The 111,816-nt window shown below is 67.0% G+C and carries 106 protein-coding genes, 5 tRNA genes and 2 pseudogenes; 80 read left to right on the top strand and 33 right to left on the bottom strand.

The features are described 5' to 3' along the window. Positions 1 to 256 precede the first annotated feature (256 nt). The 3 genes and pseudogenes from KBZ19_RS14295 to KBZ19_RS14285 form a co-directional block, all read left to right on the top strand. A complete protein-coding gene (locus tag KBZ19_RS14295) occupies positions 257 to 1,117 on the top strand; it encodes a HEAT repeat domain-containing protein (protein WP_255101385.1) in 861 nt (286 codons plus the stop codon). 2 nt (positions 1,118 to 1,119) lie between these two features. Further along, on the top strand, positions 1,120 to 1,758 hold the full coding sequence (locus tag KBZ19_RS14290) for a HEAT repeat domain-containing protein (RefSeq protein ID WP_094514128.1): 639 nt from the start codon (positions 1,120 to 1,122) through the stop codon (positions 1,756 to 1,758). Between the two features lie 5 nt (positions 1,759 to 1,763). Then, positions 1,764 to 2,225: pseudogene (locus KBZ19_RS14285) on the top strand (low molecular weight protein-tyrosine-phosphatase); the annotation flags it as partial. A gap of 95 nt (positions 2,226 to 2,320) precedes the next feature. On the opposite strand, the gene KBZ19_RS14280 reads toward KBZ19_RS14285, so the two are convergent. Beyond that, positions 2,321 to 3,895 carry a bifunctional pantoate--beta-alanine ligase/(d)CMP kinase gene (locus KBZ19_RS14280; RefSeq protein WP_255101384.1) on the bottom strand — a complete coding sequence of 525 codons (1,575 nt, stop codon included), beginning with the start codon at positions 3,893 to 3,895 and terminating at the stop codon, positions 2,321 to 2,323. 84 nt (positions 3,896 to 3,979) lie between these two features. Next, positions 3,980 to 4,531: a septal ring lytic transglycosylase RlpA family protein gene (locus KBZ19_RS14275; protein WP_255101383.1), complete on the bottom strand. Its 552-nt coding sequence runs from the start codon at positions 4,529 to 4,531 to the stop codon at positions 3,980 to 3,982. Between the two features lie 432 nt (positions 4,532 to 4,963). Between KBZ19_RS14275 and purM the strand changes: the two genes are divergently transcribed. Both purM and KBZ19_RS14265 read left to right on the top strand, forming a co-directional pair. Then, positions 4,964 to 5,998: a phosphoribosylformylglycinamidine cyclo-ligase gene (gene purM / locus KBZ19_RS14270; protein ID WP_255101382.1), complete on the top strand. Its 1,035-nt coding sequence runs from the start codon at positions 4,964 to 4,966 to the stop codon at positions 5,996 to 5,998. A gap of 140 nt (positions 5,999 to 6,138) precedes the next feature. Then, complete coding sequence (locus KBZ19_RS14265; protein WP_094514137.1) at positions 6,139 to 6,771, top strand: hypothetical protein; 633 nt, start codon at positions 6,139 to 6,141, stop codon at positions 6,769 to 6,771. A 51-nt stretch (positions 6,772 to 6,822) separates the two neighbouring features. Here KBZ19_RS14265 and KBZ19_RS14260 read toward each other — a convergent pair whose 3' ends face one another. Continuing rightward, a complete protein-coding gene (locus tag KBZ19_RS14260) occupies positions 6,823 to 7,830 on the bottom strand; it encodes an aldo/keto reductase (protein ID WP_255101381.1) in 1,008 nt (335 codons plus the stop codon). 76 nt (positions 7,831 to 7,906) lie between these two features. Here KBZ19_RS14260 and KBZ19_RS14255 point away from each other — a divergent pair, with 76 nt between their 5' ends. Together KBZ19_RS14255 and KBZ19_RS14250 are read left to right on the top strand one after the other, a co-directional pair. Then, entirely contained in the window at positions 7,907 to 8,047 is a 141-nt protein-coding gene (locus KBZ19_RS14255; protein ID WP_255101380.1) for a hypothetical protein, read from the top strand. 128 nt (positions 8,048 to 8,175) lie between these two features. Next, positions 8,176 to 8,655 (top strand): hypothetical protein, encoded by a 480-nt coding sequence (locus tag KBZ19_RS14250; RefSeq protein WP_255101379.1) that lies wholly within the window; start codon positions 8,176 to 8,178, stop codon positions 8,653 to 8,655. Positions 8,656 to 8,751: 96 nt separating this feature from the next. Here KBZ19_RS14250 and KBZ19_RS14245 read toward each other — a convergent pair. After that, a tRNA-Cys gene (locus KBZ19_RS14245) sits at positions 8,752 to 8,822 on the bottom strand. Between the two features lie 45 nt (positions 8,823 to 8,867). Between KBZ19_RS14245 and KBZ19_RS14240 the strand changes: the two genes are divergently transcribed. Both KBZ19_RS14240 and KBZ19_RS14235 read left to right on the top strand, forming a co-directional pair. Beyond that, a complete protein-coding gene (locus tag KBZ19_RS14240; protein ID WP_255101378.1) occupies positions 8,868 to 10,109 on the top strand; it encodes a lipid-A-disaccharide synthase-related protein in 1,242 nt (413 codons plus the stop codon). A gap of 36 nt (positions 10,110 to 10,145) precedes the next feature. Further along, on the top strand, positions 10,146 to 10,403 hold the full coding sequence (locus KBZ19_RS14235) for a hypothetical protein (protein WP_255101377.1): 258 nt from the start codon (positions 10,146 to 10,148) through the stop codon (positions 10,401 to 10,403). Between the two features lie 103 nt (positions 10,404 to 10,506). On the opposite strand, the gene KBZ19_RS14230 is transcribed toward KBZ19_RS14235, so the two are convergent. Continuing rightward, a complete protein-coding gene (locus KBZ19_RS14230) occupies positions 10,507 to 11,166 on the bottom strand; it encodes a ribonuclease D (protein ID WP_094514157.1) in 660 nt (219 codons plus the stop codon). A 78-nt stretch (positions 11,167 to 11,244) separates the two neighbouring features. On the opposite strand from KBZ19_RS14230, the gene KBZ19_RS14225 reads away from it, so the two are divergent. Both KBZ19_RS14225 and KBZ19_RS14220 read left to right on the top strand, forming a co-directional pair. Continuing rightward, positions 11,245 to 11,799, top strand: coding sequence for a cofactor assembly of complex C subunit B (locus KBZ19_RS14225; protein ID WP_094514160.1), 555 nt, complete (start codon positions 11,245 to 11,247; stop codon positions 11,797 to 11,799). A gap of 5 nt (positions 11,800 to 11,804) precedes the next feature. Then, positions 11,805 to 12,641, top strand: coding sequence for a dehydrogenase (locus KBZ19_RS14220; protein ID WP_255101375.1), 837 nt, complete (start codon positions 11,805 to 11,807; stop codon positions 12,639 to 12,641). Here KBZ19_RS14220 and hemF read toward each other — a convergent pair. Beyond that, positions 12,589 to 13,758 carry an oxygen-dependent coproporphyrinogen oxidase gene (gene hemF / locus KBZ19_RS14215; RefSeq protein ID WP_255101372.1) on the bottom strand — a complete coding sequence of 390 codons (1,170 nt, stop codon included), beginning with the start codon at positions 13,756 to 13,758 and terminating at the stop codon, positions 12,589 to 12,591. The two genes, KBZ19_RS14220 and hemF, sit on opposite strands and share 53 nt — an antisense overlap. 88 nt (positions 13,759 to 13,846) lie before the next feature. Between hemF and KBZ19_RS14210 the strand changes: the two genes are divergently transcribed. From KBZ19_RS14210 to KBZ19_RS14175, 8 genes are all read left to right on the top strand, one after another. Next, on the top strand, positions 13,847 to 14,938 hold the full coding sequence (locus KBZ19_RS14210) for an Mrp/NBP35 family ATP-binding protein (RefSeq protein ID WP_255101371.1): 1,092 nt from the start codon (positions 13,847 to 13,849) through the stop codon (positions 14,936 to 14,938). A 5-nt stretch (positions 14,939 to 14,943) separates the two neighbouring features. Continuing rightward, positions 14,944 to 16,218: a rod shape-determining protein RodA gene (rodA, locus tag KBZ19_RS14205; protein WP_369803080.1), complete on the top strand. Its 1,275-nt coding sequence runs from the start codon at positions 14,944 to 14,946 to the stop codon at positions 16,216 to 16,218. Further along, entirely contained in the window at positions 16,215 to 17,627 is a 1,413-nt protein-coding gene (locus KBZ19_RS14200) for a sensor histidine kinase (protein ID WP_399220379.1), read from the top strand. The genes rodA and KBZ19_RS14200 overlap by 4 nt, the downstream gene beginning before the upstream one ends. Positions 17,628 to 17,764: 137 nt before the next feature. Next, the gene (locus tag KBZ19_RS14195; RefSeq protein ID WP_094514174.1) at positions 17,765 to 18,196 is read left to right on the top strand and encodes a photosystem I reaction center subunit II PsaD; all 432 of its coding nucleotides are present in this window, start codon (positions 17,765 to 17,767) and stop codon (positions 18,194 to 18,196) included. Between the two features lie 88 nt (positions 18,197 to 18,284). Next, positions 18,285 to 19,808: an anthranilate synthase component I family protein gene (locus tag KBZ19_RS14190; protein WP_255101370.1), complete on the top strand. Its 1,524-nt coding sequence runs from the start codon at positions 18,285 to 18,287 to the stop codon at positions 19,806 to 19,808. Then, positions 19,805 to 20,965, top strand: a complete 1,161-nt coding sequence (gene gshA, locus KBZ19_RS14185; protein WP_255101368.1) for a glutamate--cysteine ligase — start codon at positions 19,805 to 19,807, stop codon at positions 20,963 to 20,965. The genes KBZ19_RS14190 and gshA overlap by 4 nt, the downstream gene beginning before the upstream one ends. Next, positions 20,962 to 24,009 (top strand): phosphoenolpyruvate carboxylase, encoded by a 3,048-nt coding sequence (gene ppc / locus KBZ19_RS14180; RefSeq protein WP_369803084.1) that lies wholly within the window; start codon positions 20,962 to 20,964, stop codon positions 24,007 to 24,009. The genes gshA and ppc overlap by 4 nt, the downstream gene beginning before the upstream one ends. 7 nt (positions 24,010 to 24,016) lie before the next feature. Continuing rightward, complete coding sequence (locus tag KBZ19_RS14175) at positions 24,017 to 24,532, top strand: GNAT family acetyltransferase (RefSeq protein ID WP_094514189.1); 516 nt, start codon at positions 24,017 to 24,019, stop codon at positions 24,530 to 24,532. Between the two features lie 47 nt (positions 24,533 to 24,579). On the opposite strand, the gene KBZ19_RS14170 is transcribed toward KBZ19_RS14175, so the two are convergent. Then, positions 24,580 to 24,653: transfer RNA gene (locus KBZ19_RS14170), tRNA-Arg, on the bottom strand. A 136-nt stretch (positions 24,654 to 24,789) separates the two neighbouring features. On the opposite strand from KBZ19_RS14170, the gene recF reads away from it, so the two are divergent. Together recF and speD are read left to right on the top strand one after the other, a co-directional pair. Beyond that, on the top strand, positions 24,790 to 25,914 hold the full coding sequence (gene recF / locus KBZ19_RS14165) for a DNA replication/repair protein RecF (protein WP_255101390.1): 1,125 nt from the start codon (positions 24,790 to 24,792) through the stop codon (positions 25,912 to 25,914). Positions 25,915 to 25,952: 38 nt separating this feature from the next. Then, positions 25,953 to 26,459: an adenosylmethionine decarboxylase gene (gene speD, locus KBZ19_RS14160; protein ID WP_255101367.1), complete on the top strand. Its 507-nt coding sequence runs from the start codon at positions 25,953 to 25,955 to the stop codon at positions 26,457 to 26,459. 196 nt (positions 26,460 to 26,655) lie between these two features. Here speD and larE read toward each other — a convergent pair whose 3' ends face one another. Beyond that, on the bottom strand, positions 26,656 to 27,564 hold the full coding sequence (larE, locus tag KBZ19_RS14155) for an ATP-dependent sacrificial sulfur transferase LarE (protein WP_255101366.1): 909 nt from the start codon (positions 27,562 to 27,564) through the stop codon (positions 26,656 to 26,658). 46 nt (positions 27,565 to 27,610) lie between these two features. On the opposite strand from larE, the gene KBZ19_RS14150 reads away from it, so the two are divergent. Continuing rightward, the gene (locus KBZ19_RS14150; protein WP_094514202.1) at positions 27,611 to 28,756 is read left to right on the top strand and encodes a cob(I)yrinic acid a,c-diamide adenosyltransferase; all 1,146 of its coding nucleotides are present in this window, start codon (positions 27,611 to 27,613) and stop codon (positions 28,754 to 28,756) included. A gap of 339 nt (positions 28,757 to 29,095) precedes the next feature. Here the strand turns inward: KBZ19_RS14150 and KBZ19_RS14145 are convergent, their stop codons facing one another. From KBZ19_RS14145 to KBZ19_RS14135, 3 genes are read right to left on the bottom strand one after another with little or no spacing between them, the layout of a single operon-like run. After that, the gene (locus tag KBZ19_RS14145; protein WP_094514204.1) at positions 29,096 to 29,917 is read right to left on the bottom strand and encodes a potassium channel family protein; all 822 of its coding nucleotides are present in this window, start codon (positions 29,915 to 29,917) and stop codon (positions 29,096 to 29,098) included. Between the two features lie 7 nt (positions 29,918 to 29,924). Further along, complete coding sequence (gene moeB, locus KBZ19_RS14140) at positions 29,925 to 31,094, bottom strand: molybdopterin-synthase adenylyltransferase MoeB (protein WP_094514206.1); 1,170 nt, start codon at positions 31,092 to 31,094, stop codon at positions 29,925 to 29,927. A gap of 46 nt (positions 31,095 to 31,140) precedes the next feature. After that, positions 31,141 to 31,626 (bottom strand): M67 family metallopeptidase, encoded by a 486-nt coding sequence (locus KBZ19_RS14135; RefSeq protein ID WP_094514207.1) that lies wholly within the window; start codon positions 31,624 to 31,626, stop codon positions 31,141 to 31,143. A 40-nt stretch (positions 31,627 to 31,666) separates the two neighbouring features. Between KBZ19_RS14135 and KBZ19_RS14130 the strand changes: the two genes are divergently transcribed. Continuing rightward, positions 31,667 to 32,047: a CAAD domain-containing protein gene (locus KBZ19_RS14130; RefSeq protein WP_094514210.1), complete on the top strand. Its 381-nt coding sequence runs from the start codon at positions 31,667 to 31,669 to the stop codon at positions 32,045 to 32,047. A gap of 3 nt (positions 32,048 to 32,050) precedes the next feature. Here KBZ19_RS14130 and KBZ19_RS14125 read toward each other — a convergent pair whose 3' ends face one another. Continuing rightward, positions 32,051 to 32,932: a fructosamine kinase family protein gene (locus KBZ19_RS14125; protein WP_094514411.1), complete on the bottom strand. Its 882-nt coding sequence runs from the start codon at positions 32,930 to 32,932 to the stop codon at positions 32,051 to 32,053. Between the two features lie 55 nt (positions 32,933 to 32,987). Between KBZ19_RS14125 and crtD the strand changes: the two genes are divergently transcribed. Beyond that, complete coding sequence (gene crtD, locus KBZ19_RS14120) at positions 32,988 to 34,502, top strand: C-3',4' desaturase CrtD (RefSeq protein ID WP_255101363.1); 1,515 nt, start codon at positions 32,988 to 32,990, stop codon at positions 34,500 to 34,502. Here the strand turns inward: crtD and KBZ19_RS14115 are convergent. Next, complete coding sequence (locus KBZ19_RS14115; RefSeq protein ID WP_233133106.1) at positions 34,499 to 35,419, bottom strand: prephenate/arogenate dehydrogenase; 921 nt, start codon at positions 35,417 to 35,419, stop codon at positions 34,499 to 34,501. The genes crtD and KBZ19_RS14115 overlap by 4 nt on opposite strands. A 42-nt stretch (positions 35,420 to 35,461) precedes the next feature. Between KBZ19_RS14115 and KBZ19_RS14110 the strand changes: the two genes are divergently transcribed. From KBZ19_RS14110 to KBZ19_RS14100, 3 genes are all read left to right on the top strand, one after another. Then, positions 35,462 to 36,895: a helicase gene (locus KBZ19_RS14110; RefSeq protein ID WP_094514214.1), complete on the top strand. Its 1,434-nt coding sequence runs from the start codon at positions 35,462 to 35,464 to the stop codon at positions 36,893 to 36,895. Between the two features lie 65 nt (positions 36,896 to 36,960). Next, entirely contained in the window at positions 36,961 to 37,209 is a 249-nt protein-coding gene (locus tag KBZ19_RS14105; protein WP_094514216.1) for a DUF2839 domain-containing protein, read from the top strand. Positions 37,210 to 37,376: 167 nt separating this feature from the next. Beyond that, entirely contained in the window at positions 37,377 to 37,775 is a 399-nt protein-coding gene (locus tag KBZ19_RS14100; RefSeq protein ID WP_255101361.1) for a DUF1815 family protein, read from the top strand. Positions 37,776 to 38,178: 403 nt separating this feature from the next. Here KBZ19_RS14100 and recA read toward each other — a convergent pair whose 3' ends face one another. From recA to KBZ19_RS14070, 6 genes are all read right to left on the bottom strand, one after another. Beyond that, a complete protein-coding gene (gene recA, locus KBZ19_RS14095) occupies positions 38,179 to 39,378 on the bottom strand; it encodes a recombinase RecA (protein WP_255101389.1) in 1,200 nt (399 codons plus the stop codon). A 148-nt stretch (positions 39,379 to 39,526) separates the two neighbouring features. Continuing rightward, on the bottom strand, positions 39,527 to 40,276 hold the full coding sequence (locus KBZ19_RS14090; RefSeq protein WP_255101360.1) for an HAD family hydrolase: 750 nt from the start codon (positions 40,274 to 40,276) through the stop codon (positions 39,527 to 39,529). Positions 40,277 to 40,301: 25 nt separating this feature from the next. Further along, positions 40,302 to 40,373: transfer RNA gene (locus KBZ19_RS14085), tRNA-Gln, on the bottom strand. A 155-nt stretch (positions 40,374 to 40,528) separates the two neighbouring features. Beyond that, entirely contained in the window at positions 40,529 to 42,235 is a 1,707-nt protein-coding gene (locus KBZ19_RS14080) for an AAA family ATPase (RefSeq protein ID WP_255101359.1), read from the bottom strand. A gap of 32 nt (positions 42,236 to 42,267) precedes the next feature. After that, positions 42,268 to 43,362, bottom strand: coding sequence for an LdpA C-terminal domain-containing domain (locus KBZ19_RS14075; RefSeq protein ID WP_255101358.1), 1,095 nt, complete (start codon positions 43,360 to 43,362; stop codon positions 42,268 to 42,270). Beyond that, a complete protein-coding gene (locus KBZ19_RS14070) occupies positions 43,352 to 43,813 on the bottom strand; it encodes an NAD(P)H-quinone oxidoreductase subunit N (protein ID WP_255101357.1) in 462 nt (153 codons plus the stop codon). The genes KBZ19_RS14075 and KBZ19_RS14070 overlap by 11 nt, the downstream gene beginning before the upstream one ends. Positions 43,814 to 44,239: 426 nt before the next feature. Between KBZ19_RS14070 and rplC the strand changes: the two genes are divergently transcribed. The 30 genes from rplC (at position 44,240) to prfA (ending at position 60,933) form a co-directional block, all read left to right on the top strand. After that, positions 44,240 to 44,887: a 50S ribosomal protein L3 gene (rplC, locus tag KBZ19_RS14065; protein WP_255101355.1), complete on the top strand. Its 648-nt coding sequence runs from the start codon at positions 44,240 to 44,242 to the stop codon at positions 44,885 to 44,887. A gap of 11 nt (positions 44,888 to 44,898) precedes the next feature. Beyond that, the gene (gene rplD / locus KBZ19_RS14060; RefSeq protein ID WP_094514242.1) at positions 44,899 to 45,534 is read left to right on the top strand and encodes a 50S ribosomal protein L4; all 636 of its coding nucleotides are present in this window, start codon (positions 44,899 to 44,901) and stop codon (positions 45,532 to 45,534) included. Further along, positions 45,527 to 45,829, top strand: a complete 303-nt coding sequence (locus KBZ19_RS14055) for a 50S ribosomal protein L23 (RefSeq protein WP_094514247.1) — start codon at positions 45,527 to 45,529, stop codon at positions 45,827 to 45,829. Before rplD ends, KBZ19_RS14055 begins: the two co-directional genes overlap by 8 nt. 15 nt (positions 45,830 to 45,844) lie before the next feature. Next, on the top strand, positions 45,845 to 46,708 hold the full coding sequence (rplB, locus tag KBZ19_RS14050) for a 50S ribosomal protein L2 (protein ID WP_094514251.1): 864 nt from the start codon (positions 45,845 to 45,847) through the stop codon (positions 46,706 to 46,708). A gap of 35 nt (positions 46,709 to 46,743) precedes the next feature. Beyond that, on the top strand, positions 46,744 to 47,019 hold the full coding sequence (gene rpsS, locus KBZ19_RS14045; protein ID WP_006173352.1) for a 30S ribosomal protein S19: 276 nt from the start codon (positions 46,744 to 46,746) through the stop codon (positions 47,017 to 47,019). A gap of 13 nt (positions 47,020 to 47,032) precedes the next feature. Next, positions 47,033 to 47,392, top strand: a complete 360-nt coding sequence (gene rplV / locus KBZ19_RS14040) for a 50S ribosomal protein L22 (protein ID WP_094514255.1) — start codon at positions 47,033 to 47,035, stop codon at positions 47,390 to 47,392. 19 nt (positions 47,393 to 47,411) lie between these two features. Then, positions 47,412 to 48,140 (top strand): 30S ribosomal protein S3, encoded by a 729-nt coding sequence (gene rpsC, locus KBZ19_RS14035; protein WP_094514258.1) that lies wholly within the window; start codon positions 47,412 to 47,414, stop codon positions 48,138 to 48,140. Between the two features lie 16 nt (positions 48,141 to 48,156). Further along, positions 48,157 to 48,618 carry a 50S ribosomal protein L16 gene (gene rplP, locus KBZ19_RS14030; RefSeq protein WP_094514261.1) on the top strand — a complete coding sequence of 154 codons (462 nt, stop codon included), beginning with the start codon at positions 48,157 to 48,159 and terminating at the stop codon, positions 48,616 to 48,618. A gap of 2 nt (positions 48,619 to 48,620) precedes the next feature. Beyond that, on the top strand, positions 48,621 to 48,836 hold the full coding sequence (gene rpmC / locus KBZ19_RS14025) for a 50S ribosomal protein L29 (protein WP_094514264.1): 216 nt from the start codon (positions 48,621 to 48,623) through the stop codon (positions 48,834 to 48,836). A gap of 14 nt (positions 48,837 to 48,850) precedes the next feature. Continuing rightward, the gene (gene rpsQ, locus KBZ19_RS14020; protein WP_094514265.1) at positions 48,851 to 49,102 is read left to right on the top strand and encodes a 30S ribosomal protein S17; all 252 of its coding nucleotides are present in this window, start codon (positions 48,851 to 48,853) and stop codon (positions 49,100 to 49,102) included. Between the two features lie 12 nt (positions 49,103 to 49,114). Next, positions 49,115 to 49,480 carry a 50S ribosomal protein L14 gene (gene rplN / locus KBZ19_RS14015; protein ID WP_094514267.1) on the top strand — a complete coding sequence of 122 codons (366 nt, stop codon included), beginning with the start codon at positions 49,115 to 49,117 and terminating at the stop codon, positions 49,478 to 49,480. Between the two features lies 1 nt (position 49,481). Further along, entirely contained in the window at positions 49,482 to 49,838 is a 357-nt protein-coding gene (gene rplX / locus KBZ19_RS14010; RefSeq protein ID WP_094514269.1) for a 50S ribosomal protein L24, read from the top strand. 116 nt (positions 49,839 to 49,954) lie between these two features. Then, positions 49,955 to 50,494 carry a 50S ribosomal protein L5 gene (rplE, locus tag KBZ19_RS14005; protein ID WP_094514273.1) on the top strand — a complete coding sequence of 180 codons (540 nt, stop codon included), beginning with the start codon at positions 49,955 to 49,957 and terminating at the stop codon, positions 50,492 to 50,494. 20 nt (positions 50,495 to 50,514) lie between these two features. Then, on the top strand, positions 50,515 to 50,916 hold the full coding sequence (gene rpsH / locus KBZ19_RS14000; RefSeq protein WP_094514276.1) for a 30S ribosomal protein S8: 402 nt from the start codon (positions 50,515 to 50,517) through the stop codon (positions 50,914 to 50,916). A gap of 15 nt (positions 50,917 to 50,931) precedes the next feature. After that, complete coding sequence (gene rplF / locus KBZ19_RS13995; RefSeq protein ID WP_094514279.1) at positions 50,932 to 51,471, top strand: 50S ribosomal protein L6; 540 nt, start codon at positions 50,932 to 50,934, stop codon at positions 51,469 to 51,471. 32 nt (positions 51,472 to 51,503) lie between these two features. After that, positions 51,504 to 51,869: a 50S ribosomal protein L18 gene (gene rplR / locus KBZ19_RS13990; protein WP_094514283.1), complete on the top strand. Its 366-nt coding sequence runs from the start codon at positions 51,504 to 51,506 to the stop codon at positions 51,867 to 51,869. A 13-nt stretch (positions 51,870 to 51,882) separates the two neighbouring features. Further along, entirely contained in the window at positions 51,883 to 52,527 is a 645-nt protein-coding gene (gene rpsE / locus KBZ19_RS13985; RefSeq protein WP_255101352.1) for a 30S ribosomal protein S5, read from the top strand. Between the two features lie 5 nt (positions 52,528 to 52,532). Continuing rightward, positions 52,533 to 52,982, top strand: coding sequence for a 50S ribosomal protein L15 (gene rplO / locus KBZ19_RS13980; protein WP_094514288.1), 450 nt, complete (start codon positions 52,533 to 52,535; stop codon positions 52,980 to 52,982). Positions 52,983 to 53,124: 142 nt separating this feature from the next. Then, positions 53,125 to 54,444: a preprotein translocase subunit SecY gene (gene secY / locus KBZ19_RS13975; protein ID WP_094514291.1), complete on the top strand. Its 1,320-nt coding sequence runs from the start codon at positions 53,125 to 53,127 to the stop codon at positions 54,442 to 54,444. An 82-nt stretch (positions 54,445 to 54,526) separates the two neighbouring features. Next, entirely contained in the window at positions 54,527 to 55,075 is a 549-nt protein-coding gene (locus KBZ19_RS13970) for an adenylate kinase (RefSeq protein WP_094514294.1), read from the top strand. A 46-nt stretch (positions 55,076 to 55,121) separates the two neighbouring features. Next, entirely contained in the window at positions 55,122 to 55,235 is a 114-nt protein-coding gene (gene rpmJ, locus KBZ19_RS13965) for a 50S ribosomal protein L36 (protein WP_006173336.1), read from the top strand. Positions 55,236 to 55,332: 97 nt separating this feature from the next. Further along, positions 55,333 to 55,698: a 30S ribosomal protein S13 gene (gene rpsM, locus KBZ19_RS13960; protein ID WP_094514420.1), complete on the top strand. Its 366-nt coding sequence runs from the start codon at positions 55,333 to 55,335 to the stop codon at positions 55,696 to 55,698. A gap of 63 nt (positions 55,699 to 55,761) precedes the next feature. Then, positions 55,762 to 56,154, top strand: a complete 393-nt coding sequence (gene rpsK, locus KBZ19_RS13955) for a 30S ribosomal protein S11 (protein WP_094555114.1) — start codon at positions 55,762 to 55,764, stop codon at positions 56,152 to 56,154. Positions 56,155 to 56,204: 50 nt separating this feature from the next. Then, positions 56,205 to 57,143 (top strand): DNA-directed RNA polymerase subunit alpha, encoded by a 939-nt coding sequence (locus KBZ19_RS13950; RefSeq protein ID WP_094514422.1) that lies wholly within the window; start codon positions 56,205 to 56,207, stop codon positions 57,141 to 57,143. Between the two features lie 52 nt (positions 57,144 to 57,195). Continuing rightward, on the top strand, positions 57,196 to 57,546 hold the full coding sequence (gene rplQ / locus KBZ19_RS13945; protein WP_094514299.1) for a 50S ribosomal protein L17: 351 nt from the start codon (positions 57,196 to 57,198) through the stop codon (positions 57,544 to 57,546). After that, positions 57,543 to 58,394, top strand: a complete 852-nt coding sequence (gene truA, locus KBZ19_RS13940) for a tRNA pseudouridine(38-40) synthase TruA (RefSeq protein WP_255101388.1) — start codon at positions 57,543 to 57,545, stop codon at positions 58,392 to 58,394. Before rplQ ends, truA begins: the two co-directional genes overlap by 4 nt. Before the next feature lie 194 nt (positions 58,395 to 58,588). Further along, the gene (rplM, locus tag KBZ19_RS13935; protein ID WP_094514307.1) at positions 58,589 to 59,041 is read left to right on the top strand and encodes a 50S ribosomal protein L13; all 453 of its coding nucleotides are present in this window, start codon (positions 58,589 to 58,591) and stop codon (positions 59,039 to 59,041) included. After that, a complete protein-coding gene (gene rpsI / locus KBZ19_RS13930; protein WP_094514311.1) occupies positions 59,038 to 59,445 on the top strand; it encodes a 30S ribosomal protein S9 in 408 nt (135 codons plus the stop codon). The genes rplM and rpsI overlap by 4 nt, the downstream gene beginning before the upstream one ends. Before the next feature lie 8 nt (positions 59,446 to 59,453). Next, positions 59,454 to 59,732 (top strand): 50S ribosomal protein L31, encoded by a 279-nt coding sequence (rpmE, locus tag KBZ19_RS13925; RefSeq protein ID WP_094514314.1) that lies wholly within the window; start codon positions 59,454 to 59,456, stop codon positions 59,730 to 59,732. Between the two features lie 103 nt (positions 59,733 to 59,835). After that, positions 59,836 to 60,933: a peptide chain release factor 1 gene (gene prfA, locus KBZ19_RS13920; RefSeq protein WP_255101351.1), complete on the top strand. Its 1,098-nt coding sequence runs from the start codon at positions 59,836 to 59,838 to the stop codon at positions 60,931 to 60,933. 54 nt (positions 60,934 to 60,987) lie between these two features. On the opposite strand, the gene KBZ19_RS13915 is transcribed toward prfA, so the two are convergent. Continuing rightward, positions 60,988 to 61,485, bottom strand: coding sequence for an HNH endonuclease (locus KBZ19_RS13915; protein ID WP_255101349.1), 498 nt, complete (start codon positions 61,483 to 61,485; stop codon positions 60,988 to 60,990). Positions 61,486 to 61,610: 125 nt separating this feature from the next. Between KBZ19_RS13915 and alr the strand changes: the two genes are divergently transcribed. Beyond that, entirely contained in the window at positions 61,611 to 62,837 is a 1,227-nt protein-coding gene (gene alr / locus KBZ19_RS13910) for an alanine racemase (RefSeq protein ID WP_255101348.1), read from the top strand. A gap of 18 nt (positions 62,838 to 62,855) precedes the next feature. Beyond that, positions 62,856 to 62,944: transfer RNA gene (locus KBZ19_RS13905), tRNA-Ser, on the top strand. A gap of 35 nt (positions 62,945 to 62,979) precedes the next feature. On the opposite strand, the gene KBZ19_RS13900 is transcribed toward KBZ19_RS13905, so the two are convergent. Beyond that, positions 62,980 to 63,981 (bottom strand): serine hydrolase, encoded by a 1,002-nt coding sequence (locus tag KBZ19_RS13900; protein WP_255101347.1) that lies wholly within the window; start codon positions 63,979 to 63,981, stop codon positions 62,980 to 62,982. A 2-nt stretch (positions 63,982 to 63,983) separates the two neighbouring features. Between KBZ19_RS13900 and KBZ19_RS13895 the strand changes: the two genes are divergently transcribed. The 5 genes from KBZ19_RS13895 to KBZ19_RS13875 all read left to right on the top strand — a co-directional run bounded on the left by KBZ19_RS13895 (position 63,984) and on the right by KBZ19_RS13875 (position 69,923). Continuing rightward, positions 63,984 to 64,736 carry an NlpC/P60 family protein gene (locus KBZ19_RS13895; protein ID WP_399220361.1) on the top strand — a complete coding sequence of 251 codons (753 nt, stop codon included), beginning with the start codon at positions 63,984 to 63,986 and terminating at the stop codon, positions 64,734 to 64,736. 30 nt (positions 64,737 to 64,766) lie between these two features. Continuing rightward, positions 64,767 to 65,765 carry a glycosyltransferase family 2 protein gene (locus KBZ19_RS13890; RefSeq protein ID WP_255101346.1) on the top strand — a complete coding sequence of 333 codons (999 nt, stop codon included), beginning with the start codon at positions 64,767 to 64,769 and terminating at the stop codon, positions 65,763 to 65,765. Positions 65,766 to 65,876: 111 nt separating this feature from the next. Beyond that, complete coding sequence (locus KBZ19_RS13885; protein WP_094514330.1) at positions 65,877 to 65,993, top strand: photosystem I reaction center subunit VIII; 117 nt, start codon at positions 65,877 to 65,879, stop codon at positions 65,991 to 65,993. A 71-nt stretch (positions 65,994 to 66,064) separates the two neighbouring features. Beyond that, positions 66,065 to 66,556, top strand: coding sequence for a photosystem I reaction center subunit XI (locus tag KBZ19_RS13880; protein ID WP_094514333.1), 492 nt, complete (start codon positions 66,065 to 66,067; stop codon positions 66,554 to 66,556). Between the two features lie 205 nt (positions 66,557 to 66,761). Beyond that, positions 66,762 to 69,923: an efflux RND transporter permease subunit gene (locus KBZ19_RS13875; protein WP_255101345.1), complete on the top strand. Its 3,162-nt coding sequence runs from the start codon at positions 66,762 to 66,764 to the stop codon at positions 69,921 to 69,923. 733 nt (positions 69,924 to 70,656) lie between these two features. Here the strand turns inward: KBZ19_RS13875 and psaB are convergent. Together psaB and psaA are read right to left on the bottom strand one after the other, a co-directional pair. Beyond that, positions 70,657 to 72,870 (bottom strand): photosystem I core protein PsaB, encoded by a 2,214-nt coding sequence (gene psaB / locus KBZ19_RS13870; RefSeq protein WP_094514338.1) that lies wholly within the window; start codon positions 72,868 to 72,870, stop codon positions 70,657 to 70,659. Between the two features lie 21 nt (positions 72,871 to 72,891). Continuing rightward, a complete protein-coding gene (gene psaA / locus KBZ19_RS13865) occupies positions 72,892 to 75,195 on the bottom strand; it encodes a photosystem I core protein PsaA (protein WP_094514341.1) in 2,304 nt (767 codons plus the stop codon). 507 nt (positions 75,196 to 75,702) lie between these two features. On the opposite strand from psaA, the gene KBZ19_RS13860 reads away from it, so the two are divergent. Further along, the gene (locus tag KBZ19_RS13860; RefSeq protein WP_255101344.1) at positions 75,703 to 77,172 is read left to right on the top strand and encodes a hypothetical protein; all 1,470 of its coding nucleotides are present in this window, start codon (positions 75,703 to 75,705) and stop codon (positions 77,170 to 77,172) included. Next, complete coding sequence (gene cobJ / locus KBZ19_RS13855) at positions 77,169 to 78,959, top strand: precorrin-3B C(17)-methyltransferase (protein ID WP_255101343.1); 1,791 nt, start codon at positions 77,169 to 77,171, stop codon at positions 78,957 to 78,959. The genes KBZ19_RS13860 and cobJ overlap by 4 nt, the downstream gene beginning before the upstream one ends. Positions 78,960 to 79,026: 67 nt before the next feature. Here the strand turns inward: cobJ and KBZ19_RS13850 are convergent. Then, positions 79,027 to 79,100 (bottom strand) — tRNA-Pro (locus KBZ19_RS13850). A gap of 67 nt (positions 79,101 to 79,167) precedes the next feature. On the opposite strand from KBZ19_RS13850, the pseudogene lipA reads away from it, so the two are divergent. Then, positions 79,168 to 80,040, top strand: a pseudogene (gene lipA / locus KBZ19_RS13845) (lipoyl synthase); the annotation flags it as partial. Positions 80,041 to 80,119: 79 nt separating this feature from the next. On the opposite strand, the gene gltB reads toward lipA, so the two are convergent. Beyond that, complete coding sequence (gene gltB, locus KBZ19_RS13840) at positions 80,120 to 84,715, bottom strand: glutamate synthase large subunit (RefSeq protein WP_255101342.1); 4,596 nt, start codon at positions 84,713 to 84,715, stop codon at positions 80,120 to 80,122. A gap of 126 nt (positions 84,716 to 84,841) precedes the next feature. On the opposite strand from gltB, the gene KBZ19_RS13835 reads away from it, so the two are divergent. The 9 genes from KBZ19_RS13835 to KBZ19_RS13795 all read left to right on the top strand — a co-directional run bounded on the left by KBZ19_RS13835 (position 84,842) and on the right by KBZ19_RS13795 (position 94,270). Then, complete coding sequence (locus KBZ19_RS13835; protein WP_255101341.1) at positions 84,842 to 86,800, top strand: phosphodiester glycosidase family protein; 1,959 nt, start codon at positions 84,842 to 84,844, stop codon at positions 86,798 to 86,800. Positions 86,801 to 86,987: 187 nt separating this feature from the next. Further along, positions 86,988 to 87,344, top strand: coding sequence for an AIR synthase (locus KBZ19_RS13830; protein WP_094514356.1), 357 nt, complete (start codon positions 86,988 to 86,990; stop codon positions 87,342 to 87,344). 53 nt (positions 87,345 to 87,397) lie between these two features. Next, positions 87,398 to 87,772, top strand: a complete 375-nt coding sequence (gene rpsL / locus KBZ19_RS13825) for a 30S ribosomal protein S12 (protein ID WP_094514358.1) — start codon at positions 87,398 to 87,400, stop codon at positions 87,770 to 87,772. Between the two features lie 46 nt (positions 87,773 to 87,818). Then, entirely contained in the window at positions 87,819 to 88,289 is a 471-nt protein-coding gene (rpsG, locus tag KBZ19_RS13820; RefSeq protein ID WP_094514363.1) for a 30S ribosomal protein S7, read from the top strand. A gap of 100 nt (positions 88,290 to 88,389) precedes the next feature. Continuing rightward, entirely contained in the window at positions 88,390 to 90,465 is a 2,076-nt protein-coding gene (fusA, locus tag KBZ19_RS13815) for an elongation factor G (protein WP_094514365.1), read from the top strand. 39 nt (positions 90,466 to 90,504) lie between these two features. Then, positions 90,505 to 91,734 (top strand): elongation factor Tu, encoded by a 1,230-nt coding sequence (gene tuf / locus KBZ19_RS13810; protein ID WP_094514369.1) that lies wholly within the window; start codon positions 90,505 to 90,507, stop codon positions 91,732 to 91,734. 177 nt (positions 91,735 to 91,911) lie between these two features. Further along, complete coding sequence (gene rpsJ, locus KBZ19_RS13805; protein WP_094514372.1) at positions 91,912 to 92,232, top strand: 30S ribosomal protein S10; 321 nt, start codon at positions 91,912 to 91,914, stop codon at positions 92,230 to 92,232. 347 nt (positions 92,233 to 92,579) lie between these two features. Beyond that, complete coding sequence (locus KBZ19_RS13800; protein ID WP_255101340.1) at positions 92,580 to 93,251, top strand: LON peptidase substrate-binding domain-containing protein; 672 nt, start codon at positions 92,580 to 92,582, stop codon at positions 93,249 to 93,251. Next, the gene (locus KBZ19_RS13795) at positions 93,251 to 94,270 is read left to right on the top strand and encodes a methyltransferase domain-containing protein (protein ID WP_255101339.1); all 1,020 of its coding nucleotides are present in this window, start codon (positions 93,251 to 93,253) and stop codon (positions 94,268 to 94,270) included. The genes KBZ19_RS13800 and KBZ19_RS13795 overlap by 1 nt, the downstream gene beginning before the upstream one ends. On the opposite strand, the gene pheA is transcribed toward KBZ19_RS13795, so the two are convergent. After that, positions 94,230 to 95,084: a prephenate dehydratase gene (pheA, locus tag KBZ19_RS13790; RefSeq protein ID WP_255101338.1), complete on the bottom strand. Its 855-nt coding sequence runs from the start codon at positions 95,082 to 95,084 to the stop codon at positions 94,230 to 94,232. The two genes, KBZ19_RS13795 and pheA, sit on opposite strands and share 41 nt — an antisense overlap. A gap of 58 nt (positions 95,085 to 95,142) precedes the next feature. On the opposite strand from pheA, the gene KBZ19_RS13785 reads away from it, so the two are divergent. Further along, a complete protein-coding gene (locus KBZ19_RS13785) occupies positions 95,143 to 95,655 on the top strand; it encodes a DUF1997 domain-containing protein (protein ID WP_094514383.1) in 513 nt (170 codons plus the stop codon). A gap of 144 nt (positions 95,656 to 95,799) precedes the next feature. Here KBZ19_RS13785 and KBZ19_RS13780 read toward each other — a convergent pair whose 3' ends face one another. From KBZ19_RS13780 to KBZ19_RS13770, 3 genes are all read right to left on the bottom strand, one after another. Then, a complete protein-coding gene (locus KBZ19_RS13780; protein ID WP_255101337.1) occupies positions 95,800 to 96,468 on the bottom strand; it encodes a ribonuclease HII in 669 nt (222 codons plus the stop codon). Between the two features lie 29 nt (positions 96,469 to 96,497). Further along, positions 96,498 to 98,579, bottom strand: a complete 2,082-nt coding sequence (locus KBZ19_RS13775) for an Rne/Rng family ribonuclease (protein ID WP_255101336.1) — start codon at positions 98,577 to 98,579, stop codon at positions 96,498 to 96,500. 464 nt (positions 98,580 to 99,043) lie between these two features. Then, positions 99,044 to 101,791, bottom strand: coding sequence for a TIGR03960 family B12-binding radical SAM protein (locus tag KBZ19_RS13770; protein ID WP_255101335.1), 2,748 nt, complete (start codon positions 101,789 to 101,791; stop codon positions 99,044 to 99,046). A gap of 217 nt (positions 101,792 to 102,008) precedes the next feature. On the opposite strand from KBZ19_RS13770, the gene KBZ19_RS13765 reads away from it, so the two are divergent. The 3 genes from KBZ19_RS13765 (at position 102,009) to KBZ19_RS13755 (ending at position 104,520) form a co-directional block, all read left to right on the top strand. Continuing rightward, a complete protein-coding gene (locus KBZ19_RS13765; RefSeq protein WP_255101334.1) occupies positions 102,009 to 103,265 on the top strand; it encodes an LL-diaminopimelate aminotransferase in 1,257 nt (418 codons plus the stop codon). Positions 103,266 to 103,336: 71 nt separating this feature from the next. Continuing rightward, entirely contained in the window at positions 103,337 to 103,663 is a 327-nt protein-coding gene (gene clpS / locus KBZ19_RS13760; RefSeq protein ID WP_255101333.1) for an ATP-dependent Clp protease adapter ClpS, read from the top strand. Beyond that, positions 103,663 to 104,520 (top strand): type II CAAX prenyl endopeptidase Rce1 family protein, encoded by an 858-nt coding sequence (locus tag KBZ19_RS13755; protein ID WP_315856364.1) that lies wholly within the window; start codon positions 103,663 to 103,665, stop codon positions 104,518 to 104,520. Before clpS ends, KBZ19_RS13755 begins: the two co-directional genes overlap by 1 nt. A 650-nt stretch (positions 104,521 to 105,170) precedes the next feature. Here the strand turns inward: KBZ19_RS13755 and KBZ19_RS13750 are convergent. The 4 genes from KBZ19_RS13750 to cofG all read right to left on the bottom strand — a co-directional run bounded on the left by KBZ19_RS13750 (position 105,171) and on the right by cofG (position 111,618). After that, complete coding sequence (locus KBZ19_RS13750) at positions 105,171 to 106,247, bottom strand: HlyD family efflux transporter periplasmic adaptor subunit (protein ID WP_255101332.1); 1,077 nt, start codon at positions 106,245 to 106,247, stop codon at positions 105,171 to 105,173. Positions 106,248 to 106,405: 158 nt separating this feature from the next. Further along, positions 106,406 to 108,553 (bottom strand): peptidase domain-containing ABC transporter, encoded by a 2,148-nt coding sequence (locus KBZ19_RS13745; protein ID WP_255101331.1) that lies wholly within the window; start codon positions 108,551 to 108,553, stop codon positions 106,406 to 106,408. A 399-nt stretch (positions 108,554 to 108,952) separates the two neighbouring features. Then, positions 108,953 to 110,611 (bottom strand): photosystem II high light acclimation radical SAM protein, encoded by a 1,659-nt coding sequence (locus tag KBZ19_RS13740; RefSeq protein ID WP_255101330.1) that lies wholly within the window; start codon positions 110,609 to 110,611, stop codon positions 108,953 to 108,955. After that, positions 110,608 to 111,618, bottom strand: a complete 1,011-nt coding sequence (cofG, locus tag KBZ19_RS13735; RefSeq protein WP_399220386.1) for a 7,8-didemethyl-8-hydroxy-5-deazariboflavin synthase subunit CofG — start codon at positions 111,616 to 111,618, stop codon at positions 110,608 to 110,610. The genes KBZ19_RS13740 and cofG overlap by 4 nt, the downstream gene beginning before the upstream one ends. Positions 111,619 to 111,816: the final 198 nt, after the last annotated feature.

Genomic DNA, 111,816 nt, shown 5'->3' with positions numbered 1-111,816 from the left:
ATCGCCAACAACTACATCGACTACGCCATCAACGCCCTCGTCTGATCCCTCGCGGATTCAACGATGCAACCGAGGATTCTCTCCTCGCTTGCCATCGGCGCAACGGAGGCCTCACGGCCTCCTTTTTCATGCGCCTGCCTGAATCTGCCTGGCTGATGCTGGCAGGCTCAGGCAGGGCCACCGGACACCGGTCCGGTTGTTCTTCCGGCAAAGGCAGGCCACCCGCCTGCCTTTGCGAACCCGACACACAGCGGCCATGGATGTCGCCGGATCCACCATCGACACACCCCTCTCAGACCCTGCCGCCACGGGCGGTGGCGCACCGATTTCGGAAGCGGAGGCCCTGCGGCGGCTCCGCCAGAGCGAAGACCAGTCGTTGCAGTATTACGCCGCCTGGTGGCTGGGTCGCATGCGAAGCCGCCACCCCGACGCCGTGCCCCTGTTGTGCGTGGCCCTGAGGCAGCGCCAGCCCCGCCAGCTGGACGCCGGGGTGGAGCACAATGCCGTCGCCCGCAACGCCGCCCGCGCCCTGGGCAAGCTCGGCTCTGCCGACGCCGTCACCGACCTGATCGAAGCGCTCGACGATGAGGACGACGGGCTGCGCGAAGCCGCGGCCCGGGCCCTCGGTGAGCTGGGAGCCACCGCCGCGGTGGAGACTCTCTGCCGACGGCTCGCCAGCGGTCCCGCCGTGGCCGGGGCCGTGCAGCCGGCCAGCAGTCGGCTGCAGGAACCCTGCGAAGCGCTGCTGGAAGCCCTTGGGTCGCTTGGGCAGGCCACGCCCACCGTGCTGGCGGTGATCGAGCCGTTCGTGGCGCATGAGCGGCCGTTGATCCGCAGCGCCGCCTGCCGCGCTCTGCTGCAGCTCACGGGCGACCATCGCTGGGGCGAGCAGCTGGTGGAACTGCTTGATCATCCCCAGCTGCAGGTGCGGCGCGCCGCCTTGATGGATCTGGGAGCTGCCGGCTGGCGGCCTGCGCTGGAGCCGATTCGCTGCACCCTGGCCGAAAACAGCCTCAAGCTGATCGCTTTGCGCGGGCTGGCGGAAAACCTGCAGCCGCCCGCCATGTCCGATCCCGCCACCACCGCTGTGCTGGCAGTGATGGACGACCTGCTCTGACCATGTCATCTGCTGATCCGAGCGTTCTGATTCGCAACCTCAAGGAGGCCGACAGCCCCGTCGGGCTGCTGCAGGCCACCCGCGCCCTGGCGACGGCCTGCCATCCAGAGGCTGCTGTCCATCTGGTGGAGGTGCTGGGCTTCAACAATCCCGGGGCAGCGGTGGCGGCGGTGGAGGGATTGGTCGCCCTCGGCACCGCTGCCGTGGAGCCCCTGCTGACCAACATCGACGGCTACAACTACGGCGCCAGGGCCTGGGCCGTGCGCGCCCTCTCCGGCATCGGTGATCCCCGCGGCCTGGCGGTGCTGGAGGAGGCCCTTGCCGAAGACATCGGGCCGAGCGTGCGGCGTGCGGCGGCCCGCGGGCTCGGCCAGCTGCGGTTGGAGAGCCTGCCGCAGGAGGAGCGCAGCGCCATCTGGCAGCGCTGTCTCACGGGGCTGCTGGCTGGAGCGGCCGATCCGGAATGGGTGGTGCGCTATGCCGTCGTGGTGAGCCTGGAGCAACTGCTGCCCCATCCTCTTGCGGCTGAACAGCGCGTGCGTGGGCTGGCGCAGCTGGAGGGACTGGCCGCGCCGGCTTCGGAAGACACCTTGGTGGTGCGTCTGCGCGCCAGGCTGGCGCTCGACAATCTGTCTGGCTGATGGCGATGGCTCCCACCCGTGTCCTGTTTGTCTGCCTCGGCAACATCTGCCGCTCCCCGGCGGCGGAAGGGGTGTTCCTCAGCCAACTGGAGCAGGCCGGGCTCTCGCACGCCTTTGCTGTGGATTCCGCCGGCACGGGCGGTTGGCATGTGGGCCATCCCGCCGATGCGCGCATGCGCGCCGCTGCCGAGCGGCGCGGCATCCTGCTCACCAGCCGGGCCCGCCAGCTCGAACGGGGCGATCTGGACCGGTTCGACCACATCCTCACGATGGATGAGGACAACCTGGCCGCCGTGCGTGCCCTGGCCGGCGACGGGAACCACAGAGCCACGGTCACCCCACTCACCACCTACTGCCGCCGCCACAGCGCCAGCCACGTGCCCGATCCCTATTACGGCGGCAGTCAGGGATTCGAGCAGGTGCTCGACCTTCTGGATGACGCCTGCGCCGGACTGTTGGCACACCTCGAAGCCAGTGGCGGCGAGGGTGGCTCTGCCAGTGGAGGCGCCGCCGCCGGTGGACACGGACCTGGCGGTGGAGCTGGAAACGGAGCCGGCGCGGCTTAGGCCGGATCCGGCCAGGCCTCTTCCGGCACCCGCTCGCGAAACAGTTCGGTCAGCCGTTCGATCACCGCTTCGATCGCCATACCATCGGTGATCAGCTCCACCGCATCCTCGGCCTGGAGCAGGGGCGCAACAGCCCGGGTCGAATCGAGCCGGTCGCGTTCGGCGATCTGCGCCTCCAGCTCCGCGCCTGCTGGTACAGCGAAGCCCCGCTCCGCCAGATCGAGCGCCCGGCGACGCGCCCGCTCCGCCACGGTGGCCGTGAGGAACACCTTCAGCTCGGCGTCCGGGAATACAGCTGTGCCGATGTCGCGGCCTTCGGCCACCAGGCCGCCGCGCTCCCCCATGCCCTGCTGCTGGCGCGTGAGCGCCTCACGCACACAGGCATGGGCCGCCACCACGGACACCTGAGCGGTGACGTCCGGACTACGGATCGCCGTGGTGATATCGATGCCGTTGATGGTGACGCACGGTTCGCCGCCGGGGCCGTTGTCGAGGCGAAGCTCCAGGGCCTCGAGCAGGGGAGCCACAGCCGCGGCATCGGCAGGATCGGCCCCCTGGCGCTGCACCCACCAGGTGACGGCGCGGTACATGGCGCCGGTGTCGAGATAGATCAGCCCCAGCCGCCGGGCGAAGGCGCGGGTCACTGTGCTCTTGCCGGCGCCAGCAGGGCCGTCGATGGCGACGATCGGGAGACGGGTCATCAGAACGGTGTGATCGATCAGGCGGCTGGGCCCGCAACGGACGGCCACGGCGAGCAGAGCCATGGCGCGGAGCTGGGTCACCGGCGCCAGGGTCTGGGGGACCACCAGCTCGGCGTACTCCACCGCAAGGGCGGCAGCCTCGAGACCTTGGCACACCGCCTGCTGCACCACGGCGGCGCTGCGTTCGCCTGCGGCCACCAGGGCCCGGCCGGCTTCCAGCGCCCGGGGCAGGGCTGCAGCCTGCAGGCGTTGGGGAGAGGAGAGATAACGGTTGCGGGAGCTGCCAGCCACGCCATCGGCTTCACGCCAGGTAGGACAGCCGCGGATCTGCAGCGGCAGCCCGAGATCGGCCACCACCCGACGCAGCACCACCAGCTGTTGCCAGTCTTTTTCGCCGAGCCAGAGCTGCTCAGGGCGGATCAGACCCAGCAAACGGCAGACCACCGTGGCCACCCCTTCGAAGTGGCCCGGGCGGTGCCGGGCGCAGAGGCCGGCAAGCAAGGCCGGCGGCGGGCACACACGGGTGAGGCCTGCGTCACCACCGGGGAAGAGCTCTTCGGCCGTGGGCACGAACAACGCCGTTGCTCCGGCCGCCTCAGCCAGAGCACGATCGGCCTCCAATGTGCGGGGGTACGACTGGAAGTCCTCGCCCGGGCCGAACTGGAGCGGGTTGACGAACAGGCTCACCAGCACACGTGGCTGGTGGCGGCGGCCATCCGGCGCGAGCACCGGCCGGCCGGCCCGCTCGATCAGGCTGAGATGGCCGGGGTGAAGCGCCCCCATGGTGGGCACGAAGTGGAGGGGCACGTTCCGGGTGGAGGGGGTGCCGCACCAATGCTGCAGCTCCCGGCGAGTTCTCAGCAGGCGCACCGGCTCCACAAGCGAAAGGCCCCAACCGAGGGATTCTCGGATGGGGCCTGTGCACCCCTCAGAAGGGGTGTTGAAGAGGAAGACCTACCGCAGGACTTCCAGGCGGACCGGGGCGAGGCCGCTGGCCACCAGGCCCAGGTGCTGGGCGGCTCCATGGGCGAGGTCAATGACGCGGCCGCCGGTGAAGGGGCCTCGGTCATTGATGCGCACCACTGCCGTGCGGCCGTTGTTGAGGTTGGTGACCCGCACCTTGGTGCCGAAGGGGAGGGTGCGGTGGGCGGCCGTCATGGTGCCGGGGCGGAACACCTCGCCGTTGGCGGTGCGATTGCCGAAGAAGCCGGGGCCGTACCAGCTGGCTTTGCCGCTGCTCACGTTGACGACGCGCGGGGCGCGGGGAGCTGGGGCGACAGGGGCGGGAACAACCGGGCGCACTTCGGGTTCGGGAGCGACTTCGCTCTGCACTTCCCGGATGGCCACGTCAGTGCTGGTTTCGAGCTGGACCGTGGGCTGGCTCACCTGGGCCGAAGCCAGCAGGGGGGACTTGTGGGAAAGGGTCGAATCAGCCAGAGCCGGTACGGCGAGGCTGCTGCCGGAGAGCAGAAAGGCGATGGCGCCAAGGAAAAAGGAAGGTTGCATAACGCTCGGAACGCCCCTGGGTGAAAGAAATCGCCAATGAGAATTGGGAAATTTCTTTGGCTCTCCGCGCCAGGTAACGACCTGGAGCATCGAGCAGACGAGGGGAATTCCTGGGCAGAAGTAACGGCCCGGCAAAGTTAGGCTGTCTTTTCAGTGCAGTTCGGCCAGGAATACGCCGAAGAAAATGATCAGGAACAATCATCAAAGCCGACATCCCTGTCACTGTCTGCACTTCCTGACCACCACCGCCCAGGCAATGATCAGCGAACCCGATCACCCCGATCAGCGCCGCTGATGGTTTCCTGTGCCAATCGACCCAGCGTCTACCGGAAATGGCGCCCGCCGGTCGCGAGCGGCACCGCATTCAGCGCAATCTGTCCCGCTGCATCGGAGGATCGGAGCGGAGATCGCCCGCCCTGAAGGACCTGAGCCATGGACTACCGCAGTGCAGGGGTGGATGTGGTCGCCGGTCGCGCCTTCGTTGAGCGCATCCGCAGCAGCGTGGATTCGACCCGCCGGCCTGAGGTGGTGGGGAACCTCGGCGGCTTTGGAGGGCTGTGCCGGCTGCCGGCCGGGCTGAAGAAGCCGCTTCTCGTCTCCGGCACCGATGGCGTGGGCACCAAGCTGGAACTGGCGCAGGCCCATGGCCGTCACCACGACGTGGGCATCGACCTGGTGGCCATGTGCGTGAACGACGTGGTCACCAGCGGCGCCGAGCCTCTGTTCTTTCTCGACTACATCGCTACCGGCAAGCTGAGTCCTGAGGCCATGGCGGCCGTGGTGGAAGGCATCGCCGACGGTTGCCGTCAGAGCGGCTGTGCCCTGCTGGGTGGGGAAACCGCCGAGATGCCCGGCTTCTACCCCAGCGGTCGCTACGACCTGGCGGGGTTCTGCGTGGCGGTCGTGGAAGAGGACGCACTCATCGATGGGCGGCAGGTCAGCGCCGGTGATCGCCTCATCGCCCTGGGCAGCAGTGGCGTCCACAGCAACGGTTTCAGCCTGGTGCGACGGGTACTGGAGGCGGCAGGGGCCAGCAGTGAAACGCGGCTGCCCGGCAGCGGCGCGTCGGTGATCGAGGCCCTGCTGACGCCCACCCAGCTGTATCCCGCCGCAGTGAAGGCCCTGCTGACTGCTGGGGTACCGCTCCGGGCAATGGCCCACATCACCGGCGGCGGACTGCCGGAAAACCTGCCACGCGCCCTGCCGGCACACCTGCACGCAGTGATCGATCCCGCCAGCTGGGAGCGGCCTGCGCTGTTCTGCTGGCTGCAGGAACAGGGCAGCATCCCGGAAGAAGACCTCTGGAACACCTTCAACCTGGGGGTGGGATTCGTGCTGGTGGTACCGCCAGCGGCCCTTCCTGATGCGCTTGCCGTGTGCGCCGCCATCGGCCAGGCGGCCTGGCCATTGGGAGTAGTGGCAGAGGGCTCTGCAAGCAACCGTCCACTTGGGGGGTTGCCGTACTGACACCGCCTGCCAGAAATGACAAATTGGATTCGGCTTATCCGCGATCGGTCGTCGAGCAGGTGACACGATTCGCTTCACATGCTCCCCAGGCCTTCTGGAGCCAGCAGGAGCCACGTCTTCGTCGATAACTCCCTTTGTCCATGATTCCCAACCCCGGTCGCATCACCCGTCGCCGCAGCTCCGCTCCTCCTCTGGCTCCCGTGCCGCCTCGTCGCCACGGCGAAAGCTTCTCTCGACCCCCGATCCGCCCCACCTTTCTCACCCTGAGGGACTACGGCAAGGTGTATGTGGCGGATCTACCGCGCCTCTCGGATGGCCAGCTGGGCCACGTGCTCAAGGAAGCCCGCGACATCCTCGAGAGTCTCAACAACCGCCTCAAGGAACTTGAACTGCAGGCCTCGCTCAGCCCGCTGGAGCAGGAAACCGTGATCCGGGCCGGCACCAAACGGGATGTGACCGAGCGCTTCATTCAGGCCCTTACCGAAGAGCTCGAGCAGCGCCGCAACAACCCCGCCCTGCGCGCCGCCGTGGGCGAATCCCTGGCCCGTACCTTCCTGGAGATGGCTCGCCATCGGCTGCCAGGTTCAACCTTCGATTCCCTCCTGCAGGAGGCGATGGCCGCCTGCGGCGGCGACGACGGCTCCGCTCTGGCTGAAGCGGACGACATCGCCGACGAGGACGAATCGGAGGAACGCTCCGCCCCGGTGCTGGTGCGCGTCACCCGGCCTGCCGCCATGCCGGTGGTGCTCACACCCGATGCCTCCCCGGCGTAAGCCCCCAGGGCGCCTGTTCATCCATCGCCCGCCGTTCTGGAGCGCTTGGGTTCAGGCGCTCTGAAAGGGATTGGCCGGCATGCGCACCGGCAGGGCCAGTGCCAGCCCATCAAGCTCGTGGCGTTCAGCAGCGCTGAGCTGCCAGGCCAGCGCTGACGCTGCTCCATCCACCTGTGCCGGCGTGCGCAGGCCGGGGATCGGCATGGCTCCGTGGGCGCGGCACCAGTTCAGCGCCACTTCCGCCACCTGGGCCCCACGGGCATGGGCCATCGCCCGCATCGCCTCGAGCAACGGGGTGATACGCGGCCATAAGCGGCGGTACAACACACCCCTCGGGCCTACCGGCCAGCTCTCGCCAGCCCGGTGGCGATCGCTGAGCAGCCCCAGGGCGAGCGGGCTGTAAGCGATCAGCTCGACGCCGAGCTCGCGGCAACAGTCCGCCACGCCCCCCGGCGCCAGGGCCTCAGGTGCCAGCAGCGAGATCTGCACCTGCAGGCTCGCCAGCCGCACCCCCCGCTCGGCCAGGTGCCGGTGCACGCGGCGCAGGCGCTGCGGGCCCATGTTCGACACCCCCAGGCTGGTGGCAGCGCCGGCCAACACCCGATCCGCCAGTCCGTCGAGCAGGGGCCCCTCCTGCCAGGGCGCGTAGCGGGCGGTGCTCCAGTGCAGTTGCACCCGGTCGAGCTTGCCTCGCAGGCGCTCGCTTGATGCATCGAAGGCACGCCCGAAACCGCCGCGGCCCAGCCGCCAGGGGAAGGGGGCCAGTTTGGTGGCCAGGCACAACGCCTGCCGCTCGCCGGGTGGCAGGGCCGCAGCGAAGCGGCCGAGCAGGGTTTCGCTGCGGCCCGTGAACCGGCCGGTGCCGTAGGAGTCGGCGGTGTCGAAGAACCGGAAGCCCTGGGCCACCGCCCGCTGAAACGTGGCCTCCAGCTCGGCGTCGTGCCGCTCGGGCTGGTAGCCCCACAGAAACTGGTTGCCCCAGGCCCAGGTGCCCACGCCGATGGCTGGGACCACCGTTGCAGCCGCAGCTGGCTCGAGGGAAGAACTCCGCTCCCGCATGGCTCCACGTGCTCCACGGCCTAGTGGCCATGATCGTGGTTCGTTGCTGTTCAGTGTCATGCAGCCAGGCAGCCGGTTGCCCGAGCCCAGCCCCGAGCCTCCCGTGGCCGTGGCTGATTCCACCCCTGCCGAACCGGTGCTGTGCCAGCACTGCGGGCGCACCGCCAGCAACGGGATCGCCTGCCAGGGGTCCTGCGTGGCCGATTCCGGCTACTGATCCACGCGTTGGCCGGCGCTTCTGCTCCGGCCGCTCCCCCGGATCAGCACAGACAATGGGGTTCATCCCGCCCCTGAGCCGTGCAAACTCCTTTGAACGTGGCGGGCCGATGGGCGGCCCGTCTCTCCTTGGCGTTACTCGCCGCCGCCCCGCTGGGCGGTTCCTTCCCTTCGGTCGTCCGAGCCGCTGAGCCGGGCGACGATTTCGGCCGGCTGCGCAAAGCACCCGACACCTGCCGCGCCAACCTGGCGGAGGCGCCGGCAGTGGCCTGCACGTCGATCCAGCTGGAACAACGCGCCCGTGGGTCGCTCAGCATCCGCTTCTTCCTGCCGGAAGCGGAGGCAGTGAGCCACCAGCTCACGTTTGCGGGGGTGTTGACGCCGGGCAGCCAGCCGCTGCAATGCCGTCAGGGCCGTTGCCGCCTGCAGGGGCCGATCGAAACGGAGATCGGCAGCATCAGCGAAAGCGGCTTCGACGGCCGTGGGCTGGCGACCAGCTTGCCGAAGGCCTGGCCGGTGCGGGGCCGCTGCAAGGTGGAGCAACTGCAACTGAGCTGCGAAGGCACATCCTTCAGCGGAGAGCGCTGGCAAGCGCAGGCCAGCTTCTGACGACGCTGCTACCGCGCCAGTGACCTGCACTCTCCCGAAGCCCCGGGCACCCACGCCTCATGGCGGGGCGAGGAGCTAACGGTTGACTGAATAAAGAGGCGGCACCCAGATTCGAACTGGGGGTAAAGGATTTGCAATCCTCTGCCTTACCACTTGGCCATGCCGCCGCATGGGGGAGCAAACTCCCTGGACCGGATCGTATCAGCCACGGCATGCCCTCCCGTCTGCTGGTCCTGAGCAACGGGCATGGGGAGGATCTGATCGCGCTCAAGGTGATCGAGGCCCTGCAGCAGCGGCAGCCGGGCCTGGACGTGTGCGTTCTGCCCCTGGTGGGAGAAGGGCAGTGCTTTGCCGCGGCCGAAGCCGCCGGCGCCCTGCAGCGCATCGGCCCCCGCCAACGGCTGCCCAGCGGCGGCTTCAGCAACCAGAGTCTCTCCGGGCTGGTTCAGGACCTCGTCGCCGGCCTGCCCCAGCTCAGCTGGGGCCACCTGCAGACGGTGCGCCGCTGGGGGCGCACCCACCAGCCCCTGCTCGCTGTGGGAGACCTGCTCCCCCTGGCCCTGGCCTGGAGCAGCGGGGCACCGTTCGCCTTCATCGGCACCCCCAAGAGCGACTACACCTGGCGCAGCGGCCCGGGCCACAACGGCCTGGCCGATGGCTATCACCGCTGCAAAGGCAGCGAGTGGGATCCCTGGGAATGGGCGCTGATGGGCTCGCGGCGCTGCCGGCTGGTGGCGGTCCGTGATGGGCTCACCGCCCGGGGGCTGCGCCGCCATGGGGTGCCGGCCCTGGCTCCGGGCAACCCGATGATGGATGGGCTGGCACCCACGGCCCTGCCGGCGGCTCTGGCCTCCAGCCGGCGGCTGGTGCTGCTGTGCGGCAGTCGTCTGCCGGAAGCGATCCGCAACTTCGAGCGGCTTCTTTCTGCCCTTCAGGGGCTGGCGGCAGAGCACGACACGCTGGTGTTCTGCCCGATCGGTGCCACCCCGGCGCCGGAGCAGCTCGGGCCAGCGCTGCGTGCGCATGGCTTCCAGCCTGTAGCCGTGCCCGGCGGCAGCGGCGCCGATCAGGCCTGGCGGCGGGGCGCGATGGTGCTGTTGCTGGGCCGGGGTTGCTTTCCGCGCTGGGCGGGGTGGGGAGAGCTGGGCCTGGCCACGGCGGGCACGGCCACCGAACAACTCGTGGGGCTCGGCCTGCCAGCCCTGTCTTTGCCGGGTCCTGGCCCGCAGTTCAAGCGGGCCTTCGCGCGCCGGCAGAGCCGGCTGCTGGGGGGAGCGGTGCAGGTGTGCGCCAGCCCTGGCGCATTGACCCGTCGCCTGAGGGAGCTGCTGCAGGATCCAGCCGGCATCCGCCGGCTGGGCCAGATCGGCCGGCGCCGCATGGGCAGCGCCGGCGGCAGCGAGCGACTGGCGGCCCTGCTCGAACGCCAGCTGCTGGCAGGGGGCCGGGGCTGAGGCGAGGATGGGGTCAACTCCCTACGCACCCCCCTGATGCCAGTTCCGCCCAATCGGGCCTATGCGGTGGCCACCGGCAACCTGGCCACCCTGCTGGGCATCAGCATCTCCTCCGCCCGGCGGCGGGTGGATCTGCAGGCGGCACGGGAGGAGGTGCGTGATGCCGCCGGCAGAGTGGTGATCGCCGAGCGGCTGATCGAGGCGGCGCGCGCCGATGCCCTCAGCCAGGGCCGGCTGCTGGATGAGCTGCTGGTGGCCAAGCCTTCGGAATCCAATTTCCTCGACGAGGACTGAACGTCACCGGCGCTGGGCGGATAGGGCTTCAGCGACCTTGGTCGTGGGGCGCCTCAACGGCTTTGTACGGGCAGCCCTTCATCGGCCCTGGGCGTTCGAACCCTCAGCGACCCTGGGCCGAATGCTCGAACACGGAGCCGAAGCGGCTGCGGTCGAGGTCGGCGAACACCGGGATGCAGGCAAAGCAACGCTGCGCCAGCTCGAGGCGCTCTTCGCGTTCCAGGATCGCGCTCAGGCGGCGGTAGGCGGGCAGCAGGTAGCGGGCATCGTTGGCCGCATAGGCCAGCTGGGCCTCATCGAGCTCCTCCACCCGTCCCCAGTCGCTGCTCTGGGCCTGCTTGTCGAGCTCCACACCCACGAGCTCCTGCACCACCTCCTTGAGGCCATGGCGGGAGCTGTAGGTGCGGGCCAGGCGGCTGGCCACCTTGGTGCAGAACAGCGGCGCCACAGCGATGCCGAGCCCTTCCCCCAGGGCCGCCACATCGAAGCGGGCGAAATGGAACACCTTCTCGATCGTGGGGCTTTCCATCAGCTGCTGCAGACGCGGCGCCGCCTTCTGGCCGCGGGCGATGCGGATGCAGCAGACGTTGTCCTCGTCGTCGGCGATCTGTACCAGACAGAGGCGGTCACGACCGTGCACCAGCCCCATGGCTTCGGTATCCACCGCCAGGGCGGGCGCGGCGGCATACAGCCCCAGCCATTCCTCGTCGAGGTCGCCATCGAAGACGGCGAAGCGGGCGGGTGCGGAGGCGGAGGAACCCATCGAAGGCGAAGCGACGGTCGTCATCGTCGCCCGCCGGGGGACTGGGAGAGAATGGCAGCCACACACGGCCCGCTCCCCATGCCCCCTGCCCTGGGCTCCACCCTGCTGCTCACCGTTCTGCTGGCGATCGGGCTGGTGTTCTTCCTGCGGGCCGCCAGCAAGGACCGCACCACGGTGGTGGAGGTGCACTCGCCCCGCCCGCCGGTGGAGGTGCTGGAGGGCCTGAGCCAATGGTTGCTGCAGCGCGGCTGGCGCACCGACAGCGGCGATGCCGAGCGGCGGGTGCTTCGCTTCCAGGGCACCGTGGCCGCCAGCACCAATCTGGCGCTGCTGCTGTCCCTGCTGGCGGCGGTGGGGGGGGCCTGCCTCGGCCTGGTGCTGCGTCAGCTGTTGCCGGTGCTGGGCGGCTGGCCGCTGCTGCTGGTGGCGGCAGGCCCACTGGCGGGGGTGGTCTACCGGCGGCGGGCCAACCGGCAGGAGCAGGTCGAGTTGCGTCTGATCAGCGGCGATGAGGCCTCCGGCAGCAGCCTGCAGCTGCGGGCCCACCGCGATGAACTGATCGCCCTGGAACTGGAGATGGGCCCCCGCCTGCAGCTGGCCAGCGACGGTGCCCTGCTCAGCTCCCCGATCTGATCCCCATGCACTGCCTCGCCCCGACGCGCTGGCCCGGATCGCTGCTGCCCCGGTTCGGCCTGCTGGCGCTGGTGATCACCACCACGCTGCCGGTGCCGGCGGCCCTGGCCGGCCATGATCCTCTCACCGGTCCCCGCACCCGGCTCAGCAAAGACTGGGTGGGCACCCGCACGCTCCCCCCCGGCACGCCGGTCCTGGTGCTGGCGGGCCACGCCGACTCCCAGGGCATCGCCGGCGCCGGCACACCGGGTGAGGCCGTGGGCCTGTTCGGGGCGGCCCCGATGCAGGCGGAGATCCGCGACGAGCTCTTCTGGAACCTGGCGGTGGCCCAGGAGGTGGCACGGCTCGGCCAGCAGCGTGGTCTGGCGATCGGCTTCTACGACCCCCCGCTCCGCACGATCGCCAACGGCGACGATCCCCGCACCAACTGGAGTGTGGGCCGCGAGCACGTGCGCCGCGGCGGCTATGCGGTCGAGATCCACTTCGATGCCTACGGCCCCGATGGATTCGGCTCCGGCCTGATCCCCCCGTTGCAGCAGCCGCTCAGCCGCCTCGACGAAGCACTGGCCGGTGCCTTCGGCGGGTTTCCGGCCCGCTTCCGCCAGGGGCTGGGGGCGCCCCGGCGCGGCATCGCCATCCTTGAGATCGGCAAGCTGGAAGGGCCCCTGGAAGCCGGGCTGCGCGACCCCTACCGGCGCCAGGCCACTCTGGAGGCCATCGCCGCCCGGGTGGTGCAGGCCATTGAGACGGGTCTCACGCCCAGTCCTGGCGGGCCCGGGACGGCTCCGCTCAGTCCACAGCCTGTCGGGGTCGGCAGCGTTCCTCCAGCGATGGATCGCTGAGCCACTCCTGCGGGCGGGTGAACAGCTCGGTGAGCAGCGCTTCGCGGCTGCCAGGCTCCGGCACATACCCGTATTCCCAGCGCACCAGCGGCGGCAGCGACATCAGGATCGACTCGGTGCGGCCGTTGGTTTGCAGGCCGAAGATCGTGCCGCGGTCGAACACCAGGTTGAACTCCACGTAGCGCCCGCGCCGGTAGAGCTGGAACTGCCGCTCTCGCTCGCCGTAGGGAAGGCCATTGCGCTTCTCCACGATCGGGATGAAGCTGGGCAGGAAGGCATTGCCGCAGGCTCCGGCCAGGCGGAACAGCTGCTCCCAGCCGTGGCTGCAGGGCCCCAGGGCCTTGCTGACGGCAGCGGCAGGGCCGGCTGGATCCTGCCCCTTGTAGAGGATGCCGCCCGGATCCTGGTAGTCGTAGAAGATGCCGCCGATGCCGCGGGTCTCGCCTCGGTGCTTCAGGTGGAAGTATTCGTCGCACCACGGTTTGAACACCGTGTAATAGGCCGGGTCGACGCTGTCGCAGGCAGCCTTGAGCGTGCCGTGGAAATGGCGCGCGTCCTCCAGGAACGGGTAGTAGGGGGTGAGGTCGGCGCCGCCGCCGAACCACCACACAGGGCCGGCCTCGAAATAGCGGTAGTTGAGGTGGACGGTGGGAACGTAGGGGTTGCGGGGGTGGAGCACCATTGAGGTGCCGGTGGCGAACCAGTGCTGCCCCTTGGCCTCGGGCCGCTGGTTGAGGATTGACGGGGGAAGGTTGTCACCCTCCACCTCGGAGAAGTTCACACCGCCCTGCTCGAACACACGGCCCTCGCGCATCACCCGCGAGCGACCGCCCCCGCCTTCGGGGCGCTCCCAGCTTTCCTCCTTGAAGGTTCCCTCGCCGTCCAGGGCTTGCAGTCCCGCGCAGATGCTGTCCTGCAGGCCCATCAGCAACTGTCTGGCGCGCTGGCGTGAATCCGCGGGGGGTGGCGTCGCCGTGCCCTCTGGCCCGGGGGCCGTCGCTGTGCCCACGGGGCCGGGGGACTGGGTTCCCACCGGCTCCGGCCCGCCCTGCCTGGCCACTCCCTGCTCCGCCACCAATCCCTTCGCCGCAAACGGCGCCCGATACCTGAACACCATTCCAGCCTGTCGCCCCGCCAGACAAGCCTTCGAGAGGGTCTGTCATGGGAGCGGCGCCTAAGATCACCCTCTTTGCCCAGTCAGCCGGATGGCCACCGCCGATCAGGCACGCGAAGCCCTTCAGGCCCTCTGCGACGCGGGCACCGGCCGCAGCCTGCTGGAACTGGCCTGGATCAGCCAGGTGCGCACCCAGGACAACCGCGCCCTGTTCCGACTCGCCCTTCCCGGCTACGCCACCAGCCAGCGCGAGCAGATCGCCAGCGCCGCGAGGGCAGCCCTGCTGGCGCTTGATGGCATCGACGACGTCCAGATCGAGCTGGCCCAGCCCGCCTCAAGCGCGGGGCACGGCCATGGCCATGGCGCCTCGGCGGCCCCGGGGCAGCTGCCCGAGCGCCAGGGCATCCCCGGGGTGAAGCGGGTGATCGCCGTCAGCAGCGGCAAGGGCGGTGTCGGCAAGAGCACGGTGGCCGTCAACCTGGCCTGCGCCCTGGCCGCCAGCGGCCTGAAGGTGGGCCTGCTGGACGCCGACATCTACGGCCCCAATGCCCCCACCATGCTGGGCGTGGCCGACCGCACCCCTGAGGTGAGCGGCAGCGGCGACCAGCAGGTGCTCACACCGATCGACACCTGCGGCATCGGCCTGGTGTCGATGGGCTTGCTGATCCAGGAAAACCAGCCGGTGGTGTGGCGTGGACCGATGCTCAACGGCATCATCCGCCAGTTTCTGTATCAGGTGAACTGGGGCGAACGCGACGTGCTGGTGGTCGACCTGCCACCCGGCACCGGCGACGCCCAGCTCACCCTCGCCCAGGCCGTGCCCATGGCCGGCGTGGTGATCGTCACCACACCCCAGAAGGTGTCGCTGCAGGATGCGCGCCGCGGCCTGGCGATGTTCCTGCAGATGGGGGTGAAGGTGCTGGGCGTGGTGGAGAACATGAGTGTGTTCATTCCTCCCGACAGGCCGGAGACCCGCTACGCGATCTTCGGCAGCGGTGGCGGCGCCGCCCTGGCCGCCGAAGCCGAGGTGCCCCTGCTGGCGGAACTTCCCCTGGAGATGAGCGTGATGGAGGCCGGTGATCAGGGGTTGCCGGTGGTGGTGGCCCGGCCGGATTCCGCCATGGGCCAGGCCTTCCGCGCCCTGGCGCAAAGCCTCTCCAGCCCGAGCCTGACCCCGGCCTGAGCGTGATGGGCTTGCCCAAAGGGCGGCAGAGCATGTTCTCGGCGCGGCGGCCCCAACGGCGATCGCCGTTTCAGGAGATCGATCTGGTGCTGTGGGGCATCCCCCTGGCCATGACCTTCCTGGCCGGCATCCTGATCGCCAGCACCCAGCGCCAGGCCGAATTCGCCGACTGGTATCAGCACTGGATCACCGGAGGGGTGGGCCTGGTGCTGGCGGCCCTGCTGTCTCGGGTGCCGCTGGAGCGGCTCAGGGCGCTGCTGCTGCCCATCTACGGCCTCACCGTGGTGAGCCTCATCAGCGTGCGATTGATCGGCACCTACGCCCTCGGGGCGCAGCGCTGGATCAACATCGGCGGCTTTCACGTGCAGCCTTCGGAGTTCGCCAAGCTCGGCGCGATCCTGCTGCTCGCCGGTGTGCTGTCGCGCTACCCGATCGAGCGACCGGTGGATCTGATCAGGCCCACCGGGGTGTTCCTGATTCCCTGGACCCTGGTGTTCCTGGAACCCAACCTGGGCACCTCTTTGGTGTTCGCCGCCGTTCTGCTGGTGATGATGTTCTGGGCCGGCATGCCGCTGGGCTGGGTGGTGCTGCTGCTGTCACCGCTGGTGGCAGCGATCCTGGCCGGCACACTCCCACCGGCGCTCGGGATCTGGGTGCCGCTCATGGGCCTGATCGCCTACCGCTCTTTGCCGTGGCGCTGGATCGGCGTGGCGATCACCCTGGCGGTGCAGGGGCTGTTTGCGGCCATCACCCCTTACCTCTGGATGCATGGGCTGAAGGCCTACCAACGCGACCGGCTGGTGCTGTTTCTCGATCCATCCAAGGATCCCCTCGGTGGGGGGTACCACCTGCTTCAGAGCAAGATCGGCATCGGCTCCGGCGGGCTCTGGGGCACCGGCCTGATGCACGGTCAGCTGACCAAACTGCGTTTCATCCCCGAGCAGCACACGGATTTCATCTTCAGCGCCCTCGGCGAGGAGCTCGGTTTCGTGGGCGCGATGCTGCTGCTGCTCGGCTTCGGTGTGCTGATGTGGCGCCTGCTGCAGATCGCCGGCAAGGCCCGCACCGATTTCGAGTCGTTGGTGGTGATCGGCGTGGGCGCCATGGTTCTGTTCCAGGTGGTGGTTAACATCAACATGACCATCGGGCTGGGGCCGGTCACCGGCATCCCCCTCCCTTGGATGAGCTACGGGCGTTCCTCCCTGCTGGTGAACTTCCTGGCGCTGGGGCTTTGCGCCTCGGTGAACCGCCACAGCCGCCACCAGCAGAGCCACTGGTGACCTCCCCGAGCCTGGCGCAGATCAGGCAGAGGCTGGCCAAAGGGGTGCCGCCCGGGCGCGCCGACGAGGACGGCGTGCGCCGGCAATGGTGGGCGGCCCTGGCCACCTTGCAGAACGACTTCCTGCCAGCGCTCCAGCCGCTTCGCGGCGTTTGGCTGGCCTCGCCCCTGCCGGCTCTCTACGAGCCAGCGTTGCTGCAACAGCTGCAGGGATGGGTCTGGACCCCGGCGGCGGTGGGGTCGTTGCTGCAGCCGCCGGTTGCACTGCTTCCGGATCCGCGCGGGGCCGTCCCGGCGGCGGCGGAAGGGAAGGCCGCCGCCTTCGAACGCCTGATCTTGCGGGACGACGACGGCACCGATCCGCTGTTGTTGCTGATCACCCCCGACCTGCAGGTGGCCATGGCCCTGGAGGGGGAGCCCCCGCGCCGCCGCTTTGTGCTGCGCTTCGATCCCGCCACCCTCTCGGCCGCCCTGCAACTGGTGGACCAGCGGCTGCAGGACACGGCTCCGCAGGCGGGTCTGCAATTGCGCAGCGCTCTGCAGCGGCTGGGCCAGCTGCGCAGCGACGAGGGCATGGCCTTGCGCTTCTGGCCGCGGCTGGGGGAACAGCTGGCCGCCATGGCGCCGAGTGTCACGCTTCAGCCGCTGGTGGCTACGGGAGCCGGCAACGATCACCAGGCCGAACGCTCCAGCGAGCTAGCCCTGCTGGAAGCCCTCACCCATGAGGTGCGCACGCCCCTGGCCACGATCCGCACCCTCATCCGCTCCCTGCTGCGGCGCCGCGACCTGCCCGCCGTAGTGGAGCAGCGGCTGCAGCAGATCGACAGCGAATGCAGCGAACAGATCGATCGCTTCGGTCTGATCTTCCATGCCGCCGAGCTGCAGCGTCAGCCGCGGCAGCAGCAACAGCTCGCCCGCACCGATCTGGCGGCCCTGCTGCACCAGCTGGCAGGGCTCTGGCAGCGGCAGCTGGAACGGCGCGGCCTGACGCTGCAGCTTGAGGTGGCCGAGGCGATGCCGCCGGTGCTCAGCGATCCGAGCCGCCTGGAAACGATGCTGGGCGGCCTGATCGACCGGTTCAGCCGCAGCCTGCCGGGGGGCACCACCGTGCGGATCCGCCTGCAACCGGCGGGATCACGGCTGAAATTGCAGCTGAGCTGCGATGAAGCCGGCGGCGGCCGTGAGCCTGACGGAGACAAGTCCGGGGGGCGGGGATCCACCGCCACCGTCGGACCGGTGCTGCGCTGGGATCCGCTCACCGGCAGCCTGCAGCTCAGCCGGCAGGCCACTCAGGACCTCTTCCGCAGCCTGGGGGGCCGGTTGACCGAACGCTCCGGCAGCGGCCTGACCGTGTTCTTTCCCCTCGCCAACCAGGGGGCGACCGCGCCTCCGCCACGCGAACCCGCCTGACTTTGTTGACGGGTGTGAAGACCAGGCACCGAGAGACGGTCTGGCTGAAATGACAGTGCTAGCTTCCAGCCGAAATGGTCGGCGGACGGCTTCTGAGCACCCCTCAGACCCCTGCAGACTCCCCTCCCCCCACAGCCATGACAGCAACGGCGCTGAGCGGTCAACTTCCCAAGTACATCGGCAGCACCGGCGGTCTGCTCAACTCGGCTGAAACTGAGGAGAAGTACGCGATCACCTGGACCAGCTCCAAATCCCAGCCCTTCGAGCTGCCCACCGGTGGTGCCGCCGAGATGAACGAAGGGGAGAACATCATGTATTTCGCCCGCAAGGAACAGTGCCTCGCCCTCGGTACGCAGCTGCGCACCAAGTTCAAACCCAGAATTGAGGATTACAAGGTTTACCGTATCTTCCCCGGCGGTGACACCGAGTATCTGCACCCGAAAGATGGTGTGTTCCCCGAGAAGGTCAACGAAGGCCGCCCAATGGTGAACCACAACGCCCGCCGCATCGGCCAGAACCCCGACCCTTCCTCGATCAAGTTCTCGGGCCGCAACACCTTCGACAGCTGAAGTTCTGACCTGCGCTGATCCCTCGCGCAAACAACACTTAGAAAGGCGGGGCCGGTGGCCCCGTTTTTTTTGCCCGGCCGTAGGCCCGATGCCCTTTCCCGATCGCGACGCCTTTCTCGCTCAGGCCAGCTCAGGCCGCACCTTCATCCCCCTGTGGGACCGCTGGCCAGCCGACCTCGAAACGCCTCTCACCACCTGGTTGAAGGTGGGCACCACAAGCAGCCATGGGGTGCTGCTGGAGTCGGTTGAGGGCGGCGAGCGGGTGGGGCGGTGGAGCTTCGTTGCCACCGATCCCCTCTGGACGCTCACGGTGCGTGGTGCCAGCGCCGAGCGCCTCTGGCGTGATGGGCGCTGCGAGCCGCTGGAAGGCAACCCCTTCGAGCTGTTGCGCGACGGCCTGGCCGGACTCCATACCAGCCCGATCCCCGGCCTGCCGCCGGTGGGGCAGCTGTTCGGCTTCTGGGGCTACGAGCTGATTCGCTGGATCGAACCCAGCGTGCCGGTGCATCCCTGCGATCCGCATGGCCCGCCCGATGGCTGCTGGATGCTGGCCGACAGCCTGCTGGTGTTCGACCAGGTGAAGCGGCAGATCACGGCTGTGGCCTACGCCGACCTGAGCCAGGGGGGCGATCCCGAGCAGGCCTACGCGGCGGCAGTGGAGCGCATCTCGGCGCTGGAAGCCCGCATGCATGCTCCGCTGCCCAGCAGCGTCCTACCGCTGCGCTGGGAATCGGAGCCCACCAGGACGCTCCCCACCACCAGCAACCGCAGCCGGGAGGATTTCGAGTCCGCCGTGCGGGCCTCCCGCGAACACATCGCCGCCGGCGATGTGTTCCAGCTGGTGCTCAGCCAGCGGCTGGAAACCCGCATGCACCGCGATCCGTTCGACATCTACAGAAGCCTGCGGATGGTGAACCCCTCCCCTTACATGGCCTTCTTCAACTTCGGCGGCTGGCACCTGATCGGCTCGAGCCCCGAGGTGATGGTGAAGGCCGAGCCGATGGCGGCAGGGGTGAAGGCCTCGCTGCGGCCGATCGCCGGCACGCGGCGCCGCGGCGCCGATGAAAGCGAAGACCAGCAGCTCGAGCGCGACCTGCTGGCCGATCCCAAGGAACGGGCCGAGCATGTGATGCTCGTGGATCTCGGTCGCAACGACCTGGGCCGGGTCTGCGCACCCGGCAGCGTCAAGGTCACGGAGCTGATGGTGATTGAGCGCTATTCCCACGTGATGCACATCGTCAGCCAGGTGGAGGGCGTGCTCGCCGCTGGCAAGGACATCTGGGACCTGCTCAAGGCCTCCTTCCCCGCCGGCACCGTGAGTGGCGCCCCGAAGATCAGGGCGATGCAGCTGATTCATGCCCTTGAACCCGATGCCCGAGGCCCGTACTCCGGCGTCTACGGCGCCATGGACCTGAGCGGTGCGCTCAACACCGCGATCACGATCCGCACGATGGTGGTGCTGCCCCACCCGGACGGCGGCTGGCGGGTGCAGGTGCAGGCGGGAGCCGGCCTGGTGGCGGATTCCCAGCCCGCCAGTGAGTACGAGGAAACCTTGAACAAGGCGCGCGGCCTGCTCAAGGCGCTGGCCTGCCTCGGCGAGGAACGGCCATGAGCGCCTCCCTGCTGACCAAAGGGTTCGAGGTGGAACTGTTCACCGGCCGCTCCGACGGCCGTGTGGTGGGGGTGGCGGCTGAGGCCGCCGCGGCCCTCAGCGGCTTCGTGACCGAACCGGATCACCGCAATCTCGAATACATCACCGAACCGGACGCCGATTACTCCCGCCAGCTGGCGCTGCTGCTGGAGCCCCGCCGACGGTTGCGGCACTGGCTGCAGGACCGCGGCCTCACCCTGCTGCCGGGCAGCACCTTGAGCCTGGGGGACAGCCGGCGCTTCGAGCGCTCCGACCCCAGCAACCCGTACCACGGCTTCATCGCCTCGGCCTACGGCACCCGGGTGGTGACCGCGAGCGTGCACATCAACCTGGGCCTCACGTCGATGGATCCCCTGTTCGCCGCCTGCCGGCTGCTGCGCTGCGAGGCGGCGCTGCTGCTGGCCCTGAGTGCGAGCAGCCCCTTCCTCGATGGCGTCGCCACCGGCGCCCATTCGCAGCGATGGCTGCAGTTTCCGCTCACCCCCGAGCAGGTACCCCTGTTTCTCGATCACGGGCACTACATCCGTTGGATGGAAGAGCAGCTGGCGGCGGGAACGATGCGCAACATCCGCCACCTCTGGACCTCCGTGCGGCCCAACGGCGACGACCGTCCCCACCGGCTTAACCGGGTGGAGATCCGGATCTGTGATCTGATCAGCGATCCCCGGCTGCTGCTGGCGATCACCGCCTTCGCCGAGCTGCGCCTGTGGCAGCTGCTCGACGCCCCCGACGCCCACGACCCCCTGCTCGCCAGCCGTCTCAGCCCCGACGCCCTGGCGGAGCTGGCCGATGCCAACGATCAGGCCGCCGCGCGCCTGAGCCTCGACAGTGAGTTGCGCGACTGGCGCAGCGGCGAAACGATCACGGCTCGCGCCTGGCTGCGGCGGGAGATCGATGCGCTGTGGCCCCTGGCCGAACGCAGCGGCCTCGCCCCCTGGCTGCTGCCGCTGGAGGCGGTGCTGCGGGACGGCAACCAGGCGATCCGCTGGCTGGCGCTGCACCGGCAGGGCGAATCGATCGAGGCGATCCTCAGCCGCGAGGTGGTCTGGATGGAAGAGCAGGAACGCACGTGGGATCCGGCACCGCTCAACACAGAAGCCCTGCACCCTTTGGGATGATCATGGGAGCGTCCTCTGCTGGCTCCGTCCTCATGCGGCAGTCCCTGTCCGCCCCTGCACCCATGCGCGAAGACGGCGTCATGGAGGCCGGCCTGGCGCAGCCTGCCCCGCGGGTGACCCGTCTGCTCGGTGAGCGGCTGGAGCTGGTTGAAGACCTCTGGAAAACCGTGCTGCGCAGCGAGTGCCCGCCCGAGCAGGCGGAACGGCTGCTGCGCATGAAGGATCTCAGCGATCCCGCCAACGCCCTGACGGCCAGCGCCACCAGCGCAGCGATCGTGCAGCTGATCAGGGACATGGACCTGGCGGAGGCGATCGCCGCGGCCCGCGCCTTTTCTCTCTACTTCCAGCTGGTCAACATCCTCGAGCAGCACATCGAGGAAGACAGCTACCTGGCCAGCCTCCAGGAGGGCACCACCAACCCCATCCCCGATCCGTTCGCGCCGCCGCTCGCCAGCCAGACCGATCCGGCCACCTTCCGCGAGCTGTTCACCCGCCTGCGGGGGCTGAACGTGCCTCCTGCCCAGCTGGAAAACCTGCTGCGCGAACTGGACATCCGCCTGGTGTTCACTGCCCACCCCACCGAGATCGTGCGCCACACCGTGCGGCACAAGCAGCGGCGGGTGGCGAGCCTGATCCACCGGCTACAAGTGAACAGCCCCAGCGATCTGCACGACGAGCGCAGCCTCAGGCTGCAGCTGGAGGAGGAGATCCGGCTGTGGTGGCGCACCGATGAGCTGCACCAGTTCAAGCCGTCGGTGCTCGACGAAGTCGACTACGCCCTGCATTACTTCCAGCAGGTGCTGTTCGACGCCATGCCGCTGCTGCGCCAGCGCATCCACAGCGCCCTGGGCTGCAGCTACCCGGATGTGGAGCCCCCCCGCGACGCCTTCTGCACCTTCGGCTCCTGGGTGGGAGCTGATCGCGACGGCAACCCCTCGGTCACGCCGGACATCACCTGGCGCACTGCCTGCTATCAGCGGCAGCTGATGATCGAGCGCTACATCAGCGCCGTCCAGGACCTGCGCGATCAACTCAGCATCTCGATGCAGTGGAGCCAGGTGAGCGCTCCGCTGCTGGAATCCCTGGAGATGGATCGGCTGCGCTTCCCCGAGATCTACGACGAACGGGCTGCCCGCTACCGGCTGGAGCCCTACCGGCTGAAGCTGAGCTACACCCTGGAGCGGTTGCGCCTCACCCACCGCCGCAACCAGCAGTTGGCGGAGGCGGGCTGGGAGGCCCCCTGCGATGCCGGCTCCTTCCCGCCGGCTCTCACCATCGGCACCGGGCCGATCGCCAGCGCCCCGCAAGACCTCCACTACGCCTCCGTGGATGAATTGCGCACCGATCTGGAGCTGCTGCGCGACAGCCTCGAAACCACCGGGCTCAGCTGTGAGCCGCTGCGCAAGCTGCTGAGCCAGGTGCACATCTTCGGCTTCAGCCTCGCCACCCTCGACATCCGCCAGGAGAGCACCCGCCACAGCGATGCCCTCGACGAACTGAGCCGTTACCTCCAGCTGCCGGTGCCCTACGGCGAGATGGCCGAGGACGAGCGCGTCGCCTGGTTGCTGCAGGAGCTGCAGACGCGGCGGCCGCTGCTGCCCGCCGCCGCCGTCTGGAGCCCGGCCACGGCCGAAACCTTCGCGGTGTTCCGCATGCTTGAGCGGCTGCAGCGGGAGTTCGGCACGCGCATCTGCCGCAGCTACGTGATCTCGATGTCGCACACGGCCTCGGATCTGCTGGAGGTGCTGCTGCTCGCCAAGGAGGCCGGGCTGGTCGATCCCAAGGCGGTGCGCACCTCGCTGCTGGTGGTGCCCCTGTTCGAAACGGTCGAAGACCTCCAGCACGCCCCGGCCGTGATGGAGCGGCTGTTCAGCGAACCCTTCTACCTGCAGCTGCTCGCCAGCAATGGCGAAGCCGACAGGGCCCTGCAGGAAGTGATGCTCGGCTACTCCGACAGCAACAAGGATTCCGGCTTTCTCTCCAGCAACTGGGAGATCCACAAGGCCCAGATCGGCCTGCAGCGGCTGGCGCTGCAGCACGGGGTGGCGCTGCGCATCTTCCATGGCCGCGGCGGCTCGGTGGGACGCGGCGGCGGCCCCGCCTACCAGGCGATCCTGGCCCAGCCGAGCGGAACGATGAATGGCCGCATCAAGATCACCGAGCAGGGCGAGGTGCTCGCCTCGAAGTATTCCCTGCCCGAGCTGGCGCTCTACAACCTCGAGACGATGACCACCGCCGTGCTGCAGAACAGCCTGGTGAGCAGCAGCCTCGATGACACCCCCGCCTGGAACGAGCTGATGGGCCGCCTCGGCGCCCGCTCCCGTCAGCACTACCGCAAGCTGGTGCATGAAAACCCCGACCTCGTGGAGTTCTTCCAGCAGGTCACCCCGATCGAGGAGATCAGCAAGCTGCAGATCTCCAGCCGGCCGGCCCGCCGCAAGAGCGGCGCCAAGGATCTGTCCAGCCTGCGGGCCATCCCGTGGGTGTTCGGCTGGACCCAGAGCCGCTTCCTGCTGCCGAGCTGGTTCGGTGTGGGGGCGGCGCTACAGGAGGAGCTGGAGCACGACCCCGACCAGCTGGAGCTGCTGAAGCTGCTCTACCAGCGCTGGCCCTTTTTCCGGATGCTGATCTCCAAGGTGGAGATGACCCTCTCGAAGGTGGATCTCGACCTGGCCCATCACTACGTGCAGGCTCTGGGCCGGCCCAGCCACCGCGACGCCTTCGAGCGCATCTTCGAGGTGATCGCCGCCGAGTTCACGCTCACCCGGGATCTGGTGCTGAAGATCTCCGGCCACACCCGCCTGCTGGATGGTGATCCGGCCCTGCAGCTCTCGGTCGACCTGCGCAACCGCACGATCATTCCGCTGGGCTTCCTGCAGGTGGCCCTGCTGCGCCGCCTGCGCGACCAGCATCGCCAGCCGCCGATGAGTGAAGTGGCCAGCGATGCCGCCACCGATGGGCGCACCTACAGCCGCAGTGAGCTGCTGCGCGGCGCCCTGCTCACGATCAATGGCATCGCCGCCGGCATGCGCAACACGGGTTGAACGCTGCTTGATCCCGTTTCGCAACCAACCGGCCGTGCCGCGTCTCCCTGATGGGTACGTCCTGGAGAGTGAGCCCTCCCCCCACCCCAGTGAGCTGAACCTCCTGCTGATGGCCTGCGGCGAACCGCAGCGCAGTGAGGCCAAGCTGGCGCAGGTGCTCCTGCGCAGCGCCTGGCAGCTGAGCGTGCGCAACCCCGCCGGCGAGCTGGTGGGCTTCGTGCGCGCCACCAGCGATCAGGCGCTGAACGCCAACCTCTGGGACCTGGCAGCCACCCCCGGCGACGAACAGCAGCAAGCGGTGCTGACCGTGCTGGTGCATGCCGCCCTCTCCCGCCTGCGCCGTGAGCTCAGCGGTTGCAGCATCTCGGTGGCGGCCCCACCGGAGGCCTTGCCAGCCTTGCGCCGCTATGGGTTTCTGGTGGATCCCGGTGGCATCCGCGCCATGGGTCTGGGCCTCAAGGCGGAGGTGGAGGCGCCGGCCCCCGCCGGCGACGGGGCATCATCGCGGCCAATGGCCGAGTGACACCCGCCACTGGTGTGAGGGAGGGTCGCCTTAGTGAATGAGTGAAGCGAGCATGGAGGGATTCGAACCCCCGACCCTCAGAACCGGAATCTGATGCTCTATCCAGCTGAGCTACATGCCCGTGTACGGCGCTGTGGGCCGGATCACGTGGGTCAACAGACAAAACCTGTTGACCTTGATGGGAAGACAACGCCCTCACCACTCGGCCTACCTTAGCCGCAAGCCGCCCCAGACCCATTCGGCTGCATCGCCTGGAGCTGCTGCACTTCCGCAATTACGCCCGGCTGGAGCTGGAGATCGAAGCCCCACGGCTGTTGGTGATCGGAGCCAATGGCGAAGGCAAGTCGAATCTGCTGGAAGCGGTGGAACTGCTCGGCAGCCTGCGCTCGCATCGCACCGGCAGCGACCTCGACCTGATCCAGCACGGCGAAACCCACGCCAGCGTGCGCGGCTTCTGCCATGAACCGGCGGCGCCGAACCACCAGGGTGCGGCCAGCGCCAGCGACGCCCTGGAACTGGAGCTGCGCCAGCGGGGCGGACGCACAGCACGCCGCAACGGCAAGACCCTGAGCCGCCAGCACGATCTGATCGGTCCGCTGCGCTGCGTCGGCTTCAGTGCCCTCGATCTGCACCTGGTACGCGGCGAACCGGCCCTGCGGCGCCAATGGCTCGACCGGGTGGTGCTGCAGCTCGAGCCCGTCTACACCGAGCTGCTGAGCCGCTACGCCCGCTTGCTGCGGCAGCGCAGCCGCCTCTGGCGCGGCGGCCTCTCAGGGCCGGAGCGGGAGGCCCTGCTCGATGCCTTCGACCTGCAGATGGCGGTGGTGGGCACCCGACTGCACCGGCGCCGGCGCCGGGCGCTGGCACGCCTGCAACCGCTCGCGGCCGCCTGGCAGGCCCGGCTGAGTGGGGGCCGGGAACGGCTGGAGCTGCGCTATCAGCCCGGCAGCGTGCTGGAGGGAGAGGAGGAGGAGGCCCTGTGGCGGGAGGCCCTGATCGAGCAGCTCCAGCGTCAACGCCAGGAGGAACGCAGGCTGGGCCAGTGTCAGGTGGGGCCGCACCGCGACGAAGTGGGGCTGTTGCTCGACGATCAGGCGGCACGCCGCTACGGCTCGGCCGGCCAGCAGCGCACCCTGGTGCTGGCACTGAAGCTGGCCGAGCTGGAGCTGGTGCAGCAGCTCTGCGGCGATCCGCCCCTGCTGCTGCTCGACGACGTGCTCGCCGAGCTCGACCCCACCCGCCAGCAGGTTTTGCTTGAAGCCGTGGGCGAGGCGCATCAGTGCCTGGTGAGCGCCACCCATCTGGAAGGTTTCAGCGATCGCTGGGCCGCAGGCTCGCAGCGGGTGGGGATCGTGGCGGGGGCGATCCACTCCCCCCCTTGAACCTGGCACTAGGATGCATTGCTGTTTGTACAGATTCGATGACCCAGACCCTGCCCTGCCTCCACCCCAACCCGGGATGGAACGGAGCCCAAAGCCTCAAGAGCCCTAAGCACCCCGCCTCTCCTGCCCCGGCTGAACCCGTGGCCAGCTCACCTGAAACCATGGTGGGCAAACACTGCATCCTCGAGCTCTACGACTGCAACCCGCAGAAGCTCGATGACGAAGCCTTCCTCAGGACCGCCATCACCACAGCAGCGAAACGTGCTGGCGCCACTCTCCTGAACCTCATCACCCATCGGTTCGAACCGCAGGGCGTTACGGGGCTTGCTCTTCTGGCCGAATCCCACATCTCGATTCACACGTGGCCGGAATCCGGTTACGCGGCTGTGGACGTGTTCACCTGCGGTGACCACACCATGCCCGAGCGGGCCTGTGACGTGCTTGGCCAGGAGCTCGGAGCCACACGCCGGAAGTTGAAGAGCTTCCGGCGCGAAACGCCCGCCTCGATCGCCGACGGAATCCGCGAACCGGTGCCCGCCGCCTGATCCGTTCCGGGGCACACCAAGAGGGCCATGCAAGGTGGGCGGGCATTTAGTGCCCTGCCCACCTTTTTCGCGTCTGGCCATGCTCTGACACAGGCCTGGCCAGTAGATCGGCCTGTGCTCTGGCCATCGTCTTGCCGTGGCTCGGCCTGGGTGTGGGCGCTGCCTGGAAACTGACCGTGCGTTTGCCTGGTCCCGTTCAGCCCCGGCCCATTGCGGCGCCCGGCAGCTGGCGGTTCAGCTTGCCGCTCACCAACCCTTCCAGGTCCAGGCTCACAGCGGTGAAGCCCAGCCCCAGGAACGTGTCCACCAATTCCTGTCGCGGCAGGCGGGTCACGAAGGAATCGAGCTGATCGGCGGGCACTTCGATGCGGGCCGTCTCCCCCTGCACCCGCACCCGCAGCTCACGCACCCCGCGGCGGTGCAACCACTCTTCGGCACGCGCCAGCCGTTCCAGGCGCAGCGCTGTGATCGGCTCTCCGTAGGGAAATCTTGAGGAGAGGCAAGGCTGGGCAGGTTTGTCCCACCAGGGGAAACCGAGCGCTCGCGAGATCTGACGCACGCCCGCCTTGTCGATACCGAGCTCCGCCAGCGGTGAAATCACCCCATGCTCCCGGGCCGCCTCGATCCCGGGGCGATGATCCCTGAGGTCATCGAGGTTGACACCATCCACCACCTGCAGGCTGCGGCCGGCGGCGATCTGCTCCGCCAGCACACCGTGCAGCTCCTTCTTGCACGCGTAGCAGCGGTTGACGGGGTTGCGGAAGTAGGCGGGATCCTGCAGCTCTGCGGTGGCCAGCTCCTGGTGGCGGATGCCCATCCAGGCCGCCTGCTGGCGGGCCTCCTGGAGCAGATGGGGGGCCAAGGCGGGGGAAACACCCGTCACCGCCAGGGCCTCCTCGCCCAGCTGCTCGGCCGCCACCGCTGCCACCAGGGCGCTGTCCACACCGCCGGAATAGGCCACCACCACAGCCCCGAAACCCTGCAATCGGGCGCGCAACCGCTCCAGCTGGGTGCACAGCTCGGCAGGCAGGCACTCCAGCAGGCGGTGCAGGGCCGGGGCAGCAGCGCCTCCGGCAGCCTGAAACGGCAGTGCTGGTGAAGGCATTCCAGTCGCTGCCGATCGTTAGCATCTGATCGTAGAAGCCTGAGCCATGGCAGCGACCACAAGCAACGGCCGGGGCATAGGGATCCGCACGGCCGCAGGCAGCAGTGAGCGCAGCCACGGCCAGTTGCACGTCTACGACGGCGAAGGCAAGGGCAAAAGCCAGGCGGCCCTCGGGGTGGTGCTGCGCACCATCGGTCTGGGAATCTGCGAACAGAAACGCACGCGGGTGTTGCTGCTGCGCTTTCTGAAAGGCCCGGGACGCTCCTACGACGAGGATGCGGCCATTGAAGCCCTGCAACAGGGCTTTCCCCATCTGATCGATCAGGTGCGCACCGGCCGCGGCGATTTCTTCACCGCCGGAGAGGCCACGGCCTTCGACCGGCAGGAAGCGCAGCGCGGCTGGGACATCGCCAGAGGCGCCATCGCCAGCGCGCTCTATTCCGTGGTGGTGCTGGATGAGCTCAACCCGGTGCTCGACCTGGGCCTGCTGGAGGCAGGTGAGGTAGTGCGCACCCTGGCGGCCAAACCGGCAGGGATGGAAGTGATCGTCACCGGCCGGGGGGCGCCGGCCCAGTTGGTGCAACTGGCCGACCTGCACTCGGAGATGCGGGCCCACCACCACGAGGATCAGGGCGGCCGGCTCACCGGAATCGAGATCTACACCGGCGAGGGCAAGGGCAAATCCACCAGTGCCCTGGGCAAGGCGCTGCAGGCGATCGGGCGTGGCATCAGCCAGGACAAGAGCCACCGGGTGCTGATCCTGCAATGGCTCAAAGGCGGCAGTGGCTATACCGAAGATGCGGCCATTGCCGCGCTGCGGGAAAGCTATCCCCATCTGGTGGATCACCTGCGCTCAGGCCGCGATGCGATCGTGTGGCGCGGCCAGCAGCAGCCGATTGATTATGTGGAAGCAGAGCGGGCCTGGGAGATCGCCCGGGCAGCGATCGCCAGTGGTCTCTACAAAACCGTGATCCTCGATGAACTGAATCCCACTGTGGATCTGGAATTGCTGCCGGTGGAGCCGATCGTTCAGACCCTGCTACGCAAGCCGGCCGAAACGGAAGTGATCATTACGGGCCGCTGCAAGAACCCACCGGCCTATTTCGATCTGGCCAGTGTGCATTCAGAGATGGTCTGCCACAAGCACTACGCCGAGCGCGGCGTGGACCTCAAGCGCGGCGTGGATTATTGATTCGAGCGTTTCTTTGCTTCTCTGACTTGGATCTTCCAGGATCCCGCAACTTCAGCACAAACATGCCTGGGCCATGTGTACGCGCATCTGTGGGTGGCGCCTCTCTGGAGAGTGTATCCCTGGCTCGAGCTCTTCTGAATTGCGCATCCCCTGATTGGACATCCTTGGCTTGCGTCTCCCTGGCTTGTGCATGCCTGGCTTGTGCATGCCTGGCTTGCGCACTCAGACTTCACCCAATTTGCTCCATCCTGTTTGATTGATTATCGCGCAGACGACTGTACGCACCGACTCCCGCACAAGCACAAGCACAAGCACAAGCACAAGCACAAGCACGTTCGCTCATTCCTTTCGGCTTCTGTCGACATCGAGCGGCAGCGGCAGGCGCCCCTCCTCGATTTCCTCTTCGATCAGATCCACCTCCCGGTTGGCAATGAAGCGGCCGAGCAATAGGCCCATCAACAGAGACACATACAACGTGCTGCTGAGGCTCAGCAGAATGGCCAGCCGTTCGCCGAGGGGATTGCTGGGCAACACATCGCCATAGCCCAGGCCGCCGAGGGTCACAAAGCTGAAATAGGTGAGTCGGTCGAGCAGGAAGTCGTTGTGGGCTTCTACGCCCAGGTTGAAGCTGCCCGGGTGAATCACCTGAATGGCCGTGGCCAGGATTCCACCGGTGAGGCCAAGATGCACATAGCCCGCCGCCGCGCCGGCCAGCACCTTCAGGTTCACACGCGGCACCCGGGCCAGCACCAGGACGAACCGCACCGTTGTGGTGAGGAAGAACACCGTGAGCATCAGCAGCGCCACCACCCTCAGCTGCTGGTTTGGCCAGCCCCCAACCAGCAATGGCACCCAGGTGCCGAGCGCCGCCAACAGTCCGAGCAGCCGGTAGAGCTGAACGCGCAGCAGCTCCGACGAGGAGGGCCGGATCGCCGGCAGAAGCCGGATCGACTGGAGCACCAGCAGCGACACCATCACCGGCAGCAGGAAGCGGGCGAAGCCCACCCCGCGGATCGTGGCCACCGGCATGAGAAACACCGGCAGCAGAGTCAGCAGGAGGAAGGGAACGAACTGCTGTTCAAGGAGCAGCAGACGCCGTTCCTCCTGTCGCCGGCCGTCACGCTCGTGCTCCGTCAGTGCCGCCCTTGCCACTGGGGGCATGCGGGGGTCAGTAGAGCGGAACGGAAGGATCGACCTCCTCGCTCCAGGCCTTGATGCCTCCCGTCACGTTGACCCCCTCGATGCCATGCCGTTTGAGCGCGATCAGGGCCTTGGCCGAGCGGCCGCCGAGCTTGCAGTGCACATAGAGGCGCTTGCCTGCGGCCAACTCGCGCACCTGCTCGATCGCCTGCCCGCTTTCGATCTGATCGAGGGGAACGAGCACGCCACCAGGCATCACCGCGATCTCCGCCTCCGGCGGGTTACGCACATCGAGCAGCACCACATCGGTGGGCTGGCTGTCGAGCAAGGCTTTGAGCTCCTGCACGCTCACGGAGGGCACACTGCCCGCTTCCTCCTGGCCGGGTGCCGAGCCACCGACACCACAGAACTCCTGATAATCGATCAGTTTGTCGATCACCGGACGCTCAGGGCTGGGGCGCAGCTTCAGTTCGCGGAAGGTCATCTTCAGGGCATCGAACAGCATCAGGCGACCGCTGAGCGTGGTGCCGATGCCCACGATGATCTTCACCGCTTCGGTGGCCTGGATCATGCCGATGATGCCGGGAAGCACGCCCACCACCCCGCCTTCGGCGCAGGACGGCACCATGCCCGGCGGCGGCGGTTCGGGGAACAGATCTCGGTAGTTGGGCCCGCCCTGATAGTTGAACACCGTGGCCTGGCCCTCGAAGCGGAAGATCGAGCCGTAGACGTTGGGCTTGTCGAGCAGCACGCAGGCGTCGTTCACCAGATAACGGGTGGGGAAGTTATCGGTGCCATCGCAGATCACGTCGTAGGGGGCGATGATCTCGAGCGCGTTTTCGCTGGTGAGCGCCGTTTCGTAGAGATCAACCTGGCAGTGGGGATTGATCTCGTGGATGCGATGCCGCGCCGATTCGATCTTCGGCTTGCCCACCCAGCTGGTGCCGTGAATCACCTGGCGCTGCAGGTTGCTGCTATCCACCACGTCGAAATCGACGATGCCGAGGCGACCGACGCCGGCGGCGGCCAGATAGAGCAGAAGGGGAGAACCAAGGCCACCGGTGCCTACGCAGAGCACCGAGGAGGCCTTCAGGCGCTTCTGTCCCTCCATGCCCACCTCGGGCAGGATCAGGTGGCGTGAGAAGCGGGCCACCTCATCAGGTGTGAGCTGGACGCCGCTGGTGTCGGGAGGAAGCATGGGCAGAAGGCCGGTGGCCAGAACAGCCGCTTGGGCGGCACATGCCTCAGTCTCCCAAACCCCCGGGCCTTGCCTCATCCTCCGAAGCCAGCGGCAGCGGCTCGGCCGCCCTGCCATCGCCGGTCTCCGTCAGCCACCAGCCCCGCAACTCCTGGTGCAGGCCTGAGGCGATCAGCAGCACGGTGGGGGGCATCGCCAGCTCCAGATCCAGCGCCGAAGGCACCGCCGCGCTGGTGGGATGGCTGTGCGCGGCGCCGATCACCGAGAGGCCACGGCTGCGCGCCCACTTCTGTGCCTGCAGCTGCTCGCGCGGATCGAGGGCGAAACGCCGATGACGCTCCGGTTCCGGTTCCCACACATTCAGGCACGGCCACGCCGTGGTGATCCGCCAGCGGTGGTCTGCGTGGCCTGTCGGAATCGGGCCGATCAACAGAGCGCAGCCCTCCTGAGGGTGGGCCGCCCGCACGATCGCCTCCAGCACCGTCAGGGCGCGCCGATCGATCACCAGCTGTTCTGGCCAAGAGCCACCCATGCCGATACGTTATGGGCCGTCACCGCACCCCGCTCATTCAATGAACGAAACAATCACCGAGCAGGACGTGCAACCGACCAGCCATGTGCCCGCTTCTGAGAGCTCCGACGCTGGAGCGAGCTTCAACGCCCGTTACGGCGAGATCCTCACCAAGGTGAACCAGACCCTCGAGCAGGTGGACTGGAATCAGGCCGGCAAGGCGGGCAAGGCGCTCGGCATCCTGCTGGCCGTGATCGTGGCCCAGATCCTGATCAAGGGAGTCCTCGACACGATCAACCTGCTGCCTGTGGTTCCCGGCCTGCTCGAACTGCTCGGTTTGGTGGTGGTGGGCAGCTGGAGCTGGAAGAACCTCACCACCAGCGAAAAGCGCTCCGCCGTGGTGGAGCGCCTGCGCAGCCTGCGCCAGGAGTATCTGGGCTGAGGACTAGAGCAACCGGTCAATCAACGCCTGCGCCTGTCGCCAGTAACCGCCACCGAACAGGTTGGCGTGATTGAGCAGGTGGTACAGGTCGTAGACAAGCCGCCGGCGCGCTTCGCCCGGCGGCAACGGCCATTCACGCCCATAGCCCAGGAAGAAGTCCGCCGGAAAGCCTCCGAACAACCGCGCCATGGCCAGGTCCACTTCCCTGTCGCCGCGGTAGACGGCCGGATCAAACAGAGCCGGCAGCGACGAATCTTGCAGCAGCGCCGCATTGCCGCTCCACAGATCCCCGTGCACGAGGCAGGGATCAGGGCCGTGGTCGTCGAGCCAGCCGGGCAGGTCTGCCAGCAGTTGCTGGCTGCCCGGTAGCTGTTTTCCCTTCGCCGCCGCCAGCTCCAGCTGCACGCCCAGACGCCGCTCTGCGAAGAAGCGACCCCAGTGATCCCCCCAACCGTTGCGCTGGGGGTTCGAGCCGATGAAGTTGTCGTGCGGCCAGCCGAAACGCAACGACGGGCCAGCGGCGCTGCGCCGGTGCAGGCAGGCGAGGGCAGCACCGAAATCACTCCAGGCCTGGGAGCTGCCGCCATGGGCCAGCGTCAGCCACGGCAGCAACAGCACCGCTTCCCCCTCCACCACGGCGCAGTGCAGCGGTTGCGGCACCACCAGGTCGGCGCCGGCGGCGGCCGCAAGGGCCTTGAGACCGTCCGCTTCGGCCTGAAGCAGGGGCAACGCTGTCGCGCCGTTGGTTTTGGCGAAGAAGCGGCGGCCATCGGCAAGCTGCAGCTGCCAGGCCCGGTGGATGCAGCCACCGCCCACCGGCTGGCGGGACAGCAGTGGGGCCTGCAGGTGCTGCCGCACCCAGGCCGCCAGCGAATCGTCCGTCACAGCCGCCCCGTCAGCATTGTCAGCATGCCTGCAATTCTGTGGCGGGGCAGCGAAGGTGGGCACGCAAGCCGATGCGGCCAAAGGCCAGTGCGACGTGGCCGTGCTCGGCGCCGGAATCGCCGGCCTCACGGCAGCGGCCCTGCTGGCGCGCCAGGGCCTGGACGTGCAGCTGCTGGAAGCCCATCACCAGAGCGGCGGCTGCGCCGGCACCTTCCGCCGCCGGGGCTATGTGTTCGATGTGGGGGCCACCCAGGTGGCCGGCCTGGAGCCGGGCGGCATTCACGCGCGGATCTTCGAGCAGCTGGGCGTGGAGGCGCCGGCAGCCACCCCTCTGGACCCCGGTTGCGTCGTGGATCTGGCCGATGGCCAGCCGGCAGTGCGGCTCTGGCGTGATCCCGAGCGCTGGCGGCAGGAACGGCAGCGGCATTTCCCGGGCTCGGAGCGCTTCTGGAGCCTGTGCGCAGCCATCCACCAGGCCAACTGGGGCTTCGCTGGACGGGAACCGGTACTGCCCCCCCGCAGCCTCTGGGATCTGGGCCAGCTGCTGGGGGCCCTGCGCCCCGCCAACCTGGCCAGCGGTGTGCTGGTGGGAAGCACGATCGCCGATCTGCTGAGGCTCACGGGCTGCGCAAACGACGCGCGGCTGCGGCGCTTTCTCGATCTGCAGCTGCGTCTCTATTCCCAGGAGCCGGCCCACCGCACTGCCGCGCTCTACGGCGCCAGCGTGCTGGCGATGGCACAGGAGCCTCTGGGCCTGTTCCACCTGGCGCCCTCGATGCAGGCCTTGAGCGATGCGCTGGAGCTGGGGCTGGCCCGCGCCGGCGGCAGCCTGCGCTTGCGGCACCGGGCGAGCGAGCTGCGGCAGCACGGCAGCGGCTGGAGGGTGCATGGCACAGGACCAGGCGGGAGCAGCTGGCAGCTGCTCGCCCGTGAACTGGTCTGCAGCCTTCCCCCCCAGTCGTTGCCGGATCTGTTGCCAGGGGATGCCCTGCCGGCCGGTTACGGAGCGCGGCTGCGGCACCTGGAGGATCCCAGCGGTGCGCTGGTGCTGTACGCGGCCGTGGAGCGCAGCGCCCTGCCCGCCGACTGCCCCGCTCATCTGCAGCTCGACTGGGCCGACCCTGGCTCCCTGTTCGTGTCGGTGAGCCGGGAGGGGGATGGCCGGGCGCCGGCGGGGGAGGCCACCGTGATCGCCAGCGTGTTCACTCCGGCCCGGCCCTGGTTCGAGGGCGACGAAGCCGCCTACCACTCCCGCAAACAGACGGCGATGGCGAGCCTCCAGGCAGGGCTGAATCGGTTGCTCGGTCTCACGCCGGCGCACTACCGCCACGCGGAACTGTCCACACCACGCAGCTTCGCCCGCTGGACCGGGCGGCCCTTCGGCTTCGTGGGCGGCCTGGGCCAGCATCCCTCCCGTTTCGGCCCCTTCGGGCTGGCCAGCCGCACACCCCTGCCTGGCTTCTGGCTCTGCGGCGATGCCATCTACCCCGGCGAAGGCACCGCGGGCGTGAGCCTGTCGGCGCAGATGGTGAGCCGGCAACTGCTGGCTCGGCGGGGGATCGCTGCCTAGAGGAACTCCGGCCGCAGGCGCTGGCCGGCCGCCAGTGCCTCGCGCAGATCGGCCCATCGCTCCTGCTGCAGCAACCCCTCCAACTGATCGAGTGATCGCCGGTAGGAGGCCAGGGCCGCCAGGAGCTGCTCCCGGTTGCAACGGGCCATCAGGGCACCCAGTTCCGGGTTGCCGCCCCCCACACGTGTGGTGTCGGCAAAGCCACTGGAGGCCAGCGCACGCACCAGCGCCCTGGCCTCAGTGTCCACCTGCTCGTAGCCGGCTTGCCCATCGCCAGGGGCCGGTGCCGCCACGGCGCCCCGATCCGCCGCCTGCAGCAGGGCGGCACCCACCAGCACCGGCAGGTGGGAAATCAGCGCCACGGCGCGGTCGTGGGCCTGGGGGTCGCACAACAGCCATCGGGCCTCCACGGCTTCCGAGAGGGTGCGCACGAGCTCCAGAGCTGCCGGGTCGGTGTCTGGCGTGGGCGTCACCACCCAGGGGCGACCGCGGAACAGGTGGCGCACCCCCGCTTCCACCCCGGCCTCCGCGGTGCCGGCCATCGGGTGGCTGGCAACGAAACGGGGCACGATCCCCTGCCAGGTGCGCAGCACGGGTGCCTTGACCGAGCCCACATCTGTGATCACCGCGTCCGGCGGCAGGGCAGCCAGCAACGCCGGGTCCGGCGCCAGCAGCTGATCGAGCGGCAGCGCCAGCACCACGAGCCGGCAGCCCGCCAGCACGGAGGGATCGGTGCTGACCCGGCCAGCCAGTCCACGCTGGCGAGCCCGCTCCGCCGTGCTCTCCCGCCGTACAAGCCCGCGCACATCCCAGCCGCGGGCACGCAGATCGAGGCCGAGGGAGCCGCCGATCAGGCCCAGCCCCACCAGCCCCACCACTCCGGCCGTGCCGTCGGGGTGCATCGTCTGGGCTGTCATGGCTGCCACGGTCCACTCGGAGCAGCTTCCTACGATTCGCGGATGTTGGAAGCCCGCGCCCACCAGCAACTCAAGCAACTCCTGCGGCAGGAGGGTGGCGTGGGCTGGCCGCATCACCTCACGCTCAGCCGGGTGGTGGGGCGCAGCCTGCGGCGCGGCGATCACTGCTGCCTGCAGCTTGCGCCTGGCAGCGATCCGGGCTGGCTGGTAGCCCTGCTCGTGCCGATGGCCCTGGCGACGGCACCGCTGGTGCTGGTGGTGAGCGAGCCGATGCGCCGGCGCTTGCTGCAGGTCGAGCTGCCCCGGCTGCGGGCCGCCGGGCTCACGCTGCCGTGCTGGGAAGGGGAGACACCGCCCCGCGACAGCACCCTCTGGCTGATGAACCATCAGCAGTTGGTGAAGGCCTGGCAGAGCGGCACCCTTGGAGATCGCCACCTGGTGATTCCCGAGGAGGAGATCCTCGAAGCACGGCTGCGCACGGCGCTGGATCAGCAGCTCGCTCCTCAGCATTGGGACCAGATCCGCCTCAGCCTGCCGGCGGCGGACGCGAGCCTGCTGGAGCTGCACCAGCGGCTCGGCCGCCGGATCCTCAGCCACCCGGGCACCCCCTCGGCCCAGGTGCCCCTGCCGCCCGAAGACGAAGCGCCCCTGCGGCAGTTGCTGTCGCTGCTGGGGCCGCTGCCGCGTCCATGGCCCGAGTGGATGGCGGCCAGCGGCCCGGGCTGGACGAGCTGGGCCACCGTGGACCGCCAGCTGCTGCAGTGGGACCTCCACCGGGTGCCGCTCGAACCGCTGGAGGTGATGCAGGGACTGCTGGATGGCCGGGCCCTGGTGCTGGTTGGCCAGCGCGGAGCGCCTGTGCAGCTGGCGGGGTTCACCCCCCAGGTGCGGGTGGATCTGGCCGATCCGCTCCTTTCCGACCCTTTGCCGCTCTACGCGCCCCTGCGCCAGCCCCTGCCCAACAGCCCCCAGTACGGCGAGCATCTGCTCGATCACTGCCGCCGTCTGGTGCTGGGCCAGGCTGGTCTGACGATCGTGCTCGTCGATGAGGCTGGCCTGCGCCTGCCGCTGGCGGCGGCGCTGGCGGCCGAGTTCGGCACGCGGGTGTGCCATCAGGACACAGCCCCGGAGAGCAATGGTGTGATCTGCTGCGGCTGGAGCTGGTGGCTGGAGCATCAGGAGCGATTGCCGGTGCCCTGCCAGGTGGTGGTCGGTCCACTGCCGATCGCCAGCCTGGAAGACCCGCTCACCGCCGCCCGGGTGATGCGGCTGCGCCAGCAGGGACGCGACTGGTTCCGCGAACTGCTGCTGCCCGAAGCGCTTGATCGACTGCAGCGCGGCCTGGCCAGCCTCAGGCGCGGAGGGGCGGGGCGACTGGCCGTGCTGGATGGCCGGGTCCGCAGCCGCAGCTGGGGGCGGCAGGTGTTGCGCGCCCTGGAACCCTGGGTGGCCCTGAATCGCCTGCTCCCGGGCTGAGCCGCCAGCTGCAGATACGCCCGGTGGCCACCTCTACGCTGCACCGCAGTGGGAGCAGAACGGTCATGGGTGAAGCAAGGCGGAGGGCGCAACAGGGTCTGCCACCACGCCAGAAGGCCAAGCCATCCGCAGCCAAGGACGCTTCACCACGCCTGGTGGAATGGTTTCCGCTCACGCGCGACCAGGCCGATCGCTTCGTGAAGCTCACCACCCGCGGCGCCTGGGTCGGCATTGGCTCACTGGTCCTCTTCTGGGTGGTCGTGCGCTTCATCGGCCCGGCCGCCGGCTGGTGGCAACTGTCCGACACCCCCTGAGACATCGCCCTGACATCCACCCCCTGGCCGCCGCAGGCGTTCCTGCTGAGCGCCGCATGTGTACCCGCTGAGCACCACAGACGTCACCGCCTGCTGACGCGCCACTATGAACGGTCGCAACAATCGGAAGAAAACCTTATGATCGGGCGGACCAACGGTTCCGCATGATGTTTACCCGTCTGGCTGAGCAATACCGCTCGCTGGCTCAGGATCTCGTCATGAGCCTTCAGGCTCTTGCCAGCAGCCTGCAGCGCAAAGGGCTGGTGGCTACCTGCTACGTCTGCGGAGACGGCCAGGAGCGGCAAGGCGCTTCCTTCGTCGCAGACCTGGGGGATACCCACACCATCCGCTTTCTGGTGTCTGACTGCGGCATCAGCTGGGTGGAATCGCGCAATGGTCACGAGCTGGTACGGCTGGACGGGGCCGATGCGATCCAGGAACTGCAACGGGTGACCGCGTTCCTGCAACAGGTTCCCGCCGACGGCAACGCCATAAAGACTGCGGACCATCGGCAGGCTGTGCTGATCAGCGCAACGTCCCAACCCTTTGAGGAATTGGTGGGGTGACCAGCTCGGCTGAGCGGGTGAGCCGCTGGCGTTCTGGGGGCAGTCGGCCCACGGGTGTACGCCTCTGCTCAACTTCTGAGCTGCAGAGCTGCTCATGTACTGACCGAAAGGCTGGTTCTTCGGAAGGCTGAATTGAGCCCAGTGCTGAGGCGCAGGACGCCTCAGCACTGGACCGGTGAGCTGGACAGCTGGCTGGGAATCGGAGGGAGCGTTCCAGCTGCGGCCAGCTTTCAGGCCGATGGCTGGCCTGCCCTGGCTCTCGTTGCCGTCGAGACTTCACCTGGATTTCCGCACCACACTGGGGCGATCCGGGCTCTCTGTCGATGCCCGAATCACCCTTTCAATCCCCCGCCTCGCTGATACGGCTGGAATGGTGGGGCTGGGCCTGCGGCCTGGCCTGCCCTCATCGCGCAGCCAGACCAGCCACCTCCACGGCGTCATCCGCGTCGGAGCCGTCGGCCTCAGCCTCAGCCGCAGCCAGCTTTGCCGCCGCCGCCGCCAGGGGCTTGACGGAATTGGCCGTCACATCGGCGCCTTCGGTGAGCTTGCGGCGCACGATCGCTTCGATCGCCTCCTTCTGGGTGGGGTTCTGCTCCAACCAGGTGATGGTGTTGTCGCGCCCCTGGCCGATGTTGTCGCCCTCGTAGCTGTACCAGGCACCCTTGCGGACCACCACGGCCGTTTCCTCGGCCAGATCCAGCAGACAGCCCAGGGTGCTGATGCCGCGGCCAAAGAGGATGTCGAACTCAGCGATGCGGAAGGGGGGCGCCACTTTGTTCTTCGCCACCTTCACCTTGGCCCGGATGCCGTACTCCTCGGTGCCACGCTTGAGGGTCTGAATGCGGCGGATATCGAGGCGAACCGAGGCATAGAACTTGAGCGCGTTGCCTCCCGTGGTGGTTTCCGGGTTGCCGTAGGTCACCCCGATCTTTTGCCGCAACTGGTTCAGGAAAATCACCGTGCAGCCGGATTTGCCGATGTTGCCGGTGATCTTGCGCATGGCCTGACTCATCAGACGGGCCTGACTGCCCACCGCCAGGTCGCCCATCTCCCCTTCGATCTCCGCCCGTGGGGTGAGCGCCGCCACCGAGTCGACCACAACGATGTCGACGGCCGCAGAACGCACCAGCTGATCCACGATCTCGAGCGCCATTTCGCCGGTGTCCGGCTGGGAGACCAGCAGGTTCTCCACATCGACCCCGAGGGCCGCCGCATAGACCGGATCCAGGGCATGCTCGGCGTCGACGAAGGCCGCCACGCCACCACGGCGCTGGGCTTCGGCGATCGCATGCAGCGTGAGCGTGGTTTTCCCCGAACTCTCGGGGCCGTAGATCTCCACCACCCGGCCCTTGGGATAGCCGCCACCGAGGGCAAGATCAAGAGTGAGCGCGCCGGTGGAAACGGTTTCGACCCGCATGCGGGAAGCATCCCCGAGGCGCATGATCGAACCCTTGCCGAAGTTGCGCTCGATCTGACCGAGTACGAGGTCAAGGGCCTTGTCGCGGGCGGCGGCGGCGGAACCGAGGGCGGCGGCCGACGATCCGGCGGCGGCGGAGCGGGGATGAGCGGCCCTGAGGTCGGTGCTCTTGGGGTCGGCAGGCATGGTCAACGGTGGGTGGGAGAACAGGCCGCTGATCGAGACGTCCGAAGCGGGACATCCTGCGGCCTCAAAGGCACAGGTGCCACCGAATCGGGTGGACGTATCAGGCCGGCGCGCCGGACAGGAATTAGTACAGGCGTACGCTAGCGGATCAGGGCCAGGTCGCCAAGGGGGCCGCGAACCGCTCCGGGCGGAGCAGGGCGATGCCCGGCGGCAGGCCGGTCAGATCAGCCGCGCGCACGTACCCCCACGACACCAGAAAGCAGCGCACGGAGGTCAATCCCGGCGTGGCCCGCACCTGCTCCAGGGTGGGGCGCCTGTCTTCGATGAACCAGATCGGCCTGTTCAGCGACCGCAACTGGAGCAGAACCTCCGGCTTCGGCCCCTGCTCATGACCGAACAGCTGCCAGGGCTCAAGGCCCTCGGCAGAAAGCAGCTCAGCGGCGAAGGCCGCCCCCTTGGTGGTCAGCACCGCCCAATCGGCCGCCTCGCCGCGCAGGGCCCGCAGCCGCTCCGGCACGCCGGGGTAGGGGCGGTGCAGTGCAAGCCAGGCGCTGCGGTCGGTGGCGATGGCCTCGCGGCGCACGAGCTCCAGCACCTCCTGCAGCTGGGAGGGCTGCCACTCCCAGCGCTCCAGAGCACGGTCCAGAGCACCGCCGTAGTCAGCCAGGGTGTCGCTGAGCCGATGGTCGTCGCGGCCCAGCTCAGCGGCCAGCAGCACCATCTCCCAGCCCTTGTGGATCAGGGGCCGCAGCTGGGCGAAGCCGGGCGGCGCCGACACGGGCAGCTGAAGGTCGGGGCGCAGCCGCAGAGCAGCCCGGCGGGCGCTCCACCAGTACTCGGCCATGCCGTCGACCAGCACCCCGTCAAAATCGAACACCAGCAGGGGGCTGGAGGACACAGGGGAGCTCAAAGGAGTGTCAGAACTGGGCCGCTAGGATTCGAACCTAGGAATGGCGGGACCAAAACCCGCTGCCTTACCACTTGGCGACGGCCCAACGCGCAGTTGTGGGGTGGTCCGAGGAAGAGGGCCCGCAGGCCGCCAACGCAGTGGAACACCCGACGCCCGGGATCCAGATAGTTACCCACAGCGAGCCGTCCTTCGTCAATCTCCCGCTGTGCCGACAGGGATCACGGCAGCTGATGGCAGCGCTCAGCGCGGGAACACACGCAACCGCAGCTCCCCGCCGCTGCCGAACTCGGCACAGCGCAATCCATAGCGGCGCACCTGCTCCGCCTGAATCTGGCGGACGCGGGCGCTGCGGGGCAGCAACTCCACCGGGCAGCCGCGGGGCACCACCACCTGCTCCACAGCCAGACGGCATTCCTCCATGGCGCTGTAGGCGTCGTCCGGCAGTACCTGCAGCGGCGCCACCCTATCCGGCTGGCGCCGCCGCAGCAGCCGCTCGAGACCTCGCTGGATCTGATGCAGGCTGTCGGACTTGATCACCAGGATCGGCACGCCGTGGAGCTGGGCCTGCCGCCGCACCTCCGGGTCCTGGCCCAGCTGGTTGCGCACGGTGAGCACCGCATCCGCCTGCTCCAGATCAACAACCTGCTCAACGGCATAGCGGCGGCTGCGCACCGCCTGATCCAGCAGCGCAGCGCTGATGCCGCAGCTGAACAGGCGCAGGGTCGTCGCTGCCGGCTCCACCGCTGGGCGCCGGTGCGGTGCGGGCATGGATGGGTCGGGCAGAGGCACCGGCGCCAGGGGCGGGGCCGGATCCGGCCGCCGTAGCTCGCGGCGTGGCGCTGGTGGCTCCGCGCGCGTCAAGCGGGGTGGGGCCGGAGGAGTGGCCGCGTCTTCGAGCCGCACGCGGCCGGAAGCATCGCATTCGCGCACCTGGGGGCGGGCAGGCTGCCCCCGAAGCTGGAAATCCACCGTGCGGGCCACGTCACGGTGCACCAGCCAGCGGCTGCGGCTGTGCATCTCCACCGCCAGCGGGAAGGTGGGGTCGGCGCAGCGCTCCAGCACGGTCTTCTGGGAGCCGCGCCGCCGCGCTTCCTCATCACCGAGCGTGACCGACTGAATGCCGCCGATCAGGTCGCAGAGGGTGGGGTTCTTGATCAGGTTGGCCAACTCATTGCCGTGGGCCGTGGCCACCAGCTGCACCCCCCGTTCGGCGATCGTGCGGGCCGCCTGAGCCTCCAGCAACGTGCCGATCTCATCGATCACGATGACTTCCGGCATGTGGTTCTCCACCGCCTCGATCATCACCTGATGCTGCAGCTCGGGGCGCGCCACCTGCATGCGGCGGGCCCGGCCGATGGCGGGGTGGGGAATGTCACCGTCGCCGGCGATCTCGTTGCTCGTGTCGATCACCACCACGCGGCGTTCCAGGTCGTCCGCCAGCACACGGGCAATCTCCCGCAGGGCCGTGGTCTTGCCGACACCGGGACGCCCCATCAGCAGCAGCGACTGACCGGAATCCAGCAGATCCCGCACCATCGCCACCGTGCCGTACACAGCGCGGCCCACCCGGCAGGTGAGACCCACCACATCGCCGGTGCGGTTGCGGATGGCGCTGATGCGGTGCAGGGTGCGCTCGATGCCCGCCCGGTTGTCGCCGCCGAAATGGCCGAGCCGTTCCACCACGGCCGCCAGGTCCGAGCGGTCGATCGGCTGATCGGTGAGGGCAATGGCGCGCCCGGGGTAGCGGGCCTCAGGACAACGACCAAGATCCAGCACCACCTCGAGCAGCTGGTCGCGGCTCTCCGCGGCGGCGAAGGCCTCGCGCACCCGCTCCGGCAGCACCGCCAGCAGCGCTTCGAGATCGTCGGTCACCCGTTGCGGCGAAAGGGCGACCTCAGGGGCGCCGGCGTGAGCCAGGGCGAGGGGGGCAGCGTCGGGAGCTTGCATGACCCATCACTCCAGGACTGCCGTTCTAGCCATCAGGAAGCCAGCCACGGGCCGACCAGCGCCCGGGCCCTTGCCAGCGCCTCGGTCCAGAGGTCCACATCGTCGAGCAGCCGTGTGCCCCGCCGCTCGGCCTCCACCAGCAGCGGCTGCAGCTGACGGCGCGCCATCCCGCCGAAGGCCACACCGGCGCTGAGGCGCCGCGCCTCCGCCGCCGAGCCCGCCAGACGACGCAGCAGCTCCAGGGTGTGGCCGTTGGTGCCACCCGCCAGTTGCAGGGGCCCCGGTGGTGCCCAGGGCCGCAGCGCCGCCAGCAGCCGCACCGCGGCATGGGCCGTGCCGTCCCCCACATCGCCGCTCATCGGCCGGCCATCGAGCTGCCAGAGGGGCCGCAACCCCGCCGCTCTAAGGCGCGCGAACCGCTGCCAGAGCTCCGCCGCCAGACCCTCCACCCCTGGACGTTCCATGCCTGCAGATTCCGCACCTGAACCGTCCACGCCGTCAGCCACCGCCTGCCTGCGGCCGTTGGAGGGCGCTTCCCAGCCGCAACTCACCGACAGGCGCTGCAGGGGCAGTCGCGCAGCCACCACCTGGTCGAGACGCTGAGCGAAAGCGGCGCCTCGGCCCGGCTGGGTGTGAATCTCCACCGCATCCGGCCGCAGCGCTGCCAGCAGAGGGGTCACAGCCTGCGCCGGCAGCGCATGCTCCCTGGCCGCGATCAGGCCGAGGGGGCAGGCCGGCAGGCAGCGGCCGCAGCCGTAGCAGCGCTCGTCGATCACACCGCCGCTCTCGCCGATGGCCAGGGCCGGGCACACCCGCGCGCAGGGTCGTGGGCAGGACGGCGGACAACGCTCCGGATCGAAGTGGGCCTTGCGGAAATGGGGGTCGGCGCCATCGCTGAGGCTCAGCATCAGCCAGGGGGGACAGCCGCCAGCGGAGCGCTCCAGACCCCAGGCGATGCCGCGCCGCGCTGCCACCACCACAGCGGGATCGGCAGCCACATCGATCGCCTGAACACCCGCCAGGGTGTAGATGCCGCAGAGATCGACGATCGCAGCCAGATCCTGGTTGCTGGCGCCGCAGATCAACTTGACCCAGCGGCCGGAGCGCAGCGCCTGCTCAGGCGGCAACGCACTGATCGAGCGGATGCCAGCGCAGCGACCTCGAGCCACCCATTTCCGCCACGATGCGCAGGCGCGGCTCCCTCTGGGTGAGCCCGCACAGGGCCGAGAGCTCTGCGGCGGAGAGCACCTGGGCTTCCAGCAGCCAGAGCAGGATCGGTTTGGTGCCTTCCAGCAGGGGGCCGAGCTGGGGCATCACCTGTTGGACCTCACCGACGGCAGCGGCATTGCCAACGCTGTGGTGGCCAAGGTGCGGCGGACGGATGCCATGCGACTGGAGCAGGAACACTTCGGGATCACCGAGGCCGCGGGCTGAAGTCATTTGTGCGCGGTAGCCGGCGGCGCGCAGACGCCGCATCAGCCGTGTCTCCGCACCACCTTCCAGGGGGGCATAGAGGGCCAGGGCACCAGCCTTCTCCAGATCCTCCCGAAAGCGACGGCCGGTAAGAAGGAGCGGCATGGAGGGCAATGCCAGGAACGGCGGCAGTCTGGCAGGACGCTTTCAGGAATAGGGGGTCGGACCATGCGGTACTGTGGATTCTTGTGCATGTGTTCTGTGCCCGTCCGCTAGCCGGGCCTCCGGAACCTTGCGCGGATCCACCGCTGTCGGTGGATCCTCCCGGCCAGTTCGGCAACGAGCAGCTCTGCTGCCTCACCGCCGACGGGAAACTCGCCGTCCTCCGGCTACGGCCCGACGGAAAAGTCCCAGCCTGCTGTTTCGCCCACCGCTAGCCCCCGGCCCTGCCTGCCCGTCAGGCCATGGCCGGATGCTCCGTTTCCACGGGATCCAGTCAAGCGGATCCAGCGCGTTCATCGATTCAGCCTCCAGGCGGCCCGTCATCTCCGGATGGTCTCGGCCGTGGTCCTGCTGGCGTTCTTCCCCCCCATGTCCATCGGCATCCTCGGCAAGAAATTGGGCATGTCCCAGTTCTTCGCCCCCGACGGCAAGTCCATCCCGGTCACCGTGATCGAGGCGGGCCCCTGCCGCATCACCCAACTCAAAACCCCTGCCACCGACGGCTACACCGCCGCTCAGATCGGCTTTGGCGACATTCGCGAGAAGCTCGTCAACCGCCCGGCTGCGGGTCACCTGGCCAAATCCGGCAGTGAGCCCCTGCGGCACCTCACCGAATACCGGCTCGATTCTGTCGAAGGCCTCGAACTCGGTGGCACGATCACGGTCGAAGGCTTCGAGCCCGGCCAGAAAGTCGATGTCAGCGGTGACACGATCGGCCGCGGTTTCAGTGGTTACCAGAAGCGCCACGGCTTCAGCCGCGGTCCGATGACGCACGGTTCCAAGAACCACCGCGAACCCGGATCCACCGGCGCCGGCACCACCCCCGGTCGGGTCTACCCCGGCAAACGGATGGCAGGCCGCTACGGCGGCAAGCAGATCACCACCAAGGGTCTCATCATTCTCAAGGTGGATGTCGAGCGCAACCTGCTGGTGGTGAAGGGTTCGGTGCCCGGCAAGCCCGGCGCCCTGCTCAACATCCGACCCGCTCGGCGGGTCGGTGACAAGGTCGCGAACTGAGGATGTCAGCCATGGTCAACTGTGTCGTTCGTGATTGGCAGGGCAAGGAAGCCGGCAAGGCCAGCCTTGATCTGAGGGTCGCCAAGGAAGCCTCGGCCGGCGGCCTGCTGCAGCGCGCGGTCGTGCGCCAGCTCGCCCACGCCCGCCAGGGCACGGCCAGCAGCCTCACCCGCGCCGAAGTGCGTGGTGGCGGCCGCAAGCCCTACAAACAGAAAGGAACGGGTCGTGCGCGCCAAGGCTCGATCCGCACCCCGCTCCGCCCCGGTGGCGGCGTGGTGTTCGGGCCCAAGCCCCGCACCTACAGCCTGGCGATGAACCGCAAGGAACGTCGCCTGGCGCTGCGCACCGCCCTGATCAGCCGGGCCGCCGACATGGTGGTGGTGCAAGGCTTCGGCGCGGCGCTGGAGCAGCCGAAAACCCGCGAAATCGTCGCTGCTCTGCAGCGCTGGGACATCCCCGCCGGCGCCAAGGTGCTGCTGGTGCTGGATGCCCCCACCGATGTGGTCCGCCTGTCGGTCCGCAACCTCGAAAACGTGAAACTGATCGCCGCCGATCAGCTGAATGTCTTCGACTTGCTCAACGCCAGGAAGCTGGTGCTCAGCGAGGAAGCTCTCGCCAAGATCCAGGAGGTCTACGGAGATGACTGAACGTTTCGCCAACCGGCTGGCGGATGTGATCCGGCGCCCGCTGATCACCGAGAAAGCCACCCGCGCGCTCGAACTCAACCAGTACACCTTTGAGGTGGACCCCAGGGCTGCCAAGCCCGACATCAAGGCCGCCGTCGAGCACCTCTTCGATGTGCGCGTCATCGGCGTGAGCACCATGAATCCCCCTCGCCGTGCCCGGCGGGTCGGACGCTTCGCCGGCAAGCGCGCCCAGGTGAAAAAGGCGGTGGTGCGGCTCGCCGCAGGCAATGCCATCCAGCTGTTCCCCGAGGCCTGAGGGTTCTGAATCGTTATGGCAATCCGCAACTACCGTCCCTACACCCCCGGCACCCGCACCCGGGTCGCCAGCGACTTCAGCGAAGTCACTGAGCGCAAGCCCGAACGCAGCCTGGTGGTGGCCAAGCACCGCCGCAAAGGCCGCAACAACCGGGGCGTGATCACCTGCCGCCACCGTGGCGGTGGCCACAAGCGCCTCTATCGCCTGGTGGATTTCCGCCGCGACAAGCACGGCGTGGAGGCCCGCGTGGCCGCCATCCACTACGACCCGCACCGCAACGCGCGTCTGGCTCTGCTCTTCTACACCGATGGTGAGAAGCGCTACATCCTTGCTCCTGCAGGCATTGAAGTCGGCCAAACGGTGGTGTCCGGCCCCGGATCCCCGATTGAAACCGGCAATGCCCTGCCGCTCTCCTCAATTCCTCTGGGCTCCGCTGTCCACAACGTCGAGCTCTACGCCGGACGCGGTGGCCAGATGGTGCGCACCGCCGGCGCCAGCGCCCAGGTGATGGCCAAGGAAGGCGATTACGTCGCCCTCAAGCTGCCGTCCACCGAGGTTCGTCTCGTGCGCCGGGAGTGTTACGCCACCCTCGGTGAAGTGGGCAACGCTGAAGTTCGCAACACGAGCCTCGGCAAAGCCGGTCGCAAGCGCTGGCTGGGGCGTCGCCCCGAAGTGCGCGGCAGTGTGATGAACCCCTGCGACCACCCCCACGGTGGTGGTGAGGGCCGCGCACCGATCGGCCGCTCCGGCCCGGTCACCCCCTGGGGCAAACCGGCCCTGGGCCTCAAAACCCGGAAGCGGAACAAACCCAGCAATCGGTTTGTCCTGCGGAAACGTCGCCGCACCTCCAAACGGAGCCGTGGCGGACGGGATTCCTGATGGTCAACACTGTTTTGCTGTCTGCTTAAACCGCCATGGGACGTTCACTCAAAAAAGGACCATTCGTCGCCGACCACCTGCTGCGCAAGGTCGAAGCGCAGAACAGCGCTGGCGACAAAACCGTGATCAAAACCTGGTCGCGGGCTTCCACCATCCTGCCGATGATGATCGGCCACACGATTGCCGTTCACAACGGCAAGAGCCACGTGCCGGTGTATGTCACCGAGCAGATGGTGGGCCACAAGCTGGGGGAATTCGCCCCCACCCGCACCTTCCGGGGTCACATCAAAGACAAAAAAGGTGCCCGTTAAGGAGCGACACACCATGGCCAACCCTTCCCCCAGCTCAGAAGCCCGCGCCCACGGCCGCTACATCCGCGGATCCGTTTCCAAGGTGCGCCGGGTGCTCGACCAGATCCGCGGCCGCTCCTATCGCGAGGCGCTGATCCTGCTCGAGTTCATGCCTTACCGCTCCACCGGACCGATCACCAAGGTGCTCCGTTCGGCGGTCGCCAATGCGGAACACAACCTTGGTCTTGATCCCGCTTCCCTGGTGATCAGCACCGCGATCGCCGACATGGGTCCTTCCCTGAAGCGATTCCGTCCCCGCGCCCAGGGGCGGGCTTACGCGATCAAGAAACAAACCTGCCACATCAGCATTGCTGTGGCGTCCACTTCCGCCTGACCCCCGAGGACACCGCCCGATGGGACACAAGATCCATCCAACCGGATTGCGCCTGGGGATCACCCAGGACCACCGCTCCCGCTGGTATGCCCCCAGCAAGACCTATCCGATTCTTCTCCAGGAAGACGATCGGATTCGTCGCTTCATCCACAAGAAATACGCCAGCGCCGGCATCTCCGACGTGCTGATCGCCCGCAAGGCCGATCAACTCGAAGTGGAGCTCAAAACGGCACGCCCCGGCGTGCTGGTCGGCCGCCAGGGCAGCGGCATCGAAGAGCTTCGTGCCGGCATCCAGACCACGCTCGGCGACCGCCAGCGCCAGGTGCGCATCAATGTCGTTGAGGTGGAGCGGGTCGACGCTGACGCCTACCTGCTGGCCGAATACATCGCTCAGCAACTGGAAAAGCGGGTCGCCTTCCGCCGCGTCATGCGGATGACGGTGCAGCGCGCCCAGCGGGCCGGTGTGCTCGGGCTGAAAATCCAGGTGAGCGGTCGTCTCAACGGCGCCGAAATCGCCCGGACGGAATGGACCCGCGAAGGTCGCGTGCCCCTGCACACGCTGCGCGCCGACATCGATTACGCCACCAAGGTGGCCACCACCACCTACGGGGTGCTGGGCATCAAGGTCTGGGTGTTCAAAGGAGAGGTGCTTCCTGGGCAGAAGGAGCAACTGCCCGCTGGTGGAGCACCCAGGCGCCGGAGCAGCCGGCGGCCCCAACAGTTCGAAGACCGCTCGAACGAGGAGTGATCAGGAGGCCTGAACCATGCTGAGTCCCAAACGCGTCAAATTCCGCAAACAACAGCGAGGTCGCATGCGCGGCGTCGCCACCCGGGGCAACACGATTGCCTTCGGTGAGTTTGCCCTCCAGGCCCAGGAATGTGGCTGGATCACTTCTCGCCAGATCGAAGCCAGTCGTCGGGCGATGACCCGCTATGTCAAGCGGGGAGGAAAGATCTGGATCCGGATCTTCCCCGACAAGCCGGTCACCATGCGCCCCGCCGAAACCCGTATGGGTTCCGGTAAAGGCAACCCTGAATTCTGGGTGGCGGTGATCAAGCCCGGCCGGATTCTCTTTGAGATGGGCGGGCCTGAAATCACCCCGGCCATCGCCAAGGAGGCCATGCGCCTGGCGCAGTACAAGCTGCCGGTCAAGACGAAGTTCCTCGCCTTGGCCGACCAGGAGCCGGAAGCTTCCCCCGAACCCTCTCTCGCCCTGGAGTCCTGAACATGGCACGTCCTGCCATCGCCGAGGTGCGAACCCTCACCGATGCCGAATTGGTCGAACAGATCGGCGGTTGCCGCCGTGAACTGTTCAACCTTCGCTTCCAGCGGGCCACCCGCCGGCTGGAGCAACCGCACCTGTTCAAGCAGAGCCGCACCAAGCTGGCTCAGCTGTTGACGGTGCAGCAGGAGCGGCAACGCTCCGCTCCCTCCGCCTCCTGATCCCCCACCACCCCATGGCACTCAAGGAAAGGGTCGGCACCGTCGTCAGCGACAAGATGGAAAAAACGGTGGTGGTCGCGGTGGAGAACCGCTTCCCCCATCCCATCTATCAAAAGACCGTCAGCCGCACCACCCGCTACAAGGCCCACGACGAAGACAACCGTTGTCGGGTCGGTGATCGCGTCCGCATCACCGAAACCCGTCCCCTCAGCCGCACCAAGCGCTGGGCGGTGGCGGAAGTTCTCACCCCATCCGGCGCGAGCTGAGGAGGTCACACCATGATTCAGCAGGAAACCTTCCTCAATGTCGCTGACAACAGCGGCGCCAAGCGCATCCAGTGCATCCGTGTGCTGGGCACCAACCGCCGGTATGCCCACGTCGGCGATGTGATCGTCGCTGCCGTCAAAGACGCCATGCCCAACATGGGGGTGAAGAAGTCGGACGTCGTCAAGGCTGTGGTGGTGCGCACCCGCGCCACGCTGCGCCGCGACACGGGCAACTCGATCCGCTTCGACGACAACGCCGCCGTGATCCTCGGCAACGACAACAACCCGAAGGGCACGCGTGTGTTCGGTCCGGTCGCCCGTGAACTGCGCGAGCGCAACTTCACCAAGATCGTGTCACTCGCCCCGGAGGTGATCTGAAATGGCCGCCGCAACACCCCAGCCACGGCCCGCCAAGCGGGTCAAGATGCGCATCCGCAAAGGCGACACCGTCAAGGTGATCGCTGGCAAGGACAAGGGAAAAACCGGTGAAGTCCTGCGCACCCTTCCTTACGAGAACCGCGTGGTGGTGCAGGGGATCAACCTGCGCACCCGTCACGTGAAGCCCACCCAGGAAGGCGAAACCGGCCGGATCGTCACGGAAGAAGCCTCTGTGCATGCTTCGAATGTGATGGTGTTCTCCACCAGCCAGAACGTTCCCAGCCGTGTCGCCATTGCCATCCAGGCCGACGGCACCAAGAAGCGCCGCCTCACCAAGACCGGCGAACTGCTCGATTGAGCACATCCTCGATTCGGTGGCCTCGGCCATGGAGTCACCTCCCCCGCCCGTCCCTGCACTCCCCGTTCCTGTCCGCCTTCTGACAACGCCCAGAAGCGAATTTCCCCCACCCCGCCATGTCACTCAAACAGCGCTACCGGGAGACGATCCAGCCCAAGCTGCTGAAGGATCTCAGCCTCTCCAACATTCATGAGGTTCCCAAGGTGATGAAAGTCACCGTGAACCGAGGTCTCGGCGAGGCCGCCCAGAACGCCAAGGCCCTTGAGGCTTCGATCGCTGAACTGGCCACGATCACCGGTCAGAAGGTGGTGGTGACCCGTGCCAAGAAGGCCATCGCCAGCTTCAAGATCCGCCAGGGCATGCCGATCGGCGTCGCCGTCACCCTTCGTGGTGACCGGATGTATGCCTTCCTCGAGCGCCTGATCCATCTGGCCTTGCCCCGCATCCGCGATTTCCGCGGTGTGAGCCCCAAGAGTTTCGATGGACGGGGGAATTACACCCTTGGAGTCCGGGAACAGATCATCTTTCCGGAAATCTCCTACGACAAGATCGATGCCATCCGGGGCATGGACATCACCATCGTGACCAGTGCCCGTAACGACGAAGAGGGCCGGGCCCTCCTCCGCGAGATGGGAATGCCGTTCCGCAGCAACTGAGCCCTCTTCGGACCCCCAACATGGCCAACCACGACCCGATTTCAGACATGCTCACCCGCATTCGTAATGCGAGTGAGAAAAAGCATCAGACCACCAAGGTGCCTGCTTCCCGCCTGTCGCACAGCATCGCCAAAGTGCTGCAGCAGGAAGGGTTCATTGCCCAGATCAGCGAAGAAGGTGAAGGGGTGCAAAGGCATCTCGTTCTTGAGCTGAAATACAGCGGCAAGCATCGTCAGCCCACGATCCGCTCCGTCAAGCGCGTCAGCAAGCCGGGTCTGCGGATCTACAAGAACACACGTCAACTCCCCAAGGTGCTGGGTGGTCTCGGCGTCGCGATCATTTCCACCTCCAAGGGTGTGATGAGCGACCGTGACGCCCGTAAGCAGGGTGTCGGCGGTGAAGTCCTCTGCTACATCTACTGAAAAGGGAGTTGATTCATGTCACGTATTGGTAAAGCACCGATCCCGATCCCCGACAAGGTGACCGTGAGCCTCAACGGCCTCTCGGTCCATGTCAAGGGGCCCAAAGGCGAACTGAACCGCACCCTCCCTGAAGGTGTCCAGATTCGCCAGGAAGACAACACGCTCGTTGTTGCCCCTTCCACAGCCACCCGCCGCTCACGGGAGCGCCACGGACTCTGCCGTACGCTGGTGGCCAACATGGTCGAAGGGGTGAGCAAAGGCTTCACCCGCAAGCTCGAAATCGTGGGCGTGGGCTACCGGGCCCAGGTTCAGGGTACGAAGCTCGTGGTGAGCGCCGGCTACAGCCACCCGGTCGAAGTGGTGCCCCCCGAAGGCATCGTCTTCACCGTGGAGGGCAACACCCAGGTGCTGGTCTCCGGTTTCGACAAGGAACTGGTCGGCAACGAAGCGGCCAAGGTCCGCGCCATTCGTCCTCCTGAGCCCTACAAGGGCAAGGGCATCAAGTACGAGGGCGAGCGCATTCTGCGCAAGGCCGGCAAAACCGGTAAGAAATGAGGCCTGCCTGAGCGTCCCACCCCTCCACTCCCATGTCCACCGTTTCCCGCAAAGCCCAGACCCAGAAGCGTCACCGCCGTCTGCGTCGCCATCTCACCGGATCCGCCGCCCGTCCGCGGCTGGCTGTGTTCCGCTCCAACAATCACATCTACGCCCAGGTCATCGACGACGACGCACAGAGCACGCTCTGTGCCGCTTCGACGCTCGACAAAGATCTGCGCACCAGCCTGACCGCCAGCTCCACCTGCGATGCCTCCGTGGCCGTGGGTCAACTGGTGGCCCAACGTGCCCTCGCCAAAGGCATTCAACAGGTGGTGTTCGATCGTGGCGGCAACCTCTATCACGGCCGTGTCAAGGCCCTTGCCGACGCTGCCCGTGAAGCGGGCCTTCAGTTCTGAACCGGATCCAACCATGACCGAAATCAACGAAACGATCCAGTCCAGCGACGTGCCAGCGGCGGCTGAAGGCCAGCCCGAACAGCGGCGCGGTGGCGGTGGCGGCAAAGGCGGCGATCGTCGCGGCGGCAGCGGCGGTGGTCGCCGTGGTGAAGGGCGGCGCGGCGGTCAGGAGCGCGACTCCGAATGGCAGGAGCGTGTGGTCCAGATCCGCCGGGTCTCCAAAACCGTCAAAGGCGGTAAGAAGATGAGCTTCCGCGCCATCATCGTGGTCGGCAACGAACGCGGTCAGGTGGGTGTGGGCGTCGGTAAGGCCGGCGATGTCATCGGTGCCGTCCGCAAGGGCGTAGCCGACGGCAAGAAGCACCTCGTCAAGGTTCCGCTCACCCGCACCAGCTCGATTCCCACCGAGAGCCGTGGGGTCGATGGCGCTGCCAGCGTGCTCATGCGCCCGGCCGCCCCGGGCACCGGCGTGATCGCAGGCGGCTCCATCCGCACCGTGCTTGAGCTCGCGGGCATCAAGAACGTGCTGGCGAAGCGCCTGGGCAGCAAGACGCCCCTCAACAATGCCCGCGCCGCCATCGAGGCGCTGCAGGCGCTCCGCACCCACAAGGAAACCGCCAAGGAACGGGGCATCTCCCTCGAGCAGATTTACTCCTGAGCCCCATGACCCACACTCTCCAGTCCCTCAAGCCCCAGGCCGGTGCCCGGCGCCGCAAGCTCCGCAAAGGTCGCGGCATCGCCGCCGGTCAGGGTGCCAGCTGCGGCTTCGGCATGCGCGGACAGAAGTCCCGCTCCGGCAGCCCCACCCGCCCCGGCTTTGAAGGCGGCCAGATGCCGCTCTACCGGCGGGTCCCCAAGCTCAAGCACTTCCCACTGGTGAACCCCAAGTCGTTCACCGTGCTGAACGTGGCCAAGCTGTCGGGCCTCAAGGCCGGCAGCACCGTCAACCTGGATGTTCTGGTGAAAGAAGGGCTGGTCACCAGCCCCAAGCACCCTCTGAAGATCCTCGGCGACGGCGATCTCAGTGTGAAACTGACCGTTCAGGCTGCTGCTTTCACTGCGTCTGCCCGTGAAAAGATCGAAGCCGCTGGTGGAACCTGCGAGCTCACCTGACCCCATCTCCACGCCCCGCCAGCCATGCTGGTGGGGTTTCCTGGTCTCAGAGCCGTCTGCCACCGTCCTGCGGAACGGCAGGCGGCTTTCGTGTCACTCCGCAGCGTCTCCTTTCTGCCTCCCCACCGCCTGAGAACACACCATGCTCCTTAGCCGGGGGCGCAATCCCAGCGCCGGCGAAATCCTCACCCAGCTGATCCAGTCCAAGGGTCTCCGTGACCGGGTGCTCACCACGCTTGGCTTGCTGCTGTTGGTGCGCCTGGGGATTTACATCCCCGTTCCCGGCATCGACCGGGTGGCCTTCCAGCAGTTCATCCAGCAAGGCGGCCAGCTGATCGGCTTCCTCGACATCTTCACGGGTGGGGGCATCTCCACCCTTGGTGTGTTCGCGCTTGGCATCCTGCCGTTCATCAACGCCTCGATCATTCTTCAGCTCCTCACGGCGGCGGTGCCCCAGCTGGAGGACCTCCAGAAGAACGAAGGGGAAGCCGGCCGGCGCAAGATCGCTCAGATCACACGCTATGTGGCACTGGGTTGGGGGATCCTGCAGAGCACGGTCTTCGCCCTGATCCTGCGGCAATACGCCATCCCGGGAGTGTCCGCTCCTGTGTTCGTCATCCAGACCTCCCTCGCACTTGTGGCGGGATCGATGGTGGTGATGTGGATCAGCGAAGTGATCACCGAGCGGGGGATCGGCCAGGGAGCGTCGCTGGTGATCTTTGTGAACATTGTGGCCACGCTGCCGCGTGCCCTTGGCTCCACCGTGGAGCTGGCCCAGAGCGGCGACCGGGCCACCGTGGGCGGAATCGTGGTGCTGGTGCTGATTTTCCTGGTCACGATCGTTGGCATCATTTTCGTGCAGGAAGGCAGCCGTCGCATCCCGATCGTGAGCGCCAAGCGCCAGGTCGGGCAAAACACCCCCCTTTCCGCGCGTCAGAGCTACCTGCCCTTGAAGCTCAATGCCGGTGGGGTGATGCCGATCATCTTTGCGTCAGCCGTGGTGTTCCTGCCCCTCACCATCGCCAACCTCACCCGCGCCCCCTGGCTGATCCAGCTGGCCGGCTACCTCAGCCCCAACAGCAGCACGCCATGGCTTTATGCCCTGCTGTTCTTCGCGTTGATCATCGGCTTTTCGCTGTTCTACGCCACCCTCACGATCAATCCGGTCGACATCGCCACCAACCTCAAGCGCAGCGGTGTAGCCGTTCCGGGTGTGCGTCCCGGCTCTGCCACTGCCATTTATCTCAGTGGCGTGCAGAACCGGCTCACCATCCTCGGGGGTCTCTTTCTCGGTGCGGTGGCAATCATTCCCTCGGCTGTGGAGGGCGCCACGCAGGTGCGCACCTTCCAGGGTCTGGGGGCCACCTCCCTGCTGATCCTGGTGGGCGTTGCGATCGACACCGCCAAGCAGGTCCAGACCTACGTGATCTCGCAGCGCTACGAGGGGATGGTGCGCCAGTGACGCGCCCCACCCCTTCCGGGGCTCCCCAGGTCATCGCCACTCCCCCGCCCCTTCTCTGGTTTCCGCTCATCCGCCCCCTTCCATGAAGCAGCGCATTCTTTTTCTCGGCCCCCCAGGAGCCGGCAAGGGCACCCAGGCCGAGCGTCTCGCGGCCAGCCACAACCTCCTGCACCTCTCCACCGGCGAGTTGTTGCGCGCCGAAGTGGCTGCGGGCAGTGCGCTCGGCCAGGAAGCGGAGGCCGTGATGGCCCGTGGCGAACTGGTCAGCGACACCTTGGTGCTGGCGATCGTTCGTGCCCGTCTGACCTGCTGCAACGGCGGCTGGCTGCTCGATGGTTTCCCACGCAACCTGGCCCAGGCCGAAGCCCTCCAGCAACTGCTGGAGGAGATCGGCCAACCGATCGAATTGGTGGTGCTCCTGGCCCTCGATGACGAAACCCTCGTGGAGCGCCTGCTCGCACGCGGCCGCGCCGACGACAACGAAGCTGTGATCCGCAACCGTCTTGTCGTCTACAGCGATCAGACGGAGCCTTTGATCGCGTACTACCGCGCCAAGGGGCTGCTCAGTTCCGTCGAGGCCAGTGGCACGGTCGAGGCGATTGCCGAGCGAATCTCCGCTGTTGTGGGTTGAGCGCTGTGGTACGTTGTCTGTTTGGAAATTTGGAGCACCGCTGCTCATGAAGGTGCGTGCCTCGGTCAAGAAAATGTGTGACAAGTGCCGGGTGATCCGCCGCCATGGCCGGGTCATGGTGATCTGCACCAACCCCAAACACAAACAGCGCCAGGGCTGACCTGCGCTGTTCCCGCCTCATTCATCTGCGCCCTCTTGGGCGCACCACCCAGCCCACCGTGGCTGGGCTCCACTCTGCCCAACTGAATCGTTTCTTCGTGGCTCGGATTGCCGGTGTCGATATCCCTCGTGACAAGAGGGTTGAGATTTCTCTCACTTACGTCTATGGCATCGGCTTGACCCGTGCCCAGAAGATCCTGGCCAAGGCCGGTGTCAGCCCGGACATCCGGGTGAAAGACCTTGACGACGCTGACGTGCAGAAACTGCGCGCCGCAGCGGAATCCTTCACCCTCGAAGGCGACCTGCGCCGTCAGGAGGGCATGGCGCTCAAGCGTCTGCAGGACATCGGCTGCGTTCGTGGCCGCCGCCATCGCATGGGCCTGCCGGTCCGTGGGCAGCGCACCCGCACCAACGCACGCACCCGCCGCGGCGCGCGCAAAACCGTGGCCGGCAAGAAGAAGTAATCCTCTCGCCCAGCGCCTCACCGGCGTCAGTCCTTCCCAGTCCCCTACCCCAGGCCCCTGTCCATGGCGAAGCCAGCCAAGAAATCCGGCGCAAAGAAAACCAAGCGGAATGTGCCCAACGGCGTGGCACACATCCAGAGCACCTTCAACAACACCATCGTGTCGATCACCGACACCGCTGGCGAGGTGATTTCCTGGTCGTCTGCCGGGGCCAGTGGCTTCAAGGGAGCCCGCAAGGGCACCCCGTTCGCCGCCCAGACGGCCGCCGAAGCTGCCGGCCGCCGCGCCCTCGAGCAGGGCATGCGGCAGATCGAAGTGCTGGTGCGCGGGCCTGGATCTGGCCGTGAAACCGCCATTCGTGCTCTGCAGGTGGCAGGTCTTGAGATCACCCTGATCCGTGATGTCACCCCGCTGCCTCACAACGGTTGCCGGCGCTCCAAGCGCCGCCGGGTCTGAGTCGCTTCACTTCCAAGCCCTCGGGCATTCCTCTTCACCACCTTCAGGCCGTGCATCAGTATCAGATCGATCGCGTCGAGCATCAGATCGGCGAAGACCGCTCCCAGACGGGCGTCTTTGTGATCGGGCCTCTCGATCGCGGCCAGGCCATCACCCTGGGCAACGCCCTGCGTCGGGTGCTCATGGGTGGGATGGAAGGCAGTGCGATCACGGCCGTGCGCATCGCCGGCGTGAACCATGAATACGCCACGGTGCCGGGTGTCCGCGAAGACGTTCTCGACATTCTGCTGAACTGCAAGGAAGTGGTCGTCAGCAGCCGCAGCCGCGATCTTGAGATCGGCCGGCTTGTGGCCACCGGCCCCGCCACCGTTACCGCCGGTGACCTGCAATTCTCCTCGCAGGTTCAGGTGATCGACCTTGAACGGCCGATCGCCACCGTCGCGGAAGGCCACAGCCTCGAGCTTGAAGTGCACGTGGAGCGGGGTGTGGGCTATCGCCCCGTCGACCGTCACAACGAAGACACCAGCGCCATCGACCTGCTCCAGATCGATGCCGTGTTCATGCCGGTGCGGCGGGTGAACTACACCGTCGACGAAACCGCTGTGGGCGAAGGCGGCTCGGCGCGGGAGCGGCTGCGACTCGAGATCCACACCAGCGGCGCGATCACCCCCGACGACGCCATGGCCCAGGCCGCCAATCAGTTGATTGCCTTGTTCCAGCCGCTGGCCAGCCTCACCATCGACGACGAGCCGGGCGTGGAGCCGGAGCCCTCTGCGGAAAGCCAGATCCCTCTGGAAGAACTCAACCTGTCCGTGAGGGCTTACAACTGCCTGAAGCGTGCCCAGGTGAACTCGGTTTCCGATCTCATGGGCTTCAGCTACGAAGACCTCCTCGAGATCAAGAACTTCGGTTCCAAATCGGCCGACGAGGTGATCGAAGCCCTTGAGCGCATCGGCATTTCTCTGCCCCAGAGCCGCACCACGGCCTAGACCCCGCTTCCCTGCGCGATCTCTCCCCTTCGACGTACACCACCCCGGAACCATGCGCCACCAATGCCGAGTCCCCCTTCTTGGTCGCCCAGCTGACCAACGCAAGGCACTGCTGCGCGGACTCACCACCCAGTTGATTCGCGAAGGCCGCGTCACCACCACCAAGGCCCGGGCCAAGGCCCTGCGTGACGAGACCGAGCGCATGATCACCCTGGCCAAGGAGGGCACCCTGGCGGCCCGCCGCCGGGCCATGGGCTACATCTTCGACAAGCAACTTGTCCACTCGCTCTTCGACAAGGCCCAGGAGCGTTACGGCGACCGCCAAGGTGGCTACACCCGCATCATCCGCACGGTGCCCCGGCGCGGCGACAACGCCGAGATGGCCATCATCGAGCTGGTCTGACAACGCCGCGCCGCATCGCCCTCTGTCTTCAGTACGAGGGCTCCTGCTATCACGGCTGGCAACGGCAGCCTCATCAGTCCAGTGTTCAGAGCACCCTGGACCAGGCCATTGCTGCGCTTGAGCCCCCACCGTCACCCTCCACAGTTGCGGCAGGCCGCACCGATGCAGGTGTTCATGCCGCAGGTCAGGTGGTGCATTTCGATGCCACAGGCCCGATTCCTGCCGAGCGCTGGCCCGCCGCGCTGAACGGACGCTTACCTGCGACCATCCGCGTGCTTGCTGCCTCTGAGCAGACTCAGAGCTGGCACGCCTGCTTCTCCGCCACCTACCGGCGCTACCGCTACACCCTCTACAACGGGCGCACTCCCAACCTCTTCCTGGCGCCATTCACCTGGCATCGCTACCGCCACCGGCTCGATGAGAACCGGATGCGTGCCGCGCTGGAAGGAATGCTCGGCACCCACAACTTCGCCGCTTTCCAGCGGGCCGGGAGCAGCCGCCCCCATGCCCGCACCACCGTTCAGGACGTGAGCCTGGAACGCGACGGCGACCTGATCACCGTGGAGATCCAGGCCAGTGGCTTCCTGTACGGCATGGTGCGCCTGGTGCTGGGCCAGCTTGTGGCTCTCGGCGAGGGCCGGCTCAGCCTCGAGCAGTTCGAGCACCGTTGGCGCACCGGTGCGCGCGCTGAGGTGAAGGAAGCGGCTCCGCCCCAGGGCCTTTGCCTGCTGCGGGTTGGGTACCCACAGCCAATCTTCCCCATGAGCGCATGGTATGATTGCCAACCGCGATTCAGGTTGAGAAGCCAGGATCCGCCGGAGTTTTCGCCTCTTTCGCCCAGCTCCTGAAACCAAGTCCAGCGGGCCTTTCGCGGCCGCCTCCAAGGGATTCACCCAGGAGCTGGAGAAGGCGACGGTCTAGGCTCCGGATCAGCGATGGGCTCAACGTTCTCTCCATGCGGAGACAACAGGGCCACCTCCCTCCTGTCCAGCCCCCCCATTCAGCGGGATGGCGCAATCCCTCCGTCCGGCCTGCCGGTGCAATGAACAAGACCTCCGTCCCCTCTCCTGATTCCCTTGATCGCCAGTGGTACCTGGTTGATGCAGAGAATCAAACGCTCGGCCGTCTGGCCAGCGAGGTGGCCAGCGTGCTGCGCGGCAAGAACAGCCCTTCCTTCACCCCTCACCTTGATACCGGCGATTTCGTCGTGGTCGTCAACGCCGACAAGGTGCGTGTGAGCGGCAACAAGCCCGAGCAGAAGATCTACCGGCGCCATTCCGGCCGCCCCGGCGGCATGAAAACCGAAACCTTCGCCGCCCTGCAGGCTCGCCTCCCTGAGCGCATCGTTGAGAAGGCGATCAAGGGGATGCTGCCCCACAACGCCCTCGGTCGGCAGATGTTCCGCAAGCTGAAGGTCTACAAGGGTGCCGAGCATCCGCACGCCGCTCAGCAGCCCCAGCCCCTGGCCCTCGATCCTTCCGCTTCCGCCCGATGAGCACCTCTACCAATCGCGTCGTCTACTGGGGAACCGGCCGCCGCAAGACAGCCGTCGCCCGTGTGCGCGTGGTGCCCGGCACCGGCGCCATCACGATCAATGGCCGCCCCGGCGACAACTACCTGAACTACAACCCCAGCTACCTCGCTGCGGTCAAAGCACCCCTCGACACCCTGGGGCTGTCCACCGACTACGACCTGTTGGTCAATGTCAAAGGCGGCGGCCTCACTGGGCAAGCCGATGCGATCAAGCAGGGGGCTGCCCGTGCGCTTTGTGATCTCTCCCCAGACAACCGCAAACCGCTGAAGACCGAAGGCCACCTGAGCCGCGACCCCCGGGCCAAGGAGCGTCGCAAATACGGCCTCAAGAAAGCCCGCAAGGCTCCCCAGTTCTCCAAGCGCTGATCCACGTCATGCCCAAGAGCGACATCCATCCCACCTGGTACCCCGATGCCAAGGTGATCTGCAACGGAGAGGTGGTGATGACCACCGGCTCCACTCATCCCGAGCTCAACGTCGACGTGTGGAGCGGCAATCACCCCTTTTACACAGGCACCCAGAAGATCCTCGACACCGAAGGTCGCGTCGACCGCTTCATGCGCAAGTACGGCATGGCCAGCACCGACAGCGCCAAGAAGGCCACAGCACCGGCGGCCGAAGCAGTCAGCGAAACCCCTGCAGCCGACGCTTGAGACCCTGCCGGTCTGGCCTCCCACCCGGCACCGTGCTGATTTCACACCCACGGCCGGATGCTCCAGGGCATCCGGCTTTTTGCTGAGCGCGCCACCCGCTGCCATGGACCCTGCCTTCCTCGCCGAACGTCTGGAAGCCGTCCGTCTGACCTTCACCACCCTGGAGCGGCAACTCGCCGATCCGGCGGTGGCCGCCGATCCGGCCCAGCTGCAGCACCTGGCCCGCGAACGGTCACGGCTCGAACCGCTGGTGCTCGATTACGCCTGCTGGAACGAGCTGCGGCGAGAGTGGACCCAGACCCGCCAACTGCTGAAGGAGAGCCGCGGCGATGCTGAACTGGAGCTGATGGCCCAGGAAGAGCTGGCGAGCCTGACGGCCCGGATCGGTGCCACCGAGGAACGCCTCACCCTCGCCTTGCTGCCAAGCGATCCCCGCGATGAGCGCAGCGTGATGCTGGAGATCCGCGCCGGCGCCGGCGGCGACGAAGCCTCGCTCTGGGCCGGGGACCTGGCCCGGATGTACGAACGCCATGCCCAGATGCTCGGCTGGCAGGTGCAGCCCGTCAGCGCGTCTGAAGCCGATCTCGGTGGCTACAAGGAGGTGATCCTCTCGATCCGTGGGGATGGGGTGTACAGCCAGCTGAAGTACGAAGCCGGCGTGCACCGGGTGCAGCGGGTTCCCGCCACCGAGTCGCAGGGGCGGGTGCACACCTCCACCGCCACCGTGGCCGTCATGCCCGAAGCGGATCCAGTGGAAGTGCAGCTTGACCCCGGCGACCTGGAGATCAGCACGGCCCGCTCAGGGGGCGCCGGCGGACAGAACGTCAACAAGGTGGAGACCGCCGTCGATCTCCTCCACAAACCCACCGGCATTCGCGTCTTCTGTACCCAGGAGCGCTCCCAGCTTCAGAACCGGGAGCGGGCTCTGGCGATCCTGCGGGCGAAGCTGCTGGAGCGTGAACTGGCGGCCGCGGCCGCAGCCGAAAGTTCGCAGCGACGGGCCCAGGTCGGCAGCGGCGACCGCAGCGAAAAGATCCGCACCTACAACGTGAAAGACAACCGGGTGACCGATCACCGGCTCGGCCGAAACTTCGCGCTCGAGGCGGTGCTGCAGGGCCAGTTGGGCGAAGTGATTGCGGCCTGCATCGCCGCCGATCAACGCCGGCAACTGGAGCAGCTGGCGGCTGACGCAGCGGCGTGAACACTGATGGGCTGCTTGGCCCATCAGCGGGAGGTCCGTTGTCTGGCGCCGGCTTCAGGCCCCGATCACATACTTGGCCCACTCGCGACGGCCGGAGCGGATCTGGCGTGTGGCCTCGAAGTAGAGGGTGCTCACGGGCCGCCGCGGCACCCTTGCCAGTGGCATGGAGGCCTCGCGCGGGGTGCGGTTGCCCTTGCGAACGTTGCAGCGCAGACAGGCGGTGGTCACGTTTTCCCAGCTGTCGCCCCCTCCTCTGCTGCGGGGGATCACGTGATCGATCGACAGCTGATCGCCCTGATAGCCGCAGTATTGGCAGGAATGGCCGTCGCGCTGAAAGACATTGCGGCGGGTCAGGGGCAGCTCCTTGAAGGGCACGCGCACGAACTGGCGCAGCCGGATCACCGATGGCAGCAGCAGATCGTCCCGCAGGATGCGGCTGCTGTCGTGTTCGAGGCCTTCCGCCTTCCCCTTCAGCACCATCACCGTGGCACGACGCCAGGTCGTGATGTTCAACGGCTCATAGGAGGCGTTCAGTACGAGAACCTGTCTCACGACGCTCTGTCGAGGGGAGGCATGCCAGACCTCCTGCGTGGCGGCATGCTAATGGGAGTTTCTGGTCCTGCTTCAGATCCGCTCCAGGTTCGCTCTACGCGGCTCCCTGCCACGCCCTCGCCCGGATGATTCCCGCTTCCGACGCTCCTTCCTTCCCCTCCGCCACTCCCTCCACCACCGACGCCCCGCTCGCTTGCGGTCTGCATCCCACCCAGCGAGCATGGGTGGAGGTGGATGCTGCGGCAATCCAGCGCAACGCCAGCCGGTTGCAGCGCTTTCTCAGCCCCGGCTGCGCGTTGATGGCCGTTGTCAAGGCCGATGGCTATGGCCATGGCGCCCTGCCCGTGGCGCAGGCGGCGCTGGCCGGCGGTGCCAGCTCACTCGGGGTGGCCACCCTGCAGGAAGGTGTGGATCTGCGGCAGCGGGGAGTTAAGGCACCGATCCTGGTGATGGGCAATCTGGTGGGCGCCGAAGAGCTTCACAGCTGCCTGCACTGGCAGCTGATGCCCACGATCAGCACGCTGGAGGAGGCCAGCTTGAGCCACCGCCTGGCGGCAGGCACCGGTCGCCGTATGGCGGTGCATCTCAAGCTCGACACCGGCATGGCCCGGCTGGGGGTCGACTGGCGCGTGGGTGCCCAGCTGCTGGAGTCGCTGCATGACCTCGACCACCTCGAGGTGGCCGGGCTGTATTCCCATCTCGCTGATGCCGATGCCCCTGACGCCGGCGGCTCCGATCTGACGCGCCAGCAGCAGGAGCGGTTCGAATGCGTGCTGTGCCAGGCCGCGAACCGCGGGCTGGCCACCGGCCTGCGTCATCTCGCCAACTCCGCCGGCAGCCTGCGCGGGCCTTCCCTCCACTACGACCTGGTGCGGGTCGGCCTGGCGCTCTACGGCCATGCGCCTGCCCCCCATCTGGCCACGCAGGTGCAGCTGGAGCCGGCCATGGGGGTTCGTGCCCGGGTCACCCTGCTGCGCGATGTCCCAGCCGGCGTGGGGGTGAGCTACGGCCACCAATGGTGCGCGCCGCGGCCCAGCCGCCTGGCGGTGGTGGCGATCGGTTACGCCGATGGCGTGCCGCGCTCCCTCTCCAGCCGCATGGAGGTGCTGTTCGCGGGCCACCGGCTGCGCCAGGTGGGTGCGATCACCATGGATCAGCTGTTGATCGATGCCACCGACGAACCCGAGCTGCGCGTGGGATCGGTGGTGACGTTGCTGGGCTGCGACGGGGACATTCGCATCGGTCCGGAGCACTGGGCCGCCACCTGCGGCACCATCCCCTGGGAGATCCTCTGCGGCTTCAAGCATCGGTTACCGCGGCTCCGTCCCGAGGAGGCCTGTCACAGGCGCTGATAAGCTTTGCCAGCCCCTGGAGAGGTGGCTGAGTGGTTGAAAGCGGCTCCCTGCTAAGGAGTTACAGGAGGCAACTTCTGTCGAGGGTTCGAATCCCTCCCTCTCCGTTCCCTGGTTCTGCAGCTCCCGCGCCGCTTCTGGCTTACTGAAGCGTGGGCCTGATTCGGCGCTGTTGCTCAGTGGCGGCCGCTGCATCGGCAGGCCACACCTCTGGATCCAGCGCGCTGGCTTTCAGCAGGCCGGCAGCCAGCTGGGGCAAGAGGCGGGAATCCTGCGCCCGCTCGCGCCCCTCGCTGAACACCACCAGCAGGAAGGGCCGATGGCCCTCCATTTCCACATAGGCAGCATCGTGGCGGGCCTGACTCATCCAGCCCGCCTTGCTCCAGAGCCGGGCGGACAACGGCAGCCCTTCACCGAGAAAGCCATCCACCTGATTCTCCGGATCCGCCGCCCGCAGCGCTGGATCGAGCGAGCGCCGCAGCAGCTCGCGCATGCGGGCGCTCGCCAGGGGCGAAACGAAGGCGCCCGCCATGGCGGCATGCAGCAGGCGGGCAGTGGCATCGCTGCTCAGCCGGTTGCGGTTGGCGCGATCGGGTCCGTAGAACTGGCGCTCACGCCCGTAAGGACCATCGCCCCAGGTCTTCTGACAGAGGTTGCAGGCCTCCATCTCGGGCCAGCCCAAGCGGGCGAACCAGCGGTTCACCAGCTGACGTTGCGCCATCCAGGCGTCCAGAGCGGCCGGAGGCAGGTCCGGACCGCTGGTGGTGCCGGTCAGCATGTCCACCACATAGCCGGTGGCGTCGTTGCTCGAGTCACGGATCATGTCCGCGAGGGAGCGCCGCAGTTCCGGCGACTCCTCCAGCAACTGGCGCTGCAGCCAGGCTTCCGCCGCCGCCAGATAGAAGAGCTTCACCACGCTGGCGGGGTAGACGGAGCGGCCGCCCGCCCAGCTCGCTCCGGCCGGCGGCAGGGCCCAGAACGTCGCCGGATCAAGCCCATCGGCCTGGCCGATCAAGGAGGTCTCGTACCGCAGCCAGGTGACGGCCAGCTGATCGGCAAGACCGGGCCGGGCCTGCCCTTCCAGTTCGCGGAGCCGCTCCTGCAGGATCGTGCCCATGGCCCCATCCGGGCGGTAGAACGCCATCGATGTCGGCCACAGCAATGGTGAGATTAGGCACTCCCGCAGCGGCGGAACTGCTGGTAACAGGCAGCCGCTGGCGCCTGCTGGCCCCGCTGGACGGGTACAGCCGCCCCAGCGGGGCGGGACTCGCCACCCAGGCCGCGGCAGGGCGCTGCCTGGAGGTGCTCCAGGCAGCAACGCCGCCGGAGGGAAGGCTGCGGGTGCGGCTGCTCGAAGACGGCTACGGCTGCTGGCTGGACGCGGGTGAACTGGCCGGCAGGGCGGAAGCGGCAGCCCGTCCGTTGCCGCGGCTGCTGACGGCGGCAGCGATCCAGGCCCGGCTGCCTGAGGTGCTGGCATTTGCGGCCGGCGCTGCCGCCCACCCCAACCACTACCTCTGGGGAGGCACCACCGGCCCCCACTACGACTGCTCCGGGTTCATCCAGAGCGCGTTTGCCCAGGCGGGGATCTGGATTCCTCGTGACGCCTATCAACAGGAACGGTTCTGCCAGCCGGTGGCGGTGAGCCCCTCCACCCTGACGCTGCTGCGACCGGGGGACCTGATCTTCTTCGGCCGTCCGCAACGCTGCACCCATGTGGGACTGCACCTGGGCTCCGGGCGCTATCTGCACAGCTCCGGACGCGACCACGGCCGCAACGGTCTGGGCATCGACCAGCTGGCCCCCTGGGACACGCATCCGGTGGCCAGCCACTACCGCCGGGAACTGCGGGGCGCCGGCAGGGTGGTCCACTGCCATGACGGCAGCCCACTCCCGTAAGTTGCAGGCTCACCTCTTTCCGCCAGCCCCATGAGCGCGCCCCTCCGGCTGGAGCTCTCGGTGGTGATCCCCCTCTACAACGAGGAAGAAAGCCTGCCACCGCTGGTGGAGCAGGTGCTACGCGCCGTGCGTCCCCTGGGGCGGCCCTTCGAACTGGTGCTCGTCGACGACGGCTCCACCGACCGCACCGCCGAGGTGCTGACCGGGCTGGCCGCGCGCGTGCCGGAGCTGGTGGCCGTGCTGCTGCGGCGGAACTACGGCCAGACCGCTGCGATGGCGGCGGGTTTCGATGCCAGCACCGGCGCCATGATCGTGACCCTCGACGGAGACCTGCAGAACGATCCGGCCGATATCCCACTGCTGCTGGAGCGGCTGGAGGACGGCTACGACCTGGTGAGCGGCTGGCGGCACCTGCGCAAGGACGCTGCCGTGCAACGGCTGCTGCCGTCGTTGATCGCCAACCGGCTGATCGCGCGGGTGACCGGGGTGCGCCTGCACGATTACGGCTGCTCGCTCAAGGCTTACCGCCGTGAAGTGGTGGCCGACATGAACCTCTACGGCGAGCTGCATCGCTTCCTTCCGGCGCTCGCGTTCATCGAGGGCGCCCGAATCGCCGAGGTGAAGGTGAACCACCATCCACGGCGCTTCGGCAGCAGCAAATACGGCATCGATCGCACCTTCCGGGTGCTGATGGATCTGCTCACGGTCTGGTTCATGAAGCGGTTCCTCACCCGTCCCATGCACGTGTTCGGGTTCGGGGGGCTGGCCTCCCTGGCGGTGGGCCTGCTGATCAGCCTCTACCTGCTGGGCGAGAAGGTTTTCCTCGATGCCGATATCGGCAATCGTCCCCTGCTGCTGGTGGCGGTGCTGGCGATCGTGGCCGGCATCCAGTTGTTCTGCTTCGGGCTGCTGGCGGAGCTGCAGATGCGCACCTATCACGAAAGCCAGGGGCGGCCCATCTACCGGGTGCGGCAGACCCTCAAGGGGCCCCGTGGCGCTGAGCTGGCCGCAGCGGTGGGCCCGGCCTGAGCGATGGGTTTGTCCCTGCCGGATTGAACTTTTATGTCGCCCTGTGCAGGCTTCTGAGCCTGGCCGAAAGCGATCCTTACAGTACCGGCGGTTGCTGTATTGGCCCACGCCATGACTGGAGAATTCGTAGCTGCCTGGCTGCCGTCGGTGTTCGTGCCTCTGGTGGGAATCCTCGGTCCTGCTGTCGCCATGGCCCTGCTGTTCAACGTGATCGAAGCCCGCGACTGAACCGGTGCACGGGTCAACGCCCGCCGGTCTTTCGCTCCGCCCGTTCGCCTCCCCTTCGCTCGCTTCACCTCATGACCGTCCACCCCGTCGCCGACCCCACCGTCGGCAACCTGGCCACCCCGATCAACAGCAGCTACTTCACCAAGGCGTTCCTGAACGCGCTGCCCGCCTACCGTCCGGCGTTGTCCCCCAACCGGCGTGGCCTTGAAGTGGGCATGGCCCACGGTTTCTTCCTCTATGGGCCTTTCGCCCTCACCGGGCCGCTGCGTCTCACCGAGTACGCCAGCACCGCCGGCCTGCTGGCCACGATCGGTCTGGTTTCGATCCTCACGGTCTGCCTGTCGATCTACGGCACCGCCGGCACCGGCCCCAACGTGCAGCCCCCCGACGCCACGATCGACAATCCCCCCGCAGACCTCTTCACCAAGGCCGGTTGGGCTGAGTTCGCCAGCGGCTTCTGGCTCGGTGGCTGCGGCGGCGCCGCCTTCGCCTGGTTCCTGGCCGGTACCGCTCTGGTGGCTCCGCTCACCAATCTCGCCGGTGGCGTCTGGAGTGTGAACTGATGCGCTGAGTCTTCAGCGTTCACCTTGAAGCCCCGCCCAGGCGGGGCTTTTTCATGGCCGGAACCAAGGTTGGCATCAGGTCGGCACTGGCTCCGATGCAGGAGCAGCAGCGCCAGCAACCTGGCACGTGCCGAAACGGCACCGGAGCGGGGGCAGTTTCTGTAAGGATTGTTGAACGACAGGCTTGAGTTGCGGGATCGGGTCCATGTCGGTGTCTGGTCCGTTTCTGCGCCGGCCGGTGCTCACCTTGGTGGTGACCCTGCTGATCCTGCTGGCGGGAGCGATCTCCCTGCCAGCCCTGCAGGTGGAGAACCTGCCACCGATCGCACCCATCCGGGTGAGCGTGCGCGCCAGCTATCCCGGCGGCGGCGCCCTCGCCGTGGAGCAGGGCGTCACCACCCCACTGGAGCGCCAGCTCAACGGCCTCGAGCGCCTCGAAAGCATCCGTTCCAGCAGCTCGGCGAACGGCAGCACGATCACGCTCACCTTTGAGGGCGGCAATCCCGAGCTCAACCAGATCAACGCCCAGAACGAAGCCACTCTGGCGAACCGTCAGCTGCCCCCGCAGGTGTCGCGGCTGGGGGTGCAGGTGCGCCGCAGCTCCGACGACCTGCTGATGGTGCTGGGCTTCAGCGCCAAGGAAGGCATGTACACGCCGTCGTTCCTGAGCGGCTGGGTGGATCAACAGCTGCGTGATTCTCTCCAGCGGGTTCCGGGCGTGGGCAACGTCACCGCGTTCGGCGGGGGGGATCTCGCCTTCCGGCTGTGGCTGGATCCGGTGGAGCTGGAAAAGCGTCAGCTCACCATTCTTGATGTGGAGCGCGCCCTGGCCGAGCAGAACGTGTTGGCTGCTCTCGGTCAGGTGGGCGACGCCCCCAGCCCCCCCGGCCAGCAGATCACCCTGCCACTGGAGATGGAAGGGCGCCTGCGCAGCGTGCGCGAGCTGGAGCAACTGGTGGTGAGCCGGACCGCCGATGGTGGCGTCGTGCTGCTCAAGGACGTGGGGCGGGTGGATCTCGACCTCGAGAGTTTTGAGAGCACCGGCATGAACCTGAAAGGGGATCCGGTGGTGGCCGTGCAGATCTTCCAGCGCGATGGCAGCAACGCCCTGGCAGTGAGCGATGCCGTCAATGCCAGCCTTGATCGGCTGGCCGATCAGTTTCCACCCGGGGTGGAGGTGCAGCGGATCGTCGATGTGGCCGACACCGTGCGGGAAAGCATCGACCTCACCACCGCCAGCCTGCGGGACGCTGTGGTGTTGGTGCTGGTGGTGCTGCTGCTGGCCCTCGGCAACAGCCGGCTGGCGGTTGTCACGGCCGTGGCCGTGCCGGTGGCCCTGATCGGCAGCCTCAGCCTCCTGTGGGTCACCGGCAGCTCGATCAACACGCTGAGCCTGTTCGGCATGGTGCTGGCCACCGGACTTGTGGTGGATGACGCGATCGTGGTGAGTGAAGACATCAGCCGGCGACTCGAGCAGGGCGAATCACCGGCGATGGCCGCACGCAACGCCATGGAGGAGCTGGGCGGAGCTGTGATCGCCACCTCGCTGGTGCTGGTGGCGGTGTTTCTGCCGGTGCTGGCCATGGCCGGCAGCGTCGGCCGGCTCTACCAACCGATCGCGATCACGATCAGCGCCACGATCTTGTTCTCCACGATCAATGCGCTCACCTTCACACCGGTGGCGGCGGCCTGGCTGCTTGCCCATGGCTGGCAGGAGCCGGCCCGGCTCAGAAGGTTGCTGCACAAGCCGCAGGTGTGGCTGGAGCGCCTCGGCCATCACTACGGTCGTGCCCTCGAGCGCAGCTTTCGTCGCCGGCGCCTCGTGCTGCTGGGGCTGGTGGGGGGCATCGTGCTGGCGGTCTGGGGCCTGGGGCAACTGCCCACCGGATTCATCCCCCAGGAAGACGAGGGCCAGATCCGGGGCGTGGTGATGTTGCCGGGTGGTGCCTCGATCCAGGCCACAGAAGCCGTGCTGGAAAAGGTGCGGGAACGGGTGGTGGAAGAGCCGATGGTTCGGATCGCCAACTTCTATGCCGGGCGTTCCTTCGGCGACAGCGCCCCCAACCGCGGCATCTTCTTCATCCGGCTCAAGGAGATGAGCGAACGGGGCACCAGCCGTGAAAACAGCAACGTGGCGGTGGCCCGACGGCTGGAACGGCGGCTGCGGGCAGAGATCACAGACGCGGCGGTGCAGGTGAGCGTGCCGCCAACGGTGCGCGGCTTCGGTGGCGAAGGGGGTCTGGAGCTGGAAATGCTCGACGTCAGTGCGGGACGGCTTGACCTGGCGGCGTTCGAGCAGGAAACCCGCCGCTTCATCGCAGCCGCCAATGCCAGCGGCGACTTTGAGCGGGTCAGCACGCGCTTCAGCGCGGACGCCCCACTGCTTCGGCTACTGCCCGACCGGCTGCGCATGGCCTCGCTGGGGGTTGAGCTCAACACCGTGGTCAACACGCTGGGCTCCAGCTTCGGAAGCCGCTACGTGAACGACACCTTCGAGAGTGACCGTGTGCGCCGTGTGGTGGTGCAGCTCGACGGGAGCAGTCGGAACACAGCAGATGATGTGCTTGCCCTGCAGGTGCGCAGCAGCGCCGGTGACCTGATCCCCTTGCGTGAGGTTGTGCGCATCGAGCAGTCCACGGGCCCCACCACCATCAACCGCAGCCGGCTGTCGCGGTCCATCACGATTCAGGCCGTGCCGCGCTCCGGGCTCAGCACCGGGCAGGCGATCGCTCGCCTCGAAGCCATCCAACAGGACATGGGGAACGCCTTGACGGATCTGGAGTGGGTGGGGCTGGCGCGCGAGGAACAGCAGGCGGGCGGCAAAACGCTGACGCTGTTCGTGTTCGGCGTGGTGGTGGTCTACCTGGTGTTGGCCGGTCTCTACGAGAGCTTTCTCGACCCCCTGATCATCCTTGTGACCGTGCCACTCGCCATGCTCGGGGCGCTCGTTGGCCTGGCCAGCCGAGGATTGTTCCTGGATGTGTATGCCCAGGTGGGCTTGCTGGTGCTGGTGAGCCTGGCAGCGAAGAACGGGATCTTGATCGTGGAATTCGCCAACCAGCGGCTCCAGCAGGGAGTTGGCCTGAGAGAAGCGATCGAAGAAGCGGCCATCAGTCGCCTGCGACCGATTCTCCTCACCGCGGTGTCCTCATTGGTTGGTTTTCTGCCGCTGGTGTTCGCCACCGGCGCCGGATCAGCAAGCCGGATCAGCATCGGCACCGTGGTGTTCTCCGGCTTGTTGGTGTCCACGCTGCTCACCCTGTTCGTGGTGCCGGTGATGTACCTGGAGATGAAGCTGCTGGAGGGAAGAAAGTGGTGGCCCCAGCGAAAACTCACATCAGCGGCGACCGATTCCCGGCAAGGCTGAGAGCAAGGGATTGGTCTTGAGACCCCAGGCGCCTGGATGGTCCGGGGCTGGAGACTCATGACCCTGAGGTGGACCCCGAAAACTGAACCAGCCCTGAAAAGAACTTCCCGGCCGGCCAGACTTGGCCAGGAGAAGCCCCGACTTTCGCACTTCTGTCTTGGCGCGATACTGCCTGGATCTTTCCAAGCAAGACCAGTAGAAGACCGAGCTGATGGGAAGCAAGCTGATCGTGCACCAGGCTGATACAAACAAGGCTGTCAAGATGCGGAGCTGAACAAACGCAGACCGGACATCCGCCACGCTCATTCGAAACCCGCCTCGGCTCTCCCACTCAACGCTCCTCCATCACGAGACCAACGAACGTCCGGCCCGACTTGCTGCAGATGAATCCAGATGCATGCAACTGAGTGGAGCCGCGTGCGGCTGAAGGCTGCTGGGTCCATGGTCCTCAGTGCGTGGCGGGTCGCCCCTCCCATCGACCCTCACAGTGCTTGGTCATCCCAGGACAGCGCTGGACCACACCGCACTGAACTCAACGGATCTGAACTGAGCTGAACTGGACTGGACTGAACACATGGGGCTTTGCCAGGACGAGGCCGTAGCGCTGTCGGTCAGGCTGCTCTCCACCATGGCCAGCCGTGCGCAACTGCGGAAGTGAGGCGCATGAAAAAACCCCCGGGTAGACCCGGGGGTGAAAGAGGATCGTCCCTCGAAGATCAGGCTGGCCGCAGGGTCAGCCGAATTTGCCGGAGGTGGATGCGATCAAGAAGGCTGCGTATGTGAGCACGTAGCCAACGGAGAAGTGCGCCAGACCGACCACACGGGCCTGAACGATCGAGAGAGCGACAGGCTTGTCACGCCAGCCCACCAGGTTGGCGAGCGGGGTGCGCTGGTGTGCCCAGACGATGGTTTCGATCAGCTCCTGCCAGTAACCGCGCCAGGAGATCAGGAACATGAAGCCGGTGGCCCACACCAGGTGACCGAAGAGGAACATCCAGGACCAGACGGCCAGGTTGTTCGACCCGAACGGGTTGTACCCGTTGATCAGCTGGGAGCTGTTGAGCCAGAGGTAGTCGCGGAACCAGCCCATCAGATAGGTGCTGGATTCGTTGAACTGAGCCACGTTGCCCTGCCAGATCGCCAGGTGCTTCCAGTGCCAGTAGAAGGTGACCCAACCCACCGTGTTCAGAGCCCAGAACACCGACAGGTAGAAGGCGTCCCAAGCAGAGATGTCACAGGTGCCGCCACGGCCGGGGCCGTCGCAGGGGAAGGAGTAGCCGAAGTCCTTTTTATCGGGCATCAGCTTGGAACCACGGGCGTCCAGAGCACCTTTGACCAGAATCAAGGTGGTGGTGTGCAGGCCAAGCGCGATGGCGTGGTGCACAAGGAAGTCGCCAGGGCCGATGGGCAGGAACACATCGGTGTTGCCGTTGATGGCATCGAGCCAGAAGTGATCACCAGGGATGTTGGCCGAAGCCAGGCTGGCGGCACTGCTGGGGTTCGAGAGCAGCACATCCATTCCGTACATGGCTTTGCCGGAGGCAGCCTGCACGAACTGGGCAAACACGGGCTCCACCAGGATCTGCTTCTCGGGGGTTCCGAACGCCACGACCACGTCGTTGTGGACGTAGAGGCCGAGGGTGTGGAAACCGAGGAACAGGGAGACCCAGCTGAGGTGGCTGATCAGAGCTTCCTTGTGATCAAGCATCCGAGCCAGAACATTGTTCTTGTTGGCTTCGGGGTCGTAATCACGAATGAAGAAGATCGCACCGTGAGCGAAGGCACCGACCATCAGGAAGATGGCGATGTACTGGTGGTGGGTATAGAGAGCAGCCTGCGTCGTGTAGTCCTTGGCGATGAACGCATAGGACGGCATGGCATACATGTGCTGCGCCACCAGGCTCGTGACCACACCCAGCGAAGCCAGGGCCAGACCGAGCTGGAAGTGGAGCGAGTTGTTGACGGTGTCGTAGAGGCCCTTGTGCCCAGCGCCGAGGTCACCAGGGGTGCCCTTGGGGGGGTTGTGAGCATCAAGGATCTCGCGGATCGAGTGACCGATTCCGAAGTTGGTCCGGTACATGTGACCGGCGATCACGAAGATGCAGCCGATCGCCAGATGGTGATGGGCAATGTCCGTGAGCCAGAGCGCCTCAGTCTGGGGGTGGAAGCCGCCCAGGAAGGTGAGGATCGCGGTGCCGGATCCCTCAGCGGTACCGAACACCTGGTTGACGGTGTCGGGGTTCTCGGCATACACACCCCAGTTGCCGGTGAAGAACGGAGCAAGACCGGCGGGGTGGGGCAGCACGTTGAGGAAGTTGTCCCAGCCGACGTGCTGACCGCGGGCTTCGGGAATCGCCACGTGGACCAGGTGACCGGTCCAGGCGATGGAGCTGAAGCCGAACAGAACAGCCAGGTGGTGGTTCAGACGGGATTCAGCGTTCTTGAACCAGGCCAGGGAAGGCCGGAACTTGGGCTGAAGGTGAAGCCAGCCAGCGAACAGGGCCCAGGCCGACAGGATCATCATGAAGATGGAACCCTGATAAAGCTCGGCGTTGGTCTTCATTCCGATCGTGTACCACCAGTGGTACAGGCCGGAATAAGCGATGTTCACAGGAGAGGTGGCACCCGCCTGAGTGAAGGCGGTGATGGCCCCTTGGCCGAAGTGAGGATCCCAGATCGCGTGAGCGATGGGACGGACATGCAGCGGATCGGCGACCCACTGCTCGAAGTTGCCCTGCCAGGCGATATGGAACAGGTTGCCGGAAACCCAGAGGCCAATGATGGCCAGATGACCGAAGTGGGTGGAGAAGAGCTTCTGGTAAAGCTTCTCCTCGGTCATCCCGTCATGGCTCTCGAAGTCGTGAGCCGTGGCGATGCCGTACCAGATACGGCGGGTCGTCGGGTCCTGTGCCAGACCCTGGCTGAACGAAGGAAATTTCGTTGCCATTGGGAAAGGTCAGGTGTGAGGTCAGCCGACCGCGATGAGTCGGGACAGGAAGAAGGCCCAGGTGGTAGCGATACCGCCCAGAAGGTAGTGAGCAACGCCCACGGCACGACCCTGAGTGATGCTCAGAGCACGTGGCTGGATGGCCGGAGCCACTTTCAGCTTGTTGTGAGCCCAGACGATGGACTCAATCAGCTCTTGCCAGTAGCCGCGGCCGCTGAACAGGAACATCAGGCTGAAAGCCCAGACGAAGTGAGCACCCAGGAACATCAGGCCATAAGCACTGGAAGAGGTGCCGTAGCTGTTGATGACCTGAGCGGCCTGCGCCCAGAGGAAATCCCGCAACCAGCCATTGATGGTGATGGCGCTCTGAGCGAAGTTGCCATTGGTGATGTGCTGAACGCTGCCGTCCGCATTCACCGTGCCCCACACATCGCTCTGCATCTTCCAGCTGAAGTGGAAGATCACGATCGAGATGGAGTTGTACATCCAGAAGAGGCCGAGGAACACATGGTCCCAAGCCGAAACCTGGCAGGTACCGCCACGGCCGGGGCCGTCGCAGGGGAAGCGGAAGCCCAGGTTCGCCTTATCGGGGATGAGCCTGGAGCTGCGGCTGTAAAGCACACCCTTCAGCAGGATCAGCACGGTGACGTGGATCGTGAAGGCGTGGATGTGGTGGACCATGAAGTCGGCCGTTCCCAGGGGGATCGGGCCGGCAGCCACCTTGCCACCCACAGCAACAACAGCGCCATTGAACACTTCGCTCACACCGGCCAGCGCGTTGGGCGCGGTGGTGCCGGCTGCAGCGGCGTGCAGGCCCTGAATCCATTGAGCGAAGATGGGCTTCAGCTGAATGGCGGTGTCACTGAACATGTCCTGGGGACGGCCCAGGGCACGCATGGTGTCGTTGTGGATATAGAGGCCGAAGCTGTGGAAGCCAAGCCAGATGCACACCCAGTTGAGGTGGCTGATCAGGGCATCACGAGCTTTCAGAACCCGGTCAAGCACGTTATCGATGTGCTGGGCAGGGTCGTAGTCACGGATCAGGGCAATGGCAGCGTGAGCGCCAGCACCCACCACCAGGAATCCGCCGATCCACATGTGATGTGTGAACAGCGAGAGCTGGGTGGCGTAGTCGATGCCGATGTAGGGATAGGGGGGCATCGAATACATGTGGTGCGCCACGATGATCGTGAGCGAACCGAACAGCGCGAGGTTGACCGCCAGCTGGGCATGCCAGGAGGTGGTCATGAACTCGAACAGGCCGTCGTGACCCTTGGGTGCGGGGAACAGCAGGGGATCGCCCTTCTGACCCTCAAGGATCTCCTTGATGCTGTGGCCGATGCCCCAGTTGGTGCGGTACTGGTGGCCGGCAACGATGAACAGGACAGCGATCGCCAGGTGGTGATGCGCGATGTCGGTCATCCAGAGGCTGCCCGTGACGGGATTCAACCCACCTTTGAAGGTGAGGAAATCGCTGTAGGCGGCCCAGTTGCCCGTGAAGAAGGCGGAAAGGCCCGCTCCGAAACCGGGGAACAGCTGAGCGATCAGGTCCTGGTTGAGGAATTCGTGGGGGAGGGGAATGTCCGCCACCGAGGCGATGGTCTTGCCATTGAGCACCAGCGGCTTGCCGGCATCCATGGCATCCATCAGGGCCGTGGTCGGCAGGGACACGTGCAGGAGGTGACCCGTCCAGGACAGGGACCCCAGCCCGAGCAGACCGGCCAGATGGTGGTTGAGCATCGACTCAACGTTCTGGAACCACTCCAGCTTGGGGGCTGCCTTGTGGTAGTGGAAGACACCGGCGTTGAGCATCAGACCGGCCATCACCAGGGCGCCGATTGCCGTGCAGAGCAACTGGAACTCACTGGTGAAACCCCAGGCTCTCCACACGTGGAAAAGACCTGAGGTGATCTGGATGCCGTGGAAGCCGGCGCCCACATCGGCGTTGAGAATTTCCTGGCCGAAAATGGGCCAGACCACCTGAGCACTCGGTTTGACGTGCAGAGGGTCGGCCAGCCAGCCGGTGTAGTTGGAGAAGCGGGCACCGTGATAGAAGGCGCCGCTCAGCCAGATGAAGATGACGGCCAGATGGCCGAAGTGAGCGCTGAAGATCTTCCGGGAGACCTCTTCAAGGTCGCTCGTGTGGCTGTCGAAATCGTGAGCGTTGGCGTGGAGGTTCCAAACCCAGGTGGTGGTTTTGGGACCTTTGGCGAGGGTGCGATCGAAGTGCCCGGGCTTACCGAGAACATCGAAGTCGACGGGAACGGGGTTCCGGTCAACCATGGCCTTCGCCGTTTTCCCACGCTCTGGTGGGCTGATGGTCATCGAGACGTTCCTCGAGGGACGGGGTCGAGGTGGAGGTGGAGGTCCACCGCTCCGGCCGGGTGCAGGCACCTGGCCGGCGGGCCGAACAGCACCGCGGATCGGAATCCGCCATGCCGTTGACTCCAGAGGGCAGGGGCGTGGCGAAAGCCAAAACCCGTTGCCACGACTGGGGCAAGGGCCCCGATGAGGGGACCGCTGGCGAGAGTATAGGGGCGAGCTTCTGGCCGTTTGCCGAGGAAGTAACAAAGGTTCAATCCCCTGGCTCTCCTGTCTGGGACTGGGCTCTCCCGCCCGATTCTTGTCATTGAAATGCCGGGGATAAGCCCCCATTTGTTATCCGGCAATTCCGGATGTTGGAGCGTTGATTCAAGTCCTCAGGGCGGCATCGATTCTGCGCTCACCAATGGGCCAGCAGAATGCCCAGGCCGTCGTCAGGGCAGGAGCAACGAGATGGTCATGGCGAGCCTGCCTGCCCGGAAGCTGCCGCACTTGCGGGGTTCACGCGCCTTGGGGCGGACCATCAGCGCCGGCCTGCTGTGCCTCACCGTGTTGCTCAGCGGAGGCTGGGGCTGGAGAAACGCCGGCTCACCTCCGCCTACCGCTGCACCGGCTCCGCTTGCCAGCGGCACCGTGCGCGAAGTCGCGCCGCCCCGCCCGACTGAGCAACTCAAGGAGGTGCTCAGCGCCCATCGCCCGCAGCTGACGATCGTTGCGCCGGCGCCGGACACCGTTCTTCCCGCCGACCCCTGGACCCTGGAGCTGCGTGTGGCTGACTGGCCGCTGGCGGGGACCAACCCAGACGCTCCCGGCCCCCATCTGGTGGTGCAGCGCGACCAGGAGACACCGATCCGGGTCGGTGCGACGCCTGCCAGCCGCAGCGAGGAGGACTCCGCCGATCCGCGCACAGTGAAGGTGCCGATGGAGCCGCTCACCCCGGGCAGCCATCGGATCAGCGTCTACGCCGCCTACCCCTGGGGTGAAGCGGTGAAAGCGCCCGGCGCCAGCACCCAGATCCGGTTGCACCGCGCCGCCGCCAACCCCCTGGGGGTGCCACAACCCGCCAGCCCCCAGCTGATTCCGGCCATTCCTTTCGACCTGATCCAGGCAGAACCGGTGCTGATCGACTGGCTGCTGTTCGATGCCCCCCTGCAACACCTGCGCGACGGCGACGACAGCTGGCGGTTGCGGATCACCCTCAACGGCGACAGCTTCCTGGTGGACCGTCAGACCCCGATCTGGCTGAAGGGACTGACCAGCGGGGAAAACGCCATCCAGCTGGAACTGCTTGATGGGAGGGGCGACCCGCTCAATGCACCCTTCAACTGCCTGGTGACGGCGGTGACACTCACGGCTGGGGCTCCATCGCGCTGGCCCTCCACTCCCCTCAATGACGCTGAGCTGAAGCAGGCCCTGCTGGGCGGAGCGGTCGGAACCTCCCCAGCAAAGCCGGCGCCGCCCAATCCGCCGGCGCCACCAGGGAAGCCATTTCCACTGGGGCAGTCATCTGCTTCTGGGCAATCGTCTGCTCCTGGGCCGCAGGATCCGGGCGACAGCTCGGGCGCCAGCGCCAGAACTGCGGAGGAGGAAGCAGAGGCGGAGGCGGAGGAGCCGGAACCTGCCAGCCTCGCCGCTCCTTCTGACACTGCTGCGCTCTCCGCTGCCGACCTAGCAGACGGGGAGCAGGTGGGGCCAGCATCCATCGCCGAGAAGGACGCCCCCCCACCTGAACCTGAGCTCGAGAGCCAACCTGAACGTCAGGCCAAAGCCGAAATCGAAACTCAGCTCAAAACGGGTAACGAACCTGGGCCCGAAATCGAACCAGAACACGAGCCGGAAGACCCGCCAGCTCTTGGAGATGGGATTGTCTCCATCCCTGGTGCACCTCGCGAAAGCGATGCCGACGACGGACCGACAGCCGGCCCCTCCGCCGGTGCGGGCGAATCGCCGGCGATCGGGCGTGCCAGGTTCGGCGCATGAACGACCCCACGCCTGATGCCTTGCCCTTGCCCTGCCGGGGACTCAGCCTCAGTCCTGCCGGCCAGCCCCTGCTTCAGCGGCTGCACCAGGCCGGGCTGGTGCAGGACATCGCCAGCCCCGAGGAAGCCGGCGGCACCTATCTGAGGCGGGAGTGGGGCAGCAGCCGCTCCTTCGTGGCTGTGGGTGCCTGCGGCGCCATCACCCGGCTGATCGCGCCACTGCTGCAGGGCAAAAACCAGGACCCGGCGGTGGTAGTGGTGGATCCGGCCGGACGCTTCGCCATCCCGCTGCTGGGCGGCCATGGAGCCGGGGCAGAGCGTCTGAGCCTGCAAGTGGCGGCTCTGCTGGGCGGCCAGGCCGTGCTGACTGGCGCCAGCAGCGGCAGCGGCCGCCTCGCCCTCGATGGCTTCGGCAGCGCGTGGGGATGGCGGCGCGGCAGCGGCGACTGGAATGGCCTGATGCAGGCAGCGGCCAGGGGGGAGCAGCCACTGGTGCAGCAGACCAGCGGCTCCCCTCTCTGGCGCGAGCTTGAGGCGGCCCAGCAGCTCAGCGGCGTGCCCGACCCGGCAGCTCCTGTGCTGGTGATCAGCGATCAAGTGGGCCTGGGCTGTCGCTGGCACCCTCCCAGCCTCTGGTTGGGGGTGGGCTGCGAGCGCGGCACCAGCTTCACCCTGCTGGAGCGAGCGGTGCTGACGGCGCTGCAGGAGGCTGGGTTGGCGCCGGAGGCCGTCGCCGGTCTGTGCAGCGCCGACCGCAAAGGGGATGAGCCGGCACTGCTGGCACTGGCCGCTGAGCGCCAGTGGCCGCTGCGGCTGTTCAGTGCCGCCGAGCTCGCCGTTGTGCCGGTGCCGACCCCTTCGGCGGCCGTGGCGCGGGAGATGGCCACAGCCAGCGTGGCGGAGGCGGCAGCGCTGCTGGCCGCCGGACCCGGGGGCTGCCTGCGCCAGGCCAAACGCATCGAACGCTGCCGCAGCGACGAACGCGGAGCCGCCACGGTGGCGGTCGCGGCCGCCGCGGAGCAGTGGGCGCCGCGGCGGGGCCAGCTGCATCTGATCGGCAGCGGGCCAGGCGAGCTGGCCCTGCTCACTCCCGATGCCCGTGCCGCACTGGCGGCGAGCACGGTCTGGGTGGGCTACGGCCTGTACCTCGACCTGCTGGAACCACTGCGTCGGCCTGATCAGCTGCGCTGCGACGGCCAGCTCACCCTGGAGCGGGAACGGTGCAGCCAGGCGCTGGAGCTGGCGACGCAAGGCCTGACGGTGGCACTGGTGTCATCGGGCGACAGTGGCATCTATGGCATGGCCGGGCTGGCGCTGGAGCTGTGGCTGGCCCTGCCGGCCGAGGCCCGACCCGGCTTCACGGTGCACCCGGGCATTTCCGCGCTGCAGCTGGCGGCCGCCCGCGCCGGAGCCCCCTTGATGCACGATTTCTGCACCATCAGCCTCAGCGATCGGCTCACGCCATGGGAGACGATCGAAACCCGCCTGCGCGGGGCAGCTGCGGGGGATTTCGTGGTGGCCCTCTACAACCCGCGGTCGCGCGGACGCGACTGGCAACTGGCCCGGGCCTGCGCCCTGCTGCTCGAACAGCGGGGCGGCGACACGCCGGTGGCCCTGGCCCGGCAGCTGGGGCGGCAGGACGAGCAGGTGAGCCTGCACCGATTGGCGGACCTGCCGGTGGCGGAGGTGGACATGCTCACGCTGGTGCTGATCGGCAACAGCACCACACGGGTTCAGGACGGCCGCATGGTGACCCCCCGCGGTTACCCCGGGGCTGATCTGGCCTGAGCCACGGTTGATCTTGCCCTTGACGGTGCCAACGCGGCGAAATCCGCGGACGCTGTGAAGTTGAAAGTCGGGATGACAGGATTCGAACCTGCGGCCCCTTCGTCCCGAACGAAGTGCGCTACCAAGCTGCGCTACATCCCGATGGGGAGAGGATAGGCGATCGCCGCTCCGGGGCCCCTAAATTCATGGGCTGTTCAGGCGTGGGTCCGTGTCGCAGCTCAAACCCGACTGGCTGCGCGTCAAAGCCCCGCAACGGGAGCGCATCGGCGCGGTTGCCGACCTGTTGGTCGACCTGAAGCTGAACACGGTCTGCCAGGAAGCCAGTTGCCCCAACATCGGCGAGTGCTTCGCCGGTGGCACGGCCACGTTCCTGATCATGGGGCCGGGCTGCACCCGCGCCTGCCCTTACTGCGACATCGATTTCGACCGCAGCGTGCGGGCGCTGGATCCCACCGAACCGGAACGGCTGGGGGAGGCCGTGGCCCGGCTGGGTCTGCAGCATGTGGTGATCACATCGGTGAACCGCGACGACCTCGACGACGGGGGCGCCAGCCAGTTTGTGGCCTGCATCGCCGCCGTGCGTCAGCGCTCCCCCGGCACCACCATCGAGCTGTTGATCCCCGACCTCTGCGGCAACTGGGAGGCCCTGGCCGCTGTTATGGCAGGTAAGCCCGAGGTGTTGAACCACAACATCGAAACGGTGCCGCGTCTGTACCGGCAGGTGCGTCCTCAGGGCGAGTACAGCCGCTCGCTGGAACTCCTGGCGCGGGTTCACGACCAATGGCCAGCCACTTACACCAAATCGGGCCTGATGGTGGGCCTGGGCGAAACCGACGCCGAAGTGCTCGACGTGCTCGCCGACCTGCGCCAGCACCACGTCGACATCGTGACGATCGGCCAGTACCTCTCTCCAGGGCCGATACACCTGGCCGTTCAGCGTTTCGTGGAGCCTGCCACCTTTGCAGCCTTCCGCCAGCAGGGGGAAGGGGAGCTGGGATTCCTGCAGGTGGTGAGCTCACCGCTCACCCGCAGCAGCTACCACGCCGGGGAGGTGCGGCGGCTGATGCGGGAACATCCACGCGGCGACGGCAACCTCGGCAAGGAAACCGGGGCTGGCGGCACAGCACAGCCCCTCGCGGCAACGCGGAGCTAGTGGAGCCCTAGGCGGGCACCGTGACGCGGCCCTCAGCCAGACCGACGGTGGCCAGCTCACTGGGGGGAACGAGCACCTTGAAGCGGGGACGCCACTGAGGCCAGTTGGCAAGCACCTCGGCGGCCCGGCGGCTGCCGGTGAGCTCGAGATGGGTCTCCAGCAATGGCTTGAGCAGTTGCTCCTGCTCGGGGGTGTCCAGCGGAACCATCGAGACGATCTCCGGGTTGAGCCGGGCGGCGAGTCCGTCGTGCTCGTCGAGCAGGAACGCCACGCCACCGGTCATCCCGGCGGCCACGTTGCGGCCGGTGCTGCCGAGAATCACCACCACGCCTCCGGTCATGTATTCGCAGGCGTGATCGCCGCTGCCTTCGACCACAGCGACCGCGCCGCTGTTGCGTACGGCGAAGCGCTCACCCGCCCGGCCCAGCGCAAACAACTCGCCGCCGGTGGCGCCGTAGAGGCAGGTGTTGCCCAGGATCACCTGGGCGCCGGGATCGGCCGCGCCGGCAGGGGGCACCACCACGAGCCGCCCGCCGTTGATGCCCTTGCCGACGTAATCGTTGGCATCACCCACCAGGGTGAGCTGCATGCCGCGCAACAGGAAGGCACCAAAGCTTTGGCCGGCCCCGCCCTCAAAGCGGAGATCGAGCAGACCGTTGAACCCCTTGTTGCCGTGAAGCGCGGCGATTTCGCCTGCAATCCGCGCTCCCACACTGCGGTCGGTGGTGAGGATCCGCAGCTGGCGCTGGATCTTGCCATGGCCTTCGATCGCCGCCAGCACTTCAGCGTCCTCCAAGAGGCTGTCTTCGAGGATGGGGCCATTGCCGTGGGCGGCCGCCTCGTGCTGCAGCCAGGAACGGTCGCCGGCGTGGGGAACCGTATCCAGCAGGCAGGAGAGATCCACCGAGCTGGTCTTGACCAGCTGCACCGCCCGGCGCTGGAGCAGGTCGTTGCGGCCGATCAGATCCTCCAGCCGCGCCACGCCCAGGACGCTGAGCAACTGGCGCACCTCCTCGGCCACGTAGGCGAAGAAATTCACCACGTGTTCGGGGATGCCAGTGAAGCGCTTGCGCAGCGCCTCCTTCTGGCTGGCCACACCCACGGGGCAATTGTTGGTATGGCAGACGCGGGCCATGATGCAGCCCTCGGCAATCATGGCCACCGAGCCGAAGCCGAATTCCTCGGCACCGAGCAGGGCGGCCATCACCACGTCCCAACCGGTCTTGAGGCCGCCGTCGGCACGCAGCAGCACCCGGTCGCGCAGCCCGTTGGCCAGCAGGCTGCGGTGCACTTCCGACAGACCCAGCTCCCAGGGGCTGCCGGCGTGCTTGATCGAACTGAGCGGTGAGGCACCCGTGCCTCCGTCGTGGCCGGAGATCTGGATCACATCGGCATTGGCCTTGGCCACACCGGCGGCGATCGTGCCGATGCCGATCTCAGACACGAGCTTCACCGACACCTTCGCGGCAGGATGCACCTGGTGAAGGTCGTGGATCAGCTGGGCCAGATCCTCAATGGAATAGATGTCGTGGTGCGGCGGCGGTGAGATCAGGGCGACACCGGGTTTGCTGTTGCGCAGCCAGGCGATGTAGGCATCCACCTTGGGGCCGGGCAGCTGGCCGCCCTCGCCGGGCTTGGCTCCCTGGGCCACCTTGATCTCCAGCTGGGTGCCGCTGCGCAGATACTCAGGCGTGACACCGAAGCGGCCGGAAGCGATCTGCTTGATGGCGGAGCAGGCTGTGTCGCCGTTGCGCAGGCCACCGATGGTGGGGAGGGTGGGGGAATGGCCGCCGGCGTCGACGTCGTGGAGCGGGTGATAGCGGGCGGGATCCTCGCCCCCTTCGCCGCTGTTGCTCTTGCCGCCGATGCGGTTCATCGCCACCGCCAGCACTTCGTGGGCCTCACGCGAGAGGGCCCCGAGGCTCATGCCACCGGTGCAGAAACGGGAGCAGATGCTTTCGGCGCTCTCCACCTGATCAAGGGGCAGCGGCTGGGGGGCGGGGGTGAGCTCAAGCAGGTCGCGCAGGGAGGTGACCGGACGGTTCTCCAGCAGGGTGCGGTAGGTGGAGAAGTGGTCGTAGCCGGGGCCCGCTGCCACGGCGGCATGGAGGGCCTTGGCCATCTCCGGGCTGTTGAGATGGAATTCGCCGCCGGTGCGGTATTGAACGAAGCCCATGAACTCCAGCTTGGTGCGATGGAGTTCGGGGAAGGCCTTGGCGTGGAAGGTGAGGGTTTCGCTGGCGAGATCCGCCAGGGTGAGGCCCGCCACTCGGCTGGTGGTGCCTCGGAATGCCAGCTCGATCAGGTCGGCGCCGATGCCGATCGCCTCAAAGATCTGAGCCCCGTGATAGCTGGCCAGCATCGAGATGCCGATCTTGGAGAGGATCTTGCGAAGGCCGGCTTCCAGGGCCTGGCGCACATTCGCCTGGGCCGCAGCGGCATCAATGGCGGGCAGCCGACCCCGCTCGATCAGAGAGATGGTCTTGGGCAGCTGCAGCCAGTGGCGCGTGGTTTCCCAGGTGAGCCAGGGGCACACAGCACTGGCACCGAAGCCGATCAGGCAGGCCAGGTGATGGGTGCTCCAGCACTGAGCGGTGTCCACCACCAGAGAGCAATGCAGCCGCAGGCCCAGACCCAGCAGGTGGTGGTGCACCGCACCCACGGCCAGCAGAGGCGGGATATAGGAGGTGGTGGGCGAAAGACCAGATCCGCAGCGGTCGGAGAGCACCAGGATTTCGGCCTGGTTTCGCACGGCCTGCTCCGCCTCCTGGCAGAGCCTCTGCACCGCATCGCCGAGGCCGGCCGGCCCCGCTTCCACCGGCAACAGGGTGGAGAGGGTGATGGTGGCCAGGCCCTGCTCCGGCAGTGCCTTGAGCTCCGCCTCATTGAGCAGCGGCGACTGCAGATGCAGCACCGAGGCAGAACCGGGCTCGGGCCGCAGCGGTGAGCCCCGGCGGCCGAGGTGCATCTCCAGGCTCATCACCAACTCTTCCCGCAGGGGATCGATCGGCGGGTTGGTGACCTGGGCGAAGCGTTGCTTGAAGTAGTCGTAAAGGAGGTGGGGCTTGGAGGACAGCACCGCCAGGGGGATGTCGTCACCCATGCAATACGTGGGCTCCTTGCCCTGGCCAGCCATGTCCTCGATCACCAGATCGAAGTCTTCGGCGGTGAAGCCGAAAGCGGTCTGGTGCTGGAGCAGGTCGAGGGCCCCCAGGCTCGTCTCGGTGATCCAGGGCCGGCTGTCGAGCGCGCGGCGGTGCTCCAGCAGCCAGGCGCCGTAGGGATGGCGGGCCGCCACTTCCTCCTTCACCTGCCAGTTGCGCAACAGGCGGCCCTGCTCGAGATCGACGGCGAGCATCTGACCGGGGCCGAGACGGCCCTTTTCGATGATGCGGCTTTCGTCGATCTCCAGGACGCCGGTTTCCGATCCCATCGCCACCAGGCCGTCGCTGGTGATGCAGTAGCGGGCGGGGCGCAGACCGTTGCGATCGAGCGTGGCACCCACGCTGCGGCCATCGCTGAACACCAGCAGGGCCGGGCCATCCCAGGGTTCCTGCACACAGGCTGAATAGTCGTAGAAGGCCTGAATCGCTGGCCGTGATTCCAGCTCCGGTTGCTGCCGGAACGCCTCGGGCACGAGCGTGAGCAGGCTGTCGGTGATCGGCCGACCGCTGCGCACCATGAGCTCGAGCATGGCGTCGAGGTTGGCGGAATCGCTGAAGGCGGCGTTGACCACCGGCTTGAGGTCGTTGGCGGCGTCGCCCCAGATCGCATCGAGGTGCGACTGGGCAGCGTGAGCCCAGTTGATGTTGCCCAGCAGGGTGTTGATCTCACCGTTGTGACCCAGCAGGCGCATCGGCTGCGCCAGGGGCCAGCGCGGCAACGTGTTGGTGCTGAAGCGGCGGTGGTACACGGCGAAGCTCACCGCGAAGCGGGGGTCGCGCAGGTCGGCGTAGAACGCCGGCAGCACCTCGGAGCGCACCATGCCCTTGTAGACGACCGTGCGGCTGCTGAAGGAGGCGAAGTAGAGATCGCTGGGGCCGGGGCCCCAGGCTTCCCTCACCAGATCCCCGACGCGGCGGCGGCAACGGAAGAGCAGGGCTTCGAGCGCATCGCCAGCCACCTCGCCTTCCACGAGCCACTGCTCGATGGCGGGGGCCGTCTGGCGGGCCAGTGGGCCGAGCACCTCAGGCGCTACAGGCACCTCACGCCAGCCGATGCTGCGCAGGCCCAGGCCGGCGGCCGCCTGCTCACAGAAGGCGCGTGCCACAGCTCGGCGCTCCGCCTCGGCGGGCAGGAACAGCATCGCCAGACCGCGGGGCCGACCCTGTTCGCTGCGGGCGGCGGGCCAGACCGCTTCCAGGTAGGGCCAGGGGATGCCACAGAGGATGCCGGCACCATCCCCGGAATCGCCGTCGCCACCGCAGCCACCGCGGTGCTCCATGCAGTGGAGACCATGCAGGGCCTGGGCGAGCAGAGCATGGCTCGCCTCGCCGCTGAGCTGGGCCAGAAAGCCAACGCCGCAGGCATCGCGCTCGCCCGCCACGGCCTCAGGCGCCGGACTGTCGCAATGGGGCCAGACGGGACGGGAGAAGTGAGGCATAACCCAGGAGAGACCTGCGGTGACCGGCGGCAAACCCGAACTGCGGGATTGACCGCTCCTTGAGGAAGGGGAACTCTAGAGACAGGCCCACGGGGTTAGCGTTCACCACCAACGGAAGCTGGCCTGATGCCGAGGCCTTCGCCATTGCCGCTGTTCCGCCGTCGTGCCAGGCGGGAAGCCGTTGCTGGGTCTGGCGCCATCCAGGTGAGCGGCGGCCTGAGGCGTGTGCTGCTGCTGGGCAGCGCGTTCGTCAGCGGCAGCCTTTGCGCCGCATCGCTGCTCATCGCTCCGGGAGCGGGGGCGCAGAACCGGTGGCCGCCGCCCGTTCCGCCGCCCCCGGCCCGCGAACCTCAGCGCCTGCCGCAACGCTTCGGCACAGCATCCACCGCTGAGACCGGCCAGCGCCTGGAGATCAACGGCCGCCGGCAGACGGCTCGCTGGGAGCAGCGGGGCTCCGCCAGCCGGGGGGATCTGGAGCTGTGGCTGCCCCTGGAAGTGCTGGAGGGCCAGCTGGGCTTCACCAGCCGCTCGTCCACACAGGGAGGCCTGGAACTCGAGTGGTTCGGCCGCACGCTGCTGGTGCCTGCCGGGGCTCAGCGCAGCCTCGACGACGAGGTGGCCGTGGATGTGAGCCGCCTGCTGCTGGATGCCGGCGTGAGCTGGCAGCGGCAGGAGCGAGGCACTCTGCGGCTGGAACTGCCGGCGGCCACGCTGGAGCAGATCCGGGTGTCCTCGCCGGGGGCGATCGCCAGCTCGGGCGTACGGCGTGTGGTGCTCGATCTCAGCGGCCCGACATTCGTGCGGCGAGAGGCTGGCGAACTGCAGATGGCGCTGCGCAGCACCCCGGCCCAGCTGGCCCAGCTGCAATCCCTCGGCCTGCAGGCGCGACCCGGCAGCGACGGCCTGACGATCGCCTTGCCGGCCAGCGGACCCGGGGCCGTGCTCACCCTGGGCGGGCCGGCCCGCGTGGTGCTTGATCTGACCGGTGCAGCTCCAGGTCCGGTGCGCGCCACCGCGCCAAGCACCGCCCAGCTGCAGGCCCTGCTCAACAAGGGCATCACCGTGGAGCGACAGGTGCGCGCCCTCGGCAACCGACGCATGCTGGTGAACAGCGTGCGGCTCGATCCCCGCCGCAGCCCCGTGGAGCTGCGCCTGCTCACCAGCGCCGAGGGGATGGAAGGCCTCACCTCCCTTCCTCAGCTGGCAGGGCAGGAACAGGCCCTGGTGGCCATCAACGGCGGGTTCTTCAACCGGGTGCGGCGTCTGCCCCTGGGAGCCCTCAAAGACGACGGGCGCTGGCTTTCAGGACCGATCCTCAACCGGGGGGCCGTGGGCTGGCAGGACGGCGCCGTACCGCAGTTCGGCTGGCTGAGCCTCACGGAATGGGTGAGTGACGGCAGCGGCCAGCGCCTGCCGGTGATGGCCCTCAACAGTGGCTATGTGCAGCGAGGCCTGGCGCGCTACACCGCTGAATGGGGGCGAAGCTATCGGGCGATCAGCGGCGGGGAAACGGCCCTGCTGGTCAACGGCAACGTGGTGCGGCAGCAGTTCAACAGTGCCCAGCTGGAACAGGGCATCGCGCTTGGCCCCGAGGACGTGCTGCTGGTGGGGCGGGGCGGGGTTGTGCCGCCGTGGGACGTGGGCAGCCGGTTGAGCCTGAGCAGCCAGCCGACCCATCCGCTCGGCCAGAGCCGCTCGGTGCTCGGGGGTGGTCCGCTGCTGCTGCTGAACGGGCGCACCGTGCTCAATGGCAGCGCCGAAGGCTTCAGCGCCGCTTTCCTGCAGCAGGGGGCGCCCCGCACGGTGATCGCCAGCGATGGCTCTCAGATCTGGCTCCTCACCCTCCAGGGGGTCGAGCATGCGGGGCCCACCCTGCGGGAAACGGCCCAGCTGCTGCAGCAGCTGGGCCTGCGCGATGCGCTCAACCTCGATGGCGGCAGCTCCACCGGCCTGATGCTCTCCGGCACCCTGTCGGTGCAGGGCCGAGGGGTGGCCGCCCGCATCCACAACGGCCTGGGTCTGGTGCCTCGTGACCCCTCTCGCGCCGCCGACGCCTCAGAGGGCTCCACAGCCAGCTCCCCCTGAGACCGCTGCCTAACGGCGAGCTGTTACGTAACGGTGGGCTGCTGCTGAACGCGGGCTTACCGCATACCCGCGGGCTCCGGACTGGAACCTGCATGCGGCGCGGAAGCCTCCCATGGCCGGACAGCTCGGCAGGGTCGGGGCGCTGCCAGAGTGAAGGCCACCACGCCATCCTTGCTGAGTTCTCCCAATGCCCCGAGGCCTCACCGTGCAGCTGACGCCGGCAGCCGCCGCCGAACTCGGTCGCCAGGCCGCTGTGGCCGGCACGCCGGGGCTGATGCACCTCGATCTGGTGGAGGGCACCTGCGAGCAGTGGGTGATCCGCCTGCGTCCGGGGCATCTGGCCGGCACCCCTGTGGCCCGTGCCGATGGCCTCACCCTGCATGCACCCGCCGACCAGATCGGCCAGCTGGCCGGCCTGAGCCTTGATTACCGCGGCGATCTCAGCGGTGGCGGGTTTCTGATCCGGCCGGGCGAGGGGGTGGCGTGCTGCCCGTGCGGAGCCGCCTTCAGCCGTCAAGGGCGTCGGGGTGCCACGACAAAGTAAGGTGGCGGATTGTGGAAAACGGTCGGACGTCCGACCCATCTCTCCGGCCCTCAATGCCCACGATCCAGCAGCTGATCCGCTCCGAGCGGCAACGCCTCACCCGCAAGACCAAATCCCCAGCGCTGCGGGCCTGCCCCGAGCGCCGTGGTGTGTGCACCCGCGTGTACACCTCCACGCCGAAGAAGCCCAACTCGGCGCTTCGCAAGGTGGCCCGCGTGCGGCTCACCTCCGGCTTTGAGGTCACCGCCTACATCCCCGGCATCGGCCACAACCTGCAGGAGCACTCCGTCGTGCTGATCCGCGGCGGTCGGGTCAAGGATCTGCCCGGGGTCCGCTACCACATCATCCGCGGCACCCTCGACACCTCCGGTGTGAAGGATCGCCGCCAGAGCCGCTCCAAGTACGGCGCCAAGGCTCCCAAGGCCTGAGTCCTGCCTCTTCGTTTCCCTTTCCCGCTTCCCTCTCCTCAGGTTTATGTCACGCCGCAACGCTGCCGAGAAGCGCCCGGTTCTCCCCGACCCCCAGTTCAACAGCAGGCTGGCAACCATGGTTGTGGCCCGGCTGATGAAGCACGGCAAAAAGTCCACCGCACAGCGGATTCTTTCTGATGCCTTCGGGCTGATCAGCGAGCGCACCGGCGCCGACGCGCTGGAAGTGTTCGAAACCGCCGTGCGCAATGCCACCCCCCTGGTTGAAGTGCGCGCCCGCCGCGTTGGTGGCGCCACCTACCAGGTGCCGATGGAAGTGCGGCAGGAGCGGGGCACCGCCATGGCTCTCCGCTGGCTGGTCAACTTCTCGCGCGCCCGCAACGGCCGCAGCATGGCCCAGAAGCTGGCAGGTGAACTCATGGACGCGGCCAACGAAGCCGGCAGCGCGGTGCGCAAGCGCGAGGAAACCCACAAGATGGCAGAAGCGAACAAAGCCTTCGCCCACTACCGCTACTGAGTTCACCGGCTCTGCCTGGATCGCGGAATCCCGGCACACCAGAGCTAACCCTTACACTTACTCCGCATTTTTGTCGATCACCCTTCGGAGACCTCAGCTCGTGGCCCGCGCCTACCCCCTGGAACGCGTCAGAAATATCGGGATTGCCGCCCACATCGACGCGGGCAAAACCACCACCACCGAGCGGATTCTCTTCTACTCAGGTGTCGTCCACAAGATGGGCGAGGTGCACGATGGCGCCGCCGTCACCGACTGGATGGAGCAGGAGCGGGAGCGCGGCATCACCATCACTGCGGCGGCCATTTCCACCAGCTGGAAGGACAACCGCATCAATATCATCGATACCCCCGGCCACGTCGACTTCACGATTGAAGTGGAGCGGTCGATGCGGGTTCTCGATGGGGTGGTGGCTGTGTTCTGCGCCGTGGGTGGCGTCCAGCCCCAGTCCGAAACCGTGTGGCGGCAGGCCGATCGCTACAACGTGCCCCGCATCGTGTTCGTCAACAAGATGGACCGCACGGGTGCCAACTTCCTGAAGGTCTACGACCAGATCAAGGACCGCCTCAAGGCCAACGCGGCACCGATCCAGCTGCCGATCGGAGCAGAAGGAGAACTCAAGGGCATCATCGACCTGGTGCGCCAGAAGGCGATCATCTACACGAACGATCTCGGCACCGACATCCTCGAGGGAGACATCCCCGACGACATGAAGGAAGAAGCCGCACTCTGGCGCGGCAAGCTCATGGAATCGGTGGCCGAAACCGATGAGGAGCTCCTCGACAGTTACCTTGAAAACGGCGAACTCACCGACGAGCAGCTGGTCAAGGGCATTCGCGTCGGCGTGGTGAAGCACGGCCTGGTGCCGATGCTCTGCGGATCCGCCTTCAAGAACAAAGGGGTGCAACTGGTGCTCGACGCAGTCGTCGACTACCTACCCGCACCGGTGGACGTTCCGCCGATCACCGGCCTGCTGCCCGATGGCACCGAGTCCAACCGTCCCTGCGACGACAATGCTCCCTTCAGCGCACTGGCCTTCAAGGTGATGGCCGACCCCTACGGCAAACTCACCTTCGTGAGGATGTACTCGGGGGTGCTGCAGAAGGGCAGCTATGTGATGAACAGCACCAAAGACAAGAAGGAGCGGATCTCCCGCCTGATCCTGCTCAAAGCAGACGATCGCGAAGAAGTTGACGAACTGCGCGCTGGTGATCTCGGGGCCGTTCTCGGCCTCAAGGACACCACCACCGGCGACACGCTCTGCGTGGAGAGTGCGCCCATCATTCTGGAATCCCTGTTCATCCCAGAACCGGTGATCTCGGTGGCGGTGGAGCCGAAGACCAAGGGCGACATGGAGAAACTCTCCAAAGCACTGCAATCCCTCTCTGAGGAAGATCCCACCTTCCGCGTTTCCACCGACCCCGAAACGGGCCAGACCGTAATCGCCGGCATGGGCGAGCTTCACCTGGAAATCCTGGTGGATCGCATGCTGCGGGAGTTCAAGGTGGAAGCCAACATCGGCGCTCCGCAGGTGTCTTACCGCGAAACGATCCGCGGCAAGGCCAAAGGTGAAGGCAAGTTCGCCCGCCAGACCGGCGGTAAAGGCCAGTACGGCCATGTGGTGATCGAAATGGAGCCGGGTGAGCCCGGTTCCGGCTTTGAGTTCGTCAACAAGATCGTCGGCGGCATCGTGCCGAAGGAATACATCGGTCCTGCCGAAAACGGCATGAAGGAAACCTGCCAGTCCGGCGTGATTGCCGGTTTCCCGATGATCGATGTGAAGGTCACCATGGTGGACGGGTCCTACCACGATGTCGACTCTTCGGAGATGGCTTTCAAGATCGCTGGTTCGATGGCCTTCAAGGACGGCGTCAAGAAGTGCAATCCTGTACTCCTTGAGCCGATGATGAAGGTGGAAGTCGAAATCCCCGAGGACTACCTCGGTTCGGTGATCGGCGACCTCTCCTCACGTCGCGGGCAGGTCGAAGGCCAGTCCATCGACAACGGACAATCCAAAGTCCAAACCAAGGTGCCCCTGGCCGAGATGTTCGGCTACGCCACCCAGCTCCGATCCATGACCCAGGGTCGGGGTATTTTCTCGATGGAGTTCAGCCATTACGAGGAAGTTCCTCGCAATGTGGCTGAGGCCATCATCTCCAAGAATCAGGGCAATTCCTGATCTCTCACCCCCAACCAACACCCCCGATTCTTTCCTTCAATGGCTCGCGAGAAGTTTCAGAGGAACAAACCTCACGTCAACATCGGCACCATCGGCCACGTTGACCACGGCAAAACCACCCTCACCGCCGCCATCACCAACGTGCTGGCATCCCTTGGCCAAGCGAAAGCTCAGGCCTATGACGACATCGACGGTGCTCCTGAGGAGAAGGAACGGGGCATCACCATCAATACCGCCCACGTCGAGTACGAGACAGAAGGCCGTCACTACGCCCACGTCGACTGCCCGGGTCACGCGGACTACGTCAAGAACATGATCACTGGTGCCGCCCAGATGGACGGCGCCATCCTGGTGGTGGCCGCCACCGATGGCCCCATGGCCCAGACCAAGGAGCACATCCTGCTGGCCAAGCAGGTGGGCGTGCCCGCCCTGGTGGTGTTCCTGAACAAGAAGGACATGGTCGACGACGAGGAAATCCTCGAGCTCGTCGAACTGGAAATGCGTGAGCTGCTCAGCAGCTACGACTTCCCGGGTGACGACATCCCCATCGTGGCCGGCTCCGCTCTGAAGGCTCTCGAGTTCATCCAAGGGGGCGGCAAAGGCAACCGGGGTGACAACGAATGGGTCGACAAGATCCTTGACCTCATGGACGCGGTGGATGAATCCATCCCCGAACCCGAGCGCGAAATCGACAAGCCCTTCCTGATGGCTGTCGAAGACGTGTTCTCGATCACCGGTCGTGGCACCGTGGCCACTGGCCGGATCGAGCGCGGCAAGGTGAAAGTGGGCGAAACCGTTCAGATCGTCGGCATCAAGGACACCCGCGAAACCACCGTCACCGGGGTCGAGATGTTCCGCAAGCTGCTCGACGAAGGCATGGCGGGCGACAACGTCGGTCTGCTGCTGCGCGGCATTCAGAAGGAAGACATCGAACGCGGGATGGTGCTGGTCAAGCCCAACTCGATCAAGCCCCACACCAAGTTCGAAGGTGAGGTCTACGTCCTGAAGAAGGAAGAAGGCGGCCGTCACACCCCCTTCTTCGCCGGCTATCGCCCGCAGTTCTACATCCGCACCACCGACGTGACCGGCCAGATCACGGCCTTCACCGCCGACGACGGCACCAACGTGGAGATGGTGATGCCCGGTGACCGCATCAAGATGTCCGCCGAGCTGATCTGCCCGGTGGCGATTGAGCAGGGCATGCGCTTCGCCATCCGCGAAGGCGGCCGCACCATTGGTGCGGGCGTGGTGTCCAAGATCGTGGAATGATCCTGATCTAGGGTCTTGGCCTTGGGGGGCGTGCCTGCGCGCAGGCTTCTCCCCCCTCGGCTTGCCCCTTCCGGCTTTCAGGCCACTCGCACCTCGGCAATTCAGGCTTCAAGCCTGATTCATCGTTTTCTGCACCGGCAGCGTTCTTGCTGGCGGATGCCTCACCCGCATTTCCCCATGTCCACCGCCATCGCTCAGCAGAAGATCCGCATCCGTCTCAAGGCGTTCGACCGCCGCATGCTGGATCTTTCCTGCGAAAAAATCATCGAAACCGCCGATCACACCGCCGCCACGGCTATCGGCCCCATCCCCCTGCCCACCAAGCGCAAGATCTACTGCGTTCTGCGCTCACCCCACGTGGACAAAGACTCCCGTGAGCACTTCGAAACCCGCACCCACCGCCGCATCATCGACATCTACAGCCCTTCCTCGAAAACGATCGACGCGTTGATGAAGCTTGATCTCCCGAGTGGCGTCGATATCGAAGTCAAGCTCTGAGCCGCATTGGCCCCGCCCCTGCACCCGCCTGGCTGTTCGTGAATGGGTTGGCCCAGGCTGCCCCAGAATTCGCTTCCCCTTGCTGCTGCCTGCGCCCCATTGACGACCCCGCCCGCTTCCCCGGCGGGCTTTGTTTTTTCTAGAATCGCTCCGTCAGGCTGCCCGGCGCTTCAGGAGCTGCCAGGGCCGGCGCAGCCAGCGCCAGTCCTTGCCGTGTTGTTTTCTTCGAACATCGAGGCAAAACACTCCTCGCTGCTTCCTTCTGGCAAAGCACCCGGGCACCGGCCCTTTCAGGCCTTCTGCTCCCTTCCATCCGTTTTTCCAGCCCTTTCTCCACCCACCCATCCGTGACTGATCTGGCCGTGAGGGAACTCCCCCTATTCCCCCTGCCGGATGTGGTGCTGTTTCCGCAGGAAGTGCTGCCGCTGCATATCTTCGAGCCTCGCTACCGCATGCTCCTGCAAACGGTCCTGCAGACAGATCGCCGCTTCGGGGTGATCCGCTGGGACCCACAGGAAAAGAAGATGGCTTCTGTGGGCTGCTGCGCGGAAATCCTCCAGTGCCAGACCCAGGAAGACGATCGCAGCAACATCGTGACCATGGGGCAGCAGCGTTTCCGTGTGCTCGAAGTGGTGCGGGAGGCCCCGTTCCGGGTGGGCATGGTGAGCTGGATCGAAGACGAAACCGACGAGAGCCCGGACACTCTCAACGCCTTGGCCGGCAACGTGACCCAGGCCCTGCGGGATGTGGTCGACCTCACGGGCAAGCTCGTGGGGCGGCCGAGCAGCCTGCCCAACGATCTGCCTGACCTGCCACGGGAGCTCTCGTTCTGGATCGGTTCCCATCTGGGCGGCCCCGTGGCCGATCACCAGCAGAGCCTGCTGGAGCTCACCGACACCGGCGAGCGGCTGCGTCAGGAATTCGCCCTGCTCGACCAGACCCGGCGCCAGCTTGCGGCCCGCACGGTCCTCAAGGACACCTTCAAGGATCTGGGTGAGCCCCCCAGGGATCCCTCCTGATGGCCGGCCTTCCCCTCCCCGCGCTGGCGGCTGTGGCTTCTGTGGCCGTGCTGGCGGGCGCCTTCGTGGTGTGGCAGCGGCGCAACCGCAGCTTCGAGAGCACTGCCACCGTGGCGGAGGCCTACGACCGCTGGACGGAAGACCGGCTGCTGGAGCGGCTGTGGGGCGATCATGTGCACCTCGGTCACTACGGCACCCCACCGCATCGGGCCGACTTCCGTGCCGCCAAGGTGGCCTTCGTGCACGAGTTGGTGCACTGGAGTGGCCTGGATCAGCTGCCCCCTGGCTCCAGGCTGCTGGATGTGGGCTGCGGCATCGGTGGCAGCGCCAGGATCCTTGCCCGTGACTACGGCTTTGAAGTGCTGGGCATCAGCATCAGCCCGGCGCAGGTGGAGCGGGCCCGTCAGCTCACCCCAGCGGGCCTCAGCTGCCGGTTTGCCGTGATGGATGCCCTTGATCTCGACCTCCCGGATGGGGCCTTTGATGCGGTGTGGAGTGTGGAGGCAGGGCCGCACATGCCCGACAAGCAGCGCTACGCCGATGAACTGCTGCGCGTGCTGGCTCCCGGTGGGCTGCTGGCGGTGGCCGACTGGAACCGCCGCGATCCCTCCGCCGGAGCGCTCAGCGCAGTGGAGCGCTGGGTGATGCGTCAGCTCCTGGATCAGTGGGCCCACCCGGAATTTGCGAGCATCCCCTCATTTCGCCGCAACCTGGAGCTGAGCGTCCATGCCGGCGGCGCTCACACCGACACCGACGACTGGACCCGCGCCACCCTGCCCTCCTGGATCGATTCGATCCTGGAAGGGGTTCGCCGGCCGGGCGCCGTGCTGGGGCTGGGTCCGGCCGCCGTGCTGCAGGGCATACGCGAAACCCCCACCCTGCTGCTGATGGACTGGGCCTTTCGCCATGGCCTGATGGCGTTCGGTGTCTTCCGCTGCCGCCGCGGGCCGGACACCACGCCCGCGGCGGCCGCCCTGGCTAACCAGCAGGCGAGCGCTCCTCCTCCGCGAGATTCGTGAGCGGATAGGCCCCGAACAGAGCCAGGTGCTGGCACAGCCCCCTGAGCTCTTCGATCGCCTGCTGGAGCGCCTCACCGGCCGCAGGCCGCTCAAGATCCACGAAGAACAGATACTCGCCCATCTCACGTTTGGACGGCCGCGACTCGATTCGGCTCATGTTCAGCTGGCGATGCGCGAAGCAACTGAGCGCCTCCAGCAGCGCACCCGGGCTGTTGGCATGCAGCGAAAACGCCAGGCTGCAGTGGGTGCTGCCTTCGGCGGGACCCCCCTCTTTCTGCAACAGCAGGAAGCGGGTGCAGTTGCCGATCACGTCATTGACCGGATAGGCCAGCACCTCGAGCCCGTGCTCCCCTGCCGCCTGACGCGAGGCGATCGCTGCGCGGAAGCGGCTGCCTGCCACCAGCCGGGCCGCTTCGGCGGTGGAGCTGGTGGGCAGCTGCAGGGCATCGGGCAGGTGTTCCGCCAGCCACTGGCTGCACTGGGCCAGGGCCTGGGGATGGGAGAGCACCTCGCTCACCCGGTCGATCGGACCGCTGCCCAGCAGGGCATGGCGGATCGGCAGCACCAACGCCCGGCGGATCTGCAGGTCGGAGTGCTCCCAGAGCACATCAAGGCAGGCGGTGACGCCGCCCTCCACCGAATTCTCCACCGGAACCACGGCAGCACTGCAGCCACCGTCGGCGAGGGCCTTGACCACAGCACGAATGCTGCCCTGCGGGACGAATTCCGGATCCTGGAAGCCTTCCAGGGCAGCGAACTGGCGCGCCGCCTGTTCTCCGTAGGTGCCGGCGGGTCCGAGGAAGGCGAGACGCATGGGGGAAAGGGAGCGCAGACCGGTGGATAGGATCATCCTCCGCCGGCCTCCCCAGGCGATGTCTCTGGCCTTCAGCGCCAGCCAGCAGCTCACCTTGCCGGTTCACGGGCAGGCCGAGCAGCTGGCCGATTACCTCGATGACGAACAGCGGGTGATCCGGGCCTTGCTTGAACCGCGCCAGCTCACGCCGCTCAGTCCTGGCCACTACCAGTACGAAGTGAGCGGATTCAAGGTGTTCCAACTGCAGGTGCAGCCGGTGGTGCAGTTGCAGGCCCAACGGGAGCCGGGGCGGCTGGAGCTGGAAGCCCTCGATTGCCGCCTCGTGGGACTCGAAGCCGTGGACGACTTTGAGTTCACGCTCCAATCCTGGCTGGCGGTGAACGACGGCGGCTTGGAAGGCGAAGCCCTGCTGGGCGTGCGCGTGAGCCGCCCCACCGTGCTGGGGCTGATCCCGCCGCGCGTGCTGGAGGCCACCGGCCGGTCACTGCTCAGCGGCATCCTGCTGGGCATGCGCAAGCGGGTGGGGCAGAACCTGCTGAGTGATTTCAGCCAGTGGTGCGAAACCCGCTGAACCCGCTCCCGGCGGCCATGGGCTTCGCAGAGACGGCAGGCAGTACGGCAGGCAGTGGACAGTGGCCTTTTCCAGAGGCGATAGCGGTCTGCACAGAGGCGGCAGAGAGCTCACAGCTCACAGAAGAGGCCCGGGGCTGATCATTCAACGGAGCGGCGGCCAGTCGGTGCCGGCCAGCACCTTGCCCAGAAAGCAGGCCCGGTGCAGCGGCGTGGGCCCGAGCCTGCGCAGGGCCTGGCGATGCAAGGCCGTGCCATAGCCGGCGTGCCGCTCCAGGCCATAGCCAGGGAAGCGGCCGGCCAACCGCTGGATCAGGCCATCGCGGGCCTGCTTGGCCACAACGCTGGCAGCGGCGATCGACAGGCAGTGGCGATCGCCTCGCACCAGGGTGATCTGTGGCCCGCTCCACAGGCGCAGCGGCAGCACCCCATCGACAATCACGAGGCGGGGCGGCGCGGCCAGCCGCTGCAGCGCTCGCAGCATGGCCAGTTCGGTGGCGCAGCGGATGCCGTGATGGTCGATCTCCTCAGCCGAGGCCTGGCCGAGCGCGCACTGCGCCGCCGCCTCCACGATCAAGGGCAGGAGCCGGCGGCGCTGCAACGGCCGCAGGGCCTTGCTGTCGGTGAGTCCGGCGGCTGCCAGAGGCGGCAGCGCGGATGCCGGCAACACCACGGCGGCGGCGAACACGGGCCCGAACAGGCTGCCCCGCCCAACCTCATCGATCCCTGCGCAGACACCGGGATCATGCTGGGCATAGGGATCGGCTGGAAGCTGCGGCTCTGCTGCCGCTCCTTTCCCAGGGTGGGCGCCCACGGGCCGTGGAGAGCGGGCAGGCGCTGGGCTCAGACCGCCGCCGAAGAACGGCGGCGTCGGCGGCGGGGCTCACCGGCCGGGTCGTCGGCAGGGGTTTCGGGGGCGGGATCAGGCTCGCTCTGAGCGGCCACAGCGGCAGCCGGGTGGTCGGTGATGCTCACGGCGGCGGGCGTGGCACGGCCGACGGTGCGGGTGATCGGCACCTGCAGCACCGTGGTTTCAATCACGGTGGTGTGGACTGCGGGAGAACGGTCGGTGTCGATCGGCAGCGGGGTGATTTCCACCATCACGGCATCACCGGGATCGCGGGTGGAACTCCAACGGTCTGTGCCGGTCTCTGCCGTTGAAACAACGACGGGGGCGGGAGCATCGCTGGGGTAGTCGGCAGCGGTGCGGGGGGCAGCGGCGCCATCGCCACCGCCACGGCCGCCACGGCGACGCCGCCGGGAGCCTGAGCCGGACAGCTGCTGACGAGCGGCGTCGAGCACCGCCTCCTCTGATTCGCCGGGGCGCACGACCCGGACGACCACGTTGTCGCCGGCAGGGGGAGACTCCAGCAGCAGGGCGGGGTTGAGGCCCATCCAGCCGTAGACGAATTCCTGGTCGTCGTCCATGGGGACAGCCACCAGCTCGGGGTCGTGGCGGCGGCTGACGCCTTCAGAAGCACTCAGCGGTGCTTCCACCACCCGGGGAGCGGCCGGCTCGTCGTCGATGGAGACGAGCACGGGGGTGACTTCGATCAGCTCATTGCCGCTGCGGCTACCGCGACCACCGCGTCCACCACGGCGGCGGCCACTGGGCTCGGGCGCGGAGGGGCTGGGCGCCTCGGCGCGGGCGGAGGCAGCGGAGCGCACCAGGCCGGTGACCGTGGCGAGTGGCTGGAGGGTGTCCTTGCCGGGGAGAACGGCCACGTGGCCGAGGCCACCGCAGCTGGGGCAGGCGCGTCCGAACAGCTCGTAGATGTTCTGGCCCTGGCGTTTGCGGGTGAGTTCCACCAGACCAAGCTCGGTGAGCTGGGCGATCTGAGGTCGGGCGGCGTCGTCGCGCACGGCCGAAGTGAAATGCTCGAGCAGCATCAGCTGGTCGCGGCGCGACTCCATGTCGATGAAGTCGATGATCACCACACCGCCGATGTTGCGCAGCTTCAGCTGACGCGCGATTTCAGCCGCCGCTTCGCAGTTGGTCCAGAGGACGGTTTCCCGTGCATTGGCGGAACGCGTGAAGGAACCGGAGTTCACATCGATGACAGTGAGCGCCTCGGTGGGCTCGATGATCACCGACCCGCCGGAGGGCAGATCGACGCGCGGCTTGAGGGCATCGCGGATGGCGGCGTTGATCTTGTGGTGCTCAAGGATGTCGGTGCTTTCGACATGGTGCTCCACCAGCAGATTGGCCTGATCGGCACCGAGGAAGGCGTTCACGCGGCCGACGGCCGCTTGGGTGTCAACCACCACGCGCTGCACCTCGGGGCTGTAGAGGTCGCGCAGCACCCGATGGACGAAGTCTTCGTCGCGGTTGAGCAGCGCCGGCGGGGTGGCCGTTTCCGCCGCTTCCTGGATGCCCTCCCACTGACGCAGCAAAGCTTCGAGATCATCGATCAGCAGCTCCTCGCTGATGCCTTCGGCTTCGGTGCGCACCAGCAGGCCGGCGCCGGGCGGCTTGATCAGCACACCCAGGGCCCGCAGACGGTTGCGCTCGCTCTCGGCACTGATCCGCCGGGAGATGTTGACCCCCTGGCCATGGGGCTGAAGCACCAGGTAGCGGCCAGGCAGCGTGAGATTGCCCGTGAGACGCGGCCCCTTGGTGCCGGTGGGCTCCTTCATCACCTGAACCAGCACCTTCTGGCGTGGCTCGAGCAGTTCAGTGATGCCGGCAGCACCCTTCCTGAGCCTCAGTGGGCCGAGGTCGGTGACATGAATGAAGCCATTTTTCTCGCTCTCTCCGATGTTGACAAACGCTGCATCAATGCCGGGGAGCACATTCTCGACGCGCCCGACGTAGACGTCGCCGATCTGGTAGCGACCCTGGGCAACGATCAGTTGATCGACGCGTTCGTCGTTGAGCACCGCGGCGATGCGCAGTTGCTCCGCAATGACGATCTGCTGGGGCATGGAGGAAAGAGGGTGGCTCGGAGAAGCCCTGCCATGGGATGGGGATTACCCCCTGAAGCAATGAAGCGATGAGCCGATCGTGCTGAGAAGCCGACCGTCTGCTGCATCAGCAGAATGAGACGGAAGAAAAAGCCTTTGAGGAGCAAGCTCTGGAGGTTCAGCCTCCGTTGACGCCCGAGCTGCCGGAACGGGAACGGACCGGTTGCTGCTGGGTGTGACTACGGCGAACACGCCGCAGGAGCGGGGGCCATAGACGATGCGGCTGTGGATCGAAAGCCACAGACGGATCTGCCGTCTGAGGTGAAATTAGCACGCGCCAACCCCAGGCCCTTCTGCCGCTGGATCTCGGCCCCGAGCCGTTCACCTTGGTTCGCAGGAGTGCATCGCTGCTGTGGCTCGCAGGAGGGGGTAGCCAGCGTGGCTGGCTGCTGTTGAGGGCGACCTGCCGCTGCAGGCCTTGGCCCTCAGGCCGGCGGCGCCAGGATCAGACGTTCACGCCGGCAGGGGCCCAGACGCAGGGGCTGGCCGAGCGCCTCCACCAGCCACTGGCGCACCTGATCGGGGCGGATGCTGCGGCCCTGGGCATCGATGCGGGCCTGCAGGCGGAGTGTCACTGACGCAGGGTCCGTGATGACACGAGAGGTTTTGTCAGCGCCCTGCGGCGCTGACAGCAGCTCCAACGCGATCAGGCAGGGGCGGCAGTCCCGCTCGCGGGGGCGGCCCTTCTTGTCGCTGTCCCGCCAGGGGAGGGTGGCGGACTGCAGCAGATGCTCGATCGCCCGGTGCCAGTCGTCGGTGGACGGAGCCATCCCGGGCTCTGCGCCGGCGGCGACCTCCGGGAGCAATTGCAGGCTCCAGTGGGCCTCCGCCAGTTGCTGGGAGAGAGCCGGGCCCGCCAGGGGCACCTCCTGCACCGAGTGCAGGGAGAAACCCTGTGGAAGCTGGGCCTGCAGCCGCGCGAGCACCTCCTCCGGTGGACAGACCTGAGCGAACTCCAGATCGAGCCATTCACCTTCCGCCTCCACACCCAGCGGCAGCGCCAGGGCGAACTGCAGCCGGGGCAGGGGATGAAAACCGCCGCTGAAACTCACCGGCAGCTGGCTGCGGCGCAGGGCCCGCTCCAGCAGGCGGGCCAGATCGAGATGGCTCAGCAGTGCCAGCGAGCCCCGCTTGCTGAAGCCGAAGCGCAGCCTTTGGATCCGTTCGCTGGCGGGGCTGCGCGGCGGCTGCGCCGCAGGGATCGGTGGAGGCGCCACCACCACGTTGTGGCCGAACTCCGGCCCACAGACGCCGCAACTGCTGCAACCCTCAAAGGAGCAGTCCGGCACCACCACTGCAGCGAGGGCCCGTTGCAGGTCTTCGGCCAGCCAGCGCTTGTCGACACCGGAATCCACGTGATCCCACGGCAGTGGCTGGGCGCAGAAGGCCTCCAGATCAGCGCCGCTCAAGGCACCGGTGGCCGTCCAGTCCCCCAGCTCCAGCGCCCGGTAGCGGCCGCCCAGTCCCTCGGCCTCAATCGCCCCGGTCCAGGCGGCGTGGGTGCGGTCGATCGTTTCGAACCAAGCATCCATGCCGGCTCCGGCCCGCCAGGCCGCCTCCAGCACCGGTGCCAGGCGCCGGTCGCCCCGGCCGATGAAATCCTCCATCGCCGACAGGCGCGGATCGGTGACATTGCACTTGATGCCCTTGAGCGGGCGCAGCTCCCGGCGCAGCAGCTCCTGGCGCCGCCGGAACTCCGCTGTGGACACGCTGTGCCACTGGAAGGGTGTGTGGGGCTTGGGCGTGAAGTTGCTGATCGTGAGGTTTAGCTCCAGCCGCCCCAGATCGCGGCACTGCTGCTGCAAAGCGCGGCAGGTGTCGGCGATGCCGATCACATCGGCGTCGGTTTCACCGGGCAGGCCGATCATGAAATAGAGCTTCACCTTGCGGTAGCCGTTCTCCATGGCGGTGCGGATGCCGCGCAGCAGCTCCGCGTCGGTCAGCCCCTTATTGACGATGTCGCGCAGGCGTTGGGTGCCGGCTTCCGGGGCGAAGGTGAGGCCCGCCTTGCGGGTGCCGCCCAGGATGTGAGCAATGTTCTGGTCGAAGCGGTCCACCCGCTGACTGGGCAGCGTGAGGCTGACGTTGTGCTCGGAGAGGCGGTTGCGCAGCTCCACGCCCACCGCAGGCAGGGCGAGGTAATCGGAGCAGCTGAGCGACAGCAGGGAGAAATCGCTGTAGCCGGTGCGGGCCATGCCCTCCTCCACCGCTTCGATCACGGCCTCGGGTTCCACATCGCGGGCCGGACGGGTGAGCATGCCGGGCTGACAGAACCGGCAGCCCCGGGTGCAACCGCGGCGGATCTCGATCGTGAGCCGGTCGTGGACGGTTTCGATGTGGGGAACGAGGCCCATGCCGTAGTGGGGCATGGGGGTGGCCACCCGCCGCAACACGCGCGCCGGCAGCTCCGGCCGCAGCGGCTGAAGGGTGACACCATCGGGGCCCGGGGCATAGAGCGCCGGCACGTAGACGCCGGGCACCTGGGCCAGATCAGCCAGCAGCGCTGAGCGGCTCAGCCCGTCGGCCTTGGCCTCGGCCACCACCAGGCCAATCTCCGCCAGCAGTTCCTCGCCGTCGCCGAGGGCGAAGAAATCGAAGAAGGCGGCGAACGGTTCGGGATTGCTGGTGGCGGTGGGGCCGCCGGCGAAGATCAGGGGTGGGGCTGCCGGGTCGTTGAGCGGCAGGTCGCCCCGGTCGGCGGCCCGCAGTGGCAATCCCGCCAGATCCAGCATCTCGAGGATGTTGGTGGCGCCCAGCTCGTAGCTGAGGCTGAAGCCGAGGATGTCGAAGACGGCCAGGGCGCGGCGGCTTTCGACAGCGAACAGGGGTTGGCCCTGCTGGCGCAGGCGCTCGGCCAGGTCGGGCGCCGGCAGGTAGGCGCGATCGCAGAGCTGGCCTGGGATCGCATTGAGAATCGAATAGAGAATGATGTGGCCGAGGTTGCTGGCGCCCACCTCGTAGAGATCGGGATAGGTGAGACACCAGCGGGCACCGGCGCTGTCCCAGTCGCGCGGCAGCACGCCCCGTTCGTTGCCCAGGTAACGGGCGGGGCGGGCGATGGTGCTGTCCACCAGCTGGTCGAAAGCGACGCGCCCGTGAGGCAGCGGAGGGGTCGCGGCGATGGCGGTGGGCGTCGCGGCAGCAGCGGAACCACACGAAGTCGCCATGGTCATGGCTGAACGCTCAGCAGGCCGCAGGCTGATCGTAGGCAGCTGTCAAGGAGCGCCCGCAGCTAGCTGCTGGTGCGTGCGGGGCAGGGCTGGGCAAGCAAACGGGGCAACTGCAGCAGGGGCCTGACGCAGCGGTGACCTGCTGCGTTGCACTCGTGCTGCTTCCAGCGCGTGCGGCGCCGTAGCAGGATGCCTGCCAGCGACATTGGCGGCGGCAGCAGTGGTTCAGGTCAACGGCAACTACCTCAAACTCAAGGCCGGGTATCTCTTTCCGGAGATTGCCAGGCGCGTGAAGGCCTTCGCAGCGGCCCATCCCGACGCCCCCCTGATCCGGCTCGGCATCGGCGATGTGACCGAACCGTTGCCTGCAGCCTGCCGCGAAGCGATGAAGGCCGCCATCGACGCCATGGGCACGGCGGAAGGCTTCCATGGCTACGGCCCGGAGCAGGGCTACCTGTGGCTGCGCGAAGCGATCGCCCGCCACGATTTCCAGGCCCGCGGCTGCGCGATCGATGCCGAGGAGATCTTCATCTCCGATGGCTCCAAGTGCGACAGCAGCAACATCCTCGACATCCTCGGCCCCGACAACCGCATCGCCGTCACCGACCCCGTTTATCCGGTGTACGTGGACAGCAATGTGATGGCGGGCCGCACCGGTGAGGCTGACGCCAGCGGCCGGTACGGCGGCCTCACCTACCTGCCGATCACGGCCGACAACGGCTTCATCGCCCCGCTGCCCGAGCAGCCGGTGGACCTGATCTACCTCTGCTTCCCCAACAACCCCACCGGCGCTGTGGCCACCAGGGCCCAGCTGCAGCAGTGGGTCGACCATGCCCGCGCCACGGGCGCCCTGATCCTGTTCGATGCTGCCTACGAGGCCTTCATCCAGGACCCCGAGCTGCCCCACTCCATCTATGAGATCGAGGGGGCCCGCGACTGCGCCATCGAGTTCCGCTCCTTCTCCAAGAACGCCGGCTTCACCGGCACGCGCTGCGCGCTCACCGTGGTGCCCCGCGGCTTGATGGGCACCACCGCCGCAGGAGAAGCGGTGGAGCTGTGGGGGCTGTGGAACCGGCGGCAGAGCACCAAGTTCAACGGCGTCAGCTACATCGTGCAGCGGGGCGCCGAAGCGGTGTACTCCGCCGCAGGGCAAGCCGAAGTGAAGGCTCTGGTGGCCTTCTACATGGAGAACGCGGCGATCATCCGCCGCGAGCTGGCGGCGGCCGGTCTGCAGGTGTACGGCGGCGAGCAGGCCCCCTACGTGTGGCTCAAGACCCCCGCCGGCCTCGATTCGTGGGCCTTCTTCGACCGTCTGCTGGAGGAGGCCAACGTGGTGGGCACCCCGGGCAGCGGTTTCGGCGCCGCAGGCGAGGGCTACTTCCGCCTTTCCGCCTTCAACAGCCGCGCCAACGTGGAGGAGGCGATGGCCCGCATCGCTCGCGCCTCCCTGGTGCCTGCTTCCGCCGGAGTTGCCTAAATTCGAACCTCACGTTTCTGGCTGCGCGCCGCTCGTCACCCCGTCCCCTTGCCGTTGTTCCTCCTTTGGCGATGACCCTTCCTCAGGCGGTTGAAACCCCCGGCCGATCACCCGGGGGTGCGGCGGTGATCGACAAGGAGGTGCAGCGGGTGCGCAAGCCCTCGCCGCGCTACCGGGTGCTGCTGCACAACGACCCTGTCAACTCGATGGAGTACGTGGTGTCCACCCTGCGGCAGGTGGTGCCCTCCCTGAGCGAGCAGGACGCCATCGCCGTGATGCTGGAAGCCCACAACACCGGCGTGGGGCTGGTGATCGTCTGCGATCTGGAGCCGGCGGAGTTCTACAGCGAAACCCTCAAGGGCAAGGGTCTCACCAGCACGATCGAACCGGAGGCGTAGTGGAACCCCTGGCTCCCGCGCCGCTGACCACACCGGAACAGCAGAGCCGCCGGCCCCATGGCCTCGGCACCCTGCTGTACGTTCCTGTGCTCTACGGCGTGGGCTGGCTGACGGCGCGGCCGCTGCAATGGTTGGCGCCGGGCCTGCGGCCTGATCAGATCGACCTGGCCGGGCTGGTGGTGGCCCTGCTGCTCCTGCTGTTCAGCCTGCCCTGGCGCCTACGCCGCAGCTGGGGAGCCACCCATCCCTGGCGGCGGCTTGGAGTGGTGGCGACACCGCTGATGGCGGTGCGGGCGTTCCTGGGCGGACTGGCCAAGGCCGCCCTGCTGCTGGCACTGGTAGCCGCTGTGCTGCTGGCCAGCGGACAGGCTGCGTGGCAGCTGGATCTGAAGGCCGGCGAGCTGCTCAACGCCCTGGCCCTGCTGCTCGGGGTGGGCTTCGCCGAGGAATTGCTGTTCCGCGGCTGGCTCTGGGGTGAGCTGTCCCTGCAGCTGAGCCACCGCCGCGCCCTGCTGCTGCAGGCTGCGCTGTTCGCCCTGGTGCATCCCTGGTACCGGGCCGGCAACCCTGGAGCCATCGGACTGCTGGGCGGGCTGATCCTGCTGGGGCTTGCTCTGGCTCTGCAGCGACGCAGTGACGGGGGCGTGCTGTGGGGAGCGATCGGCCTGCATGGCGGCCTGGTGGGCGGCTGGTTCGTGCTCCAGACCGGGCTGCTGCAACTGGCGCCTGAGGCGCCGGCCTGGCTGGTGGGACCCGGGGGGGAGGTGCCCAATCCAATCGGAGGCCTGATCGGCTGGCTGGGGCTGGGGGCACTGCTGGCCTTGGGCTCCCTTACAGAGAGACGCGAACCGGGTTGATGGAGTGGTGGATACCGTTCCAGGATCACAACCGATCGCTTGTTTCCAGGATGAATCAATACCTCCAACCAAGCGAACCGCAGCGCAAGGATGGTCAGTCATCCAGCAATCATTCTCAAAGACATGTCCTTGAGCGCCCCTGTGAACAGTGGGACCATGACTGACGACTGCTGCAGAAATGGAGAATGGTCGCCAGAAATATTCAGTAGCCTTGATGGCTTTCCAGCAGGACATTGCCACTCCGTTGAAGCAGCCGCCCAATCGATTCATCACGATTCCGTTCTTTTTTGTCCGGTTGACTCGTACTCCCCACCTCCATCCTCAGTGATTTCCTCCCTGCTGTCCGATGCACAGAGCGCCGGGGTCTGACAAGGTTTCGATGCCGCTTCACTGGCCGATAGGAGGACGTGACTTCGGATAAAGATCCCGCCAAGACCTCCCAAGGGATCGATGATCAGATCCCTCCAAGACATGCCCGAGGCCCGTCCCCGGGTTGGCGATCAGCCGCCCCGGCGTTGCCGACGTGAGGACAGAGACCGCCCTTGAGGTATCTGAGACCCCGCCCGGCGGGGATGATTTTGTGCGGAGTTTCAAGCTCAGCTGAACATCATCAAAGCCTGGAGATTCGGAATTTATCGCAAGATCGATCGTCAGGTGGGCAGCACGAATCTCCCCTTGCGCAGAACGAAGCGCAGCACCGTTTCCATTCTCGTGGTGATGTCCGCGGTGAAGTTCATTCCCAGACGCACATCACAGCGCCTTGAGCCGGATCGCATCACCGTGGTGTGCGGCACCACGGTGACTTCGTATCCCGACGAGGTCCCTGCTGCTGATGGCGCTGGGGATTGAGGCGGTGCCTGCGCAGCCGCCGGCCTGATCACGTCTGGAGAAACAGACCGCACCGTTCCCCGCAAGGTGCCGAAATCGGGGAAAGGACAACCAGCAAGGCGAAGGTCCACCCGCTGACCTGGCTTCACGTTGTCGATATCTTCGGAGGCCACGGTCATCTTCGCCACCAGCCCCCTGCCGCTGGGGGCGATGCGAGCCAGCTCTTGGCCCTGCTGGACCACCTGCTGGGGGTTGAACAGCTGCATGGAGAAGAGCACTCCATCCACAGGCGCACGCACCAGGGTGATGCCCAGATCCCGGCTGACCTGGGCGCGTTCCCCGCTGTTGGCGGCGAACTCCTGGGCGAGCCTGGAGAGCTGGGCATTGTCGCGAAAACGCACCTCCTCGACGGCGCGTCGGGCCTTGGCCAGGTCGGAGCTGGCCACCTCCAGGTTGGCGGCCTTCTCATCGAGCTGGAGCGGTGCGATCGCTCCGCTGTTCCTCAGCAGCTGGAAGCGGTTGAACTCCGCCTGGGCCAGCTGGAGGGCGGCCTGGGCCTTCTCCACCTGCAGCTCAGCACCCTGCACCGCCGCCCTGTTCTGGCTGCGCAGGGCCTCCAGTTCCCGTTCGAGGGCGCTGCGGCTGGAGGCCAGTTGCTCCCGCCTTCCCTCCAGGTCGGCGGGATCCAGCACCGCAATCACCTGGCCCCGACGCACGGTCTGATTGGCCCGGGCGTCGACGCTGCGCACCCGGCCGCTCAAAGGGGCATGGATGACACTGGTTTCTCCAGTGGGGCGAATCTGGCCGCTTCCACGCACCACCACCCGGTAGGGCCAGACCGCCATCAGGCCGACCGCGCTGACGAAGCTTCCCAGCATCACCAGACCGAGAAGCCTCACCCACGGCCGCACTGAAGGTAGAAACTCCTCGCTGGTGCTGGGCCGGAGCACCAGACCGGCATCGACCTGCCGCGCTGCGAGTTTCTCAGGCTTTCGGGCCTCCGCCGACACCGTCAGCATGGACCGGGCCGAGGGCGGATCAACAGGAGATGGATCGCTCATGCGGGCAGGAGATAGGGGGTGAGTGGTTCCACATCGCGCAGGTCCTGGGGCCGTCCCTGAAACTTAACCTTGCCGCGCTCCAGGTACACGATCCAGTCGCAGCGGAGGATCACGCTGGGTCGGTGGCTAACCATCACGGTGGTGAGACCCTGCCGCAGCGGCAGAAGCCGATCCAGCAGACGGCGCTCCAAGCCGGGATCCAAAGCCGCTGTGGATTCATCCAGGATCAGCACCGGCGGCCTGGCCACCAGCGCCCGGGCGATCGCCAGACGCTGCCGCTGGCCGCCGGAGAGGTTGGCACCGAACTCACCCAGCACTGTCTGATAGCCATCGGGGAGCTCGCGGATGAACTCATCGGCCAGGGCCAGATCACAGGCAGCCACCACCTGATCGAAGCCGGCATCGGGATAGGTGAAGCGAAAGTTCTCCAGGATGGTTCGATTGAAGAACTGCGGATCCTGTGGGATGAGCGCCACCTGCTGCCGGAGGCACTCGAGCGAGATGTCCTTGAGCCCGTAGGGTCCGTAGTGAATCGTGCCGGTCTGGGGCGGATAAAGACCCGCCATCAGCTTCACCAGGGTGCTTTTGCCGCAACCTGACTCGCCGATCAATGCCGTCATGAAGCCGCCCGGGATCGTGATATCGAAATCCTTGAGCAGCTCCATGCGCCCGGCATGGTGAAAGCCGAGATCCTGGCAGCGGATCTCACAACCCAGTGGAAGCGCCACCCAGGGCTTCGTTGCGGCCTTGGGATCCTCCACCGTGCCATTGAGCACCTCCGAGAGGCGATGGAACACCACCTGAGCAGTGATGAAGTCGCCGGCGAAGGCCACCAGCGAATCCAGGAACTCCAGCACGTTGAACCCCATGCCGTTGAAGGCCAGCAGCTGGCCGATGCTCAGCCGGCCGGCGATGACAAAAGTGCTTCCATACCAGAGCAGCGCCAGAGTGGTGACGTTGGAGAGAAGCTCGGTGGTGCTGGAGCCAAACAACTTCAGCTGCAGCGTCTTCCAGCGCAGATGAGACAGGGTTCCGAAATTGCTCTGGTATTCATCCCAGACCTGCGGGGTAGCTTCGGTAGTTTTGAGAACCTGGGCCCCGCGGAAAGCCTCGACCAGGAACCCCTGATTCTCGGCGGACTGCACGATGAGACGGCGGGTCTTCTGACGAAGCGCAGGCAGGAACAGCAGATTGGCACTCACCACCAGCAGGAATGCGAGCAAGGCAACGACCGTGAGGGCAGGGCTGTAGGCCAACATCACCGCGAGCGACACCAGGGCGACGAAGAGCTGGCTGGGGAGGCCAAGCACCACATCGCCGATCAGACCATTGATGCGGTTGACATCGCTGATTCGGCTCACAACTTCGCCGCTGCGGTGGCTGTCGAAATAGGTCATCGGCAACCTCAGCAGCTGATGGCCGTACTCGAGCAACATCCCGAGTTGCAGGCGCTGGGCGAAATGGCCCACGAGATGGCCCTGCAGCAGGGAGATCAGGTTGCGGAATACGAACAGCAACAGCATTCCCAGCCCAAGGCTGGTGAGCAACTGGCTGTCCCGCCTCACCAGCACGTCGTCGGTGAGGAACTGCATCAGCAGCGGCATCGCCAGAGCGAGTAGACCGATCACCGCATTAATCGCCAGGGCCTGCACTAGCAGGCCCCGATAGGGCAGCACCAACCTCAGGAACCGCAGGAAGGGGGCCCGTTGAGCCTCCTCCTGTTGGCTCAGACGATGGAGATCGGGCTCGAGCAGCAGCATCACGCCGTTGCTCCAGCCCTCCAGAAACTCCCGCTCGGACAACCAGCGCAGCCCAACAGCCGGATCGGCGATCAGGTAGCTCTGCCTGCGCTTAACGTGGAGGACCACCCAGTGATTGCCCTTCCAGTGGCAGATCGCTGGCAGGGGAACGGTGTCGAGATGCCGAAGCAAGTCGGACTCGGCACGCACCGCTCGGGCCTGAAAGCCGATGGCGTCGGCCCCTCGGCGCAGCCCCAACAGAGTGGAACCGAGGGAGCCGGTGCCGACCAGCTCACGCACACGCGCGAGAGAAAGATTCCTGCCGTACTGGCGAGCCACGGTCGCGACACAGGCAGCGCCGCAATCCTCCTCGGAATACTGCTCGACGAAAGCGTAGCGGGGCATTGAATGGAGAACGCATCAGGAAAGTAGGGGACTAGACGTTCAAGTGACACTGAAACTGTGGCGGTTCGCAAACCGAATCAACGGCGCGCTGCGACATAGAGCCTCACACTAAGGAAGATTTTGCAGGCCTTTTCAAGCGGCCGGCTGTCGAAAGGGATGGGGCAGCCAGCTGGATCTTCCTCAACCAGGAAGACCCAGCGAGAGCGAACCCATTCCCCAGCAGATTCAACAAGCCCTTTCGGCGCGCTGACTTAGCACCCCGGTATAAAACCTGCGCAGCAGAATGGGCCGAGGATGCGGAACAAAGTCATGGACGACTTGGAGCCTGGAGACCATGCAGTGAACGAGAGTCGAGAGTCCGGCCGTCTGCCGCCATCCCGCTGAACGCTCCAGAAATCATCACCCGACAGCCGTAGCAAGGGCCCGGCGCCCTTCCACCGGCGCATGCAGCGACTCCTCCAACGGGGCCGTGCCGTAATCGCGCTCGAGCAGATCCATCACGGTGCGGCCGAAATCAGCGGGGTTCGTCTCGAAGGCTTCCAGACAGATCCGGCCGAAGGTGCTGCCGAGTGGCTCGGGATTCCAGAGCAGTTTCCTGGCCGTCCAGGGCATCATGCTCATCGGGTTGTAACCGGGCTGCAGAATGTTCTGATCAAAGGCGTACTGCTCCAGGTGCGTGTGGGGCTGCAGGCCGATGAAGAAGATCGCCGGCTCCACCTGCTGCACGCCGAAGATCCGCTCAAGCTCCCGGTGATAGGCCACGGTCTGGCGGATCGTTTCCGGCCGTTCATCAATCACGTTGAAGGAGTAATTAACGGACACCGTTTCGCGGAAGCCGGCGCGCACCAGCAGGCGGCAATTCTCCAGCACGGTGCGAAGGTTGTAGCCCATGCGCATCTTGCGCACCAGCTCCTGGCTGCCGGAGGTAATGCCGATCTCGAAGTAACTCATGCCCGTAGCTACCATCAACTCAGCCAGTTCAGCGTCCAGGTTGTCGGCGCGGATATAGGCCGCCCAGCGGATATCGCTGAGCCCCTCCGCCTGAATCGCCCGCAGCAGCTCCTTGGCATCCTCGATATAACGACGCGCAGGAATGAACTGGGCATCGGTGAACCAGAAGCCGCGCACGCCGCGGTCGTAGAGCTGACGCATCTCTGCCACCACCTCAGCCACCGGGTTCACCCGCACCTGCTTTCCTTCCACCACCGTGTACACGCAGTAGCAGCAGTTATGCGGACAGCCTCGCTTGGTCTGCACGCCCACATAGAAATCACCCGCATCGAGATACCAATCGAGCTGGGGCCAGATTGAAGCGATGTAGTTGTAATCGCAGGCTGTTTTGATCAGACCGGCGGGCTGCTCGTGAATCAGGCCAGGCCGGGGCTCTTCGCCCACCAAAAAACAGCGTTCACCATCCAGTGAGACGCCTTCAATCAGCTTCTCCAGCAGTGGCTCGCCTTCGCCCACCGACACCACCGTGCCCTTGGGCAGGCGACGGCCCAGCTGCTCGTAGAACACGCTCACCGCACCACCGCCGAGCACGACGCGGGCGCTGGAGTGATAGCGGCGGGAGCGGGCCAGGCCCTTGCGCACCAGGCGCAGATTGCGCCACAGCTCTCCATAGAACGCCCCCATCAGACGCAGCCCCCCGATGGCACCGCGCAGGCGTTTCAGCGGGTCGCGCGCATAGAACACCTCGAAGGAGTTCTGCAGGGGGTTGCCGCCCCGGCCATCCACCGGCGCATAAATCTGAATGTCGCGCCAGGAGAACACCAGCAGGGTGGGACGGAAGGCGTCGATCGTGGCCAGCAGCACCCGCTCCACATCCAGCACCGGCAGGGCCGCCAGATCAAGCAGGCGCTGGGGCAGCTGCGGGAAGCGTTTGTGCAGATGATCGGCCAGATACACCGGACCGACGGGAAAGATCGGATTGCAGGGCAAGCGGATCAGCAGCACCCGCTCGCCATTGGGGCCTTCGGCGTGATCGGCAGGCCGGCCCGGCGAAGGTTCCGGTGAAGGTTCGATGGTGGTGGCGTGCGGCACGTCCAGCCGGTTCATGCGAAGTCGGACGCTAACAATCTCACTTCAAGATCAGTGGCCCGGCGGCGCAGGGCAGGCGGCAGCCAGGCGATCCAGGCGGGCTGCACGCACAGCCGCGGGCGCAGCTGCCAGCCGGCAGCCGCCAGCCGGGCAGAGAGCTGGGCCGGGCTTGGTTGGGGGTAGGCGGGATTGATCACATCGTGAACATCGATGCCGCCCAGGTCGTTGATGCCGGCAGCGATCGCGTCCGGCAGGCCATCGAGCGGCCACAGGTTGGCGGGCAATTGGAGGTTCACCTCGGGCGGCAGCAGCCGGCGCGCCAGCCGGATCGAGTCGAGCACCGCCGCCTGCTCCGCTGCATCCAGCGGGCGGGCCTGCGCGCCATCGGGACGCCAGGGCTGAAGAATCACTTCCTGGAGATGGCCCCAGCGGCGCTGCAGCCTCGCCAGCAACTCCAGCGCACGGCGGCGATCCGCCGACGTTTCGCCCACGCCCAGCAGCAGACCGGTGGTGAACGGAATGCCCAGCCGGCCGGCCTGCACGAGCTGGCCGATGCGCCGCTCCAGCCGCTTGCTGGGGGCGGCCCGGTGCAGACGGTCGTAGGCGGGGCCCAGCCCTTCGAGCATCAGCCCGAGCGAGGGGTTCAGCCGCCCCAAGGCCGCCATTTCCCGCAGCGACAGCGGGCCGGCATTGGTGTGAGGCAGGCGCCCCATGGCGAGCGCCTCCCTGCTCAGCGCCAGCAGCCGGGCGAACCAGGCGACCCGCTGCGGAGAAGCGGGGGCGGTTTCTCCGGAGAGCAGCAGCACTTCGCTGGCCTGAGGCCGTCGGAGGAGCTGCTCGCGGGCTTCAGCTGTGGTGAGCAGTGGCGCAGTGCCGGCGGGGCGGCGAAAGCTGCAGTAGGTGCAGGCGTTGAAGCAGGCGTGGGTGGGCACCAGGGTGACGCTGGGGCTCCAGCGCACGACGGGGTCGCGGCTGCGGCGGATCGCCGCGTGGCTTCGCCTTCTGTTCTGCCGGTGCAGCTGCATGCTCATCTCTGCCGGTGCAGCTGCCTGTTCATCCGCCTGTGTGAATGCTCTTGCGCCGCCACTGCTGAAAACGAAGCCAAACCTTAAGCGCCCCACACATCCCGCAATGTGCTGTTACATTGCGTCAGGCGAAAGGCTCCGGCCTGCGGAGGGGACGTTCCCCCGACGCTTTCGCCTTACTTAACCGACCCCTTCGGG

The organism is Synechococcus sp. L2F (genome assembly GCF_024345695.1).
Lineage (GTDB): Bacteria > Cyanobacteriota > Cyanobacteriia > PCC-6307 > Cyanobiaceae > MW101C3.
This window is presented reverse-complemented; position numbering and strand designations above follow the sequence as displayed.

Coding starts and splice junctions, on each gene's coding strand:
- rplF (WP_094514279.1), top strand. CDS start 50,932: ATGTCACGTATTGGTAAAGCACCGATCCCGATCCCCGACAAGGTGACC.
- psaA (WP_094514341.1), bottom strand. CDS start 75,195: ATGACCATCAGCCCACCAGAGCGTGGGAAAACGGCGAAGGCCATGGTT.
- rpmJ (WP_006173336.1), top strand. CDS start 55,122: ATGAAGGTGCGTGCCTCGGTCAAGAAAATGTGTGACAAGTGCCGGGTG.
- rpmE (WP_094514314.1), top strand. CDS start 59,454: ATGCCCAAGAGCGACATCCATCCCACCTGGTACCCCGATGCCAAGGTG.
- KBZ19_RS14100 (WP_255101361.1), top strand. CDS start 37,377: ATGTTTACCCGTCTGGCTGAGCAATACCGCTCGCTGGCTCAGGATCTC.
- KBZ19_RS14070 (WP_255101357.1), bottom strand. CDS start 43,813: ATGCCGCTCCTTCTTACCGGCCGTCGCTTTCGGGAGGATCTGGAGAAG.
- tuf (WP_094514369.1), top strand. CDS start 90,505: ATGGCTCGCGAGAAGTTTCAGAGGAACAAACCTCACGTCAACATCGGC.
- KBZ19_RS13770 (WP_255101335.1), bottom strand. CDS start 101,791: ATGACCATGGCGACTTCGTGTGGTTCCGCTGCTGCCGCGACGCCCACC.
- KBZ19_RS13875 (WP_255101345.1), top strand. CDS start 66,762: ATGTCGGTGTCTGGTCCGTTTCTGCGCCGGCCGGTGCTCACCTTGGTG.
- KBZ19_RS14275 (WP_255101383.1), bottom strand. CDS start 4,531: ATGCAACCTTCCTTTTTCCTTGGCGCCATCGCCTTTCTGCTCTCCGGC.
- recA (WP_255101389.1), bottom strand. CDS start 39,378: ATGCCTGCCGACCCCAAGAGCACCGACCTCAGGGCCGCTCATCCCCGC.
- rpsG (WP_094514363.1), top strand. CDS start 87,819: ATGTCACGCCGCAACGCTGCCGAGAAGCGCCCGGTTCTCCCCGACCCC.
- purM (WP_255101382.1), top strand. CDS start 4,964: ATGGACTACCGCAGTGCAGGGGTGGATGTGGTCGCCGGTCGCGCCTTC.
- rplV (WP_094514255.1), top strand. CDS start 47,033: ATGGCCAACCCTTCCCCCAGCTCAGAAGCCCGCGCCCACGGCCGCTAC.
- rpsH (WP_094514276.1), top strand. CDS start 50,515: ATGGCCAACCACGACCCGATTTCAGACATGCTCACCCGCATTCGTAAT.
- secY (WP_094514291.1), top strand. CDS start 53,125: ATGCTCCTTAGCCGGGGGCGCAATCCCAGCGCCGGCGAAATCCTCACC.
- moeB (WP_094514206.1), bottom strand. CDS start 31,094: ATGCTTCCTCCCGACACCAGCGGCGTCCAGCTCACACCTGATGAGGTG.
- KBZ19_RS13890 (WP_255101346.1), top strand. CDS start 64,767: ATGAGCGCGCCCCTCCGGCTGGAGCTCTCGGTGGTGATCCCCCTCTAC.
- KBZ19_RS13835 (WP_255101341.1), top strand. CDS start 84,842: ATGCCGAGGCCTTCGCCATTGCCGCTGTTCCGCCGTCGTGCCAGGCGG.
- KBZ19_RS13885 (WP_094514330.1), top strand. CDS start 65,877: ATGACTGGAGAATTCGTAGCTGCCTGGCTGCCGTCGGTGTTCGTGCCT.
- clpS (WP_255101333.1), top strand. CDS start 103,337: ATGACCCTTCCTCAGGCGGTTGAAACCCCCGGCCGATCACCCGGGGGT.
- psaB (WP_094514338.1), bottom strand. CDS start 72,870: ATGGCAACGAAATTTCCTTCGTTCAGCCAGGGTCTGGCACAGGACCCG.
- rplN (WP_094514267.1), top strand. CDS start 49,115: ATGATTCAGCAGGAAACCTTCCTCAATGTCGCTGACAACAGCGGCGCC.
- rpsK (WP_094555114.1), top strand. CDS start 55,762: ATGGCGAAGCCAGCCAAGAAATCCGGCGCAAAGAAAACCAAGCGGAAT.
- KBZ19_RS13895 (WP_399220361.1), top strand. CDS start 63,984: ATGTCGGCCACAGCAATGGTGAGATTAGGCACTCCCGCAGCGGCGGAA.
- KBZ19_RS14115 (WP_233133106.1), bottom strand. CDS start 35,419: ATGACAGCCCAGACGATGCACCCCGACGGCACGGCCGGAGTGGTGGGG.
- rplM (WP_094514307.1), top strand. CDS start 58,589: ATGAACAAGACCTCCGTCCCCTCTCCTGATTCCCTTGATCGCCAGTGG.
- KBZ19_RS14145 (WP_094514204.1), bottom strand. CDS start 29,917: ATGCCCCCAGTGGCAAGGGCGGCACTGACGGAGCACGAGCGTGACGGC.
- cobJ (WP_255101343.1), top strand. CDS start 77,169: ATGAACGACCCCACGCCTGATGCCTTGCCCTTGCCCTGCCGGGGACTC.
- rplO (WP_094514288.1), top strand. CDS start 52,533: ATGACCCACACTCTCCAGTCCCTCAAGCCCCAGGCCGGTGCCCGGCGC.
- rplB (WP_094514251.1), top strand. CDS start 45,845: ATGGCAATCCGCAACTACCGTCCCTACACCCCCGGCACCCGCACCCGG.
- rpmC (WP_094514264.1), top strand. CDS start 48,621: ATGGCACGTCCTGCCATCGCCGAGGTGCGAACCCTCACCGATGCCGAA.
- KBZ19_RS14265 (WP_094514137.1), top strand. CDS start 6,139: ATGATTCCCAACCCCGGTCGCATCACCCGTCGCCGCAGCTCCGCTCCT.
- KBZ19_RS14135 (WP_094514207.1), bottom strand. CDS start 31,626: ATGGGTGGCTCTTGGCCAGAACAGCTGGTGATCGATCGGCGCGCCCTG.
- hemF (WP_255101372.1), bottom strand. CDS start 13,758: ATGGTGTTCAGGTATCGGGCGCCGTTTGCGGCGAAGGGATTGGTGGCG.
- rpsL (WP_094514358.1), top strand. CDS start 87,398: ATGCCCACGATCCAGCAGCTGATCCGCTCCGAGCGGCAACGCCTCACC.
- rpsI (WP_094514311.1), top strand. CDS start 59,038: ATGAGCACCTCTACCAATCGCGTCGTCTACTGGGGAACCGGCCGCCGC.
- rplC (WP_255101355.1), top strand. CDS start 44,240: ATGTCCATCGGCATCCTCGGCAAGAAATTGGGCATGTCCCAGTTCTTC.
- rpsQ (WP_094514265.1), top strand. CDS start 48,851: ATGGCACTCAAGGAAAGGGTCGGCACCGTCGTCAGCGACAAGATGGAA.
- prfA (WP_255101351.1), top strand. CDS start 59,836: ATGGACCCTGCCTTCCTCGCCGAACGTCTGGAAGCCGTCCGTCTGACC.
- rplD (WP_094514242.1), top strand. CDS start 44,899: ATGGTCAACTGTGTCGTTCGTGATTGGCAGGGCAAGGAAGCCGGCAAG.
- KBZ19_RS14220 (WP_255101375.1), top strand. CDS start 11,805: ATGCACTGCCTCGCCCCGACGCGCTGGCCCGGATCGCTGCTGCCCCGG.
- KBZ19_RS13970 (WP_094514294.1), top strand. CDS start 54,527: ATGAAGCAGCGCATTCTTTTTCTCGGCCCCCCAGGAGCCGGCAAGGGC.
- rplP (WP_094514261.1), top strand. CDS start 48,157: ATGCTGAGTCCCAAACGCGTCAAATTCCGCAAACAACAGCGAGGTCGC.
- KBZ19_RS14055 (WP_094514247.1), top strand. CDS start 45,527: ATGACTGAACGTTTCGCCAACCGGCTGGCGGATGTGATCCGGCGCCCG.
- rplE (WP_094514273.1), top strand. CDS start 49,955: ATGTCACTCAAACAGCGCTACCGGGAGACGATCCAGCCCAAGCTGCTG.
- rpsC (WP_094514258.1), top strand. CDS start 47,412: ATGGGACACAAGATCCATCCAACCGGATTGCGCCTGGGGATCACCCAG.
- KBZ19_RS13880 (WP_094514333.1), top strand. CDS start 66,065: ATGACCGTCCACCCCGTCGCCGACCCCACCGTCGGCAACCTGGCCACC.
- KBZ19_RS14295 (WP_255101385.1), top strand. CDS start 257: ATGGATGTCGCCGGATCCACCATCGACACACCCCTCTCAGACCCTGCC.
- larE (WP_255101366.1), bottom strand. CDS start 27,564: ATGCCTTCACCAGCACTGCCGTTTCAGGCTGCCGGAGGCGCTGCTGCC.
- KBZ19_RS14150 (WP_094514202.1), top strand. CDS start 27,611: ATGGCAGCGACCACAAGCAACGGCCGGGGCATAGGGATCCGCACGGCC.
- KBZ19_RS13900 (WP_255101347.1), bottom strand. CDS start 63,981: ATGGCGTTCTACCGCCCGGATGGGGCCATGGGCACGATCCTGCAGGAG.
- KBZ19_RS14105 (WP_094514216.1), top strand. CDS start 36,961: ATGGGTGAAGCAAGGCGGAGGGCGCAACAGGGTCTGCCACCACGCCAG.
- rpsJ (WP_094514372.1), top strand. CDS start 91,912: ATGTCCACCGCCATCGCTCAGCAGAAGATCCGCATCCGTCTCAAGGCG.
- gshA (WP_255101368.1), top strand. CDS start 19,805: ATGAGCGCCTCCCTGCTGACCAAAGGGTTCGAGGTGGAACTGTTCACC.
- KBZ19_RS13795 (WP_255101339.1), top strand. CDS start 93,251: ATGGCCGGCCTTCCCCTCCCCGCGCTGGCGGCTGTGGCTTCTGTGGCC.
- KBZ19_RS14130 (WP_094514210.1), top strand. CDS start 31,667: ATGAACGAAACAATCACCGAGCAGGACGTGCAACCGACCAGCCATGTG.
- ppc (WP_369803084.1), top strand. CDS start 20,962: ATGATCATGGGAGCGTCCTCTGCTGGCTCCGTCCTCATGCGGCAGTCC.
- rpsE (WP_255101352.1), top strand. CDS start 51,883: ATGACCGAAATCAACGAAACGATCCAGTCCAGCGACGTGCCAGCGGCG.
- KBZ19_RS14210 (WP_255101371.1), top strand. CDS start 13,847: ATGGCCACCGCCGATCAGGCACGCGAAGCCCTTCAGGCCCTCTGCGAC.
- rplR (WP_094514283.1), top strand. CDS start 51,504: ATGTCCACCGTTTCCCGCAAAGCCCAGACCCAGAAGCGTCACCGCCGT.
- KBZ19_RS14080 (WP_255101359.1), bottom strand. CDS start 42,235: ATGCAAGCTCCCGACGCTGCCCCCCTCGCCCTGGCTCACGCCGGCGCC.
- KBZ19_RS14240 (WP_255101378.1), top strand. CDS start 8,868: ATGCCCTCCCGTCTGCTGGTCCTGAGCAACGGGCATGGGGAGGATCTG.
- cofG (WP_399220386.1), bottom strand. CDS start 111,618: ATGCAGCTGCACCGGCAGAACAGAAGGCGAAGCCACGCGGCGATCCGC.
- KBZ19_RS14225 (WP_094514160.1), top strand. CDS start 11,245: ATGCCCCCTGCCCTGGGCTCCACCCTGCTGCTCACCGTTCTGCTGGCG.
- rplQ (WP_094514299.1), top strand. CDS start 57,196: ATGCGCCACCAATGCCGAGTCCCCCTTCTTGGTCGCCCAGCTGACCAA.
- pheA (WP_255101338.1), bottom strand. CDS start 95,084: ATGCGTCTCGCCTTCCTCGGACCCGCCGGCACCTACGGAGAACAGGCG.
- KBZ19_RS13740 (WP_255101330.1), bottom strand. CDS start 110,611: ATGAACCGGCTGGACGTGCCGCACGCCACCACCATCGAACCTTCACCG.
- KBZ19_RS13830 (WP_094514356.1), top strand. CDS start 86,988: ATGCCCCGAGGCCTCACCGTGCAGCTGACGCCGGCAGCCGCCGCCGAA.
- KBZ19_RS14190 (WP_255101370.1), top strand. CDS start 18,285: ATGCCCTTTCCCGATCGCGACGCCTTTCTCGCTCAGGCCAGCTCAGGC.
- KBZ19_RS14230 (WP_094514157.1), bottom strand. CDS start 11,166: ATGGGTTCCTCCGCCTCCGCACCCGCCCGCTTCGCCGTCTTCGATGGC.
- KBZ19_RS13785 (WP_094514383.1), top strand. CDS start 95,143: ATGTCTCTGGCCTTCAGCGCCAGCCAGCAGCTCACCTTGCCGGTTCAC.
- KBZ19_RS14260 (WP_255101381.1), bottom strand. CDS start 7,830: ATGCGGGAGCGGAGTTCTTCCCTCGAGCCAGCTGCGGCTGCAACGGTG.
- alr (WP_255101348.1), top strand. CDS start 61,611: ATGATTCCCGCTTCCGACGCTCCTTCCTTCCCCTCCGCCACTCCCTCC.
- KBZ19_RS14110 (WP_094514214.1), top strand. CDS start 35,462: ATGTTGGAAGCCCGCGCCCACCAGCAACTCAAGCAACTCCTGCGGCAG.
- rodA (WP_369803080.1), top strand. CDS start 14,944: ATGGGCTTGCCCAAAGGGCGGCAGAGCATGTTCTCGGCGCGGCGGCCC.
- KBZ19_RS13745 (WP_255101331.1), bottom strand. CDS start 108,553: ATGCCCCGCTACGCTTTCGTCGAGCAGTATTCCGAGGAGGATTGCGGC.
- KBZ19_RS13775 (WP_255101336.1), bottom strand. CDS start 98,579: ATGCCCCAGCAGATCGTCATTGCGGAGCAACTGCGCATCGCCGCGGTG.
- KBZ19_RS14290 (WP_094514128.1), top strand. CDS start 1,120: ATGTCATCTGCTGATCCGAGCGTTCTGATTCGCAACCTCAAGGAGGCC.
- KBZ19_RS14235 (WP_255101377.1), top strand. CDS start 10,146: ATGCCAGTTCCGCCCAATCGGGCCTATGCGGTGGCCACCGGCAACCTG.
- rpsS (WP_006173352.1), top strand. CDS start 46,744: ATGGGACGTTCACTCAAAAAAGGACCATTCGTCGCCGACCACCTGCTG.
- KBZ19_RS14195 (WP_094514174.1), top strand. CDS start 17,765: ATGACAGCAACGGCGCTGAGCGGTCAACTTCCCAAGTACATCGGCAGC.
- speD (WP_255101367.1), top strand. CDS start 25,953: ATGACCCAGACCCTGCCCTGCCTCCACCCCAACCCGGGATGGAACGGA.
- gltB (WP_255101342.1), bottom strand. CDS start 84,715: ATGCCTCACTTCTCCCGTCCCGTCTGGCCCCATTGCGACAGTCCGGCG.
- rplX (WP_094514269.1), top strand. CDS start 49,482: ATGGCCGCCGCAACACCCCAGCCACGGCCCGCCAAGCGGGTCAAGATG.